Source organism: Winogradskyella bathintestinalis (assembly GCF_030407435.1).
Classification (GTDB): Bacteria; Bacteroidota; Bacteroidia; order Flavobacteriales; family Flavobacteriaceae; genus Winogradskyella; species Winogradskyella bathintestinalis.
In genome coordinates this window covers 115,343-230,685 of record NZ_JASDDK010000002.1, presented here as the reverse complement: position 1 = coordinate 230,685, position 115,343 = coordinate 115,343, and the positions used below count along the sequence as shown (strand labels likewise).

The 115,343-nt window shown below is 33.8% G+C and carries 88 protein-coding genes; 60 read left to right on the top strand and 28 right to left on the bottom strand.

All coding sequences use genetic code 11. From position 1 onward, the window contains the following. Positions 1-45 precede the first annotated feature (45 nt). The 7 genes from QMA06_RS05905 to QMA06_RS05875 form a co-directional block, all read right to left on the bottom strand. Complete coding sequence (locus QMA06_RS05905; protein WP_290205945.1) at positions 46-1,236, bottom strand: acetyl-CoA C-acyltransferase; 1,191 nt, start codon at positions 1,234-1,236, stop codon at positions 46-48. Positions 1,237-1,377: 141 nt separating this feature from the next. Then, positions 1,378-3,786: a 3-hydroxyacyl-CoA dehydrogenase/enoyl-CoA hydratase family protein gene (locus QMA06_RS05900; protein ID WP_290205944.1), complete on the bottom strand. Its 2,409-nt coding sequence runs from the start codon at positions 3,784-3,786 to the stop codon at positions 1,378-1,380. Position 3,787: 1 nt separating this feature from the next. Beyond that, positions 3,788-4,243: a MarR family winged helix-turn-helix transcriptional regulator gene (locus tag QMA06_RS05895; RefSeq protein WP_290205943.1), complete on the bottom strand. Its 456-nt coding sequence runs from the start codon at positions 4,241-4,243 to the stop codon at positions 3,788-3,790. Positions 4,244-4,396: 153 nt separating this feature from the next. Continuing rightward, the gene (locus QMA06_RS05890) at positions 4,397-6,169 is read right to left on the bottom strand and encodes an AMP-dependent synthetase/ligase (protein WP_290205942.1); all 1,773 of its coding nucleotides are present in this window, start codon (positions 6,167-6,169) and stop codon (positions 4,397-4,399) included. A gap of 91 nt (positions 6,170-6,260) precedes the next feature. Continuing rightward, positions 6,261-9,944 (bottom strand): phosphoribosylformylglycinamidine synthase, encoded by a 3,684-nt coding sequence (gene purL, locus QMA06_RS05885; protein WP_290205941.1) that lies wholly within the window; start codon positions 9,942-9,944, stop codon positions 6,261-6,263. A 178-nt stretch (positions 9,945-10,122) separates the two neighbouring features. Further along, positions 10,123-11,940, bottom strand: coding sequence for an endonuclease (locus tag QMA06_RS05880; RefSeq protein ID WP_290205940.1), 1,818 nt, complete (start codon positions 11,938-11,940; stop codon positions 10,123-10,125). 26 nt (positions 11,941-11,966) lie between these two features. Continuing rightward, positions 11,967-13,178, bottom strand: a complete 1,212-nt coding sequence (locus QMA06_RS05875; protein ID WP_290205939.1) for an RsmB/NOP family class I SAM-dependent RNA methyltransferase — start codon at positions 13,176-13,178, stop codon at positions 11,967-11,969. A 248-nt stretch (positions 13,179-13,426) separates the two neighbouring features. Here QMA06_RS05875 and QMA06_RS05870 point away from each other — a divergent pair, with 248 nt between their 5' ends. Beyond that, entirely contained in the window at positions 13,427-14,500 is a 1,074-nt protein-coding gene (locus QMA06_RS05870; protein WP_290205938.1) for a WD40/YVTN/BNR-like repeat-containing protein, read from the top strand. 50 nt (positions 14,501-14,550) lie between these two features. Here QMA06_RS05870 and QMA06_RS05865 read toward each other — a convergent pair whose 3' ends face one another. Further along, positions 14,551-14,880 (bottom strand): hypothetical protein, encoded by a 330-nt coding sequence (locus QMA06_RS05865; RefSeq protein WP_290205937.1) that lies wholly within the window; start codon positions 14,878-14,880, stop codon positions 14,551-14,553. Between the two features lie 164 nt (positions 14,881-15,044). Here QMA06_RS05865 and QMA06_RS05860 point away from each other — a divergent pair, with 164 nt between their 5' ends. Beyond that, the gene (locus tag QMA06_RS05860) at positions 15,045-15,569 is read left to right on the top strand and encodes a hypothetical protein (RefSeq protein WP_290205936.1); all 525 of its coding nucleotides are present in this window, start codon (positions 15,045-15,047) and stop codon (positions 15,567-15,569) included. Between the two features lie 112 nt (positions 15,570-15,681). Here QMA06_RS05860 and QMA06_RS05855 read toward each other — a convergent pair whose 3' ends face one another. Next, positions 15,682-16,416, bottom strand: a complete 735-nt coding sequence (locus QMA06_RS05855) for a hypothetical protein (RefSeq protein WP_290205935.1) — start codon at positions 16,414-16,416, stop codon at positions 15,682-15,684. Positions 16,417-16,436: 20 nt separating this feature from the next. Then, positions 16,437-17,045: an acyl carrier protein phosphodiesterase gene (locus QMA06_RS05850; RefSeq protein ID WP_290205934.1), complete on the bottom strand. Its 609-nt coding sequence runs from the start codon at positions 17,043-17,045 to the stop codon at positions 16,437-16,439. A 79-nt stretch (positions 17,046-17,124) separates the two neighbouring features. On the opposite strand from QMA06_RS05850, the gene glmM reads away from it, so the two are divergent. Then, complete coding sequence (glmM, locus tag QMA06_RS05845) at positions 17,125-18,513, top strand: phosphoglucosamine mutase (protein WP_290205933.1); 1,389 nt, start codon at positions 17,125-17,127, stop codon at positions 18,511-18,513. Between the two features lie 107 nt (positions 18,514-18,620). After that, positions 18,621-20,129: an aminotransferase class V-fold PLP-dependent enzyme gene (locus QMA06_RS05840; protein WP_290205932.1), complete on the top strand. Its 1,509-nt coding sequence runs from the start codon at positions 18,621-18,623 to the stop codon at positions 20,127-20,129. Positions 20,130-20,202: 73 nt separating this feature from the next. Here the strand turns inward: QMA06_RS05840 and QMA06_RS05835 are convergent, their stop codons facing one another. Next, entirely contained in the window at positions 20,203-21,093 is an 891-nt protein-coding gene (locus QMA06_RS05835) for a lysophospholipid acyltransferase family protein (RefSeq protein ID WP_290205931.1), read from the bottom strand. A 222-nt stretch (positions 21,094-21,315) separates the two neighbouring features. On the opposite strand from QMA06_RS05835, the gene QMA06_RS05830 reads away from it, so the two are divergent. Then, positions 21,316-21,975, top strand: a complete 660-nt coding sequence (locus QMA06_RS05830; protein ID WP_290206627.1) for a rhomboid family intramembrane serine protease — start codon at positions 21,316-21,318, stop codon at positions 21,973-21,975. A 13-nt stretch (positions 21,976-21,988) separates the two neighbouring features. Here the strand turns inward: QMA06_RS05830 and QMA06_RS05825 are convergent, their stop codons facing one another. After that, a complete protein-coding gene (locus QMA06_RS05825; RefSeq protein WP_290205930.1) occupies positions 21,989-23,143 on the bottom strand; it encodes a TlpA disulfide reductase family protein in 1,155 nt (384 codons plus the stop codon). A gap of 152 nt (positions 23,144-23,295) precedes the next feature. On the opposite strand from QMA06_RS05825, the gene mnmE reads away from it, so the two are divergent. The 29 genes from mnmE to QMA06_RS05680 all read left to right on the top strand — a co-directional run bounded on the left by mnmE (position 23,296) and on the right by QMA06_RS05680 (position 61,960). Continuing rightward, a complete protein-coding gene (gene mnmE / locus QMA06_RS05820; protein ID WP_290205929.1) occupies positions 23,296-24,693 on the top strand; it encodes a tRNA uridine-5-carboxymethylaminomethyl(34) synthesis GTPase MnmE in 1,398 nt (465 codons plus the stop codon). A 130-nt stretch (positions 24,694-24,823) separates the two neighbouring features. Beyond that, positions 24,824-25,276, top strand: coding sequence for a helix-turn-helix domain-containing protein (locus QMA06_RS05815; protein WP_290205928.1), 453 nt, complete (start codon positions 24,824-24,826; stop codon positions 25,274-25,276). A 6-nt stretch (positions 25,277-25,282) separates the two neighbouring features. Further along, a complete protein-coding gene (locus QMA06_RS05810) occupies positions 25,283-26,377 on the top strand; it encodes a site-specific integrase (protein ID WP_290205927.1) in 1,095 nt (364 codons plus the stop codon). Continuing rightward, positions 26,377-27,324 carry a DUF6617 family protein gene (locus QMA06_RS05805; protein ID WP_290205926.1) on the top strand — a complete coding sequence of 316 codons (948 nt, stop codon included), beginning with the start codon at positions 26,377-26,379 and terminating at the stop codon, positions 27,322-27,324. Before QMA06_RS05810 ends, QMA06_RS05805 begins: the two co-directional genes overlap by 1 nt. 156 nt (positions 27,325-27,480) lie before the next feature. Continuing rightward, positions 27,481-27,780 (top strand): helix-turn-helix domain-containing protein, encoded by a 300-nt coding sequence (locus tag QMA06_RS05800; protein WP_195872709.1) that lies wholly within the window; start codon positions 27,481-27,483, stop codon positions 27,778-27,780. Further along, a complete protein-coding gene (locus QMA06_RS05795) occupies positions 27,777-28,073 on the top strand; it encodes a helix-turn-helix domain-containing protein (protein WP_290205925.1) in 297 nt (98 codons plus the stop codon). The genes QMA06_RS05800 and QMA06_RS05795 overlap by 4 nt, the downstream gene beginning before the upstream one ends. Beyond that, positions 28,060-28,968 carry a BT4734/BF3469 family protein gene (locus tag QMA06_RS05790; protein WP_290205924.1) on the top strand — a complete coding sequence of 303 codons (909 nt, stop codon included), beginning with the start codon at positions 28,060-28,062 and terminating at the stop codon, positions 28,966-28,968. Before QMA06_RS05795 ends, QMA06_RS05790 begins: the two co-directional genes overlap by 14 nt. Further along, positions 28,965-30,701 (top strand): DUF3987 domain-containing protein, encoded by a 1,737-nt coding sequence (locus tag QMA06_RS05785; RefSeq protein WP_290205923.1) that lies wholly within the window; start codon positions 28,965-28,967, stop codon positions 30,699-30,701. Before QMA06_RS05790 ends, QMA06_RS05785 begins: the two co-directional genes overlap by 4 nt. Before the next feature lie 155 nt (positions 30,702-30,856). Next, positions 30,857-31,156, top strand: coding sequence for a helix-turn-helix domain-containing protein (locus tag QMA06_RS05780; protein ID WP_290205922.1), 300 nt, complete (start codon positions 30,857-30,859; stop codon positions 31,154-31,156). Positions 31,157-31,163: 7 nt separating this feature from the next. After that, complete coding sequence (locus tag QMA06_RS05775) at positions 31,164-34,265, top strand: Eco57I restriction-modification methylase domain-containing protein (RefSeq protein WP_290205921.1); 3,102 nt, start codon at positions 31,164-31,166, stop codon at positions 34,263-34,265. Positions 34,266-34,268: 3 nt separating this feature from the next. After that, positions 34,269-34,592 carry a hypothetical protein gene (locus QMA06_RS05770; protein WP_195872703.1) on the top strand — a complete coding sequence of 108 codons (324 nt, stop codon included), beginning with the start codon at positions 34,269-34,271 and terminating at the stop codon, positions 34,590-34,592. A gap of 29 nt (positions 34,593-34,621) precedes the next feature. Beyond that, positions 34,622-36,730, top strand: a complete 2,109-nt coding sequence (locus QMA06_RS05765; RefSeq protein WP_195872702.1) for a Piwi domain-containing protein — start codon at positions 34,622-34,624, stop codon at positions 36,728-36,730. 63 nt (positions 36,731-36,793) lie between these two features. Further along, positions 36,794-37,189 carry a hypothetical protein gene (locus QMA06_RS05760; protein ID WP_225035681.1) on the top strand — a complete coding sequence of 132 codons (396 nt, stop codon included), beginning with the start codon at positions 36,794-36,796 and terminating at the stop codon, positions 37,187-37,189. Between the two features lie 123 nt (positions 37,190-37,312). Beyond that, positions 37,313-41,647, top strand: a complete 4,335-nt coding sequence (locus tag QMA06_RS05755; RefSeq protein WP_225035682.1) for a CusA/CzcA family heavy metal efflux RND transporter — start codon at positions 37,313-37,315, stop codon at positions 41,645-41,647. A 4-nt stretch (positions 41,648-41,651) separates the two neighbouring features. Beyond that, positions 41,652-42,857 (top strand): efflux RND transporter periplasmic adaptor subunit, encoded by a 1,206-nt coding sequence (locus tag QMA06_RS05750; RefSeq protein ID WP_195872700.1) that lies wholly within the window; start codon positions 41,652-41,654, stop codon positions 42,855-42,857. Between the two features lie 2 nt (positions 42,858-42,859). Then, positions 42,860-43,273 carry a Fur family transcriptional regulator gene (locus QMA06_RS05745; protein WP_195872699.1) on the top strand — a complete coding sequence of 138 codons (414 nt, stop codon included), beginning with the start codon at positions 42,860-42,862 and terminating at the stop codon, positions 43,271-43,273. A gap of 57 nt (positions 43,274-43,330) precedes the next feature. Continuing rightward, positions 43,331-45,283 carry a heavy metal translocating P-type ATPase gene (locus tag QMA06_RS05740; protein ID WP_225035683.1) on the top strand — a complete coding sequence of 651 codons (1,953 nt, stop codon included), beginning with the start codon at positions 43,331-43,333 and terminating at the stop codon, positions 45,281-45,283. Positions 45,284-45,345: 62 nt separating this feature from the next. After that, the gene (locus tag QMA06_RS05735) at positions 45,346-45,759 is read left to right on the top strand and encodes an HYC_CC_PP family protein (RefSeq protein WP_290205920.1); all 414 of its coding nucleotides are present in this window, start codon (positions 45,346-45,348) and stop codon (positions 45,757-45,759) included. Positions 45,760-45,878: 119 nt separating this feature from the next. Next, on the top strand, positions 45,879-49,631 hold the full coding sequence (locus QMA06_RS05730) for an efflux RND transporter permease subunit (protein ID WP_290205919.1): 3,753 nt from the start codon (positions 45,879-45,881) through the stop codon (positions 49,629-49,631). Next, a complete protein-coding gene (locus QMA06_RS05725) occupies positions 49,628-50,866 on the top strand; it encodes a TolC family protein (protein WP_290205918.1) in 1,239 nt (412 codons plus the stop codon). Before QMA06_RS05730 ends, QMA06_RS05725 begins: the two co-directional genes overlap by 4 nt. Then, positions 50,866-51,594, top strand: coding sequence for a heavy metal translocating P-type ATPase (locus tag QMA06_RS05720; protein ID WP_290205917.1), 729 nt, complete (start codon positions 50,866-50,868; stop codon positions 51,592-51,594). The genes QMA06_RS05725 and QMA06_RS05720 overlap by 1 nt, the downstream gene beginning before the upstream one ends. Before the next feature lie 2 nt (positions 51,595-51,596). Beyond that, positions 51,597-52,388, top strand: coding sequence for a cation transporter (locus QMA06_RS05715; protein ID WP_290205916.1), 792 nt, complete (start codon positions 51,597-51,599; stop codon positions 52,386-52,388). A gap of 27 nt (positions 52,389-52,415) precedes the next feature. Next, positions 52,416-52,898 carry a DUF305 domain-containing protein gene (locus QMA06_RS05710; RefSeq protein WP_290205915.1) on the top strand — a complete coding sequence of 161 codons (483 nt, stop codon included), beginning with the start codon at positions 52,416-52,418 and terminating at the stop codon, positions 52,896-52,898. Then, a complete protein-coding gene (locus QMA06_RS05705; protein WP_290205914.1) occupies positions 52,888-54,666 on the top strand; it encodes an efflux RND transporter periplasmic adaptor subunit in 1,779 nt (592 codons plus the stop codon). Before QMA06_RS05710 ends, QMA06_RS05705 begins: the two co-directional genes overlap by 11 nt. 53 nt (positions 54,667-54,719) lie before the next feature. Further along, the gene (locus QMA06_RS05700; protein WP_290205913.1) at positions 54,720-55,160 is read left to right on the top strand and encodes a heavy-metal-associated domain-containing protein; all 441 of its coding nucleotides are present in this window, start codon (positions 54,720-54,722) and stop codon (positions 55,158-55,160) included. 1,060 nt (positions 55,161-56,220) lie between these two features. Next, the gene (locus tag QMA06_RS05695) at positions 56,221-56,733 is read left to right on the top strand and encodes a DUF6943 family protein (RefSeq protein ID WP_290205912.1); all 513 of its coding nucleotides are present in this window, start codon (positions 56,221-56,223) and stop codon (positions 56,731-56,733) included. A 125-nt stretch (positions 56,734-56,858) separates the two neighbouring features. Continuing rightward, positions 56,859-57,500, top strand: a complete 642-nt coding sequence (locus tag QMA06_RS05690; RefSeq protein ID WP_195872691.1) for a DUF6266 family protein — start codon at positions 56,859-56,861, stop codon at positions 57,498-57,500. Between the two features lie 388 nt (positions 57,501-57,888). Further along, a complete protein-coding gene (locus QMA06_RS05685; RefSeq protein WP_290205911.1) occupies positions 57,889-59,523 on the top strand; it encodes a tetratricopeptide repeat protein in 1,635 nt (544 codons plus the stop codon). 109 nt (positions 59,524-59,632) lie between these two features. After that, on the top strand, positions 59,633-61,960 hold the full coding sequence (locus QMA06_RS05680; protein WP_290205910.1) for a VPS10 domain-containing protein: 2,328 nt from the start codon (positions 59,633-59,635) through the stop codon (positions 61,958-61,960). A gap of 247 nt (positions 61,961-62,207) precedes the next feature. Here the strand turns inward: QMA06_RS05680 and QMA06_RS05675 are convergent, their stop codons facing one another. Further along, positions 62,208-62,321 carry a winged helix-turn-helix transcriptional regulator gene (locus QMA06_RS05675; RefSeq protein ID WP_290205909.1) on the bottom strand — a complete coding sequence of 38 codons (114 nt, stop codon included), beginning with the start codon at positions 62,319-62,321 and terminating at the stop codon, positions 62,208-62,210. A gap of 465 nt (positions 62,322-62,786) precedes the next feature. On the opposite strand from QMA06_RS05675, the gene QMA06_RS05670 reads away from it, so the two are divergent. The 8 genes from QMA06_RS05670 (at position 62,787) to QMA06_RS05635 (ending at position 73,021) form a co-directional block, all read left to right on the top strand. Then, positions 62,787-63,290, top strand: a complete 504-nt coding sequence (locus QMA06_RS05670; RefSeq protein ID WP_290205908.1) for a GbsR/MarR family transcriptional regulator — start codon at positions 62,787-62,789, stop codon at positions 63,288-63,290. Between the two features lie 12 nt (positions 63,291-63,302). Beyond that, complete coding sequence (locus QMA06_RS05665) at positions 63,303-64,433, top strand: efflux RND transporter periplasmic adaptor subunit (RefSeq protein ID WP_290205907.1); 1,131 nt, start codon at positions 63,303-63,305, stop codon at positions 64,431-64,433. 22 nt (positions 64,434-64,455) lie between these two features. Next, positions 64,456-67,593: an efflux RND transporter permease subunit gene (locus QMA06_RS05660; protein WP_290205906.1), complete on the top strand. Its 3,138-nt coding sequence runs from the start codon at positions 64,456-64,458 to the stop codon at positions 67,591-67,593. A 5-nt stretch (positions 67,594-67,598) separates the two neighbouring features. Beyond that, positions 67,599-69,017 (top strand): efflux transporter outer membrane subunit, encoded by a 1,419-nt coding sequence (locus QMA06_RS05655; protein ID WP_290205905.1) that lies wholly within the window; start codon positions 67,599-67,601, stop codon positions 69,015-69,017. A gap of 81 nt (positions 69,018-69,098) precedes the next feature. Further along, positions 69,099-69,698 (top strand): TetR/AcrR family transcriptional regulator, encoded by a 600-nt coding sequence (locus QMA06_RS05650; protein WP_290205904.1) that lies wholly within the window; start codon positions 69,099-69,101, stop codon positions 69,696-69,698. A 115-nt stretch (positions 69,699-69,813) separates the two neighbouring features. Beyond that, positions 69,814-70,434, top strand: coding sequence for a MarC family protein (locus QMA06_RS05645; protein ID WP_290205903.1), 621 nt, complete (start codon positions 69,814-69,816; stop codon positions 70,432-70,434). Between the two features lie 100 nt (positions 70,435-70,534). After that, complete coding sequence (kefF, locus tag QMA06_RS05640) at positions 70,535-71,131, top strand: glutathione-regulated potassium-efflux system oxidoreductase KefF (RefSeq protein ID WP_290205902.1); 597 nt, start codon at positions 70,535-70,537, stop codon at positions 71,129-71,131. 3 nt (positions 71,132-71,134) lie between these two features. Next, a complete protein-coding gene (locus QMA06_RS05635; RefSeq protein ID WP_290205901.1) occupies positions 71,135-73,021 on the top strand; it encodes a monovalent cation:proton antiporter-2 (CPA2) family protein in 1,887 nt (628 codons plus the stop codon). 765 nt (positions 73,022-73,786) lie between these two features. Here the strand turns inward: QMA06_RS05635 and QMA06_RS05630 are convergent. From QMA06_RS05630 to QMA06_RS05605, 6 genes are all read right to left on the bottom strand, one after another. After that, on the bottom strand, positions 73,787-74,593 hold the full coding sequence (locus QMA06_RS05630) for a type 1 glutamine amidotransferase domain-containing protein (RefSeq protein WP_290205900.1): 807 nt from the start codon (positions 74,591-74,593) through the stop codon (positions 73,787-73,789). Between the two features lie 108 nt (positions 74,594-74,701). Then, positions 74,702-75,859 (bottom strand): iron-containing alcohol dehydrogenase, encoded by a 1,158-nt coding sequence (locus tag QMA06_RS05625; protein WP_290205899.1) that lies wholly within the window; start codon positions 75,857-75,859, stop codon positions 74,702-74,704. 31 nt (positions 75,860-75,890) lie between these two features. Next, positions 75,891-76,523 (bottom strand): NAD(P)H-dependent oxidoreductase, encoded by a 633-nt coding sequence (locus QMA06_RS05620; protein ID WP_290205898.1) that lies wholly within the window; start codon positions 76,521-76,523, stop codon positions 75,891-75,893. A 6-nt stretch (positions 76,524-76,529) separates the two neighbouring features. Further along, on the bottom strand, positions 76,530-77,195 hold the full coding sequence (locus QMA06_RS05615) for an NAD(P)H-binding protein (protein WP_290205897.1): 666 nt from the start codon (positions 77,193-77,195) through the stop codon (positions 76,530-76,532). A 1-nt stretch (position 77,196) separates the two neighbouring features. Continuing rightward, positions 77,197-77,781, bottom strand: a complete 585-nt coding sequence (locus QMA06_RS05610; protein ID WP_290205896.1) for a TetR/AcrR family transcriptional regulator — start codon at positions 77,779-77,781, stop codon at positions 77,197-77,199. Between the two features lie 445 nt (positions 77,782-78,226). After that, positions 78,227-78,964, bottom strand: coding sequence for an NUDIX hydrolase (locus tag QMA06_RS05605; protein ID WP_290205895.1), 738 nt, complete (start codon positions 78,962-78,964; stop codon positions 78,227-78,229). 262 nt (positions 78,965-79,226) lie between these two features. Here QMA06_RS05605 and QMA06_RS05600 point away from each other — a divergent pair, with 262 nt between their 5' ends. The 9 genes from QMA06_RS05600 (at position 79,227) to QMA06_RS05560 (ending at position 87,978) form a co-directional block, all read left to right on the top strand. Then, positions 79,227-80,096 carry a hypothetical protein gene (locus tag QMA06_RS05600; RefSeq protein WP_290205894.1) on the top strand — a complete coding sequence of 290 codons (870 nt, stop codon included), beginning with the start codon at positions 79,227-79,229 and terminating at the stop codon, positions 80,094-80,096. A gap of 76 nt (positions 80,097-80,172) precedes the next feature. After that, positions 80,173-81,888: a purine-cytosine permease family protein gene (locus tag QMA06_RS05595; protein ID WP_290205893.1), complete on the top strand. Its 1,716-nt coding sequence runs from the start codon at positions 80,173-80,175 to the stop codon at positions 81,886-81,888. Positions 81,889-81,893: 5 nt separating this feature from the next. After that, the gene (locus tag QMA06_RS05590) at positions 81,894-83,393 is read left to right on the top strand and encodes a mannitol dehydrogenase family protein (RefSeq protein WP_290205892.1); all 1,500 of its coding nucleotides are present in this window, start codon (positions 81,894-81,896) and stop codon (positions 83,391-83,393) included. After that, entirely contained in the window at positions 83,394-84,302 is a 909-nt protein-coding gene (locus QMA06_RS05585) for a carbohydrate kinase family protein (protein ID WP_290205891.1), read from the top strand. A gap of 432 nt (positions 84,303-84,734) precedes the next feature. Continuing rightward, positions 84,735-85,298, top strand: a complete 564-nt coding sequence (locus QMA06_RS05580) for a TetR/AcrR family transcriptional regulator (protein WP_290205890.1) — start codon at positions 84,735-84,737, stop codon at positions 85,296-85,298. A gap of 58 nt (positions 85,299-85,356) precedes the next feature. Continuing rightward, positions 85,357-85,785, top strand: coding sequence for a hypothetical protein (locus tag QMA06_RS05575; RefSeq protein WP_290205889.1), 429 nt, complete (start codon positions 85,357-85,359; stop codon positions 85,783-85,785). 89 nt (positions 85,786-85,874) lie between these two features. Further along, the gene (locus tag QMA06_RS05570; RefSeq protein ID WP_290205888.1) at positions 85,875-86,438 is read left to right on the top strand and encodes a carboxymuconolactone decarboxylase family protein; all 564 of its coding nucleotides are present in this window, start codon (positions 85,875-85,877) and stop codon (positions 86,436-86,438) included. A gap of 81 nt (positions 86,439-86,519) precedes the next feature. Then, the gene (locus QMA06_RS05565) at positions 86,520-87,161 is read left to right on the top strand and encodes a DsbA family oxidoreductase (protein ID WP_290205887.1); all 642 of its coding nucleotides are present in this window, start codon (positions 86,520-86,522) and stop codon (positions 87,159-87,161) included. A 43-nt stretch (positions 87,162-87,204) separates the two neighbouring features. Next, the gene (locus QMA06_RS05560; protein ID WP_290205886.1) at positions 87,205-87,978 is read left to right on the top strand and encodes a haloacid dehalogenase type II; all 774 of its coding nucleotides are present in this window, start codon (positions 87,205-87,207) and stop codon (positions 87,976-87,978) included. Between the two features lie 148 nt (positions 87,979-88,126). Here QMA06_RS05560 and QMA06_RS05555 read toward each other — a convergent pair whose 3' ends face one another. From QMA06_RS05555 to QMA06_RS05545, 3 genes are all read right to left on the bottom strand, one after another. Beyond that, positions 88,127-88,540, bottom strand: a complete 414-nt coding sequence (locus QMA06_RS05555) for a DUF6691 family protein (protein ID WP_290205885.1) — start codon at positions 88,538-88,540, stop codon at positions 88,127-88,129. Positions 88,541-88,542: 2 nt separating this feature from the next. Beyond that, complete coding sequence (locus QMA06_RS05550) at positions 88,543-89,100, bottom strand: YeeE/YedE family protein (RefSeq protein ID WP_290205884.1); 558 nt, start codon at positions 89,098-89,100, stop codon at positions 88,543-88,545. Between the two features lie 231 nt (positions 89,101-89,331). Next, complete coding sequence (locus QMA06_RS05545; protein WP_290205883.1) at positions 89,332-90,663, bottom strand: MBL fold metallo-hydrolase; 1,332 nt, start codon at positions 90,661-90,663, stop codon at positions 89,332-89,334. 342 nt (positions 90,664-91,005) lie between these two features. Here QMA06_RS05545 and QMA06_RS05540 point away from each other — a divergent pair, with 342 nt between their 5' ends. Then, on the top strand, positions 91,006-91,605 hold the full coding sequence (locus tag QMA06_RS05540; protein WP_290205882.1) for a class I SAM-dependent methyltransferase: 600 nt from the start codon (positions 91,006-91,008) through the stop codon (positions 91,603-91,605). A gap of 136 nt (positions 91,606-91,741) precedes the next feature. On the opposite strand, the gene QMA06_RS05535 is transcribed toward QMA06_RS05540, so the two are convergent. Genes QMA06_RS05535 through QMA06_RS05525 form a run of 3 tightly spaced genes read right to left on the bottom strand, consistent with a single transcriptional unit; the run spans position 91,742 to position 93,517 of the window. Further along, entirely contained in the window at positions 91,742-92,545 is an 804-nt protein-coding gene (locus tag QMA06_RS05535) for a sulfite exporter TauE/SafE family protein (RefSeq protein WP_290205880.1), read from the bottom strand. A gap of 59 nt (positions 92,546-92,604) precedes the next feature. Beyond that, on the bottom strand, positions 92,605-93,231 hold the full coding sequence (locus tag QMA06_RS05530) for a Crp/Fnr family transcriptional regulator (protein ID WP_290205879.1): 627 nt from the start codon (positions 93,229-93,231) through the stop codon (positions 92,605-92,607). Further along, positions 93,215-93,517, bottom strand: coding sequence for a DUF983 domain-containing protein (locus QMA06_RS05525; RefSeq protein ID WP_290205878.1), 303 nt, complete (start codon positions 93,515-93,517; stop codon positions 93,215-93,217). Before QMA06_RS05525 ends, QMA06_RS05530 begins: the two co-directional genes overlap by 17 nt. Positions 93,518-94,012: 495 nt before the next feature. Between QMA06_RS05525 and QMA06_RS05520 the strand changes: the two genes are divergently transcribed. The 3 genes from QMA06_RS05520 to QMA06_RS05510 all read left to right on the top strand — a co-directional run bounded on the left by QMA06_RS05520 (position 94,013) and on the right by QMA06_RS05510 (position 96,986). Then, entirely contained in the window at positions 94,013-94,858 is an 846-nt protein-coding gene (locus tag QMA06_RS05520; RefSeq protein ID WP_290205877.1) for a universal stress protein, read from the top strand. Positions 94,859-94,897: 39 nt separating this feature from the next. Beyond that, complete coding sequence (locus QMA06_RS05515; RefSeq protein ID WP_290205876.1) at positions 94,898-95,737, top strand: universal stress protein; 840 nt, start codon at positions 94,898-94,900, stop codon at positions 95,735-95,737. A gap of 292 nt (positions 95,738-96,029) precedes the next feature. Continuing rightward, complete coding sequence (locus QMA06_RS05510) at positions 96,030-96,986, top strand: sterol desaturase family protein (RefSeq protein ID WP_290205875.1); 957 nt, start codon at positions 96,030-96,032, stop codon at positions 96,984-96,986. A gap of 54 nt (positions 96,987-97,040) precedes the next feature. Here QMA06_RS05510 and QMA06_RS05505 read toward each other — a convergent pair whose 3' ends face one another. Together QMA06_RS05505 and QMA06_RS05500 are read right to left on the bottom strand one after the other, a co-directional pair. Next, complete coding sequence (locus QMA06_RS05505) at positions 97,041-97,958, bottom strand: mechanosensitive ion channel family protein (protein ID WP_290205874.1); 918 nt, start codon at positions 97,956-97,958, stop codon at positions 97,041-97,043. Positions 97,959-97,960: 2 nt separating this feature from the next. Next, complete coding sequence (locus QMA06_RS05500) at positions 97,961-99,772, bottom strand: SLC13 family permease (RefSeq protein WP_290205873.1); 1,812 nt, start codon at positions 99,770-99,772, stop codon at positions 97,961-97,963. Positions 99,773-100,062: 290 nt separating this feature from the next. On the opposite strand from QMA06_RS05500, the gene QMA06_RS05495 reads away from it, so the two are divergent. Further along, on the top strand, positions 100,063-100,920 hold the full coding sequence (locus tag QMA06_RS05495; RefSeq protein ID WP_290205872.1) for a phospholipase A: 858 nt from the start codon (positions 100,063-100,065) through the stop codon (positions 100,918-100,920). 12 nt (positions 100,921-100,932) lie between these two features. On the opposite strand, the gene QMA06_RS05490 is transcribed toward QMA06_RS05495, so the two are convergent. Beyond that, positions 100,933-101,931, bottom strand: a complete 999-nt coding sequence (locus tag QMA06_RS05490) for a metal-dependent hydrolase (RefSeq protein WP_290205871.1) — start codon at positions 101,929-101,931, stop codon at positions 100,933-100,935. Positions 101,932-102,273: 342 nt separating this feature from the next. Between QMA06_RS05490 and QMA06_RS05485 the strand changes: the two genes are divergently transcribed. The 4 genes from QMA06_RS05485 to QMA06_RS05470 all read left to right on the top strand — a co-directional run bounded on the left by QMA06_RS05485 (position 102,274) and on the right by QMA06_RS05470 (position 115,128). Beyond that, the gene (locus QMA06_RS05485; protein ID WP_290205870.1) at positions 102,274-103,074 is read left to right on the top strand and encodes a hypothetical protein; all 801 of its coding nucleotides are present in this window, start codon (positions 102,274-102,276) and stop codon (positions 103,072-103,074) included. A gap of 152 nt (positions 103,075-103,226) precedes the next feature. Further along, positions 103,227-104,075, top strand: coding sequence for a class I SAM-dependent methyltransferase (locus tag QMA06_RS05480; RefSeq protein ID WP_290205869.1), 849 nt, complete (start codon positions 103,227-103,229; stop codon positions 104,073-104,075). A gap of 313 nt (positions 104,076-104,388) precedes the next feature. Beyond that, positions 104,389-111,057, top strand: a complete 6,669-nt coding sequence (locus QMA06_RS05475) for a polyketide synthase (protein ID WP_290205868.1) — start codon at positions 104,389-104,391, stop codon at positions 111,055-111,057. A gap of 48 nt (positions 111,058-111,105) precedes the next feature. After that, positions 111,106-115,128: a non-ribosomal peptide synthetase gene (locus QMA06_RS05470; RefSeq protein ID WP_290205867.1), complete on the top strand. Its 4,023-nt coding sequence runs from the start codon at positions 111,106-111,108 to the stop codon at positions 115,126-115,128. Positions 115,129-115,343 lie beyond the last annotated feature (215 nt).

Genomic DNA, 115,343 nt, shown 5'->3' with positions numbered 1-115,343 from the left:
AAAAGTATTTTATAGTCTAGATTCTAGACTCTATTTGTCTATTTGTTAGTTTAAGAATTCAAATATCCCACAAGCCCCTTGACCCGTACCAACACACATTGTAACCGCTCCATATTTTCCTTGCATGTCGCGCTTGCGCATTTCATCAAATAACTGAACGGATAACTTTGCTCCAGTACAACCCAATGGATGACCTAATGCAATGGCTCCACCATTAACATTTATTATTTCTGGATTGAGGTCCAATTCCCTAATTACAGCTAAGGATTGAGACGCAAAGGCTTCATTCAATTCAATAAGTGATAAATCAGACTGTTTTAAACCAGCTTGTTTTAAGGCTTTAGGAATAGCTTTTACAGGACCAATACCCATAATGCGTGGTTCAACACCTGCCGCAGCATAGTTAACTAAACGTGCAATGGGTTCGAGGTTTAATTCCTTTACCATGTCTTCGCTCATAATCATAACAAAAGCAGCACCGTCACTCATTTGAGATGAATTTCCAGCAGTAACGCTGCCTCCAGCTGCGAAAACCGGACGTAATTTAGCTAAGGCTTCAAGATTTGTACCTTTTCGGGGACCTTCATCTTTGGTTACAGTATACGATTTTGTAGCTTTTTTGCCGTTAGAATCGATATAGGTTTCATCGACATTGATAGGCACAATTTGGTCTTGAAAACGATTTTCTTCTTGCGCTTTTAAAGCTTTCATGTGAGAATTGTACGCGAATTCATCTTGATCTTCACGAGATACATTGAATTGATTGGCAACGGCTTCAGCCGTATTTCCCATGCCCCAATAATAATCTTCATGACCTGCTTTTACTGTATCATAATTCAATTCAGGCTTAAAACCTGTCATCGGTACAGCACTCATACTTTCCGCACCACCAGCAATGATACAATCTGCCATTCCCGATTGAATTTTTGCTGTCGCAACACCAATTGTTTCAATTCCTGATGCACAAAAACGATTCACGGTTACTCCTGGTACATCTACACTATCTAATCCAATCAACGAGATAAACCGAGCCATGTTTAAACCTTGTGCCCCTTCTGGCATGGCATTACCAACAATGACATCATCAATACGCTTTTTGTCTAAATTAGGTAATTCCTTCATCATGTGCTGAATAGTTTCAGCAGCTAATTCGTCTGTTCTTTTAAATCTAAACACGCCCTTTGGAGCTTTACCAACGGCTGTTCTGTATGCTTTTACTATATATGCTTGTTTCATAAGAAGCCCCCTAGCCCCCAAAAGGGGGAACTCCTATTAGGGGTCAATAGGATTTTATGTGTTATTTTTTATATTATCAATCGTCATAATTGTTGTTGTCAACTCCCATTTTTGTTCCCCCTTTTGGGGGCTAGGGGGCTGTTAGTTTCTCAATGGTTTCCCCTTTGTCAACATATGCTGAATACGCTCCAAAGTTTTTCGTTCTGTACATAGTGATAAGAAAGCTTCACGTTCTAAATCCAATAAATATTGTTCGCTTACTTTAGTTGGTTCAGATAGATCACCACCAGCCATAACATATGCTAGTTTGTTAGCAATTTTCATATCATGTTCAGAAATGTAGTTACTATCCTCCATAGAATCAGTACCCACCAAAAACATTCCTAAAGCTTGTTTACCAAGTACAAGAACATCTTTTCTATGTACGGGCTGAGTATAACCCATATCTGCCATTAATTTAGCGTGTTGTTTAGCAACTGCTATTTGGCGGTCTTTATTAACAACGACAATATCTTTTCCTTTTTGAAGCACTCCTAAATCGAAAGCTTCGTAAGCTGAAGTTGATACTTTTGCCATTCCGATAGTTAAAAAATACTCTTGAAGTGTGTTCAATTGAACATCTCCTTTTTTAAAGGTATCAGATGCTCTTAAAGCCATTTCTTTTGAACCTCCACCACCAGGAATTACACCAACACCAAATTCTACAAGTCCCATGTAAGTCTCCGCTGCTGCAACCACTTTATCTGCATGTAAAGATAATTCGCAACCACCACCTAGGGCCATACCGTGAGGTGCAGCTACCGTTGGAATTGCAGAATATCGCATGCGCATCATGGTATCTTGGAAGTATTTGATTGCCATATTAAGCTCATCATATTCTTGTTCGGCCGCCATCATAAAAATCATACCGATGTTAGCACCAACGGAGAAATTTGCCGCTTGGTTACCAACTACTAATCCAGCGAAGTCTTTTTCAGCTAAATCAATGGCTTTATTTAATCCTGCTAAAACATCTCCACCGATGGTATTCATTTTAGATTGGAATTCAACGTTTAGGATGCCATCTCCTAAATCTTCAACGACCACTCCCGAATTTTTAAAGACTTCAGCTGTTTTTCTAATATTATCTAATATGATAAAACTATCTTGTCCCGGTATTTTTTCTTGAGATTTCTTTGGAATATCATACGCATAAGTTGCCCCATTTTTTACAGAGTAGAATGATTTATTTCCAGAATCGATCATTTCATTTACCCAAGCAGCAGGCTCTAAACCTTCAGCTTTCATCATTTCAATTCCTTTTTCAACTCCAATAGCGTCCCAAATTTGGAAAGGACCATGTTCCCAACCGAACCCGGCTTTCATAGCATCATCGATTTTATATAAATCATCAGTGATTTCTGGGATACGATTGGAGACATAAGCGAATAAAGCTGCAAAACTCTTTCTGTAGAATTCACCGGCTTTATCTTTTCCTTTAACTAAAACCTTAAAACGATCTACAACTTTATCGATAGTCTTGGTCATTTCGAGAGTTGCAAACTTAGCGCGTTGCTTTTCTCTATATTCTAAGGTATTTAAATCGAGTGATAAGATTTCAGAAGACCCATCGTCTTTTCTCACTTTTTTATAAAACCCTTGTCCGGTTTTACTTCCTAACCATTTATTTTCCATCATAGTGTCGATGAAATCTGGTAAAACGAACAATTCATTTCGTTCGTCCTTAGGACAGTTCTCTTTAATGCCGTTGGCCACATGAACCAAGGTGTCTAAACCAACAACATCGACTGTTCTAAAGGTTGCTGATTTTGGGCGACCAATTACTGGTCCGGATAATTTATCGACTTCTTCTATAGTTAAATCTAAATCTTTAACAGTGTGAAATAAACTCATTATAGAAAAAATTCCTATTCGGTTTCCGATAAAGGCAGGTGTATCTTTAGCTATTACGGACGTTTTTCCCAAAAATTTCTCACCATATTCATTTAAGAAATCAAGAACTTCTTGATCGGTGTTAGGACCAGGAATAATTTCGAATAATTTTAAATATCTCGCAGGATTAAAAAAGTGTGTTCCGCAGAAGTGTTTTTGGAAATCGTCACTACGCCCTTCATTCATAAACTTTATAGGAATTCCAGAAGTGTTAGATGTAATTAACGTTCCAGGAGTTCTATATTTCTCAAGCTTTTCAAAAACTTGTTGTTTAATGTCAAGTCTTTCAACTACGACTTCCATAATCCAATCGACATCCTTAACCTTGGCAATGTCATCTTCAAGATTACCAGTAGTAATACGGTTAACAAAAGATGGATGATAGAGTGGTGCGGGTTTAGATTTAATTGAAGCTGTCAGTGCATCGTTAACCAAACGGTTACGCACAATCGTGTCTTCTAGGGTTAAACCTTTCGCTTTTTCTTTATCATTTAATTCTCTTGGTACAATGTCCAAAAGTAAAACTTCTACACCTATATTGGCAAAATGGCAAGCGATACCGCTACCCATAATTCCGGATCCAATAATAGCAATTTTATTAATTCTACGTTTACTCATCTTATTTTATACTATGTTCTTTTTGATTGTATATCTGTTTATTAGAAATCATATTATTAATGATCTCCGCAACTTTATAAAAATTTATTAATTCGTTAGAAGAGACGTTGTTTTTAATAGTCTCATTAAAAGTTAAGACCTTTTCTTTAGAATACGCTCGTTTTTCCTTACCAAAATCAGTCAGAAAAATTAAAACTCCTCGGCCATCTTCAGGGTTTGGTTTACGTTCAATTAGCCCTTTTTCTTCCATAGTCTTTAAAGTTCTAGAAAGACTAGTAGCTTCCATGCCCATTTTAGGACCTAATGATGTAGAAGGTGTTCCTTTTTCTGGATCAATACTTAATAATGCAAAGCCGGTTGCCATAGTCGTTCCAAATTGGGAGGCTTCTTCATTATACATTTTATTAACTGCCAACCATGTGGTTCTTAAGACGTAATCAATGGTTTTGTCTTTCATATTTAGTTCACCGTGAAGGTGAAAATCTATTTAATTGAATAATAACTGAAACCAAAGATACTAAAAAATACTATGCGTGCATAATAAATTTATAAAAATTATGCACGCATAGTAAATATGGGGAAAAAAAATTAAGTCAACCGTTATAAAGTATTATACTCTATATATTTTATCATATAAGTCTTGATAAATATCTTTAATAATAGCACGTTTCATTTTCATAGTAGGGGTAAGATGTCCTGCTTCAATAGACCAAATATCCGGTGTGAGTTCAAATCTTTTTATTTGTTCCCATTTTCCGAATTGCTTATTATACCTAGTAACATCTTTTTGAATACGATCAATCACTATTTTCGAAGTAGCAATCTCAGTATTTGATGTACCAATTTTGAGGTGATTATCTTTAATCCAGTCTTGAATATATTCAAAATTTGGCTGAATAATAGCTGCAGGCATTTTTTCGCCTTCGCCAATCACCATAATCTGTTCGATAAATAAAGACTGTTTCATGTCATTTTCTAATAGTGGGGGAATCACATATTTTCCACCAGAAGTTTTAAACATTTCTTTTTTACGACCTGTAATCTTTAAGAAACCTTCATTATCGACTTCACCTTTATCCCCTGTATGGAAATAATCATCTGTCATCACTTCCTTAGTTTTTTCAGGGTCTTTATAATAACCCAACATTACGTTTGGTCCTTTTACCAAAACTTCACCATCTTCAGCAATTTTTACTTTAACATTATCTATAGGTTTTCCTACAGTACCTACGCGATAATGCTCATTTTTATACATGCCCACAGTTATCACGGGTGAAGTTTCTGTGAGTCCGTAGCCTTCCATAACTCTCATATTAGCAGCACCAAAAATTCGGGCTAAGCGAGGTTGCAGTGCAGCACTACCAGAAACCATAGTTCCTAATTCACCACCCAGAGCTTCTCTCCATTTACTGAAAATTAGTTTATTTGCTATTTTGAGCTGAAACTCATACCATGCTCCATTGGCGCCGTATGGTTCCCATTTTTCTCCAAGTTTTACGGCCCAGAAGAAAAGTGATTTTTTTATACCGCTTAATTCTTCACCTTTCAACATTATTTTATCAAATACTTTTTCTAGCAAACGTGGTACTACACTCATTAAGTGCGGCTTAATTTCTTTGGCATTATCACCAATTTTATCAATGCCTTCAGCAAAATATATCGATGTTCCGGCGTATTGATATACGTAGATTAATACACGCTCAAAAATATGGCATATTGGTAGGAAACTTAAAATGCGGTTTTCTCCTTCTACTAAAGGAACTCTTTTGGCACTATCTAGCGCATTACTTGTAATGTTCCAGTGTGAAAGCATAACACCTTTTGGACGCCCCGTTGTACCAGAAGTATAGATAATTGTCGCTAAATCTGTTGATTTTACAGCATCTTTTCTTAACTCCACCTCAGGCTGGTTGCTCTCATCTTTACCAAGTTCAAACAGTTCTGAATAATGTTTGCAGCCTTCAATATGATTAAAAGAATAAACTTCCTTAATATTAGTATTAGCTTGAACCATTCTTACTTTTTCTAAGACTTCTTCATCTGAAACAAAGCAATAGATGGATTCGCTATGATTTAAAACATACTCGTAATCTTCAGCTGAAATCGTTGGATAAATCGGAATATTTTGAGCTCCAAGTTGAAGAATGCCAATATCCATTATATTCCATTCCGTTCTATTAGTAGAAGAAATTATGGCAATTTTATCGTCTTTCTTAATGCCTAATCTTAATAGGCCTCGACTCATTGTATTTGCTTTATCAATATAGTCTTTAGTAGAAATAGGTGTCCATTGTCCATCATATTTTGTGACCAATGCAGAGTCGCTTGGCTTATTCTCTAATTGATAATAAGGAAAATCAAAAAGTCGGGTTATTTCAGTCATATAAATTTAGCAACTATTAGTGTGGGATTTTACGAAAATATAAAATTTAACGATATATCCTAGCAATTCTATGGTACAACAGATAAAACTTTTAGGATTCCTTATTTTTAATCCATAATCTGGCATTGACAAATGCTTCTAGCCAAGGAGAAACTTCATCTTTTCTGTCTTGAGGATAATAGGCCCAATTCCATTGGAAAATGGAACGTTCTATATGTGGCATAGTCACTAAATGTCTTCCTGTTTTATCACTTAACATTGCAGTGTTGAAGTCAGATCCATTAGGATTTGCTGGGTATTCTGCATAACCGTATTTTGCTACAATATTATATTGATCTTCAGCATAAGGTAATTTAAATTTGCCTTCACCATGAGAAATCCAAACTCCTAACGTGCTTCCTTCTAAACTTGAAAGCATAACGGAGTTATTTTTCTGAATGGTTACAGAAGAAAAACCACTTTCGTGTTTATGTGAGTCGTTATGGGTCATTTTTCCGTGCATCTGATGTTCTGGATTCACTAAATCTAGTTCCATCATTAGTTGACAGCCATTACAGATCCCCACAGAAAGCGTATCCTCTCTTTTAAAGAAATCATTAATAACTTTATTCGCTTTCTCATTATATTTTATGGCTCCAGCCCAACCTTTAGCAGAACCTAGAACATCTGAATTACTAAACCCACCAACGGCTCCTAAAAACTGAATATCTTCCAAGGTTTCTCTGCCCGAAATTAAATCGGTCATGTGTACATCTTTAACATCAAAGCCAGCCAAATACATAGCATTGGCCATTTCTCGTTCAGAATTGGAACCTTTTTCTCGTAGAATTGCAGCTTTAGGCCGTGTGTTAGATACTTGCGCGTTAAACTTGCCGACATCATTCAATTTTCCGGAAAAGTGATTTGGAAATTTATAGTTCAACTCTTGATTCTTATAATTATCAAACCGAACTTTTGCTAAGCCATTTGCGGTCTGTTTTTGATCGAGAAGAAATGATGTTTTAAACCACATATCTCTTAATCTCGACACTGTTAAGGTAAATACTTCATTGCCATTAATAATGCCTAATACATCATTTTCCATAACGCGACCCAATTTATGAAAGTCAATTTTTGCTTTAGATAATGTGTCTTCAATTGAATTATCTACAGACTGAAAAACGATGCCTGCGTTTTCAGCAAATAACACTTTAAAAGAATCGGCTTCATTAATTTCCGTAATATTTAATTCAGCTCCGAGATTGTTTGCTGAAAAACACATTTCAAGTAAGGTGGTAATTAATCCACCAGAAGCGACATCATGTCCTGCAACAATTTGATCGTTTTTTATTAAATTTTGAATGGTATTAAATACCGTTTTTACATAAGCAGCACTTTTAATATTTGGTGTTGTACTTCCTATTTTATTATTAATTTGTGCAAAAGAACTTCCACCTAATTCATAAGAATCTTGAGAAAGATTGATATAATAAATAGATCCTTTTCCTTTTTGAAAAACTGGCTCAACGACTTTAGTAATATCATTACAATTTGCCGCAGCAGAAATAATCACCGTACCAGGAGAAATCACATCTCCATCAGGATATTTCTGCTTCATTGATAATGAATCTTTTCCTGTTGGAACGTTAATACCTAAGTCGATTGAGAATTCTGAAATTGCTTTTACAGCCTCATACAAACGTGCATCTTCACCTTCATTTTTACAAGGCCACATCCAATTCGCAGATAACGACACACTTTTTAAACCATCTTTAAGAGGTGCCCAAATTATGTTAGTCAAAGCTTCAGTAATTGAATTTCGACTGCCCGCTACAGGATTAATTAATCCCGAAATAGGAGAGTGGCCAATACTGGTTGCAATACCTTCCTTACCTTTAAAATCGAGAGCCATAACAGCAACATTATTTAAAGGTAATTGTAATGGACCTACGCATTGTTGTTTAGCTACTTTTCCGCCAACACAACGATCGACTTTGTTGGTTAGCCAATCTTTACAGGCCACAGCTTCGAGTTGTAAAAGTTGGTCTAAGTAATCGTAGAATTTATTGGTGTCATAAGAAATATCAGAATATGTTTTATGAACTGTATTGTCTTTCATTATCGTCTTTGGCGAACTACCAAACATATCTTCTAAGGCTAAATCCATTAGCTTTTCTCCAGTTTCTTTAGACTTAAAGGTAAATCGATGCTTACCTGTTACTTCACCGACATCATAAATTGGTGAACGTTCTCTATCTGCAATTTTATGTAAAATCTCTAAATGTTTATCAGCAATGACCAAGCCCATACGTTCTTGGGATTCGTTACCAATTATTTCTTTTGCAGATAAAGTTGGATCTCCCACTGGTAATTTATCTAAATCTATATTGCCACCTGTATCTTCTACTAATTCAGATAAACAATTGAGGTGTCCACCAGCTCCATGATCGTGAATGGAGACAATATGGTTTTTGTCACTCTCAACCATACCGCGAACTGCATTTGCAGCACGCTTCTGCATTTCAGGATTAGAACGTTGCACGGCATTCAACTCGATACCAGAAGCTAAAGCACCTGTATCTGCAGAAGAAACCGCAGCTCCTCCCATACCGATTCTATAATTATCACCACCAAGAATAACAATTTTATCGCCTTCTTGAGGGGTGTCTTTTATGGCTTGATCTGCTTTACCATAACCAATACCACCAGCTTGCATAATGACTTTGTCGTACCCAATTTTACCATTTTGGTCTTGGTGCTCAAAGGTTAAAACTGAACCACAAATTAGAGGTTGACCAAATTTGTTTCCAAAATCAGAAGCTCCATTACTGGCTTTAATTAAAATATCCATTGGTGTTTGGTATAACCATTGACGCTCTGGAAATGCGTTTTCCCACGGACGCTCGTCGTTTAATCTTGAATAAGAGGTCATATAAACTGCAGTTCCTGCGAGAGGTAATGAGCCTTTTCCACCAGCTAAGCGATCTCTAATTTCTCCCCCAGAACCTGTGGCAGCTCCATTAAATGGCTCAACGGTTGTAGGGAAGTTATGGGTTTCAGCTTTTAATGAAATTACAGATTCGTAATTTTGAGTCGTATAATAATCTGGAACATCGGCACGTTTAGGGGCAAATTGTTCTACAACAGGTCCTTTTATAAATGCGACGTTATCTTTGTAGGCGGAAACAATATCGTTAGGATTTTGCTTTGAAGTTTCTTTAATAAGTTTGAAAAGCGACGTTTCTTTTGCCTCGCCATCTATTACAAAAGTGCCATTGAAAATCTTATGACGGCAGTGTTCTGAATTTACTTGAGAAAACCCGAAAACTTCAGAATCCGTTAACGGGCGACCTATTTTTTTAGACACGCTTTCTAAATATTCAACTTCTTCTTCACTAAGTGATAACCCTTCCTGTTGATTATATGCAGCGATATCTTCAATATTTAATACGGCATCAGGTTGAATATCTATGTTGAAAATCTCTTGATTCAAACTTTGATATTTTTCAGAGATCATTGGATCGAAATCCTCATAATCTTTGGTAATGCTCTTAAACTCTTCAATTCTAATAATATTAGAGATGCCCATATTTTGAGCAATTTCGACAGCATTTGTACTCCATGGGGTGATCATCGCTGCTCTTGGGCCAATAAAAAAAGCATCAATTGATGCTTGCTCTATTATAGGTTGGTCGCCAAATAACCATGTCAATTTAGAAATGGTTTCTGTTGATAATTCTTTTGTGGCTTGAACAGCAAATACGTTACTGTTTTGGTTTCCGAAGAAATGAATCATTTAGGTGTCTTATTTAAGATGAAAAATAAAACACAAAGTTAATTCAAATTATGTTATTCTCTATATAAATTGAATTTCTAATTAAGAAGTATTAAACAAGTTTTAAACAAAAAAAAAGTAGCTGCCCTTTGCATACGCTCAGTGGTCAGCTACTTTATATTGCATTAAATTATTGTATTTATTGTTTTACAAGTTTCTTTGTAATGGTTGAATTGTTCTGAGAAATCTTAACAATGTAAATCCCCGTTTTTAGAGTTTGCAGGTTTATGTTGCTGGTCTTATTTATAATGTTTTTGTAAACTCGTTTTCCAAGAATATCAAAAATTTCAATATTAGTATTTACATTAGATTTTAAATCTATTGTTAAATTGCTTTCTACAGGGTTAGGATGAAGTTTTATTGTATCCAAGTTAAATTCTTCTAGACTTAAAGGAGAGTAACATGTGTAAGATAGATCATCGATTGCTACACGACCGCCATCTTCTCCAGAAATAACAACAGTTATATTTCCTTCAATATTAATGTTAGAAATAGTTGTAGTAATAGGATCTGTACCAAAAGGAATTCCTGCTATTAAATCACCATTCACATATAAATCTAAATCTCCGGTACTACCACTGTATTTTCTTTGCGTTGTAAGCGTTAAGCTACCAATACCACCACTAACAGTTGGTAATGTTAAAGAGCCACCGTTATTACCTCTTACATCGATAGTGATCGCTGCGTCAGAAATCGTTTGATCTGTTCTAGCTTTTGTGGCACTCCATGAACCACCGTCATCGCCTGTCCAGCTTACATCTTGATAAGAACCAATTGAGGTGTCTAAATTTTCAAAAGTTTCTGCTAAACAATCACTGCCTTCACCAATAGTGCCGTTATCTGTTGTTAATTCACAAGCTTCATTACTAAAACCAGAAGTGTTACCTGAGGCATCTTTCGCCTTTATAGTAAAACAATAGTTGGTATTTGCTGATAGGCCAGATGCCGTAGTTGATGTATTGTTTGAACTAAAAGCGTAATTATTATCAATATAAATATCGTAGGTTGACACTCCTATATTATCTGTAGAGGCTGTCCAATTTAAGTCAATTGAGTTATCGGTTGAATTAGATGCTACTAAATCTGTAGGATTCGTTGGGGCTTCAGTATCTACTGGTGTATCTCCCCATGTATTCTGAGAGGCCGTTCCTCCCCAAATTAAAGTTGCTAGGTATGGGTTGTCGATAAACGGGTTTCGGTTACCTTGAGCATTAAAATTAGATGCATTACCTAAATAGTTATTTCTAACAGTTTCGTAAGGAGAAACAGGATCTTCTGCGTTCCAATCTAAGAATAGTTGAATCATATTAGAATCTATATTGTTTATAGATCCATTACCAACATTAACAGGAAGACATCGATTACCATATCGTAAATACATATACATCATCATTCGTGCTACATCACCTTTCCATTCATCACCAGGATACCATCCTCCATTTGAATCTCCAGAAATTCCTGATCCAGAACTAAATCTCTTACTTCCTCTACTACCATTTCTCTGCACGTCACTTGCTCTTAAATGGTGTACATCCGATCCAGGTCCTGATGTTCCTAAATTAGGATTTCCGAGAGATTTAGGGTAGGTGTGTTCTCTGTTCCATTCACAAGTGGCTCCACCGCCAAAATCATCTTTGTCTCTAGTTCTATGATCGTTGTCGTTAGAGCTATTGGTTGTACAAGTATCGTTGCTAAATCCGTATATAAGAAGCACATGGCTGCTAGAAGAAGGCATCAAATCTATTATTTTTAAGACTTCTCTCGCTTCTCCGTAAGAAAGGAAATTGGTATGTTTACTAATTGTTTTAGTGGCCAGGTCATCAAATAAATCCATACCTGTATTGTTAAAATTAACTCCACTGTAATAACTTTGAAGTTCCGCAGGTGGCATTAACTGAGCAAAGCTGGAAATAGTAAATAAAAATAAAAATGAAAATGAAAGGTAAATGTGTTTCATACTTAAAAAGGTAAATTAGGTTAGGGTTATTTTTTTTCTAAAAGNGCCATATAAAATCCGTCAAAGCCAGATTTATACGCCAGTACTTTTTTATCTTTTACAAAGGTAAAATCTTTTCCGGCTTCAGATGTTAAAAATTTATCAACTTGTTTCTGATTTTCGGACGGTAAAACAGAACAAGTAGCATAGACCATTTTTCCTCCAGGTTTTACCATTTTTGAATATTGTTCTAAGACCTCTAGCTGCGTCTTTTTTATGCTGTCGATGAATTCTGGTTGTAATTTCCATTTAGCATCTGGGTTTCTTCTTAAAACTCCTAAACCAGAACATGGTGCATCAATCAATAAGCGATCAGCTTTACCGTGCAACTTTTTAATTGGTTTAGTAGAGTCGATGACTTTTAGTTCAATATTATGAACCCCGTTTCTTCGTGCTCTGATTTTGAGTTTTTTTAATTTACTTTCGTAAATATCCATGGAAATGATTTGACCTTTATTTTCCATCAACGAGGCTAAATGCAAGGTTTTTCCTCCAGCGCCTGCGCAAACATCGACAACTTTCATACCTGGTTGTACATCTAAAAATTCAGCTACTAATTGAGAAGAAGCGTCTTGCACTTCAAACCAACCCTCTTTAAATGCTTCGGTTTTAAAAACGTTGGCACGTTCAGTTAATTTTAAAGCAGCAGGGTGATTGGGTAAAAATTCAGTTTCAATATCTTCTGACTCTAACTTGTGCTGTAAATCTTTTTTAGTAGTTTTTAAAGTATTTACTCGAAGGATAACATCAGCTTGCTCATTTTGCATAGCAATTTCCTTGCTCCATACGTCTTCGCCTAATTCAGCCACACCTAAATCATCCATCCAATCTGGTATGGACTCTTTAAATTTTCTAATTTTAGATAGCTCATCAAAACGGCCTTTTATTTTTCGTGTTGGTGTATCCGTAAAATATTTCCAATCTGGTAATTTAATACCCTTTAGAGTTGCCCAAACGGCAAACATTCTCCAGAGATCATCACGATGATAAGGTGCTTTTACATTTGCAATTTCTGCATAAAGCCGTTGGTAACGTACCATAGTATATACCGTTTCAGCAACAAAACCTCTATCTCTACTTCCCCAGCGTTTATCGCGTTTAAGTAATTGTTGAATGACTTTATCTGCGTATTCTCCTTCGTTAAAAATAAGGTGCAATCCGTCAATCACGGCAAAGCACAGGTTTCTGTGTAGTCTCATTTTTTATAGTATTCAGTGTTCAATAAAAAAGTATTCGTCTCAGTTTATAGGAAAATATGATAAAACACAAATGTTTTAGTTTCCTAACTTCCAATTTCTGGCTTCCTACTTCTTTCTTTAATCAGTCTTCAGTTGCAGTATATTATTTCTGCAAAAAAATAACGTGCAAAGGTAAGCATTTGTTTATTTGTTAGGTTGAATAACTATTATTTTGTTGTGCTTTCTTATTTTTAAGAAAATTTAACGGGATGAAATGGTTTATAATTTGTTTTTTATTACTTGGATTAAGTTCATGTAAGTCTAATGAATCTAAAAGTTTTAGAGAATTTACTACGGTTGACATACATCATTTGATGCAGGACTCACTCTTAAATATTAGGGCGATAGATTTACTAAAAAAGAACAGAGGTTGTTTGTTTTTGAGTGCAGATGGTCGTGGTGGGTTAGTTATAGAAGAATCTAGACAAAATAATAAACCAGATACGACTATTATGTATGATTATTTTGAACAAAAGGATTCAAATATTGTATTGAATTATCGTGCGGTTGCGACTACCACTAAAGGCGAATTTGGACTAACCATTGGAAGTCCAGCCTATTTACTAAAGGCTGGTCATGAGCGTCTTGATACGGTGTATAAAGAAACGCATAAAAGCGCTTTTTACGACTCCATGGATTTTTGGAACGACCAAGAAGGCATCGCCATAGGTGACCCAACGGATGATTGCATGAGTGTAATAATCACGAGAGATGGAGGAGATACTTGGGATAAACTATCTTGTAAAGATTTACCAAAATCTAAAGAGGGTGAAGCAGCTTTTGCAGCAAGTGATACTAATATTTCAATTGTTGGTGATCATACATGGATTGCCACTGGCGGAAAAGCAAGTCGTATAATGTACTCACCAAATAAAGGCAAAACATGGGAAATTTACAATACACCAATCATACAAGGCGTTGAAACGACTGGTATATATTCTATAGATTTCTACGATAAAAATAATGGGTTTGCCATTGGTGGTGATTATACCAAGCCTAACGATACGTTGAATAATAAAATAAGAACGAGGGATGGGGGAAAGACGTGGCAAGTGGTTGCCAACGGAAAAGGACCAAGTTATAGAAGTTGCGTACAATACATACCTAATAGAAAAGGAAAGGAATTAGTTGCTGTTGGATTTAAAGGTATTGATTACAGTAAAGATGGAGGTGATACTTGGATACACTTAAGCGATGTTGGGTTTTATACCATACGATTTTTAAATGATTCTGTAGCGTATGCAGCAGGTAAGGGTAGACTAAGTAAATTGACTTTTAAGTAAAAAATGCTATGCATAAGCAGAACACTTTATTATAATGTTGAATACCGAATTTACGGAGTTATCACTAGTTCTTTAGATTCAATGGCTTTAGAATAATTAGCTTTTACGATACTTACATATCCAAAAAAATTGGTACCATCTTTGTTTTTTAATTTTACATGGACGTCACCATTGTCTTTTGTTAAAACTTCATTGATTACAACCTCATTTTCATATACATCTTTATAGCTATTAACCGTACCTCGTTTGATTAGAATATTAGGTTTAGGAAATTTAATATATTGGTATGCTTGCGCAGTTGGTGATTTTATAACAAGTTCATCACCAATTCTAGGCTCACTTTGTGCACTAATGACAAAACAAAATCCGAAATATAACAATGTAAATAATAGTTTTATATTTATAATATGGTAAGAATATTGAGATTCAAGTGAGTAGACAAGCACTTTATAAAAAGCATAAGTTTTGAAATATGATGCTATTTATAGGAATTAAATTTTATTATTTTAGTTTTTTATTAATCATATTTAACAATTACTGAAAAATGAAATTATTAGGAATAGGATCGAGAATTAATCATATAGAATATGGTATCGGAGTCGTTACAAATGTAACCTCAAAACATTATTGGGTTACGTTTATTGAGAATGGATTAGAAACTATAGATTTAGATTCGGAATTCGAAACCATTGAAGCTATAGAAGATGATGTCGATACGGTTAGTTTTTATGAGGTTGAACGCAGTTTAAAGTCTCTACTGAGGAAATGGTCTGATGTGTCTGAAGTCATCACTATAGCTGATAAATGGAAAGGAGGAAAGCTTATTTTGCAACCGGCAGATGCTAATTTAAAATCTAGTGAATTACCAATAGATAAATTCTTTCATAAAATTACCATGGTTCGCGATCGCTTACGTGTTATGGAACAAAAGATAAATTCTAGTAATTTAGAAGAACAAGAAAAGATAGATTTACAACAATATATAACAAGAAGTTATGGTAGTTTAACAAGTTTTAATGTATTGTTTAAGCTAAAATCTCAGCAGTTTGTAGGCCAACGGTCTAAGTAGGTTAGAATCGTTAACGCATTTATGAATCATATATTTATTTGTTAATCAAATAGTCATTGCTAATGAGGATTAGGATCTCACAAGTTCTGAGTATGCCAGTTTTTTAAAAACATCAGAGTTTTAAACCTTTGATGTTTTCATTTTCTAAACCAAACACTAGAAATTTATGAAACGTAGGCAATTGCGCTCCACTTTCTGTTGTTGTCCAATTTTGCCAAGTGGCTTTTAATCCCTTAATCGGGAGGATATCTACCCACATTTGAAAGCTCTCAGGTTTTCCTGTGTCATCGAAATGCCATAAATATGAATCTCCAGGTGTAGAGCCTCCGGCGGTATAAGTTACTAAAAGAGCTGCTTCGTGATTTTCGGTGTTTGTTATTAACCGACGTTCAACACCATCATCAAAGACTTTATAAGGAGCCACCAACCAAAACGAATCGTTATTGAAATAATCTACTGCTTTTTGTATGTAATCATTTTTTTCTATTCCACTATATTCTTGTTCCACAACAAATACTTTGGAATTATCACGATTTTCTAAATCTAAAATAACTGTAAAATTACTCCAAGATACTTCACAAATATTATCTGCTTTATACCATTTATAATGGTGTCTGTCTTTAAACGTCCATTCTAAATAATCGGTATTTAGATAAGCATCTTCATCCAGGGCTCCAAGCATTTTAGTGGCTAATAAATCGGCTTTATCACCTTGTGGTCCTGTTGGTAAATCTTCGTTGTATTTTAAATACATAAAACCGAATAGCAAAAGCGTCGGTAACGTGAAGAATATTATAATTCCTCCAATAATTTTTAGTATTTTTTTTAATCTTTTTTTCGATTTCAAGAAGTTATGCTTTTTTATGTTCAAATTTTATTCAAAAACTGTTTTTCAATTTCTTTACGTTTTATTTTACTAAAGCTTAATAAGTCTTCAAAAAATAGCGTAAAATCGTTTTCAAAAGCTTCATAATGTGCTTTCAACTCTTTAGTGGCTTCATTCATTTTAGAGCGACCTTTTGTTCTATGGTTCATGCCGTTTAAAACGGTTTGAATACCTTCTATCGTAGCATAACTGAGTAGCCAATTTCCTTCAATCATCATAGGAACTAAAGTTTTAAAACGTGGTGGAAGAATTGGTATATGTTTGGATAAACTCTTATAAAAATCCGCGATATATATATTTAATGGGATATGGGAATAAGTCGTCCAATTTTTTGCTAAGAAATGATCGAAAAAAATATCAACTATAACTCCACTGTAATGACTGTAGTTTTTATGCAGTCTTTTGGTGCATTGTCTAAAAAGTGGATGAGCATCAGTAAATGTATCAATATTTCTATGAAGCAGTATACCCATTTGAATTTCTAAGGGGTACAATTTGTATTTATTTCCTCGAACTCCATCTCCAACAAAGTTGCCAATAGTGATCAGTTCGTTGTCTCCTGAGAGGTAAATATGGGCGAGAAAATTCATGTGTCGAATTTACAAATTCATAATAACATAATAGTGAAAAACAGTATATCTATTTATATTTGCTGAAAATCAAAAATTTATGACCTTAATAAAATCAATTTCAGGAATTCGAGGCACCATTGGTGGAACTGTAGATGAAAATTTAACACCGATAGATGCCGTTAAATTTGCAGCAGCTTATGGTACCTGGCTAAAATCTCAACGCCAAAAAGAATCTTATAGAGTTGTTGTTGGTCGTGATGCGCGAATTTCTGGTGAGATGATTCAGAATTTAGTGATGAATACTTTAGTCGGATTAGGAATTCATGTTATTGATTTAGGATTGTCAACCACACCAACCGTTGAAATTGCTGTGCCACTAGAACATGCAGATGGTGGTATTATTTTAACTGCGAGTCATAATCCAAAACAATGGAATGCTTTAAAGCTTCTAAATGCTAAAGGAGAATTTTTAAATGGTGAAGAAGGCCAGAAAATTTTGAAGATTGCCGAATCTAATGACATGAATTTTGCCGAAGTTGATGACTTAGGAAAAATAACGATTAATGATGCTTATATTGATATACATATCGATGAAGTTTTAGATTTAGAATTAGTTAATAAAAAAGCTATAGAAAATGCTAATTTTAAGGTAGTTGTGGATGGTGTAAATTCTACTGGAGGGATTGCCATACCATTATTATTAGAACGTTTGGGTGTAGAAGCTGTAAAATTATACTGTGAACCAACGGGTCATTTTCCCCATAATCCAGAACCTTTGAAAGAACACCTAAGCGATTTAGCAAAAGCCGTTGTGAAAGAACATGCGGATTTCGGAATTGTTGTAGATCCCGATGTCGATCGTTTAGCATTTATGGACGAAAAAGGTGAAATGTTCGGTGAAGAATATACGTTGGTGGCATGTGCCGATTACGTATTAAGCAAAACCCCTGGAAATACGGTAAGTAATATGAGTTCTACTCGGGCCTTGCGCGATGTTACTGAAAAACATGGAGGAACTTATGAGGCAAGTGCCGTCGGTGAAGTAAACGTTGTTGATTTAATGAAGAAAAATAACGTGGTTATTGGAGGAGAAGGTAATGGAGGTATAATTTATCCGAAATCGCATTATGGTCGAGATGCTTTAGTTGGAGTCGCTTTATTTTTAAGTTTATTAGCTGAAAAGAAAATGACCGTGAGTGAATTAAGAGCAACTTACCCTAACTATTTTATGAGTAAAAAGAAAATTCAATTGACCCCAGGATTGGATGTTGATGGAATTTTAAAAACAATGGAAGCCAACTACAGTAATGAAAAACTAACGACAATAGATGGTTTAAAAATTGATTTTGCTGAAAGTTGGGTACATTTAAGAAAAAGTAATACAGAACCCATTATTAGAATTTATACGGAAGCTCCATCGCAAGAAACGGCAGATACTTTAGCGGACCGTTTTATAGGGGAAATAAGTACTATTGCTAATATTTAGTACCTTTGATTGAAATTTGAAACTCATAATTCTTATTGATAAATTGAGTTATATTAATTGCCATTTATCCCGTTTATAATAGCGGAACTTAACCTTAAAACATGGATATGACGTTAATTTCTGAAACTTTAAAAACTGAAACTTCTGATTTAGAAAAATATTTCAGCAAATTCAGGCCCCATATCATAGGTCAAGAACAAACTTTTGTATCCCCATACGGAAAGCAAAAAATTATTTATACAGATTGGACAGCTTCTGGTCGATTATACAGACCAATAGAAGAAAAACTGATAAATGATTTCGGACCTTTTGTAGCCAATACACATACTGAAACTACTGTTTCTGGTACAGCAATGACCAAAGCATACCACAAAGCAAGGCACATTATTAAAGATCATGTCAATGCCAATGATGATGATATTCTTATTGTTTCGGGTAATGGTATGACAGGCGTTGTTAATAAATTTCAGCGTATTTTGGGTTTAAAGGTTCCTGAGAATTTAAAAGACTTTACGATGATTCCAGATGAAATGCGACCAGTCGTATTTATCTCACACATGGAGCATCATTCTAACCAAACAACTTGGTTAGAGACTATGGCAAAAGTTGAGGTGGTGCCGCCAAATGATGACGGTCTATTCTGTTTGGAGAATTTAGAAAAATTACTAATTCAATATAAAGATTGTACCATTAAAATAGCTTCTATTGTAGGAGGCTCTAATGTAACAGGTATTCAGATTCCACATCATAAGGTTGCAAAATTAATGCATCAACACGGTGGGGTTTGTTTTGTAGATTTTGCATGTTCTGCGCCATATGTAGATATTGATATGCATCCCAATGATAAAGCAGCTCAACTAGATGCGATATTCTTTTCACCTCATAAATTTTTAGGAGGTCCAGGAACTTCGGGTGTTTTGGTTTTCAATAAAAAGTTATATAAAAATATGGTACCAGATTGCCCAGGTGGAGGTACCGTAAGTTGGACGAATCCTTGGGGAGAACACAAGTATATCGATAATATTGAGGATCGTGAAGATGGTGGTACACCAGGTTTCCTTCAAACTATAAAAACAGCGCTTTCTATTCGTTTAAAAGAACAAATGGGAGTAACTAATATGTTGAAGCGTGAACATGAGCTCGTAAATATTATTTTCGAAAAGCTTGCTAACGTACCTAATATAAATATTCTAGCCGGTCAGCATACAGATAGATTAGGAGTGATTTCGTTTTATATAGATGATTTGCATTTTAATTTAGCTGTAAAATTGTTGAATGATAAATTCGGAATTCAAACACGTGGAGGTTGTAGTTGTGCAGGAACCTACGGTCATTTTTTATTGCATGTAGACCAACAAATGTCTCATCAATTAACCAATGAAATATCTATTGGAGATTTAATACGTAAGCCCGGTTGGATACGTATGTCTGTTCACCCAACGACGACTAATGCTGAAATAAAATTTGTTTGTAATAGTGTAATTGAACTAGCTAAACAACATGACGAATGGTCTAAAGATTATGAATATTCTAAGTGCAATAATGAATTTGTACATAAAACGCTGCTAGATCAACCATGTACTGCGGTGGATGTAGATTTATGGTTTGAAATGTAATTTAGTAAAGTTTGATAACAGACTAAATTTTAATAAATCTTAACGTAACGATTAATAAATCTTAACGTAACGATTAAAGAAACTTAGCAGGAACCTTATTTCTATGCTTCCAGCGTCTATGCGTCCATAAATAAAACTGAGGGGCTTTAATAATTTGTTCTTCAAGAAGTTTGAAAAATATATCAGTGATTTCGAAATCTTTATATTCCTTTGGATGTTCAGAAATGGTCTTAAAAGTGGTTTCATAATATCCACGTTTTATGCGTTTTACACTAAAAAATACAACCGCCATATCTAATCTTTTAGCCAACATTTCGGCTCCCGTGTACATAGGGACTTTAATGCCCATAAATTCGTTCCAATGAAATGCTTTGCTTGCCTTGGGAGTTTGGTCTGAAACAAAACCATTAATGGTTAATTCACCGTTCTTCTTACTTTTAAGAAGCACCTGAAATGTTTCTTTTGTGGTTATTAGGTGCGAATTATATTTGGCTCTAATACGTTTTATTAATTTATCAAAATGCTTATTTGCCAAACGTTTGTAAACAGCAAATCCTTTGTGCTTTACATATTTTTGTAAAATAAAAATCCATTCCCAACTGCCGTAATGGCCACACATCAATATTACACTTCTATTCTTATCTTCTAAATCATTTAATACTTCTACATTGGTAAACTTAAAGCGTTTTTTCATTTGCGCTTCGGTAATCGTTAAAGATTTAATAGCTTCAAACATCATGTCGCAAAAATGATGATAGAATTTATTTGTAATGGTTGAAATTTCTTGTTCTGATTTATTAGGAAAAACTAATCTTAAATTTTCTTTTACAACGGTTTTCCTGTAACCAAAAATGCGGTAAACAAAAAAACAAACGAAATCAGAAAGCCCATACAGTAACCGAAAAGGTAATATTGAAATGAGCCAAAGAATAGGGTAAATTAAAATATAAACAATGAGTTGCATTAGGGTACGATTGCATTTAATGAACGCGCTACGTTATCAATTTGTTAGAAAATTAAAAAGTTGAATGATATGCGTTATTTTAAATCTACGGCTCTAACGTTTCAGGGCTATACAAATAAAATATGATTTTAATGCAATACAAAATATTTAATTTTAAAACTTAAAAATAATAAACGAGTTCAAGTGCAAATATATATATTTGAATTAGAAGAAATAGTTTTTATGGGTAATTTGGGAATAAGTATTGTGACTATTATAATTATTGCGGCTAATGCTATCATATCCTTTAAAGGATTTGGAGATCGTGCGTTTTTTGAGAAGTTCAAATTCAATGTAGGAAGCATAAAACGTGGTGAACAGATACGGATGATAAGTTCAGGGTTTCTTCACGCAGATATGGCGCATTTTATTTTTAACATGTTTACCCTGTATATCTTTGCAAATGTGGTTGTTTTGCAATTGGGAGCATTCAATTTTGTAATAATCTATTTCGCCAGTTTAATATTTGGTAATCTATTATCGCTTTATTTTCATAAAGATGAATATTGGTATAGTGCGATTGGAGCTAGTGGGGCAGTGACAGGAATTTTGTATTCAGCTATATTATTGAGACCCGAAATGGATTTGTATATGTTTTTTGTTCCTGTGCCGATTCCCGGATATGTATTTGGTATTGGTTATTTATTATATTCCATTTATGGAATGAAAAAAAGAATTGGTAACATTGGTCACGATGCCCATTTTGGTGGTGCGATAGGAGGTTATATTGTAACACTACTATTAATGCCGAGTTTGTTTAAAACAGATTTGGGCCATATCGGTTTGTTAGCCATCCCAATAATTATCTTATTTGTGCTGCATAAAACAGGAAAGCTAAACTAGCAGAATTTTCAACTTACTTTTGCAATAATTCAGCTACTTTAAGTCTTAAGGCGTTACCTCTTAAATTTTTTGCGGCAATTCTACCTTCCTTATCCAATATATACGTTGCAGGAATTGACTGTATATTATAAAGTTTAGCTACTGGGTCATTAAAATATTTTAAATATGATAACTGCGTCCATGTGAGCTTATCTTTTTCAACGGCATCGAGCCATGCTTTTTTAGGGTCTTTTTGTCCCCGAGTACCATCGAGAGAAATGCCTATTATTTCTAAACCGTCTTTATGGAATTCATTATAAACCTTAACTACATTCGGGTTTTCTCTTCGGCAAGGTCCACACCAAGCTGCCCAAAAATCGATGATAGTGACTTTTCCTTTTAGATCCTCAAGTGCAATCATTTGGTCATCGGCATTAGGTGCTTTAAAATTGGGAGCCACCATACCAATTTTGAGATTGCTAGTTTTCATATGGATGTTATAAAGATTGTCTAAGGTTAATTTAGTTGCAGAGCCGGCCTTAGTGGATTTTACAGAAGCCGCTAGGTTATTGTAAGCATTCCTAAATTTTTCGATATCCAATTTTGGTTTTTTAATAGCTTCCTGAATAAGATATAAGCTAAAGAAATCCTCATTATTTTCATTTATATAATCAATTATGTATTGTGATTTTTCATTTTCAATGGCTTCTAATTGTTTTGATAGCGCATCTTGTTTTACCATATCCCTTTTTGATCTCGCTTTTCTCAGTTCCAGATTTATAGGTTGCAACTTTTTTTCAAAAGCATTAATCTCTGTTAGATATACCTCATACTGATTATGGGATTTAGAACCTGTGATTTTAGATTTGACTATGTTAGTTTTATTGATATCAATAGAGATTTCGCTGTTTTCTATCAGTATTGGTAATTTGCCCGGTATACTATTTATAGTAATATTATACAAGGTTGGTGCGCTTACTTTACCTTCAAAAGTAAATTGATTGTTTACAACCATTTTAGTTTCAACGGTTTTGTCTCTTCCTCTATCGTCAGTAATATTCAGATGAACTCTTACACCATTATAGACGTCATTGGCTGTACCTTTTATTATAAAATCGGTTCGTTTTGGTTCTTCCTTGCAACCAAAAAATAAAAGACTAATAACTGTGTACAGGATGATTTTTTTCATAATTCCGACTAACTAAGGGTTCTAAATTTTAGGTAATACAAATATAAAAACATTGCTTTAAAACCAAATATTATATTGAATCTCTTAAAGTTGAACTTACATATTTAAAGTTTCTCATAATTTACAATACTTTTGCAACAAAGAATGTGAATATGCATAACGATACTATTGTAGCTTTAGCCACACCATCGGGAAGTGGAGCGATTGCGGTTATACGCTTATCTGGTAACGAAGCAATAACTATTGCTTCAACTTGTTTTAAGTCGGTTTCAAATAAGAATTTATTAAAACAGAAAACTCATACCATTCACTTAGGTCATATTGTTGAAAACGAACGAACTATTGATGAAGTATTGGTGTCTATTTTTAAAGATCCGAATTCTTATACTGGCGAAAATGTTGTGGAAATATCTTGCCATGGCTCGTCTTATATTCAACAAGAAATTATTCAACTCTTTTTAAGACAGGGTTGCCGAATGGCTACAGCAGGAGAATTTACGTTGCGAGCTTTTTTAAATGGTAAGCTAGATTTAAGTCAGGCGGAAGCCGTAGCGGATTTAATTTCTAGTGATAACGAAGCCTCTCATCAAATAGCCATGCAGCAAATGCGTGGCGGATTTTCTTCTGAGATTGCCAAATTACGTGAAGAACTTTTAAATTTTGCGTCTTTAATTGAGCTAGAACTGGACTTTGCTGAAGAAGATGTGGAATTTGCAGACCGGACTCAATTTAAACAACTCATTGAGCGTATTACATTTGTTTTAAAACGATTAATAGATTCCTTCTCTGTGGGTAATGTGATTAAAAATGGGATTCCAGTGGCCATAGTAGGCGAGCCAAATGTTGGGAAATCGACATTGCTAAATGCCTTATTAAATGAAGACCGAGCTATAGTTTCTGAAATTGCAGGAACAACTAGAGATACTATTGAAGATGAAATTTCCATAGGAGGCATTGGTTTTCGGTTTATTGATACTGCAGGTATCCGAGACACTAAGGATGTTGTGGAAAGTATAGGCATAAAAAAAACATTCGAAAAGATTGAGCAGGCGCAAGTGGTTATGTATATAAGCCCCCTAACCCCCAAAGGGGGAATTGCCGAGGAAACTATAATCGAGATTGAAAAAATTAAGAATAAATTTCCGCAAAAACAGCTTTTGGTCATTCTAAATAAAATTGACCAGATAACAGCTACTGAACTCGCAGATTTAATTACCAATTTAAAACCACATGTCCCAAACCTCATTCCTATTTCTGCAAAGACTGGTTTTGGGGTAGAAGCGTTAACCAATAAATTGCTCGATTTAATAAACACAGGGGCGCTAAGAAATAACGAAACCATCGTCACAAATTCACGTCATTATGACGCCTTATTAAAGGCTTTTGAAGAAATTCAAAAGGTTCAATTTGGTTTAGAAACTGGTTTGTCTGGAGATTTATTGGCAATTGATATTCGTCAGGCTTTGTACCACTTTGGCGAAATTACAGGTGAGATTACTAATGATGATTTGTTGGGTAATATATTCGCTAACTTTTGTATCGGGAAGTAACTTACTTTCTTTTATTTGTTAATCCCTTGTTATTGTTGACTTTATAAGTTTTTATCTTCTTTTATTTGTTGTTTATTTGCTCTTTTTTGATTAAATTTGTTGTATATCTGTTGCCTTAAATTCGGTTTTGTTGCCCATTTCTGTTGGCGAAGATATTGGCGAAATGATGCACCATAACGCACCACGTTGCACCATAACGCTACATAAAGCACCATTTATGAGCAGTAATTTATACATCCCAAAAATTTGTAAACATTGCGGAAATGCGTTTACAGCACGTACAACAGTAACTAAATACTGTGGCGATACTTGCGCTAAAAAAGCCTATAAGGCCAGAAAACGCAAAGACAAAATCCAAGCTACTCTTGATGCGGATATGAAGCAAAAAAATGAAGTGGTTGAGGTTCACAATCCCAATGCTGTAAACAATAAGGATTTTTTAAGCGTTACAGAAGCCTCACAACTTATTGGTGTTAGTAGATGGACCATTCAAAGAATGATTCAACAAGGACGTTTAAAAGCTGTCCCTTTTGGCAGAAAACGTATTGTAGCCAGATGGCAAATAGAAAACCTTTTTAATTAGCATCCTATGAAAGTAACATTGAGACAACGCAAGAAGAACGACAAAATAAGTTTGTATTTAGATTACTATCATAAGGGTAAACGCAAAACAGAATATTTACGTTTATATCTTACGGTTAACCCTAAAACCAAAACCGAAAGAGAAGTCAACAAGAAAACCAAGCAATTGGCGGAAACTATTTGTGCACAGCGACAAATCGAAATTCAAAATGGTATCTATGGCTTTCAAGATATTGAAAAGTTGAAAGGCAGTTTTATTACTTACATTACAGCTTTAGCAGAAAAGAAAAATACAAGCTCTGGCAATTATGGGAATTGGAATAGTATGCTAAAACATTTAAAAACCTTTTGTCCAACTGATGTTAGTTTTCAAGATATAGACAAATCGTTTGTTGAGCGTTTCAAAGAGTATTTAGATAAAGATGCAATAGGTAGAGCAGGTAAAAAACTGTCTCAAAATTCTAAATATTCATATTATGGTAAATTTTCGGCAGCACTTAAACAAGCTGTTAAAGATGGTATTTTAAAAGTAAATCCTGCTAATGGTGTAGAGTATTTTAAACAAGGCGAACCTCAACGAGAATTTTTAACACTTGATGAATTACAAAAAGCAGTAAATACAAAATGCGAATTACCTATTCTAAAAAATGCCTTTATTTTTTCAGCTTTAACCGGATTGCGCTGGTCTGATATTGAAAAACTGATTTGGTCAGAAATCCAACATTCTAAAGAAATGGGATTTTACATTCGTTTCAGACAAAAGAAAACTAAAGGCGTTGAAACCTTGCCTATTTCAGACCAAGCAAGAGAATTGTTAGGCGATGAAGGTAAACCCGAAGAAAAAGTATTTCAAGGTTTACATTATAGTGCCTGGTCTAACTTAAAACTACAACAATGGATAATGAAAGCAGGTATTACAAAGAATATCACGTTCCATTGTGCGCGCCATACTTACGCTACTTTACAGCTTACTTTAGGAACAGACATATATACTGTATCAAAATTATTAGGTCATAAAGAGTTAAGAACAACACAGATTTATGCCAAAGTAATTGACGATAAAAAGAAAGAAGCTGCTAACCGTATTCAACTGGATTTATAATGAAAGCAAGTATATTTTCGAGTTTGGTTTCTATAACCAATGGCTTACACAGAGATAATAAACAGGAAAAGGATTTTAAATACTTGTTGTCTGATTTTAAAATGAATCCAAAAGCTAATAAAGCAGTTTTTAAAGTAAACTTTAAAAAGCCTTTAAATGCTAAAAAAGAATACTACCAAAAGCTAATATATAATGAAACAGAAAAGACATTAGTATCATTTGAAAAAGAATTTCCTAAAAATGCTACAATTCCAGAAAATAAATACAGCTTTACTATTCTGCTTAATAAATTTGACAAGTACTTAAATGACATTGCAAGTTTTATAGATAAAAGAGGAATAACAGCAGATTTAAGTAATGATGATAATTATATCATAAACTACTTAAAAGTTTCTGTAATACGATTATATGCTGAACTGCAAGAACAATATGGACAATTTTCAGAAAACGCAAACTTCACAATTTTAGAAATAGCTGAAAAGTATTTTAATGACACCACGTTTGATGTTAATCAGATAGAAAAAACGAACAATAAAAAAACAGTTACTAAAAAAGCACCGAAAGTTACAGCGAAACCAAAAACCTCATTTGGTTATAAAAACAAAGACACCTCAACCTTATTAACTGTACTAAAGCTACTAAATTTAAAAATAGATGTATTAGATAACCGAACAACAGTTGAACAGTTACACAAGCTATTAATAGCAAAAGATTTTAAAGATACAGAATCGCAAATCTATCTTCAATGCGAAACAACACAGTTTAGTTACTTGGTAACAAAGCTAAAACCATTTTTCAAAGGTTTTAATCCTACAGCAATTGAGCGTTCTGGAAAATTTATAACCAAAACAAATACACCACTTAAAGCAAATAATCTTCATAAAAACAAAGTGCACAATCCAAAAGAAAAGGAAGAAATAGATAAAATCATCCAACAACTGCAATAAAAAACAGTAAGAATAGTAAGAAACCTTACTGTTGTCTTACCCTTGTTTTACACTCTTACTAAAATCGGCGAGCCAAATTTAAACCTTTGTCCTGTTCTTGAAATACAAGAATGACATTTGGCCAGATGTCCATTTACTATATTAAAATTATTAGTTATGGACGAAATATTAGAACGTCTCAAAATTATTGAAGAACACGTTTTAGACAGAAACATTATTGTAAAAAACGTATTGAGCTTTAACGAAGCGTGTAGGTTTTTGGAATTATCACAATCCCATTTATACAAACTTACAAGTACAGGAACCATTCCGCATTACAAACCGAATGGTAAGAAAATTTATTTTAATCGTGTAGAGTTAGAACAATGGTTGTTAAGTAACCGTGTGGACTCACAAGACGAAATCGAACAGCAAGCTGCCGATTACCTAATTAAGAAAGGAGCGGTAAAGTTATGACAGAAATAATCGATTTACTCTTGGCACTCTCTCAAGAAATAAAGGACTTAAAAACACGTATCGAATTGTTACGACAATCGAGAGCAGAAGTCTTAAAAGATACGTGGATAGACAATCAAGATGTATTGCAGACCTTACACATTAGTAAGCGAACTTTACAAACTTTTAGAACTAACGGAATATTGCCTTACAGTAAAATAAAAGGCAAGTTCTATTACAAAGTTGCTGACATAGAGCAATTGCTTCAAGACAACTACTACAACCATAATTTCAAGTACAATGGAGATAAGTAGAGAAGCAATTTTAGATAAAACACATTATGGTTTAAAGATTTATGCCTACGTGTTAAGACAGTATTATCCTGATACAATAGTCCTTTCCGTAAAAGGAAGGGACTGCGGGATAACTCGTAATCCATTTAATGGCGGAAAAGAAACTTTACGGATTCATATTGATGGAGTGATTGCAACCCATAGAGATACCGAAATTGAAACTTTTAAAGGTGATGTATTTGAATTTGCACAATATCATTTTAAAACCATTGATGAAGCAGAATTATTGCAGAAAATAAATGAAGCACTACATCTAAAATTAGAAATCAAGGAAAATGACGAGTTAGAATGGTTAAACAAACCAGATGATACCTGGTATGCTTACTGTAGCTTTTTCAAAGCACCTGTTCGCAATGTATTTCCTGCGGAAAAAATGCGACTGCATCAAATATTTGCATTAATCACAAGTGATAAATACAAAGCGATTACCGAAGAGTTAAGAGCAATAACAGATGTAAAAGAGGCACGTAAATTCAAAGCGAATCGCTTTGATTACGTCACCTTTTCAGGAACATTTGAAAAACGTAACGATAAAAATTTGTTACAACATTCCAATTTGCTAACTATAGATTTCGACCATTTAGAAAATATTCAAAAGTTTAAAGAGCAATTATTAAATGATGAATATTTTGAAACCGAAATGCTATTTATTTCGCCATCTGGCGATGGTTTAAAATGGATTATTCGGATAGATATTTCCGAAACATCACATTCAGAATACTTTACAGCAGTAGGAAATTACATTAAACACACCTATAACATTGAGGTTGACCAGTCCGGTAAAGACGTTTCCAGAGCGTGTTTTTTACCATACGACCCAACAGCCTTTTTACATAAAAGACACCAAGCATTATGAGCAAAATATTTAATCCAAAAGAATGGTTAGAGGTTCCAAAAGAGCAACAACAATCAACAAGCAACAAAGCAACAACTCACGTTGTTGCTGTTGCTAATAATGATATAGAATCCTATATAACCGCTATCGAACAGGCAGGTATTGATATAACTGGCAATTATGCTATTTGGCGAGATTTAGGTTTCGCATTAGCTGAAGAATATGGAGAAATAGGTAGAGATTATTATCACAGAATTAGTAAAGCCTATGTAGGTTATGAAACTAAAGAATGTGACGAGCAATTTAATAAATGTCTAAAAGCAAAAGGACACGGAATCACAATTGCAACCTTTTATCATCACGCACACCAAGCAGGTATAAGAGTACCAAAAACCGAAACGATAATACCAGAACAAAAAGAGGAAAAGCAACAAGAATCTATGCCTACTATTCCAGAAAAGGTATATAATTCACTTCCACAGTTTTTACAACAAGTTGTAAATCCTGCGAGCAGTCAAGAAGAAAAGGACATTTTATTGTTGGGTGCTTTAACAGCTTTTAGTGCCTGCTTTCCGAAACTGTTTGGAATCTATGACCAGCGTAAAGTGTATGGTAATTTATACTTATTCGTAACTGCACCTGCTTCTGCAGGTAAAGGCAGACTTAACCAAATTAAAAATTTGGTAGACCCTGTGCATAAATTAAAAAGAGAACAAGCCAAAGTATTAAAGCAGCAATTCCAAACGGAAACAGCTACGTATAATATGAATAAAGGTAAAGATGAAAATTTAGAGAAACCAAGCAAGCCACCAGAACGAATGCTGTTTATTCCTGCCAATAATAGTGTAACTGGCGTCTATCAATTAATTTCAGACAATGAAGGTAGAGGATTGATTTTTGAAACCGAAGGCGACACGTTAGCTCAAGCCTTTAAAAGCGATTACGGTAATTATTCCGATGGATTTCGTAAAGCCTTTCATCACGAAACTATAAGCTATTATCGTAGAACCGATAGAGAATATGTAGATATTGAAAAACCGTGTTTATCTACTGTATTGTCTGGCACACCAAAACAAGTAGCAACATTAATACCTAATGCTGAAAATGGTTTATTTAGTCGTTTTATGTTCTATTATATGAATATAAAACCAACTTGGAAAAATGTATTTCAAAACAACAATAATATAAGTTTAGATGATTACTATAATCAATTGGGTAATGAGTTTTTAGGCTTGTATAAAACACTTAAAAACAATCCAGAGATTGAAGTACAACTAACCAAATCACAACAAGAGCAATTCAATATATTTTTCGAATCCTTACAGACCAAATACATTAACCTGCAACCCGAAGAGTATATTGCAACCATTAGACGATTAGGATTAATTGCATTTAGAATAATGATGCTATTTACCGTTTTTCGCATTATGGAAGATGGCGATGTTAATGCAACTAAAGAATGTGAAGATGTGGACTTTGAAAATGCTTTAACCATTATTTCAATTTTAGTTAAGCATAGTAGTAAAGTGTTCAACGACTTACCTATTGAGCAAAAAGCAACAAAACGTTTAAATAGAAAAGAACGCTTTTTAGAGCATTTGCCAAAACAGTTTAACCGACAAGACTATTTAGACTTGGCAACCAAACAGAGCATACCACATAAAACAGCAGAAGGTTACATTACCAAATTTGTAGAGGCTGGATTAATACATCGAGAAGCTCACAATGTATATTCAAATACTACAAAAGAGTAATTAAGGATTTTAAGGATTAAAGGATATGAGTTAAATGATTTCCTCAAATCCTTAACTTCCTCATTTGCTGTTAATAACTGTTTATATCTTTTTCTTACTTCTTTCTTTCCTTTTCTTAAATTAGACAAATATTGACAAGTCTAAATAATTCTATTATGGAGTTTGGAGAGTACATACGTTCATTACGCGAAAAGCGCAATATGCTTTTGCGTGAAATGGCTGCAAACCTTAATATGGATGTAGCCTATTTAAGCAAAATAGAGCGAGGCAATCGTACTGCAAGACGTGAACAGGTAGAAGATTTAGCAAAGGTTTTAAACAAAAATAAAGATGAGTTGCTAAACCTTTGGATGGCAGATAAAATTGTCAATATGATTAAGGATGAATCCAACAGTACGGAAATCCTCAAAAAAGCAGAGCAGGAAATTAAGAACTTAACCAAAAAAAAACAATAGCTTCTAAATGGCATTATTTCAAACATCAGTATTAAAAACCTATTTGGCGCAACAAGATGCTTCAGTAGTAGAGCGTGCCTATAAAAAATACACCAAGTATTTTCACAATGTTATCATTCAGGAGAATATTAAAAACTCTAAAGAAGAACAATACCAGGCAAAGTTTCTGGATGAGTTGTTTGTAAATGTCTTGGATTATACCCTGAACCCAAAACCAGACTTTAATATTACTACCGAGTTTAAAAACCAAAAAGGAGCAGGTAAGGCAGATGGCGCTATTTTAAAAGAAGCTAAAGCCATTGGTGTTATTGAACTCAAAGGAACCAATACCAAAGATTTAGAAAGCATCCGCAAACAAGCGTTCGACTATAAAGCCAACCAAAAAGGCTGTGTTTATATTATTACATCCAATTTTGAAAAGTTGAGGTTTTACATTAACGATGCTACAGAATTTTTAGAGTTCAATCTCTTTCAATTAGCACCAGAAGAATTTGCTTTATTGTATCTCTGTTTACAAAAAGACAATATTCTTAATAACCTACCACTAACTATTAAAGAAGCCTCTTTAGTAGAAGAAGATAAAATCACCAAACAGTTTTACAACGACTATTCGGTATTTAAACGCGAACTCTTTAGAGACCTCGTAAAACGAAATGCAAAACGTATAAAAAGTGATGCTGTCATTGCGAGCGAAGCGCGACAATCTCTTGAAGAAAACAACGCTAACGAAAATAAAGCCCTCGAAAAAAACGTCAAACTTTCCCTGTTCAAAAAATCACAGAAACTCATAGACCGTTTCCTGTTCATATTCTTTGCAGAAGATAGAGATTTACTGCCACCAAACTCAACCATTCAAATTCTGGATAAGTGGAAAGCCGACATCGATTTTGGTGACGAACGTCCACTATACAACCTCTTTAAACAATATTTTCATTTTTTAGATGAAGGCAGAAAAGGCACAACATCAAGAGCAGAAATCTATGCCTACAATGGCGGACTCTTTAAACCAGATGCTATTCTCGATAGTTTGGAAATCGATGATGACTTACTCTACAAACACACCTACAAACTGGCTAAATACGATTTTAGCAGTCAGGTAGATGTTAATATTTTAGGACACATCTTTGAAAACTCACTCAACGAGATTGAAAGCGTCAATGCCGAAATTGAAGGTGGCGAGTTCGATAAGCAAAAGAGTAAACGTAAAAAAGATGGCGTATTCTATACCCCAAAATACATTACCAAATACATTGTAGAAAACACCGTTGGTAAACTCTGCCAAGAAAAAAAGAAAACATTAGGCTTTAAGGAAGAAGCCTATTTTGAGGTTAAACGAGGCACACACCAAAGCACTAAAAAAGAGTTAATAGTGGTATTAGATACCTATCGTGGATGGTTATTACAAATTACGATATGCGACCCAGCTTGTGGCTCTGGAGCATTTTTAAACCAAGCATTAGATTTTTTAATTAAAGAACATCGTTACATAGATGAGTTGAAATCTAAAGTATTAGGTGGTGGCTTAATATTAAGCGATATAGAAAACACCATTTTAGAAAACAACATTTATGGTGTGGACCTAAACGAAGAATCGGTAGAAATTGCCAAACTATCGCTTTGGTTACGTACAGCGCAACCACGCAGAAAACTCAACGATTTAAGTAACAATATTAAATGTGGTAATAGCCTTATAGATAGTAAGACCATTGCAGGCAATAAAGCCTTTAATTGGCAAGAACAATTCTCGCAGATATTTGATAAAGGTGGTTTTGATGTAGTGATTGGGAATCCACCTTATGGTGCTAAATTGTCTGAATCCGTTAGAGAATATATAACTAACAATTTTATTAGTTTTCAATCAAATTTTGATATTTATACTTCATTCATAGAATTAGCAAGTAGAATTACAAAAGAATCTTCTTATAGTAGCTACATAATTCCTGTTTCGTGGCAAACAGGTGATAAATATAATAGTACAAGAAAGTTTATTGCCTCAAATTTGAAATTAGAAATAGGTATTAAACTTCCTTATGATGTTTTTAAAGATGCCTATGTTGATACAGGTATTTATGTATTCAATAATGAAAAATCAGAAGAATATTACTCAAGAGTATTAGAGTTTGGAGCCCGTGAAAAATTCGATACCAGTTTAATTGAAGAAAGAAATTTATTATTGCTTCCATCCAAGTTTTGGATGCAATTGGATTCTTTAAAAGTTGTTTTAAATCCTTTTTTCTACACTCTTCAACCAAAAATAGTTAAAGACACAATTACTCTCGATGATATTAGTGATTCCATAAGAGGGATTTTACCAAATTCAGATGATGTTAGTGATGATTATATTGAAGGGTATAAAAAATACTTTACTGGATATTTGGGAAGGTATCAGAAGTCTGAAGAATTTTCTTGGGTACATTACAGCGATAATTTAAGAGAGAAGCCAAAAGATTATTCTTTTTTCCAAGATGAAAGAATAATTATACGCAGATTAATAAATAGACAATTTAGAATTATGGCTTCACTTGTAAGTGATGAGTTTGTCAATAAAAAAGATATTTATAATCTTAAAATAACAAATGATAATTACGAAATACATTACTTATTGGCTTTAATCAATAGTAAGTTATTTTCATTTATGAAAACTAAAGGCTCAACGACTGCTTCAAAGGATGATTTTTCTCAATTAACCTTATCTGACATTAGAACAATACCAGTAAAAAAAATAACTGTTGAGGAACAAGAAAAATTTAAAAAATTAGTCGTTTCATTACTTGATTTAAACAAAGAATTGAATGATTATACTAATAAGTTTATAAAGTACTTTTCAGTAAGTACACAAATTGAAAAACTAACTCGCAAACTCGAAAACTGGCACGAGTTAGACTTTGCAGACTTTATAAAAGAACTCAACAAAGCCATTAAAAAAGCAGGTGGCACACCATTGACCAAAAAAGACGAGTTTGAGTGGTTAGAACTCTTTGAGGACAACAAGAAAAAAGCCCAAGAGTTAAAAACCCAAATCACCCAAAGAGAAGAAACAATAGATACTATGGTGTACGATTTATATGATTTAACACAAGAAGAACGAGACATTATAGAAAACAGTTAAGATATGGCAACACAAGAAATGATTGCAATGCGTTTAGAAGCATTTTTAAATAGAGCATACAAATTGGATAAAAGAATTAAAAGACCTTCAAAAGGCGAATATTATTCCCTTACCAGAGCAGAAGAAAAAGACAACTATCAAAAAGAACTTAAAACCTTAAAAAACAGAATAGAACAAGCTATTGAAGTTTTTTTTAAACAAGCTATTGATTACCAAACAGAAGAAAGCTTAAAAGTTTTAGGCTCTCTAAATGCACAAGCAAAAAACAGTAACGATGTTGCTACTGTAATTGAAAAAGGATTATTAATAACAGAACAATTTAAATAGGGTTTATGTAACTACTAAAGAAATTATCTATGGAACATCTCAAAACCAACATACTAAACTTTAAATGGCCTAATAGCGCACCTACATTTTTCTTTTCTTTAGAAGATATAGAAGGCAGTCACCCAATCCATAAATCAAAGTTTTCAAGGCAGATTAAAGAGGCGTTTCCAGATATAGACTTATCCAATACAGACCAAATATTTACAACCTTTACTAATCAAATACCGAATGCACCAAGCATAAAAATTAATTTGGTTAATGGTAGAGAATTAAGAATCTATAAGCAATATTTGAAGCATCAGTTAAGAAGCTATTTTCAATCAAAAGATTATATAGTTGTCAAAAACTTTGTAGGCGATGTGCAAGTGTGGATACCATCACTTAAAGGAAATACAGAACATTATAACCTATATTACAAATTCTCGTTTAAAATTCAGTTTGCTAAACTTACCGACTTACCAGAACTTATTGTGTCGTTTGATGGTACATCAAAAGTCCTCACAAAGTCAGTTAAGGATATTGAGGAAACAGAGTTAATTAGACGTTGTGTTTATGGTCAAAAAACAATCAACTATCAAATGAACCTCGACACAGAGGAAAAGGAAGAATTTTATAATGCTATAGAATTTGACAAAGCATTTCCAATTTTTAGTTTACCATTGGCAAGAGCTTTGGATATTCCTATTGAAGAACCAGTACGTCAAGCCAACAAATACCAAAAGTATGTGGCACTCATCAACAACTTTGCGAAAAACTACTTATTTACCGAAGACTTTAAAGCCATATTTCCATTTAAAGATGATGCATTTATAGATGTACCACGTAACCGCATAAATCATATAGACCCACGATTGGGTTTGCTGGAATTTGGCAAAGACCAATATGGCAATAAAAAAACGCATTTAGTGCCTAAATTGGCAATGAATAACCTAAATCCTTATAAGAGACCAAATAATCAAAACATTAAGTTTTTCTTTGTGTACCATACCTCTCATAAAGAAGCCATTAAATCCTTTTATAACAACCTTAAATCTGGTGTTACCTCTCAAAAAAAGTATTTCAAAGGGATTGAAGATTACGTAAATATTAAGGCTGCAACTTCTAAAGAACATTTCATTGAGTTCACTAACCAAAACGACCCAATACCAGAAATTACAGAGCAGTTAGAAAAATTATCTTTCGACCACGATACTGTGCGCTATGCAGCATTTTATTTAAGTCCTTTTGATAAGTTCACGCCAAATCCAGAAGACCGCGACATCTATATTCAAATCAAAGAACTGTTCTTAAACGAAGGCATAGTAACCCAAGTGGTAGATTATCATAAGATGGTTGAGAATATAGAAAACCAATACAATTTTCAATTCTCGTTACAAAATATGGCATTGGCTATACACGCTAAATTAGGCGGTGCACCGTGGAAGTTGGCAGTAACCGATAAAAAAGAATTAGTAATAGGTGTTGGAGCATTTACCAATCAAGGCGAGAACAGACGTTATATTGCAAGTGCCTTTAGTTTTCAAAATAATGGCTTATTTAGAAAGTTTGAATATTTCGACCAAACAGAAACAGACCTGTTAGCAGGTAGTATCTGTAAAGCCATTAGGGATTTTACATCGGTTGCAGAAGCAGATAAAGTGGTCATTCATTTTTACAAGGAAATGAGTTACGAAGAGTTAAAACCCATTATAAGTGGGATGCATTCATTAGGCTTAAAAGTGCCTTTATACATTCTTAATATCAATAAAACCGAAGCGGAAGATATTATTGCTTACGACCTTAATTGGAATAAAAAATTAATGCCAGTTAGTGGTACATACATACGTATTAGTGAAAACCAATTTCTGTTGTTTAACAACGCACGTTATCCCAATTCACAACGCTATGCAGATACAGATGGTTATCCATTTCCAATAAAAATTAAAATAAGCAGTCCAGATGAAGATGCTTTTGAAGATGCAAATGTAGTATTAGAATTATTAACGCAAGTATATCAGTTTAGCAGACTATACTGGAAATCACTACGACAACAAAATGTACCAATTACCATAAAATATCCTGAAATGGTTGCACAAATAGCACCACGCTTTAATAATGGTGTTCCAGATAATGCAAAAAATGCTTTATGGTTTTTATAATTTACCAATCAATTTATTTGCACAACTTGTGCATTGATTAATTTGTATATTTGTCTAAATTATATGAAAATAATTGTTTCCATATCAATGTCTATTTTATTCTTTTTTCAAGGGATAAGCATAGATATGGACTTTTGTGGCCCAATTAAAGAAATTTCAAATGTAATTACCCATTATCAAAACCATAAAGTTTATGGCGACTCTTTCTTTGAATATTTAGTTGAAGACTACATTGACAGCGATGCTAAAAATGAAGAACATCATCATAACCCAGATAAGGAGAATACACCAGTCCATTCCCATAATCAGTGTTGTCACCCTTTGGTATTAATTATTGCGAACAATAATTTGGCTTTAACCAAGCAACTAAAATTTGAAGAGAAAAAACAGTATAATTTACATAAAGTAGACTTCACTTCCAGATATTTGGAATCACTTTTCCAACCCCCTAAAGTATAATTCAGTTTTTTTAAAGGATAACTATATCCAATTTTGAACCTAAAAGGTTCTTATCATTTCGTGTAATTCTATTTCTTATATCAGAATTGTATCGAATAGTTTAACTGAATTAATACATTTTATATGATTAATAAAATCATTGATTTTTCAATCAATAACAAATTCATTATTGGTTTGCTTACGCTTACCATAATTGGAGCAGGTATTTGGAGTATGACCAAAGTACCAATCGATGCTGTTCCAGACATTACTAACAACCAAGTACAGGTTATTACGCAAGCACCCAATTTAGGTACAGAAGATATTGAACAGATTGTAACCTATCCTATTGAGGTGGCAATGAGCAATCTTCCCGATGTTCAGGAAATTCGTTCTATTTCACGTTTTGGCTTATCTGTGGTTACCATTGTGTTTGATGATGATATGGGAACTTATCTACCACGCCAATTAGTAGCCGAAAAACTAAACGAAGTCAAAGAACAAATTCCTGCTGGTTTTGGAGAACCGACTATGGGTCCTATTTCCACAGGTTTAGGTGAGATTTATCAATACACCTTAAAAGTAGCACCAGAGTATAAAGACAAATACAACATTGCAGATTTACGCTCAATACAAGATTGGATTGTACAGCGTCAAATGGCAATGGTAGAAGGTGTGGTTGAGGTAAACGCAATAGGTGGGAAAATTAAACAATACGAAGTAGCGGTTGACCCAAACGATTTAAACGCTATTGGTTTAACCATTACCGATGTGTTTAATGCACTTGAAGCCAATAATCAAAACACAGGTGGTGCATATATTGAAAAAAACCATCAGGCAAATTTTATTCGTGGTGAAGGCCTGGTACGCAGTTTAGATGACATTAAAAAAATCACAGTCAAGAATATTAATAATATTCCCGTAACTATTGGAGATATTGCTACGGTACAATTCGGTTCTGCAATACGTTATGGTGCATTAACCCAAGATGGTGAAGGCGAAGTTGTAGGTGGTTTGGTGATGATGCTAAAAGGTGCTAATTCCAATGATGTTATCGCAAATGTAAAAGAGCGAATGGCTCAAATAGAAAAGTCATTACCAGAAGGTGTAATCATCGAACCTTTGTTAGACCGAAGTAAGTTAATAGCAGAAACAACTTCTACTGTAACCACAAATCTTATCGAAGGTGCATTAATAGTAATTTTTGTCCTTATCTTCTTATTGGGTAATTGGCGAGGTGGTTTAATTGTCGCTTCAACCATACCATTATCCTTATTGTTTGCTTTTATCTTAATGAACGTTTTTGATGTTTGGGTAAACTTAATGAGTTTGGGTGCAATAGATTTCGGAATTATTGTAGATGGAGCTGTAATTATTGTAGAAAGTACAGTATTTCTAATTGCATCACAAGTACTAAAAAAGAAACAACTAACATCCAAAGAACGAGATAAAGTTGCTTCTAATGCTTCAAAAAAGATGATGAATGCTGCGTTTTTTGGACAGTTGATTATCCTTATTGTTTTTCTACCCATTTTAGCCTTACAAGGTATAGAAGGAAAGATGTTTAAACCAATGGCACTGACCTTTATTTTCGCTATGATTGGTGCAATGGTACTTTGTTTAACGTATGTACCAATGATGTCTGCTTTAGTTTTAAGAGCACCTATAAATGATAAAAAATCCTATGGAGACCGATTTGTGCATTGGGTTGAAGATAAATACCAACCTTTATTGGTTAGAGCATTGCGAAAAGGTAAATGGGTAATTGGTATTGCAGTTGTGCTGTTCGGGATAACGGTTTTTATGTTTTCAAGAATGGGTGGCGAGTTTATCCCACAACTCGATGAAGGTGATATTGCATTTCACGCTATTTTAAAACCAGGTAGTTCACTTACAGAAACTATTGAGACCACTACCAAAATAGAACAAATAGTAAAAGCCAAATTTCCAGAAGTCGAAAAAATAGTCAGTCGTATAGGCGTTGCCGAAATACCAACCGACCCAATGCCAATGGATTTAGCAGATGTTTTTGTGATTCTGAAACCTAAAAGCGAATGGACATCAGCAGAAACAAAGGATGAATTGATTGAGAAAATAAAAGAAGCGGTTGAAATCGTTCCTGGTGTTAATTATGAGTTTACCCAACCTATTGAAATGCGTTTTAATGAGTTACTTGAAGGTGTTCGTGAAGATATTGCCATAAAACTCTATGGTGAAGAAATTGACATCTTATCCCAAAAAGCCGAAGAAATATCTAAAATTATTGCAGGTACAGAAGGTATTGGAGATATGAAAGCGGAAGCCACAACAGGTTTGCCACAAATGACCATTAATTACAATAGGAACAAATTGGCACAATACGGACTTCAAATAAATACACTGAATCAAACCGTACAATCTGCATTTGCAGGTGGTACAGCAGGTGTGATTTTTGAAGGTGAAAAACGCTTCGATTTAGTGGTGCGTTTAAGTTCTCAAAACCGAAAAGATATTTCAGATGTTCAAAACCTGTACATTAATTTACCTTCTGGTACTCAAATTCCGTTACGTGAAATTGCTGATATAAGCTACAAAGCAGGACCAATGCAAATCAGTAGAGACAATACCAATAGAAGAACCTATGTTGGCATTAATGTAAGAGGTCGTGATGTAAAATCTTTGGTAACTGAAATAAAATCAAAATTAGATGCACAATTGGAATTACCATCAGGTTATTTTATTCGATATGGTGGTGCATTTGAAAATCTGGAACGTGCCAGCAACCGTTTACAAACCGTTGTACCTATTGCATTGTTGCTCATTTTTATATTGATTTACTTTGCTTTAAAGTCCTTACCACAAACCTTAATGATTTATATAGCCATTCCAATGGCAACTATTGGTGGTGTAGTAGCCTTATGGTTGCGTGATATGCCATTTAGTATTTCGGCAGGTGTTGGTTTTATTGTGTTATTTGGTGTTGCGGTATTAAATGGTTTAGTAATGATAAGTGGCCTCAACGAATTAAAGGAAGAAGGTGTTACCAATCTAAAAGATAGAATTGTTGAAGGTACTAAACGAAGAATCAGGCCTATTATGCTAACCGCTTTTACAGATGTATTAGGCTTTCTACCAATGGCGATTTCATCATCAGCAGGTGCAGAAGTACAACGTCCATTGGCTACTGTGGTAATTGGTGGGTTATTAACTTCAACTTTACTAACACTATTTGTGTTACCTATTTTATACCATTGGGTAGAAAATAAATCATTTAGGTTTAAACCGAATAAAAAGTTAGTAACAGCGTCTGCTATGGTATTATTACTATTCGGTTTTACAACACAAAGTAATGCACAAGAGATAAACGATACAATTCCCGAAATTTCATTACAGGAAGCTATAAAACTCTCAAAAAGTAATTATCCAATGCTCAAACAACAGCAATTGGAAATCACTAAACAAGAACAATTAAAAGCGACTGCCTATGATTTTGGTACTACTCAAATTTTTACTGGTGGAGAAGAAATTGATAATGGTAATGGCATTTATACAACCATTGGTGTTGGTCAATCTAATATTGATGTATTTGGTATTGGTTCTAAAAAGAAGCTACAAGAACAACGGATACTATTGGCTCAAAAAGCCTTTCAACTTTCCGAATTGGAATTAGAATTAGAAGTAAAAAAGGCTTGGTCAAAATGCTATCAAATGAAGCGAAACTATCATTTGTATAAAGAATTAGATTCCATTTATTCCAAATTTGAACAAGCAGTAGCTTTAAATTATGAAGTCGAAGCCATTTCTAAATTAGAATATTCAGCAGCAAAAAATCAAGCGTTTCAAATTCAAAATAAAAAAGTACAAGCCTATAGTGATTATCTTATTGCCTTACAGCAATTCAATTTGTGGTTGGTATCAGAAGAAATTTTTACAGTTTCAGATGAATTTGATGTAACTGTAGATATGGAGATGAAAACGTTTGATGTTGAAAGCCATCCGCTTTACAGTATGTCACAGAATATTGTAGATGAAGCTGAAGCCAAATACAAAGCTGCAAAAACAGATAATTTGCCAAAGTTCAATTTTCAAGGTGGTTTACAAAAAGTAAATGGTAATTCAGGATTTTACACGTATCAAGCAGGAATTTCCATTCCGTTTTTATCAGGTTCTAACAAAGCTCAAGTTAAAAGTGCCAGAATTGATAAAGAAATAGCCGAAACCAATGTAGCGTTCAAAAAACAAGCAATAAAATCAAGGTTTGTTCAGGCTAAAGAAAATTATATCAAATGGAAAACATCTTGGGAGTTTTACAAAGACCAAGTATTGCCATTAACAAAAGAGCAAAAAACAGGTGCATTACTAGCATATAGAGAAGGCGAAATTGATTATACTGCATTTACGCAGTTGATTAAAGAAGCCATTCAATCAGAATTGGAAGCACAAACAACATTAGTAAATTATTTAGAAAGCACATTTCAACTACAATATTTTAATCAATAAGACAATGAAAAGTAAAACATATAAAATCCTTATCGTAATGGTGTTAACCATTTTTGTGTCAGCTTGCGGAAATAAAGAAAGCCATAACGAAAATGATGGTCATTCCCACGATGAAGAACAAAACACAGAAGTTAATGAAGCAAATAATGAAAGCGAAGAAGTAATGCTTTCACAACAACAATTCGATGCGTTAAAAATGAAAATCGATACACTTGCATTGCGCAATATGAGTGGTTATGTAGAAGCAAATGGAACGTTAGAAGTACCACCACAAAACGAAGCAGCCATAACTACAGTTGTTGGTGCAAATGTCGTTTCAATTGAAGTTATTGAAGGAGATAAAGTCAATAAAGGTCAAGTAGTGGCTTATCTATCACATCCAAATATTATACAAGCGCAAACCGATTACTTAAACGCTTATAGTAATAGTAATTTTTTGAAAAAGAATTATGAACGTCAACAAAAGTTATATGAAGCAGGTGTAGGTTCTGGTGCTAATTTTCAAAAGGCAGAAGCAGAATATGATGCCTCAATAGCAATGGTAAATGGTCTCGAAGCACAATTAAAAATATTAAATATCAATACCTCTTCTGTTCGTAATGGCACAATTGCACAACGTATTGCCTTGCGAAGTCCAATAGAGGGTTTTGTGCAAAAAGTTGAAGTAAAAACAGGACAATATGTAGAACCTCAAACCGAATTATTTGAAATTGTAAATACGCATCACGTTCACGCAGATTTAATGGTTTTTGAAAAAGATGTATATAAAGTACAGAAAGGTCAAAAAGTAAACTTTACAGTACAATCAATTCCAAATACAGAACTTACCGCAGAAATTTATTCTGTTAGCAAAACGTTTGAGGACAATCCAAAAGCAGTTCACGTACACGCAGAAATAGAAAACAAAAAAGGCAATTTAATTCCTGGAATGTATATTCAAGGTAAAATTCAAGTTGAAAATACAGAAACAAAAGCATTACCAGAAAGTGCCGTCATAAAAGAAGGCGATAGATATTATGTGTTTTCAGTAGAAAAAGAAAATGACGATTGGAGCTTTAAACCTATCGAAGTAGTTATAGGCACTAAAGATGGTCTTTGGGTTTCAATTCAATTCGTTGAAAACGTGGAAATTAACACGCAATTCGCATATAATAATGCGTATTACCTTAACGCAGAAATGAAAAAAGGGGAAGCAGAACACGCACATTAATTATGAACACAATAGAAGAAGTATTAGAGTCAAAAGATATTCGCATAACAGCAATGCGTTTGCTTATATATAAGTTTCTTGCAGAAAAAGAGGTCGCTGTTACTTTAAGTGATATTGAAAATGCTTTTGAAAAGGCAGATAGAACGACTTTATACAGAACTGTAAAAACATTTGAAGATAAAGGAATAGTCCATCAAATAGATGATGGTACGGGAATTACAAAATATGCGCTCTGTGAAAAAGGATGTAATTGTGAAATTGAAACCGATTTACACTTGCATTTCCATTGTATTAATTGCAATAAAACTATTTGCTTAACAGACCATAAAATCCCTCAAATAAAAGTACCAGATGGTTTTGTGTCTGAAAACGTCAACTTGGTTGTAAAAGGTATTTGTGATAAATGTAGTAGCTAAAAATGCACTTCCATTGCAGTTGATTTTAAGGCATCTTTGAAATAAATTTAAGAATCAATGAAAAAAAAGAAATTAAATTTAAAAGACCTAAAGGCACATTCAGAAAATGAACATAGTCACGATGATGGACATAATCACGGAAGTGAACCGAACAATTTTAAAGCATACATTCCAGCAATAGTAAGTTTTACAATGCTCATTGCTGGTATTGCTTTAGATTATTTTAATGTTACATTCTTTAAAGACTGGATAAGAATTATTTGGTATGGCATAGCCTATATTCCTGTTGGTTTTCCTGTGGTAAAAGAAGGATGGAAAAGTATTACAAAAGGCGATGTTTTCACAGAATTTTTCTTAATGTCAATCGCTACAATTGGAGCATTTATCATTGGCGAATATCCCGAAGGTGTTGCGGTAATGTTATTTTATGCAGTTGGCGAATTGTTTCAAAATGCAGCAGTCAATAGAGCAAAAGGAAATATAAAAGCATTATTGGATGTTAGACCGAAAGAAGCCAATGTGTTTCGTGAAGGTGATTATAAAAGTGTTTCGCCAGAAGATGTAAACATTGGAGAGAAAATTCAAATTCGTGTTGGTGAAAAGATTCCATTGGATGGTGTTTTATTATCTGAAAAAGCATCATTAAATACCGCAGCTTTAACAGGCGAGAGTAAACCTGATTCCATACAGAAAGAAGCAAAAGTTTACGCAGGCAGTATTAATTTAGAAAGTGTTATTGAAGTTGAAGTAACCAACAAATTTGAAGATAGTTCTATTGCCAGAATATTAGATTTGGTTCAAAATGCAACAGCACGTAAATCTAAAACAGAATTATTTATCAGACAGTTTGCACGTATATATACACCAATAGTGGTGTTTTTAGCTATAGGTGTAACATTCATTCCTTACTTTTTTGTAGATGATTATGTGTTTAGAGATTGGTTATATAGAGCCTTAATTTTCTTGGTAATATCTTGTCCTTGTGCGTTAGTGATTTCAATTCCATTAGGTTATTTCGGTGGATTGGGAGCAGCTTCAAAAAATGGAATATTGTTCAAAGGTGCATCGTTTCTCGACGCAATGACCAAGATAAATACATTGGTGATGGACAAAACAGGAACCGTTACCAAAGGTGTATTCAAAATAAAAGAGGTTAAAGCAATTGGTTGGGAAGAAGCCGAATTTATGAAATACCTAATGGCAATGGAAGAACAATCTACTCATCCAATCGCTAAAGCAATTTTAGAGTATAAAGCAGAAGGAGAAGATTTTGAAGCACAAGACGTTTCTGAAATTGCAGGTAAAGGATTAAAAGGCATTGTAAATGGTAAAACAGTTTTAGTAGGTAATAAAGCCTTAATGACTACGAATAACATTAATGTTCCATCGGAAACGGTATCTATTGTAGAATCTATTGTATTAGTTGCAATTGATAATCAATTTGCAGGGTACGTGGTCATTGCAGATGAATTGAAAGAAGATGCCAAAGAAACAATTGTTAATTTACAAAAAGTAGGCATTAAAAATATTATGATGCTTTCAGGTGATAAAGATTCCATTACTCAACAAGTCGCTAAAGAGTTAAATATTAAAAGTGCTAAAGGTGGATTATTACCAGAAGATAAATTGAATGAAGTTGAAACATTAAAGAAAAACCCAGAAAACAAAATAGCCTTTATTGGCGATGGCATCAACGATGCACCAGTTTTAGCAGCGAGTAACGTTGGTATTGCGATGGGTGGTTTAGGTAGTGATGTCGCAATAGAAACCGCAGATGTTATTATTCAAACTGACCAACCTTCAAAAGTAGTGAGAGCCATTAAAATAAGTCGTTCCACCCGCAAAATTGTTTGGCAGAATATCATTTTAGCATTTGGAGTAAAAGTTGTTGTTCTAATTTTGGGTGCAGGTGGCTTGGCAACAATGTGGGAAGCGGTATTTGCAGATGTAGGAGTGGCATTATTGGCTATTTTAAATGCAGTAAGATTACAACGGATGGAATGGCGTTAATCCACTAAACTTCTGTTAAACAAAATCAATAGTTGTTAAAATTTAATACCTTTGCAATTAGTATGAAGCAAGTATTACATAAAATAATGTCTTTATTAATGGCTTTTGTAGTGTTATTTTCTACAATGTCATTTACTATGAATATGCATTATTGTGGCGATACATTAGTGGAAACTGCTATATTCAATAAAGCAAAAGGTTGCGGAATGGAAATGGAAAAACCTTCTACAGAAGGTTGCTCTATAACCAAGAAAAATTGTTGTAATGACAAACAGTTAGTCATTGATGGTCAAGATGAATTAAAACTAAATTTTGACAAACTTACTTTTGAACAACAACAATTTGTAGCTTCATTTATATATACTTACATCAACCTTTTTGAAGGTTTAGATAAAAATGTATCTTCTTACGAAGAGTACAAACCGCCACTCGTCGTCAAACAAATCTTCAAGATTGACGAGACTTATTTAATTTGATTTTTTAGACAGTGATTTTTTAGCCCTACGGTTTTTCCGTTTTGGGCTCGTTTTGTTGTGTTCTTCTTTTGTAATACATCTAAATAAAATTGTATATAACTGTTTAATTATCAAACACTATGCTTAATAAAGCAATTAAATTTCTTATCGAGAATAAACTCGTTGCAGTACTTCTACTCGTCCTTTTCGTGGGTTGGGGAACAGTAAACGCACCTTTTAATTGGGATACTGGATTTTTACCAAGCAATCCTGTAGCTGTAGATGCAATTCCAGATATTGGAGAAAACCAACAAATTGTATTTACAAAGTGGGATGGTCGTTCACCACAAGATATAGAAGACCAAATTACCTATCCATTAACCACATCTTTACTCGGTATTCCTGGAGTAAAAACCATTCGTAGTTCGTCTATGTTTGGCTTTTCAAGTATCTATATCATTTTTGAAGAAGACATAGAGTTTTATTGGAGTAGAAGTCGTATTCTCGAAAAACTCAATTCGCTACCAAGCGGATTATTACCAGAAGGTGTCAATCCTGCTTTGGGTCCAGATGCCACAGGATTAGGACAGATATTTTGGTACACGCTGGAAGGACGTGATGAAAACGGAAATGTAACTGGTGGTTGGGATTTACAAGAATTACGCAGTATTCAAGATTACTACGTTAAATATGCTTTATCATCTGCAAGTGGTGTTTCTGAAGTAGCTTCAATTGGTGGTTACGTTCAAGAGTACCAAGTCGATGTCAATCCAGAATTAATGCGACAATACAATATTGGGTTAAACCAAGTGGTAAAAGCAGTAAAAGAGAGCAACAAAGACATTGGTGCACAAACCTTGGAAATCAACCAAGCAGAATATTTAGTTCGAGGTTTAGGATATGTAAAATCCATTTCAGACATTGAAAATGCAGTTGTTACTTCCGAAGATTATACAGCAATACGAATTAAGGATATTGGTAAAGTTTCATTAGGTCCTGCAACCAGACGTGGCTTATTAGATAAAGAAGGTGCAGAAGTTGTTGGTGCTGTTGTAGTCGCTCGTTATGGTGCGAATCCGATGGAAGTTATTAATAACGTTAAAGAGAAAATCAACGAATTAAGTGCAGGATTACCTTCAAAAGTATTACAAGATGGTAGAACATCACAAGTTACCATAGTACCGTTTTATGACAGAACAGAGTTAATTCAAGAAACATTAGGCACACTTAACGAAGCCTTAACGCTTGAAATATTGATTACCATTTTGGTCATTATCATTATGGTGTTTAATCTTCGAGCTTCAGTTTTAATTTCTGGACTATTGCCTGTTGCAGTTTTAATGGTGTTTATTGCAATGAAACTCTTTGGTGTAGATGCAAACATTGTCGCTTTATCAGGCATAGCAATTGCTATTGGAACAATGGTCGATGTTGGTGTCATACTTTCAGAAAACATCATTAGGCATCTTGATGAAAATGAAAATGTCATTCCGACAGAGCGAGGAACGAGCGACGAGGAATCTCATAAAAAGTTACCCATAAACACATTAGTCTACAACGCCACAGCAGAAGTTTCTGGTGCTATTGTAACCGCAGTAATGACAACAATAATTAGTTTTATTCCTGTATTTACTATGATTGGTGCAGAAGGAAAACTATTCAGACCATTAGCATTCACAAAAACTTTTGCATTAACAGCATCCATAATAGTTGCCTTATTTTTAATTCCACCATTTGCAGCATTTTTATTCAGAAAGAAAAGCATTAAAACCAATTTTAAATATGTTTTAAATGGTGTTTTAATAGCTTTAGGAATCGTAGCAATAATTTATGGGTATTGGTTAGGATTGATTTTGATAGCTTTCGGAATCACAGCATTACTTAATCTTCAAAATAAGATAAAAGAGAAACAAGCTAATCTTATCAATATCATTATTTCAGCATCAGCAATAGTATTCTTGTTAGCCGAATATTGGAGACCATTAGGCGTAGATAAAAGCATTTTTTGGAATCTCATTTTCGTAAGTGTTATATGCTTTGGTTTATTAGGTGTTTTTTCTTTATTCATCAAATATTACACTCGTATTTTAAGATGGTGTTTAGATAATAAATTAGTGTTTTTATCTGTGCCAACAGCTATTGTAATAGCAGGATTTTTCATTATGAAAAACACAGGTAAAGAATTTATGCCATCATTAAATGAAGGCTCATTTCTGCTAATGCCAACGTCTATGCCTCATTCTGGCGTAGAAGAAAATAAAAGGGTTTTACAGCAATTGGATATGGCAGTAGCAAGTATTCCAGAGATAAAAACGGTTGTGGGTAAAGCAGGTCGTACAGAATCAGCTTTAGACCCAGCACCTTTATCAATGTATGAGAATATCATTCAGTACAAACCAGAATATATGCTGAATGAAAATGGAGAACGTCAACGTTATAAAGTAAATAATGATGGTTTGTTTGAATTGAAAGATGGTCGTTTTATTCCGAATCCAAACAATACAGAAAATGTCACCTTGAGCGCAGTCGAAAGGTCTCAATTAATAGAAGATAATGATGGTGTGTTTTATAGAAACTGGCGACCAAAAATACAGTCACCAGACGATATTTGGAATGAAATTGTAAAAGTCACCCGATTGCCAGGTGTTACGTCAGCACCAAAGCTACAACCTATTGAAACCCGATTGGTAATGCTTCAAACAGGAATGAGAGCACCTATGGGAATTAAAGTAAAAGGTCAAGACTTAAAGCAAATTGAAGCTTTTGGCGTACAATTAGAAAACATTATCAAGGAAGCTGAAGGTGTAAAGAAAGAAGCTGTTTTTGCAGACCGCATTGTTGGTAAACCGTATTTGTTAATTGATATTGATAGAGAAAAAATTGCACGTTATGGCATTTCTATACAAGATGTACAAGATGTATTAAAAGTCGCTGTTGGTGGTATGGTTTTAACACAAACGGTTGAAGGTAGAGAGCGTTATGGTGTGCGTGTTCGTTATCCAAGAGAATTACGAGCAAATCCAACAGACTTACAACAGATTTATGTTCCGATTGAAAAAGGAAGTCCTGTTCCATTAAGCGAATTGGCAACCATTCGTTACGAACAAGGTCCACAAGTCATTAAAAGTGAAGATACCTTTTTAGTAGGTTATGTGTTGTTCGATAAATTAGATGGTTTTGCAGAAGTAAGCGTTGTTGAAAATGCACAAGCATTGATTCAAGAAAAGATAGATTCTGGTGAATTAATAGTTCCAAAAGGAATCAACTATGCTTTTACAGGAACTTATGAAAATCAATTACGAGCAGAAAAAACACTATCTGTTGTTGTGCCATTAGCATTGGCAATTATCTTTTTAATACTGTATTTCCAATTCCGTTCTGTGGCAACCTCATTAATGGTATTTACAGGTATCGCAGTAGCTTTTGCAGGAGGATTCATAATGATATGGCTCTATGGTCAAGATTGGTTTTTAAACTTCAATTTCTTTGGGGAAAATATGCGTGACTTATTCCAGATGCATCCAATTAATTTAAGTGTAGCGGTTTGGGTTGGGTTTATTGCACTATTCGGTATTGCAACAGATGATGGTGTAGTAATGGCAACCTATTTAACGCAAACTTTTGATAGAAACTCACCAGAGAATAAAAAGGAAATTAGAGCGTCCATAGTAGAAGCAGGTGAAAAACGTATCAGACCGTGTCTAATGACAACTGCGACTACCATTTTAGCATTATTACCAATACTAACATCAACAGGACGAGGAAGCGATATAATGATTCCTATGGCAATACCAAGTTTTGGTGGAATGCTCATAGCCTTAATAACTTTATTTGTAGTTCCAGTATTATACAGCTGGAAATCCGAAGTTCAACTTAAAAGAGCAACAAAATGAAACACATAAAATTTCACATAAAAACAGCCTTTATTCTTTGTTCTTTATTCTTTGTTCTCAAAGGTAATGCACAACAGTTAGAAACCCTAATAGATGAAGCCTTAACAAACAATCCAGAAATTCAAAAATTTGAGTTGCAATACAATAGAGCTTCTGAAAAAGTAAACGAAGTCAATACCATTCCTAATACTGAATTTGGTGTAGGTTACTTTATGAGCGAACCAGAAACACGAACAGGAGCACAACGATTTAAAGTATCTGCTAAACAAATGTTACCGTGGTTTGGTACAATTACATCAAGAGAAAATTATGTCAGTTCATTAGCTGATGCAAAATATGAGGACATTGTTATTGCAAAGCGAAAATTGATGGCTTCTGTATCACAATCCTATTATAATTTATACGCCAACAAAGCGAAACAAAAGGTGCTAATAGAAAACATTAAACTATTGGAAACCTATGAGACATTAGCACTAACCTCTGTTGAGGTTGGTAAAGCATCTGCTGTAGATGTGTTGCGATTACAAATGCGTCAAAATGAAATGCAACAACTAAAAGATGTTTTAAGTCAACAGTTTATAGCAGAACAAACAAATTTGAATAATCTTTTGAATAGGGAAAATGATATTGCTGTTACTGTGGTAGAGAGTTTAATGATGCCTTCAGAAGACTTTGAAATCACTACTAAAAATTTAGCATTACATCCCGAATTATTGAAGTATGATAAACTATTTCAATCAATAGAACAATCAGAATTACTAAACCAAAAAGAAAGCAGTCCTATGATTGGTTTTGGATTAGACTATATCAATGTTTCCGAAAGACCAGATATGAATTTTAGTGATAACGGTAAAGATATTGTGATGCCAATGGTTTCGGTTTCCATTCCAATATTCAATAACAAGTATAAATCGCAATCCAAGCAAAATAAGTTAGAACAACAAGAAATAACAACTCAAAAACAGGAACGCTTAAACACTTTGGAAACACTTTTAAGCAAGGCGATTAACGAGCGTATTTCAGCAAGAATAAGTTATACAACCCAAACCAAAAACTTAAAACAGGCAAAAGATGCAGAGGAAATATTAATCAAAAGCTACGAAACAGGAACCATCGATTTTAATGATGTTTTGGATATTCAAGAGTTACAACTAAAATTTCAGATGAACCAAATCGAATCGGTAAAGACTTACTATATACAAACCACGATTATTAATTATTTAACACAGCAATAATGAAACACACATATAAAATAACAGGAATGACTTGCAACAATTGTAAGGTTTCCGTAGAAAAGAATTTAGGAGAGTTGGAACACGTTACAAACGTTTCGGTAAATCTTGAAAAAAGTGAAGCAGAAGTAACAATGAAACAACACATTGAAACAGAAACGCTAAAAAACGCATTGCCAGAAAAATATACGTTATCTGAAATAGAAAAACGTAATGTATTTTCATCTTCAACAATAGCTGCGGAAACCGAAGAAGAAAAAAGTAAATTTCAACAGCTAAAACCACTTTTGCTTATCATCTTTTATATCGCAACAGCAAGTATATTATTACATTATAAAAATTTGAGTTGGAGTGCCTTTATGCTTGACTTTATGGGTTTATTCTACATCGTCTTTAGTTTCTTTAAGATGTTGGATTTAAAAGGTTTTCCAGAGTCTTTCAGAATGTACGACCCATTAGCAAAAAAAGTTCCTGTATATGGAAAAATATATCCATTTATCGAAACTGCTTTAGGGTTAATGTTTTTAATGCGGTTTGAAATCAATATGGCATTAATCATCACGCTTGTCGTATTAGGTATTACAACTATTGGCGTAACAAAAACACTATTAGACAAAAAGTCAATTCGATGTGCTTGTTTAGGTACAGCCTTAAAGTTACCTATGACAGAAGCCACATTTATAGAAAATGCTATAATGATAGTTATGGCTATTCTAATGTTAATGTTTTAATTATGAAAAAGACAGTTTTCAAAATATCAAAAATGGATTGTCCTTCTGAAGAAAACCTGATTAAGATGAAACTATCAGATATTGATGGCATTAAACAACTTGATTTTGATTTAGAAGAAAGAATCCTAATACTATATCATAATGCTGATGTTGATACAATCAGTAATGCCATAAAAGAATTAAAACTTAATGAAAGTTTAATCAGTTCAGAAGAAACAGACACAATCATTATTGAATCCACGAGCAATCAATCCAAACTATTGTGGACAGTTCTTGTCATCAATTTTGTTTTTTTCATTATTGAAATGAGTACTGGTCTTATTTCAAAATCAATGGGATTAGTTGCTGATAGTTTAGATATGTTAGCAGATTCATTTGTTTACGGATTGAGTTTAATAGCTGTTGGTGGTACAGTTTTAAAGAAGAAACGTATTGCAAAATACGCAGGTTATTTTCAGATAACACTTGCAATTATAGGTATTGTTGAGGTAATTCGTAGGTTTTTAGGTTATGAAGCGTTACCGGTATTTTCAACAATGATTATCGTCTCAATATTCGCTTTAATTGCAAATGGCATTTGCTTGTATCTCTTACAAAAATCAAAAAGTCAAGAAGCACATATGCGTGCCAGTATGATTTTTACCTCTAACGACATTATTATAAATCTTGGTGTGATTGCAGCTGGTGTATTAGTCAATTGGCTGCATTCCGGTATTCCAGATTTAATTATAGGCATCATTGTATTTGGGTTAGTAATACAAGGTGCATTCAGAATATTAAAATTAAGTAAATAAAAAGTTTAACTATAAAATCAAATAATTATGAAAAATCCAAAAGAACACTCAAACAAAGGAAATTACAAAACCTTCTTTATAATGTTGGCTTGCTCATTTGTAGCAATGTACATCACAATGTATTTAAACACCTATTCCATAGACCACGTATGGTTTAGCTTAACAAGATTCTATATGGTTTGTTTAGGAATTGCTACTATGGCACTTATAATGTTCTTTTTTATGAGAAATATGTATAAAGACAAAAAGAAAAATCTAATAATCATAATAGGAAGTATTGTTTTGTTCTTCGGTGCATTGGGATTAGTTCGTGACCAAAAATCAACAGTTGGCGATGTATTATGGATGAAAGGTATGATTCCACATCATTCCATCGCTATTTTAACGAGTGAAAGAGCAGATATTAAAGACCCTGAAGTTAAGAAGTTGGCAGAAGACATTATTAAAGCACAGAAGAAAGAAATTGAAGAAATGAAAGCAATGATAAAACGATTAGAAAATGAAAAATAATAAAATAGTAATTTACATTGGCTTACTCGCAATAGGGTTGTTGTTGGGTTGGTTGCTATTTGGTGACTCATCAAAGGAAGAAACAGAGCATAATCACGATGAAGTAGCAGAAACCAATCAAATGTGGACCTGTTCTATGCATCCACAGATTATGCAACCAGAATCAGGCGATTGCCCTATTTGTGGTATGGACTTAATTCCTGCGGAACGTGGAAGTGATGGATTGTTGGCAGACCAATTCAAATTGACTGAAAACGCAATGGCTTTAGCAAACATTCAAACAACTGTTGTTGGTAAAGGCAAAACGGAAGGAAATACCCTAAAACTATCAGGCAAAATTGCAGAAAATGAAGAAGCAAATGCAGTACAGGTCAGTTATTTCTCTGGTAGAATAGAAAGATTAAATGTCAGCTTTACTGGCGAAAAAGTTCGTAAAGGTCAATTATTAGCAACCATTTATTCGCCAGAATTGTATGCAGCACAACAAGAACTCATTACAGCAGCTTCACTAAAGGAATCACAACCTGCGTTGTACAAAGCAGTTCGTAATAAATTAAAGTTATGGAAGCTCTCTGACAATCAAATCAATCAGATTGTAGAAACAGGAAAAGTGAAAGAAAACTTTCCAGTATATGCTACGGTTTCAGGAACAGTTACTGAAAAATTAGTTGAACAAGGCGATTACATCAAACAAGGTCAACCCTTATTAAAAATTGCAAATTTCAATACAGTTTGGGGAAACTTTGATGTGTACGAAAATCAGATTGACCGCTTTAAAAAAGGACAAGAAGTAATGATAACAAGCAATGCCTATTCTAACAAGGAATTTAAAGGTAAAGTCGATTTTATAGACCCTGTTCTAAATACCAAAACACGAACCGTAACCTTACGTGTAGTTTTAAATAATAAAGATGAGGTATTTAAACCAGGAATGTTTGTAACCGCAAATATAGAAGGCAATACAAATTCCAATGACGAAATCCTAACGATACCATCATCTGCTGTACTATGGACTGGCGAACGCTCTGTTGTGTATTTAAAAACCAGTCAAGAACAGCCTGTTTTTGAAATGCGTGAAATTAAATTAGGCAATCAAATTGGTAATGAATATGAAGTGTTAGAAGGATTATTTGCAGGAAATGAAATTGTCACCAACGGAACATTTACGGTTGATGCAGCAGCACAGTTACAAGGCAAGAAATCAATGATGAATAAAGAAGGTGGTAAAACAATGACTGGTCACGAAGGTCATTTAGGAATGGATAATAATGTATCAAATACAGAAAATGACCATACCAATATTAATGAACGTTTAGAAGTATCAGCGGAATTTCAAAAGCAGTTAAAAACTGTTTACAATGATTATATCAATTTAAAAAATGCTTTAGTAAAAGAAGATTCAAAAAATACTTCGGAAAGTGCGACAAGTTTACTTAACAATTTATATAAAGTGGATATGAAATTGTTATCCGATAATAATGCTCATAACCATTGGATGTCATTGCAAAAAGAAATAAAAACTGCTGCAAATTCAATTGCAAAAACGTCCGATATTAAAAACCAAAGAAACCATTTTAAGCAATTGTCATCATATCTAATCAATGTTGTTCAACTATTTGGTGTCAATGAAAAAGTCTATGTAGAATTTTGCCCTATGGGAGATAATAACAATGGCGCTTACTGGCTGAGTAAAGAGGAAAAAGTAATCAATCCATATTTTGGTGAAGCAATGCTAACCTGTGGAGAAGTAAAACAAGTCATAGAATAATTAAACAATAATCAAATCTCGATTATCGAGAAATAACAATTAAATTTTTAAAAATGAAGAAAGTAATTTTAAGTGTAGCTGTAATAGCAGCATTAGGTTTAACAAGTTGTAAAAACGAAACCAAAAAGGAAACAGAAACTACAACTACAGAAGTTTCAAAAGATATGGCAATGACAGACTTGTCTTTTGGTGTAAGAGGAAACTGCGGTATGTGTAAAAGTACCATTGAAAAAGCGGCCAATGGAGTAGAAGGTGTTACAAGAGCCAATTGGGATGTTGATAAAAAGAAAATTGATGTCTCATTTGATGATACCAAAACAGATGCAATGGCAATTCATAAGGCAATAGCAGCTTCAGGTTACGATACCGAAAAAGTTGCAGGTAGTGAAGAAGCCTATAAAGATTTACCTGGTTGTTGTCAATACGACCACGCAATGATGATGAATCAGTCAGGTGAAATGAAATCGGAAGACTATTCAAATCACGACCATTAAGCTAATAATTTAAGAGTCTTTTTCGGAAGGCTCTTTTTTTTATTCCCCATAACCCAAAACCCAGTTTTTTCGCTTACCCTGGCTTGAGCCTGTTGAAAGCTCAAAATCCTCTGTCTTTTGTGTTATTCCGCTCGCCAATGCGTAATTGGTTTTATGTCATAATACTTGTAGCCAACGCTATAATGGCACATTGCTTGTTTTATTTAACATAGATTATTTAGAGAAATTGGGACAATAAAAAAGCAAAGAGCCATTGCCAACGCTCAAACAAGTATAACGCCACAAAACCAATCCCAAGCTATGTTACATAATGCGTAGTTATAGGAGCAAAAATCCTTTCAATGGTTGCCTACGGCGTTTTATTATATTTTCGTACCTATAACTGTCATTATGTAAAATATCCACACAGCCAACGCTCACACCTGAACATACAACCATATTTTGCACTATAATTAAACAGTAGGAAGTTTAAGTTAATTATAATATTAGTTATCTCATTCATCGGCACAAAACCATCGTTAAGTCCAAGTATTCCTTACCTCAAGTCTTTGTTTGTTTCATTTCGTTAACAAATATTATAGTCCACTTTTCCCCACCACCCAAGAAATAGGATATAAAAAAATAGGTTTAATATACATAGTACAACGCCATAGCACATTACTTTTTATCGTGCCTCAAAAAAGCAATAAGCTATTGTCTAATAGTCCTGTATAAGTAGCTTGTTTAAATGCTGTTTTATCAAACAACTATTTAAAACGCTACCCATACAAACGCTTCATCCAACGCTCAAACACGAACTGAAACCTATTTTTTTAAGTGCTAATTCCCCAGAAAAGTTAAAAGCATTTGAAACAAGACTAAAACAATTTGAAATATTAAAATAAAAAAGAAAGCAAATATATGTGGCTACCTCTGCCAGCCGCACAAGGCTATAAAGGTCAAGCCCTACGGGTTTTGCATAAAACTTTTTTCAGTTCCCTTTTTCTTTTTCATTAAACATTTTTAATTCAAAAAACTTTTACCCAAAAACCTTGACAGCCTCACCCACGCCACAAGTACTATGGCTATCTTTTTTCTTTTCAAAAAAAATAATGGCGCGAAGCGTAGCGAAGCAATTTTAAATTGGATAGCTATGTCAACTTTTGAACTAAAAACACACCAAGTCGGAAGAACTTACTCAAACCCTCATTTTTTTATACTAAACAAAGGACTAAACAGCGGAAAACCCTTAACAAATCCTTGTCCTAATTGTTTTGTAGTAACAACTTCAACCGAAGAAGAAAAAAACACGCTTTTTCACATATCTATGATGTTGCAAATAGGCGGTTTTTATGCTTACTATTTAAAAGGTAGTGTTATTCCGTTTATCTCAATAGATGATTGTAGAAATATGCTTAAAAAAACTTATTCATCAATGTTAAATGAAAACCCTCAATTACAAAAGCATATTAGGATAGTTTCAGCAATTAATAAAAAGGAAGCAGAACTGAACAGTATCATTTCAAAAATGGCAGATTTAAAAGTATCATATATTCAAAATGTATTTTCTAAAATGCAAAAGAAAGCAATCTAAAGCAACAAAATCCATATCTAAAGAGTTGCATAATACTTGACTTATATTTCAGCGGAAGGTACAACTTCGTGTTAAGTCCGTACCAAGTCCGAAGAAAATTATGTTTCATTTAAATTATTTATGTTATGGGTAAAATTGCTCAAGGTATTTTAGGAGGTCTTTCAGGTAAAGTTGGAAACGTTATCGGTGGAAGCTGGAAAGGAATTGATTACATTAGAATTAAACCTTCAAGTGTAGCCAATCCAAGAACTGTTGGTCAAGTAAACCAAAGAACCAAGTTTACTGCCACTTTAGAATTTTTACAGGCTGTAAAGCCTTTTATTAAGTTAGGCTATAAAGGGTTAGCTGTTAAGAAAACAGAATTTAATGCTGCGATGTCGTATGTGTTGAATAATGCGATTACGGGAACTGAACCTAACTTTGTAGTTGACTATCCAAATGCTTTAGTAAGTCGTGGAGGTTTATCTGGTGTGCTAAACCCAACGTCTGATTTAGCAACTGCTGGAGAAGTAACTTTTGGTTGGGATGATAACTCTGCCGAAGGTAACGCAAATACTACTGACAAAGCAATGTTGATGGTTTACAATCCATCAAAAAAGGAATCAATTTCTTTACTTGATGGTGCGGACAGAACAGTAGGTTCTCAAATTGTTCCAATCCCAACAACTTATGCAGGAGATACAGTAGAGCTATTTATGGCTTTTATTACTGCTGATGGTAGTCAAGTATCAAACAGTATTTATTTAGGCTCTGGTACAGCTAATTAATGCTTGGTGTTTTTATTTGGAAACCGCTCTAATCGAGCGGTTTTTTTTATGCTATATTTGTTGCTCTATTTATTAATAGTTGTTGCTAAACTTCTCTTATTATGTGTTTTTTGTTTGCTATTTGTTGCCCAAATGGATTAGCATCAATAAATACAGGGTTAGTTAAATATTGTATCGGGAAGTAGAATCACCTTATAGAATTCTAAGGGGCTCAATAAGTCTATTTAAGTTAATATCTTGTAGTCGAAAACCGCTACCAAGAACACGAGCACAGCACAGAATTTCTATTCTCTATAAAGGTAACCTGTTTGTAAATAGATGAATAGAATTTGAGGTAAGCATTCTTCAAATTTTAGTTACATTTAGCCTTAAAAAAGGTTGAAATTTAATGTATAAAAGACGAGGTTTATATATCACATGTATTGCTTTATTGGTGGCAATTCATGCTTACGCTCAAGTTAAGACTCCAGAAGCTTTAGATGATCAAATAGATGAGGGTATTGCTTTAATGTTTCAAAAAAAACATTCTCAATCTATAGAATTATTAATCACTACCGAATCTATAGCAAAAAAAAACCAGTGGCACGAACAGGCTTTTAGGTCCACCTTAAATATTGGTTCAAATTATTATTTGCTTTCTGATTTTGGCGAAGCAGTGTTATATTATTTAAGAGCTTATGAAGTTGCAATTGCGCATTTAGATTCACGTCAGGAAATGACGGTGCTTAATAATATAGGTATACTTTATTTTCAAGAAGAAGATCTAGAACAGGCTAAGGATTATTTCTTTAGAGCTTACCATAAAGCCAAAGCCTTAGAGGACGAGATTAAAGTTGGTTATTACGCGGTGAATTTGGCTTTGGTATCTAACAAAATGAAAGTCCCTGATTCTGCACAAAATTATATTGAAGAGGCTCTACCTTTATTAAAAAACGAGCGCGACGTTTTAGTAAAAGCCAAAATGGCTCAATCTGAAATGTATCTTTTAAAAAAACAATTTGCTAAATCTGAAGCTATTGCTCTTAACTTATTGGAGAGTTTTCAAGATATATCACAAGTAGAAAACAAGGTTTTTATGCTATTTGTTTTAGCGCAAATAAATGAAGAACAAAATCGTTTAGATAAGGCATTACGCTATATCACTGATGCTCGGAATGCACAAGTAGGTATTGAGAACCGTTCAGAAATCTATGGTTACCTTTCTGATTTATATGGTAAAATGGGGTTATTAGAAAAAGCTTTAACTTATAAGGACTCTGTAATTATAGCTTCAGACTCGCTTAATACCACTAGAAATCGAAAACTTTTTGAAACCGAAAAAGTTAAGTTTCAAATACAAAATTATCAGCATGAACTTTCTGAAAGTAAAGAAATATTAAAACAAGAGCGTCGCTTCTTCTATAGTATTATTGGAATAATAGTACTGACCATGAGCTTCATTTTATGGGTTTTTAGAAGTAATTCCGTAAAGCATAAACAACGGAAAACCATTGTAGAATTAGAATTAGCAAAAGAGAAAAGTGATTATTTACTCATAGAAAAACAATTACACGAGCAAGAAACCTTAGCGTTATTAGAGCAAGAACGTTTTAAAAACGAGTTAGAAGTAAAAAATAGAAAGCTTACAGCTAAAGCATTGTCTTTGTCGAGTAAAAATGATTTAATTGAAGAGGTCGTGCAGTCTTTATCTCAAAATGCTTTAATTTCAAAAAATCCAGAATTAAAACAACATATTTCTGAGTTAAAAAAGCATCTTAAAACCGATACGCAATGGGATAGTTTTTTTACGCATTTTGAAGAGATTAATCAAGGGTTTTTAGATCGCCTTAGGTGTAAACATGATAAGTTAACTCCAAGTGATATTCGTTATATCACCTATTTGTACATGAATTTATCCAATAAAGAAATCGCATCGCTTTTAAACATCACCCCGCAATCTTGCAGAAAACGTAAAGAGCGACTTTCCAATAAGTTAAATATTCCTGAAGACACAACACTACATGATTATTTGTCAAAGATTTAATTTTTGTGTCACGTTAAAAACCTAATGATGTCACGAAATGTCACGCTTATATTCTCTGCTGAGGATCTCTTGTGTCTATATTTATCACCCTAATCTAAAATAAGTTATTATGAAAAAACAAACTACGTTATTAACCTTTTTCTTGAGCGTTATTATTTCTCTTACAGTTACTGCTCAAATTCAATTAGAAGCTCCAAAAGCTTATGGGCAAATGCTCGATGTTACATATAGCGAAACTCAAGAAGATGTTATTTATGCTTTAACGCTAACTAATCATGTAGTGACTTCTGTAGATGGAGGAACTACTTGGGGTATTTTATATTCAGATCCTTTAGACCATTATGCCCGATTAAAAGATTTAAAACTTATTAATAATGGCGCCGCATTGAGTTTTAATGTTGTTGCTGAGGGTAGTGATTATAACAAAATAATAGTGTTTGATTTGGCTACAGCAACTATTACCCAGACATTTTCTCCACCGAACTCTTTTGAGTCTGATATCTTAATAGAATCCTATGATATTTCTGATTCTAATAATGATGTAGTGCTAATGCATACGACGTATTCGTTGTTAGGTGCCTATACGCATGAGGTATTTTATACTTCTAATGGTGGTCTTAATTGGAACTCAATTTATTATAGTGTTATAAACGATAATGTTGCTATAAACAATGTCAGTATCTCACCAGAAGATAACGACAAATTGTTCTTGATGCGCGGAGGTTCTACATCTAGAGAATTAGGAGGGGTTTTTGTGTCTGTAGATGCAGGACAAACTTGGGAAAATAAAATACCTGGTAATACGTATGATGCTATTGCGTTCAATCCAGATAATTCAGATGATATCTTATTAGGAACAAGCTATGGTTACGATACGCATATCGAAAACTTATACCGTTCTTTAGATGGCGGAGAGACTTGGGCTATTGTGCCAATGACATGGACAAGTATGGCTAATGATAATATAATTGCCATTACGTTTAATCCAAATAATGCAAATGAAATTATAGTTCTTGAAGAAAATGAAATGGTTGTGTCTTCTGATAACGGAACTACTTGGGAAAATTACGTGTATACCACTATAGATCCTGAGACCTATTACTTTGGTCTATCGGCTTCTTATAATCCTTTCGTAGCTGATGAGTTATTAATTACAACTAATTTTTATCCATTCTTAACTACTGATGGTGGAGTGACGCTTGAAAAATTAGAAAATCCTTTTGTGAATGCTACAGGAATTATTTCAGCCTATTCGTCGGCTGACGAAAAGCACATTTATTACGGTATGCGTTCAGGATATATGCACAAAGATTTGCAAAACGATACAGAGGAAGGTCACTATCTTCAGTCATTAACACAGGGTTTCGGATCTGCAGTAAAAGTGTTTGCAGACCCAGTGGTTCCTGGTCGTGTTTTTACAGGTAATAGAGCGCTAAATACATCGTATATCAACGTGAGTTCAGCGCATGGATTAGAGCCTAAAATAATAGCGAGTTCTATGTTCTTCTTAATTCTTGAAGATGTATCTACCTCTATAGCGAATCCAAATATTAGTTGGATATCTACAGGGTTAGAGTTACACAGAGTCGATTTAACCGATATGGATAATATTATTGACGAGAATATTGCAATTCCAGAATGGGGTGAGGTTATTACAGCTGTACAAGTAGATAATGACGCCGCAACAACTATTTTTATGACTCAAGGGGTAGATTTTTATAAATCAACTGATGATGGTGCTAGCTGGACTTTAAGTAATAATGGTTTAGAACATTTGAATGCTCGTGATCATTTAATATTAGATATAGAACAAAACCCTTTAAATACAAATCAATTGTTGCTTTCTAGTACTGATGGTATTTATTTATCTGAAAATAAAGGAGATTCATGGGTTTCTATTTCTTCAGAATTTACAGATAACGTTGCCTTCTCATCTGTTACTGAAAATACCATTGTAGGAGTTACACATTACTCTGATGGATTTAACGTGCCTTTACCAATTGCAAAGGCAAAAATTGTGATAAGTACAGATTTAGGTTCGACTTGGAGCGAAATATCACCAGAGATGCTAAACTATCCGTTTACAGAATCTTCTGCGTTTCTGTTTGCCGAAAATTCTGTGAGTGTTTATTTGGGTGTACACGATTTAGGATTAATAAAATACGATATTGATTTAGCTACCTTATCTGTAAATTCTGAAGTATTATACGATAACTCAATTCAGATCTATCCAAATCCAACTCCTCATAGTTTTTCTATACGCAGTGCAGCTAGTGTAGAGGCTGTAAATATTTACACCATGACTGGCAAAAAAGTTAAAACTGTTACTCAGCCAAATACTGCGATAGATATAAGTAATTTAACACGAGGTGTATATTTAATTGAAGTGAAAACAACTAACGGCACTATTACAAAACGCTTATTAAAGTCTAATTAGTATAAGAAAACCTTCATATACCTGTTATCACTGATTTGAGCTTTTGTGTTCAAATATTATAATTAAAAAGGAACCCATTTTGTATATTATACAAGATTGAGTTCCTTTTTTATAGTTTATATTTTTGAAATTTCACACCGCATCTGTACCACACATACGGACTTATCTAATATGTAAATAAAGGCTAACTATATATTGCATGGGAAAATAGATACTTTGTTAAAATTAAGCATCAATTTTGTTCAATTTATAGCATGATTTCTTCCTTATCAGTAACGACAGAAACTCCACAATCTGCAATGGACTGAATCGTTGGTATTAAAGTTTTTCCAAATTCCGTTAGAGAATATTCAACCTTCAAAAGTGTTCTTTTATTAAACGCCAAAATGGTGAAATAGGCCTATGATCAACATTGGTCACCAGCAGAAAAGGGCATGTATATTGTATGACATAGCAACTTCTCACGAATATAATAACAATACAGACAAGTATTTTGATAACGATAAAGGTGATCGTAATGAATATTTTACTTCGGCACATCCTGACGCTTATAAGGAAAGAAAAATTGAAATCCTTCTTATAAAAACAGAGAAATTACTAAAGTCTTTTTTTAATAAATGAAAGAGTAACGAAATATTATGAGTTTTAATTGATTGAAAGATAGTGACTTGTAGTGTTTTCGTTGTAAGACATCAACTAAGCAGCTATTATTAACAATATATTAACTTCGATTAGTTCGGTTTGTTCCGAACTAACACTTATTTTTGTGGAGGAATTTGCTGCTTATAATTATAATTTATTTATGAGGAGAAAAAATGAGAATCAAATGAAAGATAATATTTGCAAAGAAAAAATGCGCTTAGTTGAGAAATTAGGAGTGCATTTAGAGAATAGAGAAAAGTTAGCACCAGTTGCGGCACGTATTATGTCTTATGTAATCCTTACAGGTAAAAAAGGAGCCACTTTTGAAGAAATGGTAACGCTGTTATGTGCCAGTAAAAGTACTATTTCTACACATCTCAATCATTTACAAGATTTAAATAAAATCGAGTATTTCACCAAAACAGGTGATCGAAAAAAATATTTCATAATTAACAAGGGGTCGGTTATTCAACATATAGATAGTTTAATTGACGAATGGAAAGAGATCAGAGAATTACATTTAGAGATAAAAGCATATAAAAAAACCATCAATTCAGAAAAAATAGAAATTGAAGAAGAAAAATTTGATTTGAATTTTCACAATGATTATATCAAATTTATAGATGGAGCAACAACCTCAATAATAGAATTAAAAACAAAACTTATAAATAAGAAATTCAACCTTTAGAAACCAATTAAAATGAAAACCAATAAATTAAAAATCGTACTAGGCTTAAGTGTATTCTTAATCATAGTAAGTTGTGGAAACAGCGAGCAAAAACAATCAGCAGCAGAAGCACCACCAGCACCTTTTCCTGTTACACAATTACAAACCAAAACAGTAACTGGTTATACGGAATATCCTGCAACTATAGAAGGTGTAGTTAATAGTGATGTGCGGGCGAAAACTTCAGGCTATATTGAGAATGTGTATGTAGATGAGGGTGAGAAAGTAAAAAAAGGCCAATCGTTGTTTAAATTAGAGACCCAAACTTTAAGTCAAGATGCTGGTGCAGCGCAAGCGCAAATTAACGTCGCACAAGTAGAAGTTAATAAATTGATTCCACTCGTTGAAAAAAATATTATAAGTGCTGTACAGTTAGAAACGGCAAAGGCAAATTTAGCACAAGCAAAAGCCAACTACAGCAGTGTTGCTGCTAATATTGGCTATGCAACAATTAAAAGTCCTATTGATGGCTATGTTGGTGCTATCAATTTTAGAGAAGGTGCTTTAATTAGCCCAAGTGATGAAACACCATTAACCACCGTTAGTGAGATAGATCAAGTTTATGCGTTTTTTAGTTTTAACGAAGCTCAATATATAAACCATTTACAGAAGTCTAATGGTCAAAATAAAGCAGAACGTATTAAAAATTCACCAGATTTAAGTTTGATTTTAGCCAATGGTAAAGCATATTCTGAAAAAGGTCGTATCCAAACCAGTACAGGTCAAATAAACCAAAGTACTGGAACTATTCAAATTCGAGCGATTTTCGATAACCCTAATGAAATTTTAACCAATGGTAACAGCGGGAAAATAAGAATTCCTGTAGAATATAAGGACGCTATCGTAGTACCACAATCGGCAACTTTTGAGCAACAAGGTAATATTATGGTTTTTGTACTTACAGAGGATGCAAAAGTGGCGACTTCAATTTTAAAGATAACGGACACTGTAGACAATTTATATGTCGTAGAATCTGGTGTTGATGTGAATGATAAAATTATAGTTTCGGGCGTTGGGAAATTAAAAAATGGCATGGCTATTTCGCCTCAAGAAACTTCCTTTGAAGAAGCCATAACACCCGTAGCCACTTTATTCAGAAATTAGATAACCACTAAAACTAGTAGTCATGTTAAAAACATTTATTGAAAGACCAGTGCTTTCAACAGTAATCTCTATTATCATAGTTATACTGGGAGTAATAAGTATAACTACCTTACCTATAGAGGAGTACCCAGATATTGCACCGCCAACAATCCAAGTTTCAGCCAATTATACTGGAGCTAATGCAGAAACAGTATTAGAAAGTGTCATTATTCCCATTGAGGAACAAATTAATGGAGTGGAAGGAATGACCTATATCACTTCTACGGCATCAAATGACGGTACAGCGGCCATTACCGTATATTTCGACCAAGAGACGGATGCTGATATTGCCGCGGTGAATGTGCAAAATCGTGTAGCTAGAGCCACACCATTATTACCACAAGAGGTTACCCAAACAGGTGTGGTAACGCAAAAACAAGAAACGAGTGCACTGATGTTTGTATCTATGTATTCTGAAAGCGAAAATTACGACGCTACGTTTATTCAAAATTACTTAAAAATCAATGTAATTCCAGCTATGCAGCGTATAAACGGGGTGGGAGATGTTAGTGTATTCTCTAATCAGGATTATGCCATGCGAATTTGGTTAAATCCTGAAAAATTAGCAGCTTATAACTTAATTCCTTCGGATATATCAGCCGCATTAGCAGAACAAAATTTAGAGGCTGCTGCAGGTTCGTTAGGAGAAAATAATGGCGAATCATTTTCATATACTTTAACGTACAGTGGTCGTTTTAAAGATGAAGCGCAGTACAGTGACATTATTATTAAAGCATTAGGTAATGGAGAATTTTTGCGATTAAAAGATGTGGCTACGATTGAGTTAGATGCACAATCTTACTCGTCTAATGCGATGAGTTTAGGAAATCCGGCTGTATTTATGGGTATTTTTCAAACTAAAGGTTCTAATGCTCAAGAAATTATCGAAAATATAAAAGTAACCTTAGACGATGTTAAAGCAGATCTACCAGAAGGGTTGGATATATTTGTGCCTTACGATACGAGTCTATTTTTAAATGCATCGATAGATAAAGTAATTACTACGTTAATAGAAGCTTTCTTATTAGTGTTTTTAGTGGTGTTTCTATTCTTACAAGATTTTCGTTCTACGTTGATTCCGGCTATTGCAGTGCCTGTTTCTATAATTGGTACATTCTTTTTCTTAAATATTTTTGGGTATTCTATTAACCTTTTAACTCTATTTGCGCTTGTTCTAGCCATTGGTATTGTGGTAGATGATGCCATAGTTGTTGTGGAAGCGGTACATGCTAAATTAGACGAAGGTGAAAAAAGCCCTAAGAATGCAACATTGACAGCCATGAATGAAATATCTGGTGCCATCATTTCTATTACCTTAGTTATGGCAGCTGTATTTATTCCGGTAACTTTTGTAACAGGACCAACAGGTGTGTTTTATGAACAGTTTGGTGTTACGTTGATAATCGCCATTTTAATTTCTGCAGTTAATGCCTTGACGTTAAGTCCTGCATTGTGTGCCTTACTATTGAAACCACATAAAGATGATGAGGAATTAAAAAATAAAAACCTGTTACAACGTTTTTACACCGTATTCAATCGTGGATTTAATGCAACGATAGAAAAATACGGGAAATCACTTCAATTTTTATATAAAAGAAAATTTGTATCCGTACTACTTTTGATAATTGCGGGAGTAGGAATTTATTGGGCATCTGCAACAACACCAACAGGATTTGTACCCGATGAAGATAGAGGTATCATCTTTGCAAATATAGAATTACCACCGGGAGCATCATTAGACAGAACAGATGCAGTCGCAAGAAAACTATACGATAAAATTGAAGGCATGGACGGTATAGTAGGTGTAAACTTCATTAAAGGACGTAGTTTAATTAGTGGATCTGGTAGTAATTTTGGCTTCGGAATTATTAAACTCGATGATTGGGGAGAGCGAGAAGGTGATGCACTATCTGCACAAGCAATCACAGGAAAATTATTTGGCATTGCGGCGACAATTCCAGAGGCCAATGTAATTTTCTTTTCTCCACCAAGTATTCGTGGGTTTGGTAATTCGTCTGGATTCGAGATTAATTTATTAGACAAATTTGGAGGAGAGTTTACAGATTTAGATCAGGCTAATAAAGATTTCTCAATGGCTATTATGAGTCATCCTGAAATTAAATATGCAACATCGTCATTTAACACTAATTATCCACAATACGAGATGGAAGTTAATGTACCCTTGGCAAAAGAAAAAGGAGTTTCAGTTTCCAGTATTTTTTCAACATTACAAGGTTATATAGGTGGAGTATATGCTTCGGATTTTTCGCGATTCGGAAAACAATTTAGAGTATACATACAGGCTTTACCAGGAGATAGAGCCGATGAAAATGCATTGAATAGTATGTATGTGAGAACTGATTCTGGCGAAATGACACCAATTACACAGTTTGTAAATTTAAAACGCGTGTATGGACCACAATCGGTAACACGTTTTAATTTATTCAATTCCACAAGTATAACTGGGGCTACAAATGAAGGGTTTAGTACCGGTGACGCTATTAGAGTTATAGAAGAAGAAGTGGCAAAATTACCAAGTAATTATACTGTTGCCTATTCTGGTTTAACACGAGAAGAGGTTAATGCAGGAAACCAAACCACTTTCATATTTATTTTAAGTATTCTGTTTGTGTACTTTTTATTGAGTGCACAATACGAAAGTTATTTATTACCATTTGCAGTTATATTATCATTACCATTTGGTGTATTTGGTGCCTATATAAGTACAAAATTCTTAGGCTTGGAAAATAACATTTATTTCCAAATTGCTTTAATAATGTTAATTGGTTTGCTCGCCAAAAACGCGATCCTTATTGTAGAGTTTGCACTGCAACGGAGGAAGCAAGGTGAATCTATCGTTGATGCCGCCATCCATGGTGCTAAAGCGCGTTTGCGTCCTATTTTAATGACGAGCTTCGCTTTTATTTTGGGTTTAACACCCTTAGTTTTGGCTAATGGTGTCGGTGCAGAAGGTAACAATGCTATTGGTACAGGAGCAGCAGGAGGTATGCTTATTGGTACAATTTTAGGAGTCTTTGTAATTCCTATTCTATTTATATTTTTTCAATGGTTACAAGAAAAAGTTTCTCGTAAACCAGCAGTACAAACTATTGAAGCCTAAGAACAATGACATCAATTATAAAACATAGAAATTTTAGAAAAGGCACTTTAATGTTGGCCATTGCACTAACACTACAAAGCTGTTTTGTGGCACAAGATTACGTTAGACCAAATTTGGAAACCGAAACTGACGCCCTTTACCGCACAGAAAATCTTCCGACAGATAGCATTTCTATCGCTAACATGTCTTGGAAAACATTATTTAAAGACCAATACCTTCAGAAATATATTGAAGAGGGGCTACAAAATAATATGGATATTCGTATTGCACTGCAGCAAATAATTGCGGCAGAAGCTTATGCAAAGCAAGGTAAAGCCGGTTACTTTCCTTCAGTAGATGTTGGTACAAGTGTAACGCACCAAGAACAATCTGAAAACAGTCAATTCGGTGCGCTTTTTAGTGGTGGGATTGATACTTACGATATTACGGCAAACCTCTCATGGGAAGCTGATATTTGGGGTAAAATTAGAAGTAACAAAAGAGCAACACAAGCCGCTTATATGCAAAGTGTAGCAGGTCACCAAGCGGTGAAAACAAAGTTGATTTCTAGCATTGCGAATACGTATTACAATTTATTAGCTTTAGATGCTCAGTTAGAAGTTACAAAGGAAACGATTATTACCAGAGACAGTAGTGTTACAACCATTAAAGCATTAAAGGAAGCGGGGCAAGTAACACAGGTGGCTGTAGACCAAAACATAGCACAGTACAATAGTGCAAAAGCACTGCAAGTGGATATTGAAGTTGCCATTTTTAAAACTGAAAATATGCTCAGTATTCTATTAGGTAAAACTCCACAACACTTTGAAAGAAGTAGTTTGGACGTTCAAGGAATAGAAGAAGAGTTAAAAATTGGAGTACCTGCAACGTTACTGAGCAATAGACCAGATGTTTTGGCTGCTGAATTTAATTTAATTCAATCTTTTGAATTAACCAATGTCGCTAAAAGTAGTTTATATCCATCATTAACACTTACAGCTTCTGGTGGGTTACAAAGTTTAGAATTAGATAATTTATTGAATGCGAACTCATTATTTGCAACAGTAGTTGGTGGTTTAACACAACCGCTTTTTAACAAACGGCAGTTAAGAACACAAAAAGAGGTTGCTATAGCGCAACAAGAACAAGCTTTACTTGATTTTAAACAGACGTTATTGGTAGCAGGCAGTGAAGTATCTAATGCATTGTTTAGTTATGAATCTGAAGTGAAGAAATTTGAGTTCAGACAAAATGAAGTTGAAGCCTTACGCCAAGCGGAAGCTAACTCAAACGAGCTACTCAAAAACGGTTATGCGAACTATTTAGATTTATTAACAGCTAGAGAAAGTGCTCTAAGTGCCGAACTGAATATTATAGACAGTCAATTACAGCAATTAGTGTCAGTCGTAGATTTATATGAAGCGCTTGGAGGTGGTTGGAGATAAATTCTATTTTCATTTTAAAAAGCCTTTATATTTTAATTATTTGTAGCTCATTTTAAATCCTTATTGGTATTATAAAAACTTATGATTTCTAAAGCAGAATTACTAACATATTCTATTAATAAGTTTACCGAATTAGGGAGTAAACATGTGACTTTAGATGATTTAGCAAAAGGACTTGGTATATCGAAAAAAACGATTTATTCATTTTTTGCTAATAAAGAAGACTTGGTCACCTGTGGTGTTGAAAGTTTAGTAAATGACTATAAGCAAGACATTAATAGGCTGATTGATAGCAACAGCACAGATTCTATTTTATGTGTTATACTAATTTATCAGAGAGGGTTTGAGTATTTAAAACGCTTTAAACCCTCTTTTCTCTACGGATTGGAAAAATATTACCCTAAAGCAAGTCGGTTATTTAATAATTTTGTTGAAGATTTAGCAAATTATACAGTCTATAAATTGTTGTTAAGAGCTCAAGAAGCGGGCAATATTAAAAACGATGTTGACATCGAATTAATCATTAAAATTTATTTTTTTAGAATTGACCATTTGCTCTTTAAAGACGATAATTCATTTGAATTTTACGATCAAGACACCTTATTAAAACATTTTATTATTTTTAATTTGAAAGGAATTGTTGCAAGTCATTATTCAAATACTATTTTTGAAAAGTCTTAATTTTGCAGAATAACAAGACCAGTGGTTTAGAATTAAATTAGTAGGCATAATTTTACTATAATTTGATAAACAACCAATTCATCGAGATAATTTCAAACTTAAAACTTCAAGGCATATGGATAACTTAATTGCATTTTCAATTGCAGTATTTACTGGTTTTTTTGCAATTACCAACCCCATATCAAATATGACGGTTTTTGTGTCCTTAACGCAAGGAGCTAGTGAGAAGGCAAAGGCAAGTATAAATAAACGAGCAAATATTATTGCTTTTATTATAATTACCACGTTTGTACTCTTAGGCCGATATATCTTTCAACTTTTCAATATTAGTATTCCTGCTTTTAAAATTACTGGCGGTATTTTAATATTTTATATTGGTTTTGAAATGTTACAATCAAAAAAATCTAATGTAAAAAATATTAAAGATGTTCATATTGATGAAAATATTGCGGTTTCACCATTAGCGATCCCAATTCTTGCGGGACCTGGTACTATAGTTACAGCAATGAATTTCGTTTCTGATGCTCAAATTATTCATATAGTTTTAGTTATCGCTATTTTTGGTTTAATGAGTTTATTAACGTTTTTTACATTTAGATTAAGTGATGTGATTGTTAGAATAGTTGGTAATAATGTTATTTCCGTAATCGGAAAAATAATGGGACTTATTATTGCCATTATTGGCACCGGAATGATTATAGAAGGTATTAAAATTTCATTTAATTTAATCGCCTAGTTTCTAGTAAATTTAATAATAGAGAATCTGATCTCATCGGTATATTATAAGCGGTTAAAACTATTTTAACCGCTTATTTATTAATTGCTATTTTCGTAATATGAAAAAAATTCTAATCCTTTTTGCGCATCCTAAGCTAGAAAAATCTAGAGCGAATTTATCTTTAATCAATCATATTAAAGACAAGGGAAATGTAACCATTCATGATTTATATGATGAATATCCCGATTTTCATATCGATGTACCAAGAGAACAGCAATTATTAGAAGCGCACGATATTATCATTTGGCATCATCCATTTTATTGGTATAGTTGTCCGCCATTAATGAAGCAATGGATTGATATGGTTTTAGAATTTAATTGGGCTTATGGACCAGAAGGAAAAGCGTTACACAATAAAACGTGTTTAAATGCTATTACAACAGGTGGATCTAAAGAGGTGTATTGTTCTGCAGGCTATAATAGTTTTACAGTAGAACAATTTTTAAGACCTTTTGAACAAACTGCAAATTTATGCGGAATGATTTATTATCCTCCATTTGCAGTTATGGGAACGCATAATCTTTCCGATGAAAAATTAAACGATTATAAAATAAATTACGGAAAATTAATCGATTTACTACAGGATAATTTAACAATGCAAGATTTTGAAAAAAAATCGTTTATCAATGATATTCCGCAACTTAAAAGTTCGTAAAATATGACTGGAAGTTTACTTTTCGAAGCCATAGTGTTTTTAGCTGGAGCGATTATTTGTGTGTCTATTGCCAAGCGGTTAGGCTTGAGTTCTGTTATTGGTTACTTATTGGCAGGTGTTTTAATAGGACCTTATGTATTAGGTTTTATTGGTGAAGAAGGAGATGATATACTTCATTTCGCCGAATTTGGAGTTGTAATGATGCTATTTCTTATAGGTTTAGAAATTGAACCTAAAAACTTCTGGAATATGCGAAAAACGATTCTTGGCATGGGAGGAATTCAAGTAGGAGGTACCATGTTCTTGTCTTATTTATTATTCACCTTTTTAGGTTACGATTGGGAGGTGGCGTTAGTAATTTCTATGGCTGTAGCATTATCTTCTACAGCTATAGCTATGCAAACTATAAAAGAAAAAGGTCTGATGAACACTACCTTTGGAACATCAGCTTTTTCTATTTTATTATTTCAAGATATTATTGTGATCTTCATGATAGGTGCAATGCCATTGTTATCTAATTCTAGAGCAGGGACACAATCCGATCACAGCGACTCTGTGAGTCTAATAGCGAGTTTACCACTTGGATTTCAGACCATAGCTATTATTTTGTCCGTTGTAGTTATTATAGCGTTAGGCCGTTATTTAATTGTTCCAATGTTAAGAAAAGTAGCTAAAACAGATGTTCGTGAATTGCTTATTGCGGCTGCATTTTTAATCGTTTTTGGAATTTCATTTATTATGGAGTTGGTTGGTATCAGTCCAGCTTTAGGAGCATTTTTAGGAGGTGTGGTATTGTCTAATAGTGAATTTAAACACGAGTTAGAAAGCACATTAGAACCTTTTAAAAATTTATTACTAGGTTTATTTTTTATGGCAGTTGGTGCTTCCATTAACTTTATTATAATTGCCAAAAGCCCGTTGACTATTGGTGGCATTTTAATTGTCATAGTTATAATAAAAGCTGTCGTTTTACTTATTACAGGTCGTGTTTTTAATTTAAAATTAGATCAAAAATTACTCTTAACTTTTGGTTTAGCTCAAGTAGGAGAATTTGCTTTTGTATTACTGTCTTTTGCATTTGGACTTAATATTTTAGAACAAGATCAAATGGACATGTTGTTAGTAATAACAGCATTAAGTATGGCATTAACACCAATTATAAGTATAATAAATGAGCGTTTTATTCTGCCAAAAGTTGGAACTAAAGAATCGATACAACGGCCGATGGATCATATTGCAAAATCGCAAAAAATAATTTTGGTTGGTTTTGGAAACTTTGGAAGTACAGTAGGTCGTTTTTTAAGGTCGCATGGAGTAGAAGCTACCATTTTAGATCAAGATTCAAATCGTGTAGATTTACTTCGTAAAATGGGTTTTGAAGTGTATTATGGAGATGCTACTCGTTTAGATTTATTAGAATCAGCAGGGATTGCAGAAGCTAAAATAGTAATTATCGCTACCAATAAATTAAGTGTAACTAAAGCGATAAGTAAAATTGTAAATGAAAAATATCCGCACATACAACTTATGATTCGGACTAAAAATAGAGACGATGTTTACGCATTATTAGACCTAGGACTTGAAAATTTTTATAGAGAATCTTTAGACACCTCGTTAGCATTAGCAAGTGATGTATTACATCAGTTAGGATTTAGAAAATATACACTTAACAGACAAATTAAAAATTATATTAAATATGATGAAACTAGTCTGAGACGTTTAGCAAAAGCGTCTAAACAAGAAAAGAATTATCTTTTTAAAGTTAGGAAAGAATTACAAGAGCAAGAAGAATTATTAGATGCAGATTTTAAACGAGGTATTGACTTTGATAACCATTGGGATAGCGAACATATTAGAAAAGCTTTGGAAAAATCTAATACAAATATGTGATGCAAAAAGTCGTGCCACACATTGTTTTCTATTTTTAAAAACCAGAAAATAGTGGTTTTGAAATTTTAACCATTGAAAGTGTCGCATCTCATATAACCGAAATTATAGACCACAATAGAAGTAAAATCTAATATTTAATAATTTAAGGATAATGAATAAAATATAAAAAACACCATTGCTTTTTACAAAATGGCCTACGAAAGCAATCCAACAAAAGCTGTAACACTGTATGTTGGAGAAGAATATGTACAACTCAATCCAATGACCGCAGACGGTCGACAAGCATTTATAAATTGATTTAATCGTATGCAAAAAGAACTGCCTGTAAATTCAATTGATTTTTAAGAAGCGTGTGCGAAGCCGACTTATTGTGAATTTTTATATTCAGATTTATGAATTAGGAAAGTCCATATTTTTTGAATAAACTCAATAAATAAAATAAAAGTTTAAGCATTTAGACTTCAGAAAAATGCAAAGAAATAACATGTAATACGGATAAAGATAATAGTTAACATGTTGTATTATATTTTTTGTTGCAGGTTCTAATGCCATGACTAAAAGTGATATATTTTCGGCTTTAAATATGGTATTTAATTTCTAGCTTTTTAATTTTTGGATAAAGCATATTTTAACTTCTGAGCCTTCGATAGTCATAATGTACTTCAAATTATCTTAAACCAACCATAAGAAAGACAATTCTAAATTTAAGAATTGTTAAAAAAAAGGTTTCCAATTTGGAAACCTTTTTTTAGGGGGTGTCTAAAATTACTTCAAACTCTCTAATAATTTTTCAGCTACTAATTCAGAAGAGGCTGGATTTTGGCCAGTAATTAAATTACCATCCTGAATAGCATACGCTGCCCAATCGTCTTTTTTAGAGTAGATTCCACCATTGTTATTTAGCATATCTTCAACCAAAAATGGAACAACCTCAGTTAATCCGACAGCATCCTCTTCAGTATTTGTAAAACCTGTCACCTTTTTACCTCTAACTAAAGGTTCTCCATTGGTTCCTTTAACATCTTTTAAAGCGGCCGGTGCATGACATACAAATGCAATAGGTTTATTTTGAGCGTTAAATTTTTCAATTAAAGCAATAGAAGTTTTATCATTGGCTAAATCCCACAATGGCCCATGACCACCTGGATAAAATACGGCATCAAAATCATTAGCGTTAATATTTGCTAATTTGTGTGTGTTAGCAATTAAAGCTTTAGTTTTTTCATCTTTGTTATAACGCTCAGTATCATCTGTAGCGGCATCTGGGGAATCGCTGCTTGGATCTATTGGTGCAGCACCACCATTAGGAGTCGCAATCGTTATTGTTGCTCCTTTATCTAATAATGTGTAATATGGATTTGCGAATTCTTCAACCCAAAATCCTGTTTTTTTTCCTGTATCTCCTAATTTATCGTGAGATGTTAATACAAATAGTACGTTCATATTTTCTTGTTTTTTAGATTCTATTTTTTCTTCTGAAACGATTCCAGAAGGTTTGTTGTTTGGTCGGTCTTTACAACTTAATGCTGTAAATGTTGTTAGCACAATGGCCACAGTTTTTATTAATGTCACTACAATAATTTTGTATTTGAATAATTTGATCACATAAGAGTGCAGCCGAAAACCTTAGAAATTTTTGCTATTATAGCATTCCGACTACACTCTTTGTAACCAGTATACTTAGTAAGCCATCTTTACTATTTTCTCGGCGTCTTCTGGCATTAATGCCTGACGTTCGCCTAATTTCCAGTCACGTGCTTTAAAACGTTTTGCAACTTCTTCAGCGGTGCCTTCATAGTCTGTTGTGTAATCAGACAATTTAGTGTCAATACCTAATTCATGGAAAAATGCTTCAGTTTTAGCAATAGCTTCATAAGCCTTATCGTCTGTACTTCCTTCGGATATATTCCAAATACGCTCGCCATACTGCGCTAATTTTTCCTTCTTAGATTCAAAATTATATTTATAATGGCTTGGTGTCATTATAGCTAAAGTACGGGCGTGATCTATACCGAACAAAGCCGTTAGCTCGTGTCCCATCATGTGTATTGCCCAATCTCCAGGAACACCTTTTTGAATTAATCCGTTTAAAGCCATAGTACAACTCCACATAAAATTTGAAGCGGCTTGATAATTTGTGGGATCTTTTAATACCGTTGGAGCAACCTCTACTAAAGTTTGTAGAATACTTTCTGCAAATCGATCTTGTAAAATTGCACCAATAGGATACGTCATGTATTGCTCTAAAACATGTGTAAAAGCATCGGTTAAACCATTAGCTAGTTGGCGTTGTGGAATTGATGTAATGACTTGTGGATCTAAAATTGAAAAAACAGGAAATAATCCTGGTCCACCCATGGCTAATTTTTCCTTAGTTTCTTCGCGTGTAATAACAGCTCCAGAATTCATTTCAGATCCTGTTGCTGGCAATGTTAGCACTGTACCAAAAGGCAATCCTTTTTCTGTTCTAATGTTTTTCGTTAATATATCCCATGGAGTGTCACCATCGTAAACTGCTGCTGCCGATAAAAATTTGGTACCATCAATTACAGATCCTCCACCAACGGCTAATAAATAGGTAATATTTTTAGTTTTAATTACTTCTAATGCATCCATCAAAGTAGCATACTCCGGATTTGCAGGAATACCTCCAAACTCAGTAACATCGATATCGGTCAAAGCTGTTTTTACTTGGTCATAAATACCGTTTTTCTTAATACTTCCACCTCCATAAAGTAACAGAACTTTAGCATCAGTAGGGATTTCTTCTTTTAACTTTTCTATAGTATCCTTTCCAAAAATAATCTTGGTTGGGTTTTTAAATTCAAAATTGTTCATTTTTATTTTTTTTGTATTTCTATTAAATCCTTTATTCAATAACTGTTACTAAATCCTCCATAGGTTTTCTAACCTTTTGCAGATTTACTAACCAATCTTCATTTGTTTTTCTATAACCAAGAGGTAATAAAACGGCACTTCTTAAGCCTTTTTCGCGTAAACCTAAAATTTCATCTACAGCATCTGGCTCAAAACCTTCTAATGGTGTTGCATCTACAGCTTCAAAGGCAGCAGCCGTTAAAGCTTCGGTAAAAGCAATATAAGCTTGTTTTGATGCGTGAATAAAATTTTCTTCTGGATCTTTTGTAGGATACATACCTAATAACATTTGTCGATAATTCTCCCAACCTTCATTTTTAAATCCGCGAATCTCATTTGTTAAATCGAACATGTAGTTGATACGTTCTGGTGTATAATGATCCCAAGCTGCGAAAACTAATAAATGCGAACAATCCGTAATTACAGACTGATTCCAAGCCACGGGTTTAATTTGCTCTTTTACCTCTTGATTTTTAACTACAAAAATTTCAAAAGGTTGCAAGCCAGATGACGTAGGAGCTAGCCGTGCAGCTTCTAAAATACGTTCAATTTTATCCTCAGATACTTTTTCGCCATTCATAGCTTTGGCAGCGTATCTCCAATTTAATTTTTCTAATAATTCCATTTAATTTTAGTTTTTTTGAGTAATATTTTTTATGTCATTTGAAGTAACAAAAACTTCAGAGCGATCTGTGTTATTGGCTAAAAATATCATGGCCTTAGCCAAATGTTTAGGATCCGTGATTTTGTATTGTTTTAATTTCCCGAAGAATAAAGGTTCAATTGTTTTAAATATTGCTTTACCAATGTCTTCTATTGTGCGACTCTCTTCGCGATCTCCACCAATTAAAGAGGGTTGTAAGATGTAAGTATTTTCGATACCCAATTGCAGCACATCACGTTCCATTTCGCCTTTCGTCTTATTATAAAACAAACTGCTATCGGCATTTGCACCTAATGCTGAAATCACTAAAAATGTATGAATGCCATTTTCTTTAGCAAGTTTTGCGGCTGATACCGGAATACCATAATCTATTTTTCTGTAGAGGTCTTTTTCTGGAGTTTTTGATTTGGTTGTACCAATACAACAAAATACTTCATCCGCTGTAAAATCGGCTTTAAATTGTTCTAAGTGTAATAAATCTCCAATATATTGTGTAACTTTATTTGGTAAACCTTCTATTTTAGAACGTGCAAAAATCTTTATACTGGCGTAGCGCTCATCTGTAATTAATTGTTTTAACAATAATCCTCCAGTTAAGCCTGAAGCACCTAATATAATAACGGTCTTTTTCATACTACTTATGTACTTTTATACTGTTCCAGGCAGAATTAAAGGCTTCATCAATGTGCGATTTGTTTAATGTAAAAGCTCCTCTGTTTTGCGATATTATTAAAAACGATAATGGATTTATGGAGTAAGCATACAAGATATAATCGGATACCCGTTTAATTGTACCTTCTTGTTTACCACGTTCCCAAAGATCGAGTAGAGGTTGCAAATGTTTTATACCTTCAAGTCTACTCGGCTCGTCAATAATTGGGGTGTTATCGCATTGCGCTAGAAATAAAGCGTTTTCACATTCATTAAGTTTAAACTCTGCAATACGTTTCCAAATCAGCTCAAAACCTTCTTTTACAGACATATCGTCGGCGTAGGTCGCAAAAGCATAATTGGTATACGCTGTTTTAACTTCAACATAAGTCTTATTTAAAAGGTCTTTCTTGTTTTCAAAATAGAGATAAATCGTTGCAGGAGATACTTTAGCCATTTTAGCTATTTTACTCATGGGTGTCGCGTGAAATCCGTTGTTATTTACCAACTCAATTGTCGCTTTAATTAATGCGTTTCGTTTATCTATGCTTTTCTGAAGTTTTGTCATTATTTTATAATTCTTATGCAAATTTAATATAAAAATGAACGTTCATTCTTTTTTTAACAAAGCTTTAATGTTATGTCATGCACTTCGGTATTAATTAAAGACCGGTAAATGTCTTAAGTATTCTTAACATGTATTGAAACGTACGTTATATTAATTGTAGTAGATTATTATTCTTTAATTAAACTATTTAAAGTGTCATAATTTTCTGAGTGGCGTTAATTGCAACTTTACGGACTGAAAACCATCTGCGATCCAATTATAGAAAAGCAACTTTAGACGGTTTAGCGCTTTTCATCGAAAGAATTATATTTATACATCGGTTGGTATCTACAAAAGGACTAGAGGTATTGAATAGGTTAAATGAAAACTAAGTATTACTTACTTAACAACATTTTCTACCATAATACAATTGAATTGTTTTATGTTTTAGCGCTGAAAAGACCGATTAAATACTTATCAAATAATTCTTTTGAAATACCTTATCATAGACCTCTTTACTAAACATATAAAGCTGTGCAGGTTTTTTGGATACACCAACTTGTTTTTCGTCCAGTGCAATAATGTATTTCTTGTTAATCAATTTGCGTCTAAAATTCCGATTGTCAATCGCGATTCCTAATATAGACTGATATAAGTCCTGAACCTCATTTATGGTAAACTTATCGGGTAGCAATTCAAATATAATAGGCTCAGACAAACATTTTCCTTTGAGGTCTTCATAAGCTTCTAGTATAATTTGTTTATGATCAAATCCCAATTCAGGTAAAGCATTTATAGGAAACCACTGTGCGTGTGAGGTATTATTTTTTAAATCGACTTCTACGGTATTTAATAAAAAATAATAGGCAATCGTTGTGGTTCTTTCATGAAATTCAGCATTTTTTATCCAAATCAAATCTTTCGGATTTAGTAATCGATCCGGATCGCCAAAGGCTTTAAATTGCTTTTTATACTGACCCGTTAAACCTGTTAATTCCTTTAAGACGCGTGTGGCAGTGTCATCTAATGTCTCATTAGTATAAACATGATAACCTGTTAATACATAATCATCAACCAAAACCTCTTTTTTAGTTTCAGATTCTAAGTACCGTTTTATCAATAAAACATTTAAAGATTTAGTACTTATATCGTATCCAAATACAACACAATCAACAGATATATTTAATATTAATTCAGGTTTCATAAGCTCATTAAATTAGTAATAGCACTTTGTTTTATGGACGTCTAATATATGAAAAACAATATTAAACGTCATAAATACAATAATAGTTTAGGGTTTTTATGATTCCAAAACTACCATTAAATTATCAATATAGTATAGATAATGAGTAATTTAACACATATTTTTTCGTTTTAATTTGGGTTTTATAATTTTTTTACGATACATTTGAAAAATAAACGTAAAAATGACGTTTATAAGATTTGATTCATTAAAATTTCAAAAAATGAAAATACAAGTCAACATTTTAGTCCAAAATAAAATTAACGAGATCACGCAAAACTTACGTCATCCTTATATACCAATGTTATACTGTTTATTATGTTTTAGCGTTAATTTAATCGCTGCACAAGAAGACGAGACGCAAGACGATTATAATCCATTTAGCATGAATGCTCATATAAAAAACATGCATACATGGCATGGGTTTGTTGTCCATCCAGGTGCCATTTTTGCAACAAGTTTAGAGTATAATTCACGCAACACAAAATTTACCTTAGGATTATGGGGCGGAGCTGGCTTAACCACTATTGATGTTTTAAATAGTAACACAGGTGACTATGTTAGTGCTAATTATCAAGAGTTATCTATATATGCAAAGTATCGTTTTTCAGAAAATGTCTTTATTGAAGCAGTTTCACATAATAATTTTACAGGCGTTGAAGAAAGAGGTGATAAATTACGCTATTGGAGTTACGATAGAGATCAAGGCTACAATTTTGTAGATTTAAATTTTGGCCTTAATGTTTCTAAACATACAGCGTTATATTTTGCAACCATACTTGGAGGTGGTGCAGGAGATTATGAAATTCAAGATAACGGTGATTTAGAAAACTCTTGGACCCATTATTTTGAAATAAAAAGTAAAGTTTGGGAGAAAGACGATTATAAACTATCACTTTTTGTTGGTGGTGCATGGTCTTTTATTACAGACAAAACGTTTTATACAGAGGGCCAAGGCAACATTGTTAATGTAGGCGCTGCTTTAAATAAAAATATCAATTTAGGTAAGATGAAAATTCCTGCAGAAGTCACAGCGATGTGGAATCCTGAAAAGCAAAAAGCGGTATTACAATTAGATATCACAATTTTTTAAACCCAATAATGAGGACTATTTATAGTGCTTCTTATATCACAATATACAATAACGGCTAATTTAAATACATTAAATTATGGACACATCCAATGATTTCCAACAGTTCAAAAACCTAGAGGCAGAACAGTTACCAATTGCCAAAAATAAATTGCACAATTGGACGCATTTTGCGGGTATATATGCCGCTGAACATGTGGCAGCAACTGAATTTGTTATTGGTGCAACCTTTGTAGCTTTAGGAGCCACAACCAAAGATATTATATTAGGCTTGTTAATAGGAAACATATTAGCCGTTTTAAGCTGGACTTTTATTACATCTCCTATAGCAGTTGACACGCGACTAAGCTTATACACCTACCTCAACAAAATTGCTGGAGATTCCATGACTAAGCTCTATAATTGGGCTAACGTTATCATCTTTACTGTGATTTCTGCGGCTATGATCACCGTTTCAGCTACAGCAGTACGGTTTGCTTTTGATATTCCGGCACAACTCAATTGGTATCCCACTAATTTATGGTTTATAGTAATCGTTTTAGTTGTGGGTTCCGTTGTGGTATCTATTGCCATATATGGTTTTAAAGCCGTCTCTGATTTTTCGGGAATCTGTGCTCCTTGGTTATTCGTTATGTTTATTTGTGGTGCTTTTGTCCTATTACCAGCCTTATCACTAGAAGTATTAGGTAAAACCATACCTGGTGGATGGAGCGACTTTATAAGCTTAGGTGATCAATCTATTTGGACAGGCATTAACAGTGATGGAGAACCTGGTATTGGTTTAACGGAAGTTATTGGTTTTGCTTGGGCTGCCAATACTATTACCCACTTCGGACTTATAGACATGGCCTTATTTCGTTTTGCGAAAAAGAAATCTTACGGATTAACAACTAGTACAGGAATGATGTTTGGACACTATGTCGCATGGATTTCTGCCGGAATTATGGGAGCAGGAGCAGCCGTTATCATCGGGAAATCTATTGTAGAACTCGATCCTGGTGATGTGGCTTATTATGCCTTAGGATGGTCTGGTTTTGTAATTGTTATTGTTGCGGGTTGGACCACTGCGGTTGCCAATCTTTACCGTGCAGGTTTAGCCGCTCAAGCCATATTCAAAAATCATTCGCGTAAAAAAACGACCATAGCTGTTGGTTTAGTGACAATGGTTGTGGCTTGTTTTCCTTTTGTATTTTCCCAAATATTACCCTTACTTACTTATGCTGGTTTATTAGTAGTCCCTGTCGGAGCGATTGTATTTGCTGAACATCAAATATTCCCTCGTATTGGTTATACACGCTATTGGTTACATTATCGCCAATTAACCGTGAGCAAACCTGCAATCGCTTCTTGGGCCCTTGGTCTGGCATTCGGGTTTGGGCTAAACGCCTTAGATGTGATGTCCTTCTTTTACCTATTTATACCCACCTGGATTTTCACCATAATTGTTTATACACTCTTAGCAGGAAAATATGGCGCTAAAGACAAATACACTGAAGCGGAAGAAAAAGAAAAGATACGCAACATAAACATCTCAAAATTTCAAGAACAACAAGCAGAAACAGAGCAGGTGATTATTAAAGACACCTCAATATTTACTAAAGTATTAAGAAGCATTTCTTTAGTTGCGTTACTCATCACAGTAGCCTTAGCTTGTAATGTGTTATTCGGTAGTGCAGATGAAACGATATACACTCAAAACAGAGAGGTCTTTTATAAATATGCCTTCATCTGTACATTAACTTATTTTATTACGGCCTATTGGGCACTTCAACGTGGAAAAATCAAAAACACCTAAATATCATGGAACAAATAATTAAACTTAATCAAGAGAATTTAGCAGAAATCTCAAAACGCATACCTTGTCCAACGTATGATAGAAGTCAATTAAAAACAGGCATCGTTCATGTGGGTATTGGTGGGTTTCATAGAGCACATGAAGCATTTTATACCGATGAACTATTACATGATGAAGCTATTAAAGATTGGGGCATTTGTGGTATCGCCTTATTAGATTTCGATACTAAAATATACAACACCTTAAAAGCACAAGATGGTTTATACACTTTAATTATAAAAGAACTCGATGGCACGCTTACCAAACGGGTTATTGGATCTATAACAGAATGCTTATTTGCTCCTGAGAATCCTATAAAAGTGATTGAGAAAATGGCGAGTCCAGACGTTAAAATCATCACCTTGACCATTACAGAAGGTGGCTATAACTATAATGAAGCTACAAAAGAATTCGATTTTAGCAACCCTTTAATTCAACACGATTTAGATCACCCAGAGGCTCCAAAAACGATTTTTGGTTACCTCACTCAAGCCTTAAAACTAAGAAAAGAACGCAGTTTACAAGGCTGTACCATTCAATCTTGTGATAATATTCAGGGTAATGGCCACATGACTAAAAGAATGTTAATGAGTTATGTGAATACGGCAGAACCTGAATTGTCAGCTTGGATTGAAACCAACGTATCGTTTCCAAATGCTATGGTCGATAGAATTACACCTGCCACATCAGCCTTAGATATAGAATTACTAAAAGAAACGTCTGGGATTGATGATGCTTGGCCAGTCGTATGTGAACCGTTTAAACAATGGGTTATTGAAGACGATTTTATAGCAGGACGACCAGCTTGGGAAACCGTAGGAGCACAATTTGTTAAAGACGTTGTACCTTATGAAAAAATGAAGTTAAGCTTACTCAATGCAGGTCATTCTGTATTAGGTATTCTTGGGGCATTATATGGCTATTCCACCATTGATGAAGCTGTTGGTAATGCCGATATCAGCTCGTTTTTAAGAATCTATATGGGCAACGAAGTCACACCAACCTTAGGGGATTTAGAAGGTGTGAACTTAAAAAATTATAAGTTCTCATTAATACAGCGCTTTGGAAATACCTATATAAAAGATCAAATTGATCGTATTTGCTCACAGAGTTCTGCTAAAATTCCCATATTCATTTTACCAACCATCAATACCCAGTTAGAGACAAAGGGGTCTATTGATCATGCGGCTTTTATAATTGCTGCATTTGCTATATACAGTGTTGGCGTCAATGAATTTGGTACACAACTAATAATTAAAGATGCTATGGAACAGGTTTTAAATGAAAAAGCCATAGCCTCTAGAACGCATCCTGAATCCTTTTTAGAAATTGATGCCATATTCGGATCGCTTAAAGACAACACTACTTTTGTAGCAGCGTACACTAAGGCCTACCAAAACATTGTTCAAAACGGTATTGAAAAAGCGGTGAAGGATATAAACAGTAATATTTTAAACGACATTTAAATGAAAAATATAGTTTGTTTCGGAGAAGTGTTGTGGGATGTGTTTCCCACCCACAAGAAAATAGGGGGCGCACCATTAAATGTGGCGTTACGTTTACAATCCTTAGGGAATAATGTTTCTATGATTAGTCGCATAGGAACAGACAAAAAGGGAAGAAAAATAAAGACCTACATTCAAGACCATGCGGTAAATTCAGATAATGTTCAAATTGACGACACTTTTAAAACAGGAAAAGTAAAAGTGATGTTGAATGAAAAAGGGTCGGCTTCTTATAATATTATGTATCCAAGAGCATGGGATAATATCCAGCTTACCGAAAGTGCCAAGAAAACAACAGAACATGCTGATGCTTTTGTTTTTGGGAGTTTAATCGCTAGAGATGATGTGTCAAGACATACCTTATATGAACTCCTAAAAGTGGCTAAATACAAGATTTTCGATGTCAACCTAAGACAACCGTATTATACCATCTCCGTTTTAAATCATTTAATGAATGAAGCCGATTTCATAAAATTCAACGACGACGAAATATTTGAAATCGGAGACATGTTAAACTCTAACACAAATGGTTTAGAGGAAAATATGCAGTTCATAGCACAACATACCAATACAAAAACCATTTGTGTCACTAAAGGACGTCATGGTGCGATTTTGTATTACAACGACACCATTTATTATAACAGTGGCTATCATATCGATGTTGTAGATACCGTAGGTGCCGGTGATTCGTTTTTAGCCTCCATAATTAGTAAATTAATCAATAACGAAGACCCACAAGATGCTATCAACTTTGCTTGTGCTATTGGAGCTTTAGTAGCAGGTAGTGAAGGAGCCAACCCAGAAATAAGCTCAGATGCTATTTATAAGTTTATGTCTCCAAGTAAATTCAGAATACCTAAAACTTCATAGGCCCCTATATAAAACAAAAATAATTGTCATTGCTGTAAGTTGTAGATTCCTGCGAAAGCAGGGGTCTACAACAATACTAAACCTTTCTAATCACAATCCTCTGTTTGTTTATCATGCTTAATCTATCATTCCCGTTCTGTCATTCCTGTGAAAGCAGAAAAACATTAGAAGAGATAGGGCTAAAGAATGAAACGTCTCTGAAATACAATAAGTAGTGTATGCAGAAAATGAGAATACTTTACATGCCTAAAAAAATTTGGTTTTAAACCAGATTTATTAAAAATGAGACTTAATACGGAGGATTAAATTACGTTTGAATACGACGTTAGGGTATCAATAATCCAATAAAGTGTTAAAACATTTTTTTATTACTAACCGATTGGTTAGTTTTGTGCTGTGATAAGAAATATATTCATTTTCACGTATTTAAACATGGCAAGAAAAAAAGCATATATAGAAGAAGAAGTTGTAGATAAAGCTATGCAATTATTCTGGAGAAGAGGGTATGAAAATACCTCCATGCAGATGCTTGAGAAAGAAATGGGCATTAATAAATTTTCTATATACTCTAGTTTTGGTAGTAAGCATGGATTATTTTTAGAGAGCATTAAATGTTATAAATCTAAAACAAAAACGTTATTCGAAAATTTAAAAAATGGCCTAAATGGAGTGGAAGATATTAAAGCATTTTTTTATGAGTCTGTGGCCTTAAATTTAAAAATGGGAAATCAAAATGGGTGCTTAGTTACTAACACTTATAATGAGTTCATAGAAAGTGACGATGAATTAATTAAAGAACAAATGAATGTTTTCATGGATAATCTTAAGACTATTTTTATTGAAAAATTAAAAATGGATTCAACGAAAAATGAAGATACAGTATTGAAACAAGCCAATTTTTTATTATTAGCGAAACATGGTCTTGCTGCGGCATCTCGAGTTAATACTCCACAAGAAATTGAAGATTATATTGAAATGACCTTTAAAAATCTCTAACTATTTTTTTAACCTATATCTAAACGATTGTTTAGATATGTTGTAAAATCAATGTATTATGAAAACTATTATTTTAACATTCGCACTCTCAATAACCTTTGTCACATTAAATGCTCAAGAATATACAATCGTGTCAAATTATTTGGATACTAATGAAAACACAACATATAAGCATTCATTATCAAACTTCGTTAGCGAAGTATTTTCACAAGAAACATTCAAGTACAGAGAATTTCTGAAAGAATCAGCGGTCTCTAAAATGAACTATAAAATTGGTGCGCATGTGTTTACTAAAAAAGAACTTGCTAAGCTTATGCGAAAAGGCGCAAGGAAATCTGAAAATTTAGAAGCGTTCGAAAATTATCTCAATGACAAGAATTCCAAATTCACCAACTATATATCTAGAGAAGATCTGATTCAATTATTCCTAACTTTTAGAAAAGGCACGTTGCACCAATATCTTGATGATCTCGCTAGTAATTTGTAGACCTTTAAAAAAGAATTAAAAAAATTAACAAAAAACTAAACATTCGTTTAGTTAATTAATAATAAGTAAAACAATTAAAATTCAAGATTATGACCACTTTAAAAATTCATGACATCGAAACTGCATCAGAAGATAGTAAATCACTATTAGAAAATTCACAAAAAGCCTACGGAATGATTCCTGGATTACACGGCGTTTTAGCCGGAGCACCAAAAATTTTAGAGGCTTACCAAACCTTACACGAGCTATTTACACAAACTTCATTTAATGAAGAAGAGTTGACTGTGGTATGGCAAACTATAAATGTTGAGCACGCTTGTCATTATTGTGTTCCTGCACATACCGGAATTGCTAAAATGATGAAAGTAGATGATAATATCACAGAAGCTTTACGTAATGAAACACCCCTAGATAACTCAAAATTAGAAGCTTTGAGAACTATGACTTTATCCATAGTTAGAAATAGAGGACATGTATCCCAAAAGGATTTGGATACATTTTTTGAAGCTGGTTATGGCGAGGCACAAGTGTTAGAGATCATTTTAGGATTATCTCAAAAAACAATAAGTAATTACGTCAACCATATTGCAAATACTCCTGTAGATGCAGGATTTAAAAAGTTTGAATGGACGAAAGAGAATACGGTTTCATAATCCCTTAAAAAACCGTAAATTGTTGATTAATAGCGATAAACCTTCCGTTTGTTCGGAAGGTTTATTATAAAAACTATAAATATGAAAGATAAATTGAAAATAGATATCGTATCAGATGTAGTATGTCCTTGGTGTACCATTGGTTACAAACGATTAGAAAAAGCAATTTCAGAATTAGGAGTAGAAGATCAGATAACTATCGAATGGCATCCTTTTGAGTTAAATCCTATGATGCCCGCTGAAGGCCAGAATGTAAATGAACATATTACACAGAAATATGGTTCAACATTAGAGCAGCAGGACCAATCGCAGCAGCATATGACTGAAGTAGGAAAATCCCTTGGATTTACATTCGACTATTTTAAAGAAATGCGAATGGTTAATACGTTCGATGCCCATGTTTTATTGGATTATGCTAAAGATTTCGGAAAGCAAACCGAGTTAAAAATGCGTTTAACAACCGCGTTCTTTAGTGAAAGAAAAGATGTGTCTGACCGAAAAGTACTTAAGCAGATTCTTTTGGATGTGGGATTAGAAGCGGAAGAAGCCTTAGCGAAATTAGATAATGATGAAGCACGAAATGAGGTAAGAAAGCAACAAAATTATTGGAAAAATTTGGGTGTAAATTCTGTGCCTACTATTGTATTCAATAAAAAGAGTGCGGTTACGGGTGCACAGCCTGTAGATACTTTTAAGCAAGTTTTAACTGAATTGATTCATTAACTAAATAATGTGATTTAAAATGAAAAATGATAGACGAAACTTCATGAAAAATCTAGGATTAATGGGAGCTACGGGTCTATTGATGCCTAATTTAGTTTTAGGAAACACTCAAAAAAAAAGAAACATGATGACAAATAAGACAAGACCGAAAGTATTATTCTTTGATGTTAACGAAACACTTTTAGACCTTACTGATATGAAAGAAGTGGTAAGCGAAGCACTCAATGGTAGAGATGATTTATTACCATTATGGTTTACCACCATGTTGCAATATTCATTGGTAACTACTGCCAGCGGTCAATACGAGCATTTTGGTCATATTGGAGCCGGAGCCTTACAAATGGTAGCCGCCAACAATGACATACAAATGTCAGAAGAATATGCGCGTAAAACAGTTGTAAATGCTTTACGTGGTTTACCAGCGCACCCCGAAGTGAAAGAGTCCTTAGCGCAATTAAAGGAAGATGGTTATAAATTAGTATCATTTACTAACTCTTCTAATGAAGGCGTAAAAAAGCAATTTGAAAGTGCAGGTTTAACCAAATATTTTGATGAACGATTAAGTGTGGAAGATGTAGGTAAATTTAAACCTTTTACAGATACGTATGCATGGGCAGCGCGTAAAATGGGAGTAAAACCAGAAGAATGTATGTTGATTGCTGCACATGGTTGGGATGTCGCCGGTGCACTTTGGGCAGGCTGGCGAGCTGCTTTTATAAGTAGACCTGGACAACAAATATTCCCTTTAGCACCAAAAACAGAAATTAATGAATCTGACTTAAAAGCCATTGCGGAAATATTGGTAACTTATAAATAGACTACAATAAGCTGAACTATCCTGATCTTAATGATTCTGCAGTTAATAAGAAAATAAAACTCATATTCTAAACATTCTATAACGCGCTTTTAATATGACCATTAAAAAGCTCATCTTTTAAAGATGAGCTTTATTATTATAATAGAGACTAATGAGGTAACTTGTCTTTAATCAATCCGTATAAAAAAGTCCCAACAATAGCTCCAAAAATTACTATTAAAATTGAAGTATACCCTGCGCCTGCCAGAACGTACATAGGGCCAGGACATGCCCCTGCAAGTGCCCAACCCAAACCAAAAATAATCCCACCTGCTAAATAGCGCGTAACACTTTTATTTTTAGGTGTCAAACTAATATCTCCACCACTAAGTGATTTTATGTTTTTATATTTAATTATTTGTACACCAATAATACCAATAACTACAGCAGAACCTATAATGCCATACATATGGAAACTTCCAAATTGGAACATTTCATAGATGCGAAACCAAGAGGCAGCTTCAGATTTAAACATTATAATTCCGAAAAAAACGCCAATTGCTAAATATGTTATGTATTTCATTTTTAAAATATTATAGGGTAAATTAAATGAATCATTATCAGTCCACCTATAAAGAAGCCTATGACCGCTATAAGGGAAGGTAATTGAAGATTGCTTAATCCAGAAATACCATGACCAGAGGTGCAACCACCGGCATAGCGCGCTCCAAATCCAACCAAAATACCACCGATTAATAAAACGGCAATAATAAAAGGGTTACTTAGAGCATCTGTAGCAAAAATTTCTGGTGGTAAATAGCTGTCACCAGCATTATTAATGTTGTAATCCGTGGCGAGTTGTTGGGCAACCTCTGGATTTATTTTTACGGTGTTATCACTCATGTAGTGAGAAGCAATAAAACCGCCGATGATGGCACCCAAAACAACAGTTAAATTCCAACGTTCAGACTTCCAGTCAAAATTAAAAAAACGGGCAGCCTTGCCAGCACCAACCGCAGCACAGGCTGTTCGTAAATTTGAAGACATTCCAAATTGTTTTCCTACTAGCAGTAAAATAAACATTACTAACGCAATAAGAGGGCCTGCAACATACCATGGCCAAGGATCATATATCCAATTCATAATAAAATATTTTATTCAAAGGTGATGTTTTATAGAATAGCGGACGGTAACATGGGTTACCGAAACGCTATTCTAACTTTAGAACTTTAGCAAAACAAAAATATAACATATAGCAAGTAATAAAAAATTAAACCTAATTTAGTCTAACGTTGTTAACTTTAAAACCACTACATCTACTATTGCAGATATGATATTGAATCGAAAAACTCACTGGTAGAAATATTGATACCATTAGTCTGTAAAGGCTTTAACATTATCGCTTAAGTCATATACTGTGACATCTTTAATAATTTTTTCTAAAATGCTGCTACCAGCCGCACTACGATATCCGCCAGCACAATGTACTACTATGGGTTTAGTTCGTGGGATTGTTGACGCGCTTTCTCTTAAATTATTTAACGGATGTGATATAGCATTGTCAAAAAACTTTCCAGCTTCTACCTCACTTTTATTACGAATATCTACTATGGTGTATTTTTCTGGATTTTGGGTAAAATCCGATATATCTAGTTCTTTGCTTTTTATGAGATTTTCGTTTGGCAGTGTAATGACTTTGTTAAGCAGTTTTTCGTAGCCAATTTTCGCGACACGCTCTAAGATGGTATCTTTTTTTTCTTTGTCATCTATAACAAGTGTAAACGAATCTTTTGGCGTAACAATAGAGCCTAACCAGGTTTCAAAACTTGAATTTTCAGAAACCGCCTGAATATTAAAACTACCAAATAAATGTCCGTTCTTAAAGCTTTTTTCATCGCGTGTATCCACTATAAGTCCGTCAGCGGATGAATTCTCTGTAAATGGAATTTTTTCTATAGCCGATTTTACATTCCTTGCTCCAGTTTTATTGATATCGACATCAAATCCAAAATAGGCTGGAATAAAAGGTTGTCCATCAAGTAACACAGCCATAAATTCGTCCTTGGATTGTTTTTTAAAGGCCCAATTATTACGACGTTCATTTCCTAAGGTACTACTAGATTTATCACTTAAATTTTTACCACAGAGCGAACCAGCTCCATGTGCAGGGTAAATAACGACATCATCAGGGAAATTGTTAAATTTTTCTGACATGGTTTCATACATCATTGCGGCGAGTTCTTCGCGTTTGGCTTTCATGTTTCCTGCTTTTTCACGCAGATCTGGGCGACCTACATCTCCAATAAAGAGTGTATCTCCAGTGAATAGAGCAGTTTCCTTACCTTCGGTTGCAACGATGGTAATACTATCTGGTGAATGCCCTGGTGTATTAAGTGCCGTAAGTTTTACATTTCCACAGTGTACGCTATCTCCATCATCGAACGTATGATGCGCATAATCGGCTCCCAACTTCTTGCTATTATAAATGGTTGCTCCAGTTTTTTTGTAAATTTCTAAATGAGAACTTACAAAATCGGCATGTGGATGCGTTTCTATAATAATCGTGATTGTCGCGTTATTTGCTTTTGCAAATTCATAATATTGCTCCGGATTGCGTTCTGGGTCTATAACTGCCATTTCACCATTACTTACAATGGCGTAAGAATAATGGGCTAGCGGTTTGTATTCAAATTGTTTAATATGCATAATTTCTATGTTTTATATAAAAATATAAAAGATTATGGTAAAATATTGTAACCTTTGATACATACAAGTGTTTTTCGTTAATCTATATGTGGCTAAATATTAGATTTATAAGTGTTATATAACAAGTGATTTTTCAAATCTATAGTATTAATAACGACAAGGCTGTCGATTAAGGATCTACTATAATTTGGTTAGTATTAATCACATTGAAATCTATTTTTTAATATTCTTCGACACTATAATAATCATAATTCATTTCTTGTGTTTTATACTAGGTGTTAAATATTACAATGCTGAGAAGGGAAAAAATTAATGCTATTTTAGAAATAAAAATTAAATTTTATGAATTACGAAGAATCCTATAAAACTTTTGGAAATATAGACATCTATGTTATAGATCAGATTCTCAAAGAAAGATACGTAAACGGTCAGTCTATTTTAGACGCAGGTTGTGGTGGTGGACGAAACCTAAAATGGTTTTATTCTAATGACTTTGATCTATACAGTATAGATTCAGATGTTATAAGCATTGCTAATGCCAAACAACTCTACCCAAAGGCGGCAAGTAATTTTACGGTAGGCCATTTGGATAATTTACCGTACAACCAAGCGCGTTTTGATCATATAATTTGTTGTGCTGTTTTGCATTTTGCAGAAAGTGAAATGCATTTTAAAACTATGTTTACAGAATTGGTTAGAGTGTTAAAACCTCGAGGTACGTTACTCATAAGGATGGCATCAAATATTGGATTGGATGGAAATGCGCCAGAAATCACTAACAAGGAAAACGGAAAAAAAGGAACCTATTATCTTACACGTGAGCGAATAACCAGCCTATTATTAGAATTTGAATTAAAACTTTTAGAACCTGTAAAAACTACAAATGTGCAAGATGAGCGAGCTATGACCACCTTGGTGTTTCAAAAATTAATTCTATCATAAGCGCAATTATAATATATTAAAAAAGTAAATCTAATTATTACTAAACGGATGAATAATTGTAAAATCTTCAATTTTCTGAAATATAAGGTAAAATGTTTACCTTAGAATAATTCAAGAAAACAGTCTTTAAGATAAATTATATGTCGAATAGTTCTTTAACTATGATATAGATCCCCATTACTAAAACAAACCAACCAAATATCTTTTTAAGTTTTTTATCATTGATAAATTTATTGAGCCAAATTCCAATAAATATTCCTAAAATAGAAACTAACGTGAAGGGAAGAAGAAATGCCCAGTCGATATCAAGGTTTTGGACGTCTCCCAAAAATCCTATTAACGATTTAATGGCAATAATTAATAACGATGTGGCCACCGCTTTTTTCATTGGCAAATTAGCAAACAATACTAATGCCGGAATGATTAAAAAGCCACCACCAGCTCCAACGATACCAGTTATTATTCCAACGACTAATCCTTCAATTGTAATAAGTGGATAATTATATTTTATTTCTGAATTTTTATGAGAATCCTTAGCCTTGTTTCGTATCATTGATATTGAAGCTAAGAGCATTATAATGGCAAAAAACAGCATAATAGATAGATTCTTAGTAATCATAAAATCACCAATTTGAAACAGATTTTCAGGAATTGCTGGGATTAAGAAAGCCCTTGTTACATATACTGCGATAAATGCGGGGATGGAAAATATGATAGCGGTTTTAATATCTACCATGCCTTTCATAATATTTCTTATGGCACCTACAGCAGAGGTGGTACCTACAACAAATAACGAATAAGCTGTACCTATTATAGGGCTGAGCGAAAGCGCATATACCAAAATTGGTACGGTAAGAATAGAGCCACCTCCACCAATTAAACCTAAAATGAGCCCTATAAAGAGCGCACCAACATAACCAAATACCTCAATTATTTCCATTTGCTTTTTAACTATAGATCAAATGTATAAAGTCTACAAATTAAATTTGGTAACAGATGTTACATGATCTCAATAAAACTGCGATGAAGACTAATTTTATCGTCGTATTCCATTTTTTTCAGAAGTCTAGAAACCACTACACGGCTTGTATGAAGGTCATTTGCGATTTCTTTATGTGTGATATAAATGAATCTACTATTTAAAATTTCTTTTTTATCATGAAGATATTTTTCCAAGCGTTCACCCATATTATGAAAGGCGATGTTATCGACACTTTCTAATAGTTCCATCATCCGTGCATGGTAACTCGAAAAAACAAAGTCGCGCCAGGTTTTGTACTTTCTAGACCAAACTTCCATTAATTCTACCGGAATCATAAGAAGCTTAACTTCGGTCTCGGTTACCGCATGTATTTCGCTAATAGTGTTACCAATACAGCAACTCATAGTCATGGCGCAAGTGTCACCTTTTTCAAGATGATATAGCAAAAGCTCTTCACCATCTCCATCAGGCCGCATTATTTTAATGCTTCCAGATAGTAATAAAGGCATGGCTTTTATATATTGACCAGGTCTTATTAGGTCTTGTCCTTCTGGCAATTCAACTAAAGTAGCCACCTGATTTATTTCTTCAATAAGGGCAGGTTCAAATTGCGAGCCATATTCTGTTCTAAGCGCTTCCGTCATTGCTTGCTTTTTTTGCAATCTCAGGATTGTATTTTAAAAAGAAATGAGCCCAAATGGATTTTGATACTGCACCGATGTAAGGCATAGTAATCAATAAGGCAAAAATAATAGTTAATAATAAACCTGTAGGTCCAAATTCAAAACCAAGAAGGAGTGTAAGTACATATGCTGCAACAGCCACCGCAATACCAACACCATAAGAAACATACATTGAACCTGTATAAAAACTGGGTTCAATATGATAATTTAATTTGCATTTTGGACAATGATCCTTCACTTTATTCATTTTTAAAAATTTATAAGGGTGAGCTTCTAGAAATTGGCCTTGGCGACATTGTGGGCATTTAAGAAATAGGATACTATATAATTTTGTTCTTTTCAACCTGGTTTAATTTTTATTCAAAAATATAGAGAATAAAATTGATTATGAGTAACTGATGTTACATTTTTTGTTTTTATGAAATATTAATTTGAATTTTTAGCATTCCGCTAAAAAAAGTAACCATGAGCTATAGGTCTTTTGGTTTATTAACGCAATTTGAAACGGCTGACATTTATCATTGTTTCTCAATGATCAACTTTTTAATTTTACAGTTAATAGAAGAAATTAACGGCATGCTGTCCGTGACTTTTTATGATTTTTAAAGATTAACAACCAAAATTAAGTTGATGAAGAATGCCTATTAGTAAAACTACATAATTATATGCTGAAGATGAAATGTTAACCATCTAAGTGCAACATAGACAAAATACTCTTAAATTTTTTAATACTGAATATATTATGAAACAGATACTTTTACCTACTGATTTTTCGGAAAATTCTTGGAACGCTATTTCTTATGCCTTACAATTGTTTCAAGAAGAGCGCTGTATGTTTCATATATTAAATACTTACACACCGCCAATATATAATTTGGAATATGTTATTGGATATCCAGAACAATTTGGACTCGTAGATACTGTGAGAGATACTTCGCGGCAGCAACTTCATAAGCTAGTTAACAGAATAGCTACAGATTTTACAAATAATAGTAAACATGAATTTAAAACCTATTCAAAATTTAATACCGTAGTGTCTGGAATCGGTGCCTTTGTCGATTCGCATAAAATTGATGTGATAGTCATGGGAACGAAAGGTGCTACAGGAGCAAAGGAACTATTATTCGGCTCTAATACGGTGCATGTTTTTCAGGAAATAAAACGCCCTATTTTGGCAATACCATCTGGCTTTACTTTTAAGGCACCATTAAAAATGTTATTCCCTAACGATTTAGAGCTTTTATATAAGGAAGCAAGTTTAAAAATCCTTTTAGATATTGCTAATGCCCATGCCACCACACTGAATATGATGCATGTATCAACAGGTCATGAGCTTTCTGAAAAACAAATCATGAATTTAGAGAAAATAGAGTCCATATTTAAGCACGCGCCTTTTTTATTTCACCATTTAAATAATGAAGATATAACAGTCGCGATTCAACAATTTCAAAAGAAGCATAACATCAATTTTTTGGTGATGATAAACAATAAACATTCATTTTTTGAAAATCTTTTCTTTCAAAATACGGTAAATCAAATTGGGTTTCATTTAGAAACACCATTTTTAGTATTGCCTTCGGAATTATGAATTTATAGCTTTCTAAAATCACAATTAAGAACACTAACAATGAAAAAAAATATTCTAATACCAACAGATTTTTCGGTTAACGCCACAAGCGCAATGGACTATGCATTAAAATTATATGCCAATGAAAATTGCAACTTTTATTTCTTGCATTCATGGTCTTTTTCAGAATCAAGTACTAGAACCTATATAACTACGGATTATATAGATCAGTTAAAAGTAGATTCTATAAACGCATTAAACGCATTAAAAGACCGAGTTGAAAATACGAATAGTAACACCGAGCATTCCTTTGAAATTGTTCATAGTGCCGAACGCTTAACGGATGCTATCGATACAGCAATAAAGTCTTTTAATATCGATTTAATAATTATGGGGACCAAAGGGGCTACGGGAGCAAAAGAAATTTTCTTAGGTAGCAATACGGTTAAAGTTATTCAGAAGAATAAGCAATGTCCTGTATTGATTGTGCCAGATGGTTTCATTTATAAAAAACCGAAACAAATTGCATTTCCAACCGATTATAAACGGTTTTATGGTGAAGAAATCATTGAATTAAAGCGGTTATCTGAGCTTAATGAGTCTACAATTGAAATTCTGCATATCACAGAGGAAGAAGAATTAACCGAATTACAAGACTATAACTATACCATGTTAAAATTGTATTTGAAAGATTTGGATTATAGTTTCCACTCGATGCCAAATCTTACTAATAAAACGCTAATCATTCAAGATTTCATTGAACAACAAAAGATTGATGTTTTGGTTATGATTAATTACAAGCATAGCTTTATTGAGAATATAATTAAAGAACCGATCATTCGAAAAATAGGTTTTCAACCTACCATTCCATTTTTGGTGATTCCTTGTAGAACGCAATAAAGAGCGCCTTCTAACTTAATTCTATAAGAAATAGACGTTTTTGATTTTATGAGTGATAGAAAGAAAATGTGAATACTAATGGTATTAATTATCAAATTTTTATAAAACCTAGTTTTAAAATTCGAATATCTATTCATCACACCGTATATTTACCAGCTAACACTAATGCTATGAATTTGAAATTTTTATCAATCATTTCAATTTTTCGTTGAAATTTAGATTTATTATTTGAAGTCATATTTTTAAAAGTATTTAAAAATCAAAAGCTATCAATTTTTTAAATTAGTATTGAATGGATTTCACTAACCCATTAGTTTATGGTGTGCCTTGCTTTTTAGGTTTTATTGCCCTCGAACTGTCATATAGTAAGGTTTTTGATAATAAAAATCTTTACAAAAAGAAAGATCTTATATCTAGTTTGTCTCTTGGCGTTGGCTCTGCAATTCTTGGCGCGCTTTTAAAAACCGTTTCCGTAATGCTGGTTTTTAATTTTGCTTACGAAGTATTTAATCCTTTGGTAAATGGAGTTCGCACTAATATTATGGGCTGGCAGTCTTTTGGATACGCTTGGTATATTTGGATAATTTGTATGTTGTTAGATGACTTTGCTTATTACTGGTTTCATCGTCAAAATCACATGGTTCGGATTTTTTGGGCGGCTCACATAGTACACCATTCTTCTGACAATTTTAATTTAGGAACAGCTGTGCGCAACGGTTGGTTTACACTGTTTTATAAACCTTTATTTTATGTTTGGATAGTGATGATTGGTTTTCCGCCACCAATGCTATTATTTTGCTTGGGAATAGAGTCTTTATGGCAGTTTCAGCTTCATACGCAATATGTAAAGCATTTAGGTTTTTTTGAAAAATTTCTCAATACCCATACAATGCATCAAGTGCATCATGCTCAGAATATTGAATATATGGATAAAAACCATGGTGGTATTCTTAATGTTTTTGATAGGATATTCGGAACCTGGAAACCATTGGATAATAACATCGCTATTGAATATGGGGTTTCAACACCACCAAATTCGTATAATATATTCGTTATTCTTACGCACGAATACAAGAATATTTGGGATGATATGAAAAAATCTAGTAATTGGGGTCACAAATTTATGTACGTTTTTGGACCTCCAGGCTGGAGTCATGATGGGAGTTCACAAACCATCAAACAAATAAGAGCAGAACTGGCCAAAGTTTCTAAAAATAATATCGAGCGGTCTAAAACTCAAAAAGTTTAATTAAAATGTTTTGTAATTTTATTTCAATTTATAAGTCTTTTAGAAATAAACACATCACTCCGATTCTCGGGGTGCGTTAAAAATTTTATTCACATTACCCAACTGTTCTTTAGAAACATTAAGTGTTCGGATTGGAAACGGAATTTCGATATTGTTTTCGTTAAACAAATCGTTAATTAAGAGAATCGCTTTATCTTGAGCGGCATACATTTGGCCTTTCTTTACAAAATCGACCCAAAATCGTACTATAAAATCGATGGAGCTATTGTTGAATGTTGTAAAATAAAATTCGATACTTTCATTTTTATTTTGAGGAAATGCAGTTTTCATTTTTTCGGTAACCATTGTTTTGACGCTATGGAGATCTGTTCCATAAGCTACACCACAAGACACTGTAATTCGACCTCTGTCAATTACAGAATAGTTGACGAATGGTTCTTCAATAAATTTTGAATTTGGCATAATTACAAATTGTCCATCAGGTCTTTTAATTACTAAATTCCGCATGCTGATTTCGTGAATATAACCCCCTTGATCGTTGGTTTCTACATAATCGCCAATTTTTAAGTTCGGTAAAAATGATAGCATAACGCCCGAAAATGTATTAGATAAAGTACTTTGTAGAGCAAGACCAATAGCTAATGCTACAACTCCTGCGCCTGCTAAAATAGAAGTTAAAGCTTTGTCTAAATCAAGCACCCCCAAGGCTATAAAAAAACCTCCCATTAAAATTATAATTCTAAGTGCTTTAGCTAAAAGCCTTCTTATAGACTGGTTCTGCATGCGTTTCGTTAAAATTTTGAGTAGCAGATTACCCAAGAAATTTGCGAGAAAATAGCTAATTATCAATACAGCGATTGCGATAGCAACATTGGGCAGTTTTAGAACAATAGCATCCCACCAGCCCTCAAGCTTATCGATTAATTTTGAGACAATGTCTTGATTCTTTGAATTTTGAATTAATAGTTTCATAATTATAATTGCATTGATAATAGTAGCGTTCCAACAATCCAGAGCGTAATGGACAAAACACCACCAATGATTAGAAAATGCTTAAATTTATAGGCGCCAGTGCCATAAATTAGCGTATTTGTTTGATAGCCGACAGGTGTGAAAAAGCTAAAATTAGATCCAAACATAACCGTCAATAAAAAAGGTTTAACATCTAAGTTTAAACCACTTGCAATGGCAATGGCGATTGGCGCCATGATAATGGCCGTGGCATTATTAGATATAACTCCAGACAATAGCATTGTAATACCAAACAAAAGGCCTAGAACTATAATAGGGTTTTGATTAGCCATTAGCACTAACAAGTTGCTAGATATCCATATGTCGGCGCCGCTGTTTGTCATAGCGATGCCAAGCGGAATCATACCAGCGAGTAAAAATATAATTTGCCAATTGACTTTCTGATACACTCCTTCTAATTGAATAATATTCGTTAAAAGCATTGCAGCCACTCCCACTAAAGATGCTGACAAAATACTTAAGATACTAGTGGCGGCAAGTGCAATAACAGTAAACAATATTAAGAGCGCCAGTACTCTTTTGTAATTTGGAACATTCGGTTTAAATTCGTGTTCATTTAAAATGGCTATATTTTCAATATTATATAAATCTGATATTTTATGTTCTTGCATTTCTAATAATACGCGATCACCAGGTTTTAAATTAATATCTTTAATATTTTTTCGTAATAAACGTTCTTTCGTATTTCTTAGATTTCTACGTTTTTTTATAGCAATAGGAAACGCCCCTTGAAATGAAATACGACGTAAAGCCTTAAGTGTTTTTCCTATAAGATTAGATCCTGGTAAAATAAGAACTTCAATATAAGTCATGTCACTCTTGGGTGCTTCTACACCATCTCCAATACTTTCTTTTTGCGAATTTTGTCTTTTTTCATTGAGCACAAAACCATTTTTTTTAATTAAAGTTTGAAGGTTATCTAAATTACTCATTAATACCAAGTTGTCTTTGTCCATAAGCTTTATGTACTTGCCTGGATCGTTTATAACTTGTTTATCTCTAATAAGTTTTAAAACTTTAGTATCGTTATCATCTAAAAATTTAATAGCTCCAAAGGTTTTACCGATTAGCGGCGACTCTGATGTCACCTTAATAGTAAAAACATAAGATTCAATGTCATAATCTTTTCTTAAGTCGCTTGGTTTACTTTTTGGCAGGAACCTTGAAGCAATGGTCATTATAACTAGCCCTATAACAAAGAAAGCGATACCAAATAATGAAAATTCAAAAAAACCAAAGGCTTCAACACCATGATTTTTAGCAATGGCATTAACAATAAGATTTGTAGAGGTGCCCATTAGTGTACAACTGCCACCTAATATACCCGCAAATGAAATAGGCATTAATAAACGCGACGAAGAAAAACTGTATTTTTCAGATAGTTGCGTTATTATTTTAATGAAAATAATAACTACTGCTGTTGTACTTATAAAAGCAGAAATACCGGCGGATATAATCATAAACGCAGGTGTCAACAGAATGAGGGGTAGAATTTTTAATTTTTTTATACCATCTGAAAGCAGTTGTATAACTCCATTTTCTTCGAGTCCAACGGCTAATATCATTAATGCTAAAACCGTAATAGTTGCAGAATTAGCAAAACCACTGATGGCTTCCTCTGGTGTGGTTAATTGTAAAAGTACCAACGCCACTATAATGAAGAACGAAATTTTATCTACAGGGAATAATTCGGTAATAAATAGCAGTATGCTAATCCCGATAATAATAAAAACCAGTATAATAGGTAATTCCATAGAAGTGATAAGTGCAATCTTAAAACATCCTTAAGTTAACCATCTTTTGATAAACTGTCCGTCTGTCTCTTAATTTATTTTTAAAGATACTTGTCGCTGCTGCTAAAAACATAGCTTAATCTAAAATAATTTTAACTCATATGCACCGAAATAACAGCACCAGTTAGGCAAGAAATAGGTTTATTATGGTTTAAGGCACTTTCATTCGTATTTGAGCCAACTTTTAATTATTCAAACCTTAAATTTGCAAAACAAAATATTTTCAATCCGTTCGATTAAATAATCCTTAGATGAAACAAATCTCCTTTAATCAATCATTCATTAAATTGTTTGGTTTAATTATAACCCTCTTTGTTACAATAAGTGGGAATTCTCAAGCTTATACCCAACAAGAATTAAATGATTCTATTGCTAAGCAGCCATACTTTTCAATTCATAAAGACAATTATTTTATTACAGGTGTACCCACAAACAAAACTATAGGTAGAAATACAGCAGACGCCAAATATCAAATCAGTTTTAAACAAATATTGACTAGAAGTGAATTGCCTTGGAATACGTATTTGTTTTTAACCTATACCCAAAAGGCGTTTTGGAATATTTATGAAGAATCATTTCCTTTTAGTGATATAAATTTTAATCCTTCTATTGCTGTTGGAAAAGCTTTTTATGATAAAGACGATAAGCTAAAAGGGATTGGAACATTGGCTTTTGAACACGAATCAAACGGTCGAGATAGTATTTTTTCGCGAAGTTGGAATAGACTGAGCCTAGAATACACCACTAATATTGCGAAAAATACTATTGGTAGGTTTAAAGTCTGGGTGCCCTTTGCCTACAAAAAAGGCAATTCCGATTTATTAGAGTACACCGGTTTAGGGCAAATAAATCTGTCTCATATTGTAAAGCCAGATAAATTATTTTTTGATTTTAGATTTCGAAAAGGCTTAAACTTAGATTTTAAAGGCTCCGTACGTACACGTATTTATTTTAATCCCTTCGATAACAATATATCTAATCAATACTTAATGTTAGAATGGTTTGTAGGCCAAGCGGAAGGTTTATTAAATTATCAACAATCGCAAAGTATGGTACGTATTGGTTATGTAATAAGAACCAATGAATTTAAGTGGCTACGAGGTAAATGAGTGAAATTATAATTAATTGCCCTTAATTCGTTGCCACAAATTCGACATTAATTTTTTTCCATCACGTTGGGTTTTTTCTTCCTCAGTGAAGGTCACTTCTCCCTGTCCATCAACATTAATTAAATATTTAAACACAAAATCCTGAGAATTTGGTTCTATATTCAATAAGCCAAAGCGCAAATCATTATAATATAATTTACCGTTTATTTTATTAATTGTAAACCAACCTTCGGAAATTGCAATCATGCGTTGTACTTTTTCATTTTCAATAAGTTCTCCTAACAATTCATGATTTTTAGGATAAACTTCAAAGTTGATATCTTGTGTATCGAAAAAGGAATATGAACCTAAAAGATAATTATATTTAGTTTCAACATTAGCATTCCATAAAATCGTATTTAAAGGAGAGGGTCTGGTATCTATTTGCTCGTAAGTCTTATTTTGATTACTTAATGCCTCTTCGAATTTAGAAAACGCTAACCCTTTAAGTACAAATGTAATAGCTAAATAGGTTGTACTTAGTGTGAGGCCAATATTATTATAAATTCGTCGTTTTTTCGAAGTACGTTTATAACACATCGCTATAATTAGACATACTAAAAATGGCAGGGTGTAAAAAGGATCTACCACAAATATTGTCTTAAAAGCCAAGCGTATATCCATCGGCCAAAATAATTGAGTGCCCCAAGTAGTATGCGCATCTAAGATAGGATGTGTAAACAAAGCCAAAAAAAACAATAAAGTCCAACCTTTAAAATCTTTGTATTTTTCATATCGGGAAACTAGCCACCCAAAAAGAGGGGCAAATAACACTGAAAATACTATGGAATGCGTAAATCCGCGATGAATTGCTAATGCTGAAACCGTATCTGTAAAATGAGATGCAAATACATCTAAATCGGGAATTGTGCCTGCGATAGCGCCATACAAAATAGCCTTGTTGCCTATTTTTTTACCAAGTACAGCTTCACCAACGGCAGCTCCTAAAACGATTTGGGTTAATGAATCCATATTATGTAAAGATAATCTTTCAAATCAAAATTTTTCCAAACCAAGTCAAAATATATATATAAAATGATAATGGAAAAACTGATTATTGATCGGAATGAAAATGAGTAAGATGAAAACAAAGATTCTTATTTTTAAATTTTAAGCTGAACGCTATATTTGCGAATCAGTTATAACCACATAACTTAATTTCTAGCATTTAATAAGATAAATGTTGTCGATTTGATTTTTTTTTGAGACTTTCAGCGTTTAAATTTGATTAAAATTAAGAGGCTTGGTTATAAGCTAATTAAGCAGTGATTTTAAAATTAATGAGTGCAATTTTTGCAAAATAATAAATTAACTATGATAGATTTTTTGAAAAAATATGAAGTTTGGATATTTTTAATTCTTGCTCCTATTAGCAGTGCTATATTTGTATATATTAGTAGCTTAGGTTATTTTTCTGAATCTTTATATAATCATGGTCGATTTTTTCTACTATTAGCTATTTTGGTAGGTTTAGTAAAAGTGACCAGAGGTAATAAAGGATTGGTGGAAATGCTAAAGCCTATGCTGAATTGGAAAGTTAGTCCCACGTGGTATTTATTTTGCGCACTGTTTGCTTGTTCGTTAGCAGTACTTTTTTTAATAGCAAAAGGCCTCTTTTTAGAAGGTGACTATAATGCTTTTCTAGAAGTCAATACGGGTATATTAACCTTCAAACGATTTTTTGTAATATTAATTTGGGCTTTTGTAGGCGAAGTAGTTTGGGTGAGTTATTCCGTGCGTCAATTATCTAAGCTCACAAATCCATTTTTAGCTAGTCAAATTGTAGGTTTCTTTTGGGGATTATGGTGGGTTCCTCTTATGTATTTTGGCATAGGTGTCATTCACGATGTGCCTACTTGGCCTTTACTAATTCACATGATGGGCGCTGCCGGTATGTGTGCCATCGTATATGGAAAAACAAAAAGTGGCATTTGTGTATTATTATTACAGTTTGGGTTAAATTCAACGGGATTACTCTTACCAGTATCTCCTAGAACAGGAGGTGTTGATACGTATACGGCATTTGCAGTCCTATATTTCTTAACAATGCTGGTCTTTATGTACTTTATGAATCCAGTAAAAGAATTTCAGGTTAAGGAAAGCTATACGGCTTAAATTATTTGCGGTACGTATTTTAAATGTCAGAACTTTCATATTTACTTATGTGTATTTTGCTGGGTTTTTAACATTATAATGTAATAATTCTGAAAATTTTATAATTGAATATTAAGAGCATTGTATTCTAACTATTTTTAAAATTTGCAAAGATGAAAAAAAGGGTAAAATTTATAGTTTTAAATCTGTTAACTAATACAGTCGGTAGGGCAATGGTATTGTTGCATCCAAAGAAAACTGCAGAGTGGACGGAAGCTGGTATAACCTTAATATTGAATGAAGATCTGAGTTTTACAGAGCGTTTAATGCGTAACGCAATATTAAGCAAAGTCGAAAAACAATCGGATTATAATACTCTGGCGGATTTACACAAAAATTACTGGGTAAACCAAGGAGCTGATTTTTTTGCAGCTACGGATGATAGTTTTGAAACCAGCTTTTTGCCTGATTGTTCATTTATATTCGATCTTCTCAAAAAGGAATTAAAAAATCAACCTCAAGAATTCAAAACCTTGGTGGAAATCGGAACGGGGAATGGAAAAGTTTTGGAGTATTTAAGTTCTGAATTTTCTAAAATTGACCGTTTTGTGGGTATTGACCTTAGTCCATCTCAGATGAAAAAAAATAGTGAAGACTATAAAATGAATCCTAAGCTAGAATTTGTAGCAGCAGACGGTTTTGACTGGGTTAAAGAGCATGGTCAAAGTCATACCATATTTGTTACATCTAGAGGTGTTCTGGAGTATTTTACAGAAGAGCGATTACAGGCGTTCTTAAATGAAGTAAGTAATTTAGGAAAAACTATGTTTGTTGCTATTGAGCCTAATGCCATCGGACATAACGTTGTAACACATCCAGAGTCGCAACCTTATGGTCACGAACGCTCGTTTTCACACAACTATGCAAAGCTATTTAAATATGCCAATTATAGTTTATGGTATTCATCTACGGTGCCATGTCAAAAGTCGCACGACTTAACATTTATCGGTGCAAAAAATTAAAGCCAAATTGTAGGCATAGATTGGTAATTAACGCTCATACCATCAATATTTTAACTTAATTTATAATTAGTAAAATTATTATCTCAAACATTAGGGTTAAACGTTTTTTTGATTAAATTCGTATGACCTTTAGCTTAAACGAATTAAAATGCGATTTGGCTAATAATTTGTATCCAAACCGAAATTAATTTTAAGTTTATTTAACCCTTTTATAATCCCTCTAAATAATTTTTTTAACAGTAAAGAATAAGGTAATTAACTTATTCTCTACAGGTTAATGGCGATTTATTATAACAGTTAGCTATTTGTGATTATGAACCAACCAGATAAAAATCTATTAAAACAATTAGAAGAATTTAATAATACCACTATTAATTTTTCAAAAAATAAAACCATCGTTACATTATTTTTAGAGCAAGTCGGTGCAGTACCGAATGATGTAGCAGTAATATACAAAGACAGAGAACTTAGCTTTAAAGAACTTGATAATATTTCTAATCGTTTCGCAAATTATTTAATCACCAATCACAACATAAATCATGGTGATTTTGTTGGTTTAATGTTAGAGAGAAGTGAGTGGATAATTATCTCTATTTTAAGTATATTAAAAGCAGGAGCGATTTATGTTCCTATAGATATAGAATCTCCGCAATCTAGAAAAGGATTTATAAAGGACGATAGTAATTGTAAAATTACTGTTGATTCGGCTCTAATAGAGAATTTCACGACTACAAAAGAAGCGCATACCAATGAATATCCGTTAAACATTAATGCTAACCCAAATGATTTGGCTTATGTTATATACACTTCTGGTACTACAGGTAATCCAAAAGGGGTAATGATCGAACATCAGTCTGTAGTCAACTTAATCAGCTCTCAGACCAAACTTTATGGATTTGAAAATAATGAAAGGGTATTGTTATTTTCTAATTATTTTTTCGATGCCTCTGTAGAGCAGCTATTTTTAGCATTATTTAATGGTGCAGCAATCGTTATTGTTGATATTGATACGATCAAAAATTTCATGTTACCAAATTTTCTAAAAAATAATCAGATAACCCATTTAAGCGGAACCACGAGTTATATCGAAACCTTACCAGATTTGTCAGAGGTGACAAGTTTAAAAAGAATCGTAGTTGGTGGTGAAGTATGTCCAATAAATCTAGCTGAAAGAATTGATAAAATATGCGACTTTTATAATGAATATGGACCTACAGAGAATACAGTAACTTCAACGATTTACAAATTTTCTACTGCTGATGTTATAGTAGGGGCTTTGCCAATAGGTAAACCAATTTATAATACAAAAGCACATATCGTATCTGATACGTTAGAATTATTACCTGTAGGCGCTATCGGTGAATTATGTTTGTCGGGCAGTGGCTTGGCTCGTGGTTATCTAAACTTACCCGAGCTTAGTGAAGAAAAATTTATTAAAAACCCGTTCTCAGAAGGGGAATATATGTATCGCTCTGGTGATTTAGCAAAATGGCTACCAGATGGTAATATCGAATTTATAGGTAGAAAAGATGACCAAGTAAAAATTAGGGGTTATCGTGTTGAATTAGGAGAAATTGAAACCGCTATTACTAATTTACCTAATATAAGCAGAGTTACCGTCATTGCCACTGATAATTTGGGAGCGCCGCGATTAATTGCTTATATAAAGTCAACTGAGGACTTTAAAGATGATAGTATTGTAAAATATAAATTAGCAGAGTCGTTACCAGATTATATGGTACCATCCCTATTTGTTTGGATGGAAGAGTTCCCAATGACTCCAAATGGAAAAATTGACAAGAAAAAATTACCGCTCCCAGAATATCAAAGACCTCATAATGCGCCCCCTTTAAAAAAGCCCAAAACGGCTTTAGAGAAAGATATTGCTGATATATGGAGTACTCATCTATCTATTCCAGAGATTGGTATTGACGATAACTTTTTCGAAATGGGTGGCAACTCGCTCTTAACTCAAAAAGTAGCCGTTCTCATTGAAAAGCATCTCGATTTAAAACTACCAGTTACAAAGATTTATCAGTTTCCTACGATAGCAGGACTTTCAGAATTTTTAGAAATTGACCATAATAAATCCAAAGTTGATAAATCAAAAAAGAAAAGAAGAAAAAAATCAACTGGTGATATTGCGATTATAGGTATGGCGGGCCGGTTCCCTGGGGCGAATTCAATTGAAGAATTATGGAATGTTCTAGCAAGTGGAGAAGAAACCATTACGTTTTTCTCTCCCGAAGAACTAGATGAAAGTATTCCTGAAGAATTATATAAAAACCCACTTTATGTGGCGGCCAGAGGTATTGTGCCAACAGCTAAAGCTTTTGATGCGAAGTTCTTCGGACTGAATCCTAAATTGGCTAAAGCTATGGATCCGCAACAACGTCTTCTTTTAGAGATTGTATGGGAATTGTTGGAGCAATCTGGTCATTTACCAAAACATTATAATGGCAGTATTGCTGTTTACACTGGGGTAAATGCGAATAGTTATTATGTGAACAATGTGTTTCCTAATAAGGATTTAATGGCTCAGATAGGAATCATTCAAGCAAACACCGTAAACGATAAAGATTATGTAGCGTCGAGAATTGCCTATCATATGAATCTAAAAGGGCCAGCAGTTAGTGTGCATTCGGCTTGTTCTACCTCATTGTTAGCTATAGCCGAAGCGGTCGAAGCCATAAGAAGTGGTCAATGTGATGTTGCTATTGCAGGAGGATCAAGTGTAACGTCTCCCATGTACAGTGGTCATTTATACCAAGAAGGTTCTATACATAGTGCTGATGGACATTGCCGTTCTTTTGATGCAGACGCAAAAGGTACTGTATTTAGCGATGGAGCAGGAGTAGTGCTTCTTAAAAGTTTAGAGGATGCTATAAAAGATGGTGATACAATCCATGGGGTTATAAAAGGTATAGGAATTAACAACGATGGTGGAGATAAAGGAAGTTTTACGGCACCAAGTGTTGAAGGCGAGGCAGGAGCCATCAGTAATGCCCATTTAGATGCAGACATTAGAGCATCAGAAATTAGCTATGTTGAAGCGCATGGTACAGCAACTCCTTTAGGGGATCCTATAGAAGTTGAAGGTTTAAACATTGCTTTTGGTGAACAAGATTTAAACGGCTATTGCGCCATTGGTTCTATTAAGAGTAATATGGGGCACCTAACAGCTGCCGCTGGTGTAGCAGGTCTTATTAAAACGGTTTTAGCATTAAAGCATCGTCAGATTCCTCCAACTTTAGGTTTTGAAAAACCAAATCCTGCTATTGATTTTGAAAACAGTCCATTTTATGTAAATAATACATTAATCCCGTGGGACTCTGAAGGTACTAGAAAAGCAGGAGTCAGTTCCTTCGGCATTGGTGGTACCAACGTTCATATTGTAGTTGAAGAATATGTGGCAGAACAGAAAGTATCAGATGCTAGCAGACCCGTACAACTTTTACCATGGTCAGCTAAAACACCTAATAGTTTAGATGGCTATCAAACAAAATTGGGTAATTATTTAAAATCACATTCAGAAGGTTCATTGGCAGATGTTGCTCATAGCTTAACGTTTACAAGAGATGCGTTTGCGCATCGGAGTTTTGCGATAGCGGATAAATCTAAAGCAGCAAGTGAGAAACTTCTATCTAAAGACCAAAAGGCTATAAAAACCAATGCATTAAAAGTACTACCAAACGAACTAGTATTTTTATTTCCAGGTCAAGGTTCTCAATACCTTCAAATGGGAAAAGCACTTTATCACGAAGAAAACGTATTTAGAGCTGCAGTTGATCAATGTGCAGAAATTTTAAAAGCCGATTTAAAACTTGATATTAAAACCATAATTTATCCTGAAAATAATTCTGAAAACGCAGAACAAAAATTAAAAGATACTAAATTCACTCAGCCAGCATTATTTGTTATTGAATATGCCCTAGCACAGTTATGGATGAGTTGGGGAATAAAACCGACACTACTTTGCGGACATAGTATTGGAGAATTTGTCGCCGCCCATTTAGCTGGTATTTTCTCTTTAAAAGACGCTTTACATCTTATTACTGTGCGTGGTAAGCTAGTTAGTGAACTTCCAGGAGGAAGTATGTTATCTGTTCGAAAAAATGTAGAAGACATAAAAGGTTTAATTCCAGATACGCTGTCCATTGCAGCTATCAATTCAGATCGATTAACTGTGATTTCTGGTCCAGATACTGAAATTGATAGTTTTTCTAAAGTCCTGAATGACGAAGGTATAGCGAATATGCTTTTACTCACCAGTCATGCATTTCATTCTACAATGATGAATCCGGTATTGGATACCTTTGAAGACGAAGTTAAAAAAGTAACCTTAAATGTGCCGCGTGTACCAATTGTTTCCACTGTAACGGCGAAATGGTTAACTGATGCAGAAGCAACAAGTTCAACCTATTGGACAAATCATTTAAGGGCAGCTGTTAACTTTTCTGGAGCGATGGAAACGGTTTTGGCATTAGAAGATCCTGTACTGTTAGAGATAGGGCCTGGACGTGCATTAACTACATTATCAATGCAAAAGAAAGGTTTAAAGTCTGTAGCTTCCATTGCTAGTTTAACGATTCCGAAAGAAGATGAAACGGCCTATCATACCGTAATAACCGCTCTAGGAGATTTGTGGCTGCATGGCATAGATCCAGATTGGAACGCCTTTTACAAGAATCAAACCAGACAGAACGTAGAGTTACCTTCTTATGTTTTTGATCGAAAACCATGCTGGTTAGATCCGCCTGCTACGTATTCTTCAATTACTAATCTTGCCAACGTACCTATTTCTGTAAATCTTAATAATAGTACACCAATCACACCTAAATCGAATATAAATACTAAATTGATGAGAAAACCTATTCTACTCGAAAAAATAGCTGAGATCATAGAGGAAAACTCAGGAGTTGAAATTACCGCTAACCAATTTGATCAAAGTTTTTTAGAACTTGGCTTAGATTCTTTGATCTTAACACAAATGGCCATATCGTTTAAGAAGGAATTTAATGCTGAAATTACCTTTAGACAATTGAATGATGAATTTGAATCTCCAAATGTGCTGGCAGATTATTTAGATGACGTTTTGCCTAAAGAAATTTTTGCACCAGCAACTAATATTAATAATCAAGTTGAGCCATCTCAGCATGTGTCAGAACAACCTTATGTTGCACCTCAACAAACTCAAAATACAGCAAATAATCAAAATTTTGTAAGCCATTCTAATCAAAATTCGGCATTGAGCCTTATCGCTCAGCAATTACAACTATTAGGAAAACAAATAGAATTACTTCAGGGAACTAGTAATGAAGTTGCTCCAAGTCCTATGCCAAATGTAGAAGATAAGAAAGTGGTTGAAACACCTCGAGTTGTGTCTTCCAATGATGAATTATCTGAAGACGAAAAGAAAGAACACCAAAAACCATTTGGAGCAGCACCTAAGATAGATAGAAATGCCTCAGAATTAGATGGTCATAAAAAAGCATTTTTAGAGAATTTAATTGATACGTACAATAAAAAAACAGCGAAGAGTAAAGCCTATTCCCAAAAACATCGTGGTCATATGTCAGACCCAAGGGTAGTTACAGGTTTTAAACCCTTAACGAAAGAGCTTGTTTACCCTATTGTTGTGGAGCGTTCTTCAGGTAATCGACTTTGGGATTTAGATGGCAATGAGTATATCGATACATTAAATGGTTTTGGTTCTAGTTTATTTGGTTATCAGCCCGATTTTATAAAAGAAGCCATACACAATCAAGTAGAACTTGGTTTTGAAGTTGGTCCTCAGCATCCTCTCGCTGGTGAAGTTAGCGAACTATTGTGTGAATTCACAGGTCAAGATCGTGCCGCTTTGTGTAATACAGGATCCGAAGCCGTACTTGGAGCTATGCGTATTGCTAGAACGGTTACAGAACGTTCACTGATTGTAGCATTTTCGCGTTCTTATCATGGCATCAATGATGAGGTCATTGTAAGAGGCTCAAAAAAATTGAAAACCTTCCCAGCTGCTTCTGGTATCTTGCCTGAAGCCGTGCAGAATATGTTGATATTAGATTATGGTACTGATGAAAGTTTAGCAATTATTAAAGAACGCGCACACGAAATTGCCGCTGTTCTAGTTGAACCTGTTCAAAGTAGAAGACCCGATTTCAGACCTATAGAATTCTTGAAGGAAGTACGAAAAGTAACTAGAGCTTCAGATACCATTTTAATTTTTGATGAAATTATTACAGGTTTTAGAATGCATCCTGGTGGAGCACAAGCACTGTTTGGTGTTAAAGCAGACCTTGCAACATACGGAAAGGTAATTGGTGGCGGTATTTCTATTGGCGCAATAGTGGGTAATAAGCGTTGCATGGATGCTCTTGATGGAGGATTTTGGCAATATGGTGACGATTCTTTTCCTGAGGCTGGTGTGACTTATTTTGCTGGCACTTTTGTTCGTCATCCATTAGCATTAGCTTCTGCTAAAGCAACACTTCTAGAAATGAAAAAACAGGGAGCAAAACTTCAAGATGATTTAGCGGAAAAAACGGAACGTGTGGCCACTGAACTTACCGCCTACTGCAATGAGAAAAATCTTCCAATTCAAGTCCCTTATTATAGATCTTTGTGGAAATTACAAATATTGGAAGATATTCCTTATTCAGAATTGCTGTTTGTAATGATGAGACAAAAAGGCATCCATGTTTGGGATGGTTTTCCTTGCTATATGACTGCTGCATACACAGAAGACGATGTAACGCGTTTAATCAATTCTTTTATAGAATGTATTGAAAAACTCACAGCTGCGGGTATTTTTGAATCGGAAAAAAAAGATGAGGCATCAGCCAATGGAAATAAATACTTGACTAAAGAATTGAACAAACCTCCAGTATCTGGAGCAAAATTAGGTTTTGATAAATCAGGTAATCCAGCTTGGTTTGTTGAAGATGAGAAATATAATAATAACTATGTTCAAATAGATTTATAATTTAAATCAAAACTATTATTTTTCAAATTGTAAATCAGTTATACCGTAATGCAATCAACAGTAACTAACCAAAAAAGCAGTATTTCATTTAACCCATTTGCAGGACCTACTATTGAGAAAGTTATTCATACCACACAATCTCAAGCAGAAATTTGGATTGCTTGTAAATTGGGAGGCGAAGATGCAAATAAGTCTTTTAATGAATCGATATCACTGATTTTAAACGGTGACTTAAATATTTCAGCATTAGAAAATGCCGTTCAAGGTTTAGTGAAAAGACATGAAGCTTTACGCTCTGTATTTAGTCCAGATGGACGCTTTATGAGTGTTCTAAGTTTTGTACCCTTGGAGTTTAAACTTCAGGATTTATCGGAATTAACTTCTGATGAAACAAAGAAAACGGTATCAGACTATCTATTAAAAGATTCCAATTTTATTTTTGACTTGGTCAAAGGGCCATTGATTAAAGTAGGATTACTTAAAATAAATGACAAAGCGCATCAATTAATCATAACAGCCCACCATATTGTATGCGATGGTTGGTCTTTTGGTATTATGCTCGAAGAATTAGGCCAGTTATATTCCGCAGGAGTCAATAATGAATCTCCCTTACTTCCAGATGTGGATAGCTTCAGTTCTTACGCAGATGATTTGCAACTCTATTTACAAAGTGAAGCACATTCTAAGACTGAAAAATATTGGCTAGATCTCTACAAAAGCTCTATTCCAGAATTAACATTACCAACTGACTTTCAGAGACCAGAACTTCGAACGTTTAAAAGTGAGCGTTTAGATTTTACTATGGGATCTACTTTAGTGACTGCCCTCAAAAAAACAGGAGTAAAAGCAGGCTGTAGTTTAGTTACCACAATTTTATCCGCTTTTGAGATATTTTTAAGTTCAGAAACCGGACAAAATGATATTGTTTTGGGACTGCCTTCAGCGGATCAGGCAGCAAGTGGTAAAACCCAAATGATTGGGCATTGTGTAAATTTATTGCCTTTACGTAGTAAAATTGATTTAAATATTAGTTTTACGGACTATCTAAAACAACGGAAGTCACAACTTTTTGATGCCTATGAACACCAAAAATTAACGTTTGGACAATTGCTTCAAAAATTGTCTATTGCAAGAGATCCTTCGAGAGTACCTTTGGTTCCCGTAGTTTTCAATATTGATATGGGAATGACTTCTGCGGTATCATTTTTAGGCTTAAATTATAGTGTGAAAAGTAATCCAAGAGCTTACGAAACTTTTGAGCTTTTTCTAAACGCCACAGGATCGGAGGACGATTTAGTTTTAGAATGGTCTTATAATACGGCATTGTTCAAAAGCGAAACGATTGAACAAATGATGGTTTCATTTCAAAATTTATTACAACAAATTATTGAAACACCTCACGTTGAATTAAAAGAAATTTTTAAGGTTGACGATTCTGCTTATACGAGCGTTAATAACACTCATAAAACATATCCGAAATTAACATTACATCAAATAATTGCTGAACGCGCTAAAATTTCCCCAGATAAACAAGCTTTAAAATTTGAAAAATCCGAAATTAACTATCGAGATTTGGCCTTGCAAGTCAATCGGTTGGCACATTGTTTATTAGAAAAAGGTGTAAAACCATATTCAGTGGTGGCAGTCGCTTCCCCGCGTTCCATAGAGCTTGTGGTAAGTTTGTTAGCCATAGTGCAATGTGGAGCGGCCTATTTGCCATTAGACCCAAGTTATCCGAAACATAGAATTGATTTTATGCTCAATGATTCTGAGGCGAAAGTTATTATAACTTCAAAGGAAGTTTCGATTGAGTCAGAAGCAGTTTCAAACAAATTGGTGTTGGAAGATTTATTTTTCGACTTAAAAAATTATTCCTCAGACCCATTATCGACGACTGTAAACAATATAGAAACAGCTTATTTGCTTTACACATCGGGTTCAACAGGAAATCCAAAAGGAGTACAGGTAACGCATAAAAATCTTGTCAATTTTCTATTTAGCATGTTGCAAGAGCCTGGAATAGATGAAAGTGATAGGCTAGTGTCTATAACAACAATTTCTTTTGATATCGCTGGACTTGAGCTGTTTTTACCATTAATAAGTGGTGCAACATTAGTCATCGCAAATGATGATATTGCTAAAGATGGCCGATTACTTTTAGAATTTATAGAAAAAGAAAACATAACCATGTTACAGGCCACACCTACAACTTGGCAAATGTTATTAGACTCTGGATGGACAAATCCGCTGCCCATAAAAGCATTAAGTGGTGGCGAAAAACTTCCTTTGTCGCTATCAAAAGTAATAGTGTCTAAAGTAGATGAACTATGGAATATGTATGGGCCTACAGAAACCACTATTTGGTCTACTACCAAACAAATTTTAGCGGAAGATGACATCCTTACTATAGGAAAACCAATAGCCAATACGCAGGTTTATATTTTTAGTGATCAAGGTCTTTTGATGAAGCCGGGTACAATAGGTGAAATTGTTATAGGCGGAGATGGTGTGGCAAAAGGTTATTGGAAAAGAGCGGATTTAACTTCCGAGAAATTTATTTCTAATCCATTGGATTCGAAAACCAATACTAAATTGTACAGAACTGGTGATCTCGGTCGCTTATTAAGTAATGGCGAGTTCGAATGTCTAGGGCGTATGGATGACCAAGTAAAAATTAGAGGCCATCGAATAGAACTGGGTGAGATAGAAGAGGTTATTATAGGAATAGAAGACATAGAGTCTTGTGTTGTAATGATAGATGAAGAGCGCTTAAAAGCTTTTGTGACAACAGGTAATACTGTTGATTCAACTGAAAATTCAGTACAAAAGTGGAAAGTGGCCCTAAAAGAACTTTTACCACTTTATATGGTGCCTCATGAGATCAACGTTATTGATGAATTTCCTACAACTTTAAATGGCAAAATTGATCGTAAATCATTATTAAGAAATTCAAAGTTATCTTTAGAAAATGTTGGTGAAAAAACGCCACCTAGGTCTGCAACAGAACACTTAGTAGCTGAGATATGGGAGGAGTGTCTAAATGTAAAAAATATAGATGTATTTAGTAATTTCTTTGAGATAGGAGGCCATTCGTTGGTCGCCGTTCGCGTGATGGCACTTTTAGAGAAAGAGACAGGAAAGCGATTGCCATTATCAACATTAATGACGCACTCTACCATAGAGAAACTGTCGCAATTCATGGATGCTGGTAGTGAAGAAAATACTTGGAGTTCATTAGTACCCATAAAACCTGATGGAAACAAAACGCCTCTTTACGTTATTCATGGTGAGTTTTATAACGTTTTGTTTTTGAATTCGTTGGCTAAACATCTGGATGAGAACCAACCAATGTATGGTTTGCAAGCTAAAGGGCTTAATGGGGAAGATACACCTAATGACACTATAGAGGAGATGGCTGCGCATTATATTTCTGAAATTATAAAAACCAATCCAAATGGTCCTTATTCTATAGCAGGATACTCATTCGGAGGGATTATAGCTTTTGAAATGGCCAAACAATTAAAGGCTCAGGGTAAAACCGTTGAAAAATTTATCTCGTTTGATAGTTATGTCTTTCCTGTTTATTATTATCCCGATACTTTTAGAAAGAACATAATGGCCGGATATTATACGTCTGGAAAAATGATATTTGCGATATCGAAGATGTTTAGTAGTGCAGCAAAATTTAATCAAAGAATGCGATTATTTAAAGATCAATTTAAAAAGCTGTTTTTTAGTATAAAAGAAAACAATAAAGAGCAAAAGCTTGAGCGCAGAGAGTTACGGGAATTATTAGAGCTCAATATAGGAAGTAAAGCTTTGATGGAATTAAGTAAAAAGCACGATTTAGCTGCGAGACGTTATCATATAACTACAGAAGATATTAAAGTTGATTTAATGATCGCAGAAATACCTACTTTCTTTAAACATGATAAAAAGTACTACGGTTGGAACGCATTGGCTAAGCAAGGAGTAAAGCGGCATAGTGTTCCTGGTAATCATGCTACTATGTTCATAGCACCAAATGATAAAAAATTTAGTGAGGTGCTGCAACAAATTTTAGATTATTAGATAAATTTTCATCTGACAATTTTCCTAATAATCTAAGACTACATAATTTTATTTATTTCGATTTTAAACTTTTTACTTCATAAAAATGAAATAATTTTAATAGCTCTCGGGAAAACGTTTACTATGCCATTGTCATCTAAGCTGATGTAGATATTGTCATATAATTCATAAACCTAGATTTTGAGTGGTGCGATAGGCTTTATCTCTAAAAACCA

Excerpts from the sequence above, each read along its gene's own strand:
- QMA06_RS05690 (WP_195872691.1), top strand. The coding sequence starts at position 56,859 with ATGGGTAAAATTGCTCAAGGTATTTTAGGAGGTCTTTCAGGTAAAGTT.
- QMA06_RS05560 (WP_290205886.1), top strand. The coding sequence starts at position 87,205 with ATGAAAAATCTAGGATTAATGGGAGCTACGGGTCTATTGATGCCTAAT.
- QMA06_RS05745 (WP_195872699.1), top strand. The coding sequence starts at position 42,860 with ATGAACACAATAGAAGAAGTATTAGAGTCAAAAGATATTCGCATAACA.
- QMA06_RS05520 (WP_290205877.1), top strand. The coding sequence starts at position 94,013 with ATGAAACAGATACTTTTACCTACTGATTTTTCGGAAAATTCTTGGAAC.
- QMA06_RS05840 (WP_290205932.1), top strand. The coding sequence starts at position 18,621 with ATGACGTTAATTTCTGAAACTTTAAAAACTGAAACTTCTGATTTAGAA.
- QMA06_RS05780 (WP_290205922.1), top strand. The coding sequence starts at position 30,857 with ATGGAGTTTGGAGAGTACATACGTTCATTACGCGAAAAGCGCAATATG.
- QMA06_RS05750 (WP_195872700.1), top strand. The coding sequence starts at position 41,652 with ATGAAAAGTAAAACATATAAAATCCTTATCGTAATGGTGTTAACCATT.
- QMA06_RS05900 (WP_290205944.1), bottom strand. The coding sequence starts at position 3,786 with ATGAGTAAACGTAGAATTAATAAAATTGCTATTATTGGATCCGGAATT.
- QMA06_RS05880 (WP_290205940.1), bottom strand. The coding sequence starts at position 11,940 with ATGAAACACATTTACCTTTCATTTTCATTTTTATTTTTATTTACTATT.
- QMA06_RS05765 (WP_195872702.1), top strand. The coding sequence starts at position 34,622 with ATGGAACATCTCAAAACCAACATACTAAACTTTAAATGGCCTAATAGC.
- QMA06_RS05545 (WP_290205883.1), bottom strand. The coding sequence starts at position 90,663 with ATGCATATTAAACAATTTGAATACAAACCGCTAGCCCATTATTCTTAC.
- QMA06_RS05565 (WP_290205887.1), top strand. The coding sequence starts at position 86,520 with ATGAAAGATAAATTGAAAATAGATATCGTATCAGATGTAGTATGTCCT.
- QMA06_RS05585 (WP_290205891.1), top strand. The coding sequence starts at position 83,394 with ATGAAAAATATAGTTTGTTTCGGAGAAGTGTTGTGGGATGTGTTTCCC.
- QMA06_RS05600 (WP_290205894.1), top strand. The coding sequence starts at position 79,227 with ATGAAAATACAAGTCAACATTTTAGTCCAAAATAAAATTAACGAGATC.
- QMA06_RS05605 (WP_290205895.1), bottom strand. The coding sequence starts at position 78,964 with ATGAAACCTGAATTAATATTAAATATATCTGTTGATTGTGTTGTATTT.
- purL (WP_290205941.1), bottom strand. The coding sequence starts at position 9,944 with ATGATTCATTTCTTCGGAAACCAAAACAGTAACGTATTTGCTGTTCAA.
- QMA06_RS05810 (WP_290205927.1), top strand. The coding sequence starts at position 25,283 with ATGAAAGTAACATTGAGACAACGCAAGAAGAACGACAAAATAAGTTTG.
- QMA06_RS05785 (WP_290205923.1), top strand. The coding sequence starts at position 28,965 with ATGAGCAAAATATTTAATCCAAAAGAATGGTTAGAGGTTCCAAAAGAG.
- QMA06_RS05705 (WP_290205914.1), top strand. The coding sequence starts at position 52,888 with ATGAAAAATAATAAAATAGTAATTTACATTGGCTTACTCGCAATAGGG.
- QMA06_RS05710 (WP_290205915.1), top strand. The coding sequence starts at position 52,416 with ATGAAAAATCCAAAAGAACACTCAAACAAAGGAAATTACAAAACCTTC.
- QMA06_RS05580 (WP_290205890.1), top strand. The coding sequence starts at position 84,735 with ATGGCAAGAAAAAAAGCATATATAGAAGAAGAAGTTGTAGATAAAGCT.
- QMA06_RS05625 (WP_290205899.1), bottom strand. The coding sequence starts at position 75,859 with ATGAACAATTTTGAATTTAAAAACCCAACCAAGATTATTTTTGGAAAG.
- QMA06_RS05665 (WP_290205907.1), top strand. The coding sequence starts at position 63,303 with ATGAAAACCAATAAATTAAAAATCGTACTAGGCTTAAGTGTATTCTTA.
- QMA06_RS05895 (WP_290205943.1), bottom strand. The coding sequence starts at position 4,243 with ATGAAAGACAAAACCATTGATTACGTCTTAAGAACCACATGGTTGGCA.
- QMA06_RS05730 (WP_290205919.1), top strand. The coding sequence starts at position 45,879 with ATGCTTAATAAAGCAATTAAATTTCTTATCGAGAATAAACTCGTTGCA.
- QMA06_RS05755 (WP_225035682.1), top strand. The coding sequence starts at position 37,313 with ATGATTAATAAAATCATTGATTTTTCAATCAATAACAAATTCATTATT.
- QMA06_RS05595 (WP_290205893.1), top strand. The coding sequence starts at position 80,173 with ATGGACACATCCAATGATTTCCAACAGTTCAAAAACCTAGAGGCAGAA.
- QMA06_RS05720 (WP_290205917.1), top strand. The coding sequence starts at position 50,866 with ATGAAACACACATATAAAATAACAGGAATGACTTGCAACAATTGTAAG.
- QMA06_RS05510 (WP_290205875.1), top strand. The coding sequence starts at position 96,030 with ATGGATTTCACTAACCCATTAGTTTATGGTGTGCCTTGCTTTTTAGGT.
- QMA06_RS05650 (WP_290205904.1), top strand. The coding sequence starts at position 69,099 with ATGATTTCTAAAGCAGAATTACTAACATATTCTATTAATAAGTTTACC.
- QMA06_RS05470 (WP_290205867.1), top strand. The coding sequence starts at position 111,106 with ATGCAATCAACAGTAACTAACCAAAAAAGCAGTATTTCATTTAACCCA.
- QMA06_RS05615 (WP_290205897.1), bottom strand. The coding sequence starts at position 77,195 with ATGAAAAAGACCGTTATTATATTAGGTGCTTCAGGCTTAACTGGAGGA.
- QMA06_RS05535 (WP_290205880.1), bottom strand. The coding sequence starts at position 92,545 with ATGGAAATAATTGAGGTATTTGGTTATGTTGGTGCGCTCTTTATAGGG.
- QMA06_RS05655 (WP_290205905.1), top strand. The coding sequence starts at position 67,599 with ATGACATCAATTATAAAACATAGAAATTTTAGAAAAGGCACTTTAATG.
- QMA06_RS05890 (WP_290205942.1), bottom strand. The coding sequence starts at position 6,169 with ATGACTGAAATAACCCGACTTTTTGATTTTCCTTATTATCAATTAGAG.
- QMA06_RS05715 (WP_290205916.1), top strand. The coding sequence starts at position 51,597 with ATGAAAAAGACAGTTTTCAAAATATCAAAAATGGATTGTCCTTCTGAA.
- QMA06_RS05475 (WP_290205868.1), top strand. The coding sequence starts at position 104,389 with ATGAACCAACCAGATAAAAATCTATTAAAACAATTAGAAGAATTTAAT.
- QMA06_RS05735 (WP_290205920.1), top strand. The coding sequence starts at position 45,346 with ATGAAGCAAGTATTACATAAAATAATGTCTTTATTAATGGCTTTTGTA.
- kefF (WP_290205902.1), top strand. The coding sequence starts at position 70,535 with ATGAAAAAAATTCTAATCCTTTTTGCGCATCCTAAGCTAGAAAAATCT.
- QMA06_RS05645 (WP_290205903.1), top strand. The coding sequence starts at position 69,814 with ATGGATAACTTAATTGCATTTTCAATTGCAGTATTTACTGGTTTTTTT.
- QMA06_RS05610 (WP_290205896.1), bottom strand. The coding sequence starts at position 77,781 with ATGACAAAACTTCAGAAAAGCATAGATAAACGAAACGCATTAATTAAA.
- QMA06_RS05505 (WP_290205874.1), bottom strand. The coding sequence starts at position 97,958 with ATGAAACTATTAATTCAAAATTCAAAGAATCAAGACATTGTCTCAAAA.
- QMA06_RS05870 (WP_290205938.1), top strand. The coding sequence starts at position 13,427 with ATGAAATGGTTTATAATTTGTTTTTTATTACTTGGATTAAGTTCATGT.
- QMA06_RS05685 (WP_290205911.1), top strand. The coding sequence starts at position 57,889 with ATGTATAAAAGACGAGGTTTATATATCACATGTATTGCTTTATTGGTG.
- mnmE (WP_290205929.1), top strand. The coding sequence starts at position 23,296 with ATGCATAACGATACTATTGTAGCTTTAGCCACACCATCGGGAAGTGGA.
- QMA06_RS05485 (WP_290205870.1), top strand. The coding sequence starts at position 102,274 with ATGATAGATTTTTTGAAAAAATATGAAGTTTGGATATTTTTAATTCTT.
- QMA06_RS05575 (WP_290205889.1), top strand. The coding sequence starts at position 85,357 with ATGAAAACTATTATTTTAACATTCGCACTCTCAATAACCTTTGTCACA.
- QMA06_RS05635 (WP_290205901.1), top strand. The coding sequence starts at position 71,135 with ATGACTGGAAGTTTACTTTTCGAAGCCATAGTGTTTTTAGCTGGAGCG.
- QMA06_RS05725 (WP_290205918.1), top strand. The coding sequence starts at position 49,628 with ATGAAACACATAAAATTTCACATAAAAACAGCCTTTATTCTTTGTTCT.
- QMA06_RS05805 (WP_290205926.1), top strand. The coding sequence starts at position 26,377 with ATGAAAGCAAGTATATTTTCGAGTTTGGTTTCTATAACCAATGGCTTA.
- QMA06_RS05905 (WP_290205945.1), bottom strand. The coding sequence starts at position 1,236 with ATGAAACAAGCATATATAGTAAAAGCATACAGAACAGCCGTTGGTAAA.
- QMA06_RS05540 (WP_290205882.1), top strand. The coding sequence starts at position 91,006 with ATGAATTACGAAGAATCCTATAAAACTTTTGGAAATATAGACATCTAT.
- QMA06_RS05775 (WP_290205921.1), top strand. The coding sequence starts at position 31,164 with ATGGCATTATTTCAAACATCAGTATTAAAAACCTATTTGGCGCAACAA.
- QMA06_RS05680 (WP_290205910.1), top strand. The coding sequence starts at position 59,633 with ATGAAAAAACAAACTACGTTATTAACCTTTTTCTTGAGCGTTATTATT.
- QMA06_RS05770 (WP_195872703.1), top strand. The coding sequence starts at position 34,269 with ATGGCAACACAAGAAATGATTGCAATGCGTTTAGAAGCATTTTTAAAT.
- QMA06_RS05495 (WP_290205872.1), top strand. The coding sequence starts at position 100,063 with ATGAAACAAATCTCCTTTAATCAATCATTCATTAAATTGTTTGGTTTA.
- QMA06_RS05695 (WP_290205912.1), top strand. The coding sequence starts at position 56,221 with ATGGCTATCTTTTTTCTTTTCAAAAAAAATAATGGCGCGAAGCGTAGC.
- QMA06_RS05760 (WP_225035681.1), top strand. The coding sequence starts at position 36,794 with ATGAAAATAATTGTTTCCATATCAATGTCTATTTTATTCTTTTTTCAA.
- QMA06_RS05500 (WP_290205873.1), bottom strand. The coding sequence starts at position 99,772 with ATGGAATTACCTATTATACTGGTTTTTATTATTATCGGGATTAGCATA.
- QMA06_RS05550 (WP_290205884.1), bottom strand. The coding sequence starts at position 89,100 with ATGAATTGGATATATGATCCTTGGCCATGGTATGTTGCAGGCCCTCTT.
- QMA06_RS05860 (WP_290205936.1), top strand. The coding sequence starts at position 15,045 with ATGAAATTATTAGGAATAGGATCGAGAATTAATCATATAGAATATGGT.
- QMA06_RS05490 (WP_290205871.1), bottom strand. The coding sequence starts at position 101,931 with ATGGATTCATTAACCCAAATCGTTTTAGGAGCTGCCGTTGGTGAAGCT.
- QMA06_RS05530 (WP_290205879.1), bottom strand. The coding sequence starts at position 93,231 with ATGACGGAAGCGCTTAGAACAGAATATGGCTCGCAATTTGAACCTGCC.
- QMA06_RS05515 (WP_290205876.1), top strand. The coding sequence starts at position 94,898 with ATGAAAAAAAATATTCTAATACCAACAGATTTTTCGGTTAACGCCACA.
- QMA06_RS05830 (WP_290206627.1), top strand. The coding sequence starts at position 21,316 with ATGGGTAATTTGGGAATAAGTATTGTGACTATTATAATTATTGCGGCT.
- QMA06_RS05555 (WP_290205885.1), bottom strand. The coding sequence starts at position 88,540 with ATGAAATACATAACATATTTAGCAATTGGCGTTTTTTTCGGAATTATA.
- QMA06_RS05800 (WP_195872709.1), top strand. The coding sequence starts at position 27,481 with ATGGACGAAATATTAGAACGTCTCAAAATTATTGAAGAACACGTTTTA.
- QMA06_RS05795 (WP_290205925.1), top strand. The coding sequence starts at position 27,777 with ATGACAGAAATAATCGATTTACTCTTGGCACTCTCTCAAGAAATAAAG.
- QMA06_RS05590 (WP_290205892.1), top strand. The coding sequence starts at position 81,894 with ATGGAACAAATAATTAAACTTAATCAAGAGAATTTAGCAGAAATCTCA.
- QMA06_RS05620 (WP_290205898.1), bottom strand. The coding sequence starts at position 76,523 with ATGGAATTATTAGAAAAATTAAATTGGAGATACGCTGCCAAAGCTATG.
- glmM (WP_290205933.1), top strand. The coding sequence starts at position 17,125 with ATGACCTTAATAAAATCAATTTCAGGAATTCGAGGCACCATTGGTGGA.
- QMA06_RS05670 (WP_290205908.1), top strand. The coding sequence starts at position 62,787 with ATGAAAGATAATATTTGCAAAGAAAAAATGCGCTTAGTTGAGAAATTA.
- QMA06_RS05700 (WP_290205913.1), top strand. The coding sequence starts at position 54,720 with ATGAAGAAAGTAATTTTAAGTGTAGCTGTAATAGCAGCATTAGGTTTA.
- QMA06_RS05660 (WP_290205906.1), top strand. The coding sequence starts at position 64,456 with ATGTTAAAAACATTTATTGAAAGACCAGTGCTTTCAACAGTAATCTCT.
- QMA06_RS05825 (WP_290205930.1), bottom strand. The coding sequence starts at position 23,143 with ATGAAAAAAATCATCCTGTACACAGTTATTAGTCTTTTATTTTTTGGT.
- QMA06_RS05740 (WP_225035683.1), top strand. The coding sequence starts at position 43,331 with ATGAAAAAAAAGAAATTAAATTTAAAAGACCTAAAGGCACATTCAGAA.
- QMA06_RS05790 (WP_290205924.1), top strand. The coding sequence starts at position 28,060 with ATGGAGATAAGTAGAGAAGCAATTTTAGATAAAACACATTATGGTTTA.
- QMA06_RS05570 (WP_290205888.1), top strand. The coding sequence starts at position 85,875 with ATGACCACTTTAAAAATTCATGACATCGAAACTGCATCAGAAGATAGT.
- QMA06_RS05835 (WP_290205931.1), bottom strand. The coding sequence starts at position 21,093 with ATGCAACTCATTGTTTATATTTTAATTTACCCTATTCTTTGGCTCATT.
- QMA06_RS05525 (WP_290205878.1), bottom strand. The coding sequence starts at position 93,517 with ATGAATAAAGTGAAGGATCATTGTCCAAAATGCAAATTAAATTATCAT.
- QMA06_RS05850 (WP_290205934.1), bottom strand. The coding sequence starts at position 17,045 with ATGAATTTTCTCGCCCATATTTACCTCTCAGGAGACAACGAACTGATC.
- QMA06_RS05480 (WP_290205869.1), top strand. The coding sequence starts at position 103,227 with ATGAAAAAAAGGGTAAAATTTATAGTTTTAAATCTGTTAACTAATACA.